Annotated in this window: 77 protein-coding genes and 3 pseudogenes (1 of these 80 cut by a window edge); 44 read left to right on the forward strand and 36 right to left on the reverse strand. The window is 71.1% G+C overall.

Annotated elements, in window-relative coordinates; translation table 11 throughout:
* A protein-coding gene (treY, locus tag AB0P41_RS07300) for a malto-oligosyltrehalose synthase (RefSeq protein ID WP_365930651.1) crosses the window boundary here: on the forward strand, positions 1 to 1,810 show its 3' portion. It extends 575 nt beyond the left edge of the window; only the last 1,810 of its 2,385 coding nucleotides appear in the window; its start codon lies off the left edge, out of view; it ends in the stop codon at positions 1,808 to 1,810.
* A gap of 13 nt (positions 1,811 to 1,823) precedes the next feature.
* Here the strand turns inward: treY and AB0P41_RS07305 are convergent, their stop codons facing one another.
* Positions 1,824 to 2,393 carry a DUF1707 and FHA domain-containing protein gene (locus AB0P41_RS07305; RefSeq protein ID WP_356713981.1) on the reverse strand — a complete coding sequence of 190 codons (570 nt, stop codon included), beginning with the start codon at positions 2,391 to 2,393 and terminating at the stop codon, positions 1,824 to 1,826.
* Between the two features lie 162 nt (positions 2,394 to 2,555).
* Here AB0P41_RS07305 and AB0P41_RS07310 point away from each other — a divergent pair, with 162 nt between their 5' ends.
* Positions 2,556 to 3,515, forward strand: coding sequence for a GNAT family N-acetyltransferase (locus tag AB0P41_RS07310; RefSeq protein ID WP_356713982.1), 960 nt, complete (start codon positions 2,556 to 2,558; stop codon positions 3,513 to 3,515).
* Positions 3,516 to 3,714: 199 nt separating this feature from the next.
* Positions 3,715 to 4,626, forward strand: a complete 912-nt coding sequence (locus AB0P41_RS07315; RefSeq protein WP_365930653.1) for a GNAT family N-acetyltransferase — start codon at positions 3,715 to 3,717, stop codon at positions 4,624 to 4,626.
* On the opposite strand, the gene AB0P41_RS07320 is transcribed toward AB0P41_RS07315, so the two are convergent.
* A complete protein-coding gene (locus AB0P41_RS07320; RefSeq protein WP_365930655.1) occupies positions 4,598 to 5,992 on the reverse strand; it encodes a GH1 family beta-glucosidase in 1,395 nt (464 codons plus the stop codon). The two genes, AB0P41_RS07315 and AB0P41_RS07320, sit on opposite strands and share 29 nt — an antisense overlap.
* 203 nt (positions 5,993 to 6,195) lie before the next feature.
* Between AB0P41_RS07320 and treZ the strand changes: the two genes are divergently transcribed.
* Positions 6,196 to 7,956, forward strand: a complete 1,761-nt coding sequence (treZ, locus tag AB0P41_RS07325) for a malto-oligosyltrehalose trehalohydrolase (RefSeq protein WP_365930656.1) — start codon at positions 6,196 to 6,198, stop codon at positions 7,954 to 7,956.
* 24 nt (positions 7,957 to 7,980) lie between these two features.
* Here treZ and AB0P41_RS07330 read toward each other — a convergent pair whose 3' ends face one another.
* Both AB0P41_RS07330 and AB0P41_RS07335 read right to left on the reverse strand, forming a co-directional pair.
* Positions 7,981 to 8,601: a hypothetical protein gene (locus AB0P41_RS07330; RefSeq protein ID WP_365930657.1), complete on the reverse strand. Its 621-nt coding sequence runs from the start codon at positions 8,599 to 8,601 to the stop codon at positions 7,981 to 7,983.
* Between the two features lie 182 nt (positions 8,602 to 8,783).
* The gene (locus AB0P41_RS07335; RefSeq protein WP_365930658.1) at positions 8,784 to 9,677 is read right to left on the reverse strand and encodes an NADP-dependent oxidoreductase; all 894 of its coding nucleotides are present in this window, start codon (positions 9,675 to 9,677) and stop codon (positions 8,784 to 8,786) included.
* Positions 9,678 to 9,747: 70 nt separating this feature from the next.
* Between AB0P41_RS07335 and AB0P41_RS07340 the strand changes: the two genes are divergently transcribed.
* Positions 9,748 to 10,335 carry a helix-turn-helix domain-containing protein gene (locus tag AB0P41_RS07340; RefSeq protein WP_365930660.1) on the forward strand — a complete coding sequence of 196 codons (588 nt, stop codon included), beginning with the start codon at positions 9,748 to 9,750 and terminating at the stop codon, positions 10,333 to 10,335.
* Positions 10,336 to 10,417: 82 nt separating this feature from the next.
* Here AB0P41_RS07340 and AB0P41_RS07345 read toward each other — a convergent pair whose 3' ends face one another.
* Positions 10,418 to 11,548, reverse strand: a complete 1,131-nt coding sequence (locus tag AB0P41_RS07345; RefSeq protein WP_365930661.1) for an aminopeptidase P family protein — start codon at positions 11,546 to 11,548, stop codon at positions 10,418 to 10,420.
* 152 nt (positions 11,549 to 11,700) lie between these two features.
* Positions 11,701 to 12,540 (reverse strand): NAD(P)H-binding protein, encoded by an 840-nt coding sequence (locus tag AB0P41_RS07350; RefSeq protein ID WP_356713990.1) that lies wholly within the window; start codon positions 12,538 to 12,540, stop codon positions 11,701 to 11,703.
* A gap of 93 nt (positions 12,541 to 12,633) precedes the next feature.
* Here AB0P41_RS07350 and AB0P41_RS07355 point away from each other — a divergent pair.
* Positions 12,634 to 12,984: pseudogene (locus tag AB0P41_RS07355) on the forward strand (helix-turn-helix domain-containing protein); the annotation flags it as partial.
* 20 nt (positions 12,985 to 13,004) lie between these two features.
* Here the strand turns inward: AB0P41_RS07355 and AB0P41_RS07360 are convergent.
* On the reverse strand, positions 13,005 to 13,457 hold the full coding sequence (locus AB0P41_RS07360; RefSeq protein ID WP_365930663.1) for a MerR family transcriptional regulator: 453 nt from the start codon (positions 13,455 to 13,457) through the stop codon (positions 13,005 to 13,007).
* A 63-nt stretch (positions 13,458 to 13,520) separates the two neighbouring features.
* Between AB0P41_RS07360 and AB0P41_RS07365 the strand changes: the two genes are divergently transcribed.
* A complete protein-coding gene (locus tag AB0P41_RS07365) occupies positions 13,521 to 14,309 on the forward strand; it encodes an SDR family NAD(P)-dependent oxidoreductase (RefSeq protein WP_365930665.1) in 789 nt (262 codons plus the stop codon).
* Positions 14,310 to 14,355: 46 nt separating this feature from the next.
* Here AB0P41_RS07365 and AB0P41_RS07370 read toward each other — a convergent pair whose 3' ends face one another.
* Positions 14,356 to 14,982 carry a nucleoside/nucleotide kinase family protein gene (locus tag AB0P41_RS07370; protein WP_365930667.1) on the reverse strand — a complete coding sequence of 209 codons (627 nt, stop codon included), beginning with the start codon at positions 14,980 to 14,982 and terminating at the stop codon, positions 14,356 to 14,358.
* Between the two features lie 87 nt (positions 14,983 to 15,069).
* Between AB0P41_RS07370 and AB0P41_RS07375 the strand changes: the two genes are divergently transcribed.
* Positions 15,070 to 15,456, forward strand: a complete 387-nt coding sequence (locus AB0P41_RS07375) for a VOC family protein (RefSeq protein ID WP_356713995.1) — start codon at positions 15,070 to 15,072, stop codon at positions 15,454 to 15,456.
* A gap of 16 nt (positions 15,457 to 15,472) precedes the next feature.
* On the opposite strand, the gene AB0P41_RS07380 is transcribed toward AB0P41_RS07375, so the two are convergent.
* From AB0P41_RS07380 to AB0P41_RS07395, 4 genes are all read right to left on the reverse strand, one after another.
* A complete protein-coding gene (locus tag AB0P41_RS07380; protein WP_356713996.1) occupies positions 15,473 to 16,378 on the reverse strand; it encodes a LysR family transcriptional regulator in 906 nt (301 codons plus the stop codon).
* A gap of 30 nt (positions 16,379 to 16,408) precedes the next feature.
* Positions 16,409 to 17,602: a glycine C-acetyltransferase gene (locus AB0P41_RS07385; RefSeq protein WP_365930669.1), complete on the reverse strand. Its 1,194-nt coding sequence runs from the start codon at positions 17,600 to 17,602 to the stop codon at positions 16,409 to 16,411.
* A gap of 42 nt (positions 17,603 to 17,644) precedes the next feature.
* Positions 17,645 to 18,670: an L-threonine 3-dehydrogenase gene (gene tdh, locus AB0P41_RS07390; protein ID WP_356713998.1), complete on the reverse strand. Its 1,026-nt coding sequence runs from the start codon at positions 18,668 to 18,670 to the stop codon at positions 17,645 to 17,647.
* Between the two features lie 270 nt (positions 18,671 to 18,940).
* The gene (locus AB0P41_RS07395; RefSeq protein ID WP_365930756.1) at positions 18,941 to 19,360 is read right to left on the reverse strand and encodes a MarR family transcriptional regulator; all 420 of its coding nucleotides are present in this window, start codon (positions 19,358 to 19,360) and stop codon (positions 18,941 to 18,943) included.
* A gap of 161 nt (positions 19,361 to 19,521) precedes the next feature.
* Here AB0P41_RS07395 and AB0P41_RS07400 point away from each other — a divergent pair, with 161 nt between their 5' ends.
* Both AB0P41_RS07400 and AB0P41_RS07405 read left to right on the forward strand, forming a co-directional pair.
* Positions 19,522 to 19,995, forward strand: a complete 474-nt coding sequence (locus tag AB0P41_RS07400; RefSeq protein ID WP_356713999.1) for a MarR family winged helix-turn-helix transcriptional regulator — start codon at positions 19,522 to 19,524, stop codon at positions 19,993 to 19,995.
* A gap of 114 nt (positions 19,996 to 20,109) precedes the next feature.
* On the forward strand, positions 20,110 to 21,696 hold the full coding sequence (locus AB0P41_RS07405) for an MFS transporter (protein WP_365930671.1): 1,587 nt from the start codon (positions 20,110 to 20,112) through the stop codon (positions 21,694 to 21,696).
* Positions 21,697 to 21,752: 56 nt separating this feature from the next.
* Here the strand turns inward: AB0P41_RS07405 and AB0P41_RS07410 are convergent, their stop codons facing one another.
* Positions 21,753 to 22,589 carry an alpha/beta hydrolase gene (locus AB0P41_RS07410; RefSeq protein ID WP_365930673.1) on the reverse strand — a complete coding sequence of 279 codons (837 nt, stop codon included), beginning with the start codon at positions 22,587 to 22,589 and terminating at the stop codon, positions 21,753 to 21,755.
* 197 nt (positions 22,590 to 22,786) lie between these two features.
* Here AB0P41_RS07410 and AB0P41_RS07415 point away from each other — a divergent pair, with 197 nt between their 5' ends.
* The 4 genes from AB0P41_RS07415 to AB0P41_RS07430 all read left to right on the forward strand — a co-directional run bounded on the left by AB0P41_RS07415 (position 22,787) and on the right by AB0P41_RS07430 (position 28,695).
* A complete protein-coding gene (locus tag AB0P41_RS07415) occupies positions 22,787 to 25,201 on the forward strand; it encodes a GTPase-associated protein 1-related protein (protein WP_365930675.1) in 2,415 nt (804 codons plus the stop codon).
* Positions 25,202 to 25,296: 95 nt separating this feature from the next.
* On the forward strand, positions 25,297 to 25,767 hold the full coding sequence (locus tag AB0P41_RS07420) for a hypothetical protein (RefSeq protein ID WP_356714004.1): 471 nt from the start codon (positions 25,297 to 25,299) through the stop codon (positions 25,765 to 25,767).
* Between the two features lie 167 nt (positions 25,768 to 25,934).
* A complete protein-coding gene (locus tag AB0P41_RS07425) occupies positions 25,935 to 26,489 on the forward strand; it encodes a TetR/AcrR family transcriptional regulator (protein WP_356714005.1) in 555 nt (184 codons plus the stop codon).
* A 40-nt stretch (positions 26,490 to 26,529) separates the two neighbouring features.
* The gene (locus AB0P41_RS07430; protein ID WP_365930678.1) at positions 26,530 to 28,695 is read left to right on the forward strand and encodes an MMPL family transporter; all 2,166 of its coding nucleotides are present in this window, start codon (positions 26,530 to 26,532) and stop codon (positions 28,693 to 28,695) included.
* Between the two features lie 51 nt (positions 28,696 to 28,746).
* On the opposite strand, the gene msrB is transcribed toward AB0P41_RS07430, so the two are convergent.
* The 4 genes from msrB to AB0P41_RS07450 form a co-directional block, all read right to left on the reverse strand.
* Positions 28,747 to 29,154, reverse strand: coding sequence for a peptide-methionine (R)-S-oxide reductase MsrB (gene msrB / locus AB0P41_RS07435; RefSeq protein ID WP_356714007.1), 408 nt, complete (start codon positions 29,152 to 29,154; stop codon positions 28,747 to 28,749).
* Positions 29,155 to 29,163: 9 nt separating this feature from the next.
* A complete protein-coding gene (gene murC, locus AB0P41_RS07440; RefSeq protein WP_356714008.1) occupies positions 29,164 to 30,558 on the reverse strand; it encodes a UDP-N-acetylmuramate--L-alanine ligase in 1,395 nt (464 codons plus the stop codon).
* 45 nt (positions 30,559 to 30,603) lie between these two features.
* Positions 30,604 to 31,056, reverse strand: a complete 453-nt coding sequence (locus AB0P41_RS07445; RefSeq protein WP_365930680.1) for an indole-3-glycerol phosphate synthase — start codon at positions 31,054 to 31,056, stop codon at positions 30,604 to 30,606.
* Positions 31,057 to 31,213: 157 nt separating this feature from the next.
* The gene (locus tag AB0P41_RS07450; RefSeq protein WP_356714010.1) at positions 31,214 to 31,993 is read right to left on the reverse strand and encodes a pyrimidine reductase family protein; all 780 of its coding nucleotides are present in this window, start codon (positions 31,991 to 31,993) and stop codon (positions 31,214 to 31,216) included.
* A 37-nt stretch (positions 31,994 to 32,030) separates the two neighbouring features.
* Here AB0P41_RS07450 and zapE point away from each other — a divergent pair, with 37 nt between their 5' ends.
* The 4 genes from zapE (at position 32,031) to AB0P41_RS07470 (ending at position 36,346) form a co-directional block, all read left to right on the forward strand.
* Entirely contained in the window at positions 32,031 to 33,122 is a 1,092-nt protein-coding gene (gene zapE, locus AB0P41_RS07455; RefSeq protein ID WP_356714011.1) for a cell division protein ZapE, read from the forward strand.
* Between the two features lie 83 nt (positions 33,123 to 33,205).
* Positions 33,206 to 33,631, forward strand: a complete 426-nt coding sequence (locus AB0P41_RS07460; protein ID WP_356714012.1) for an OsmC family protein — start codon at positions 33,206 to 33,208, stop codon at positions 33,629 to 33,631.
* Between the two features lie 337 nt (positions 33,632 to 33,968).
* Complete coding sequence (locus tag AB0P41_RS07465) at positions 33,969 to 35,345, forward strand: alkaline phosphatase PhoX (protein ID WP_356714013.1); 1,377 nt, start codon at positions 33,969 to 33,971, stop codon at positions 35,343 to 35,345.
* Between the two features lie 116 nt (positions 35,346 to 35,461).
* Positions 35,462 to 36,346, forward strand: coding sequence for a polysaccharide deacetylase family protein (locus AB0P41_RS07470; protein WP_356714051.1), 885 nt, complete (start codon positions 35,462 to 35,464; stop codon positions 36,344 to 36,346).
* A 17-nt stretch (positions 36,347 to 36,363) separates the two neighbouring features.
* Here the strand turns inward: AB0P41_RS07470 and AB0P41_RS07475 are convergent, their stop codons facing one another.
* The 3 genes from AB0P41_RS07475 to AB0P41_RS07485 are packed head-to-tail and all read right to left on the reverse strand — an operon-like array spanning position 36,364 to position 38,869.
* Complete coding sequence (locus AB0P41_RS07475; protein ID WP_356714014.1) at positions 36,364 to 36,543, reverse strand: hypothetical protein; 180 nt, start codon at positions 36,541 to 36,543, stop codon at positions 36,364 to 36,366.
* 14 nt (positions 36,544 to 36,557) lie between these two features.
* Positions 36,558 to 38,198 carry an ATP-binding cassette domain-containing protein gene (locus AB0P41_RS07480; protein ID WP_365930682.1) on the reverse strand — a complete coding sequence of 547 codons (1,641 nt, stop codon included), beginning with the start codon at positions 38,196 to 38,198 and terminating at the stop codon, positions 36,558 to 36,560.
* A complete protein-coding gene (locus AB0P41_RS07485; protein WP_356714016.1) occupies positions 38,195 to 38,869 on the reverse strand; it encodes an AIM24 family protein in 675 nt (224 codons plus the stop codon). Before AB0P41_RS07485 ends, AB0P41_RS07480 begins: the two co-directional genes overlap by 4 nt.
* Before the next feature lie 73 nt (positions 38,870 to 38,942).
* On the opposite strand from AB0P41_RS07485, the gene AB0P41_RS07490 reads away from it, so the two are divergent.
* Together AB0P41_RS07490 and AB0P41_RS07495 are read left to right on the forward strand one after the other, a co-directional pair.
* Positions 38,943 to 39,707: an aminoacyl-tRNA hydrolase gene (locus AB0P41_RS07490; RefSeq protein WP_365930684.1), complete on the forward strand. Its 765-nt coding sequence runs from the start codon at positions 38,943 to 38,945 to the stop codon at positions 39,705 to 39,707.
* A gap of 20 nt (positions 39,708 to 39,727) precedes the next feature.
* Positions 39,728 to 39,936: pseudogene (locus AB0P41_RS07495) on the forward strand (hypothetical protein); the annotation flags it as partial.
* Between the two features lie 6 nt (positions 39,937 to 39,942).
* On the opposite strand, the gene AB0P41_RS07500 reads toward AB0P41_RS07495, so the two are convergent.
* Complete coding sequence (locus tag AB0P41_RS07500; protein WP_365930686.1) at positions 39,943 to 41,310, reverse strand: family 43 glycosylhydrolase; 1,368 nt, start codon at positions 41,308 to 41,310, stop codon at positions 39,943 to 39,945.
* Between the two features lie 531 nt (positions 41,311 to 41,841).
* Here AB0P41_RS07500 and AB0P41_RS07505 point away from each other — a divergent pair.
* The 3 genes from AB0P41_RS07505 (at position 41,842) to AB0P41_RS07515 (ending at position 45,049) form a co-directional block, all read left to right on the forward strand.
* Positions 41,842 to 43,134: a DUF692 domain-containing protein gene (locus tag AB0P41_RS07505; protein WP_365930688.1), complete on the forward strand. Its 1,293-nt coding sequence runs from the start codon at positions 41,842 to 41,844 to the stop codon at positions 43,132 to 43,134.
* Between the two features lie 6 nt (positions 43,135 to 43,140).
* Complete coding sequence (locus tag AB0P41_RS07510) at positions 43,141 to 44,154, forward strand: TIGR04222 domain-containing membrane protein (RefSeq protein ID WP_365930689.1); 1,014 nt, start codon at positions 43,141 to 43,143, stop codon at positions 44,152 to 44,154.
* A gap of 118 nt (positions 44,155 to 44,272) precedes the next feature.
* Positions 44,273 to 45,049, forward strand: coding sequence for a TIGR04222 domain-containing membrane protein (locus AB0P41_RS07515; protein ID WP_365930690.1), 777 nt, complete (start codon positions 44,273 to 44,275; stop codon positions 45,047 to 45,049).
* Between the two features lie 280 nt (positions 45,050 to 45,329).
* On the opposite strand, the gene hemQ is transcribed toward AB0P41_RS07515, so the two are convergent.
* Positions 45,330 to 46,043: a hydrogen peroxide-dependent heme synthase gene (hemQ, locus tag AB0P41_RS07520; RefSeq protein ID WP_356714022.1), complete on the reverse strand. Its 714-nt coding sequence runs from the start codon at positions 46,041 to 46,043 to the stop codon at positions 45,330 to 45,332.
* A 4-nt stretch (positions 46,044 to 46,047) separates the two neighbouring features.
* On the reverse strand, positions 46,048 to 47,535 hold the full coding sequence (gene hemG, locus AB0P41_RS07525) for a protoporphyrinogen oxidase (protein WP_365930692.1): 1,488 nt from the start codon (positions 47,533 to 47,535) through the stop codon (positions 46,048 to 46,050).
* A gap of 127 nt (positions 47,536 to 47,662) precedes the next feature.
* Here hemG and AB0P41_RS07530 point away from each other — a divergent pair, with 127 nt between their 5' ends.
* Positions 47,663 to 48,637 carry a DUF4349 domain-containing protein gene (locus AB0P41_RS07530; protein WP_356714024.1) on the forward strand — a complete coding sequence of 325 codons (975 nt, stop codon included), beginning with the start codon at positions 47,663 to 47,665 and terminating at the stop codon, positions 48,635 to 48,637.
* Between the two features lie 53 nt (positions 48,638 to 48,690).
* Positions 48,691 to 50,070, forward strand: a complete 1,380-nt coding sequence (locus AB0P41_RS07535; protein WP_356714025.1) for an FAD-dependent oxidoreductase — start codon at positions 48,691 to 48,693, stop codon at positions 50,068 to 50,070.
* Between the two features lie 12 nt (positions 50,071 to 50,082).
* Here AB0P41_RS07535 and hemE read toward each other — a convergent pair whose 3' ends face one another.
* Positions 50,083 to 51,165 carry a uroporphyrinogen decarboxylase gene (gene hemE, locus AB0P41_RS07540; RefSeq protein WP_356714052.1) on the reverse strand — a complete coding sequence of 361 codons (1,083 nt, stop codon included), beginning with the start codon at positions 51,163 to 51,165 and terminating at the stop codon, positions 50,083 to 50,085.
* 119 nt (positions 51,166 to 51,284) lie between these two features.
* On the opposite strand from hemE, the gene AB0P41_RS07545 reads away from it, so the two are divergent.
* The 9 genes from AB0P41_RS07545 (at position 51,285) to AB0P41_RS07585 (ending at position 64,982) form a co-directional block, all read left to right on the forward strand.
* A complete protein-coding gene (locus tag AB0P41_RS07545) occupies positions 51,285 to 51,944 on the forward strand; it encodes a DUF3000 domain-containing protein (RefSeq protein ID WP_356714026.1) in 660 nt (219 codons plus the stop codon).
* A 224-nt stretch (positions 51,945 to 52,168) separates the two neighbouring features.
* A complete protein-coding gene (locus tag AB0P41_RS07550) occupies positions 52,169 to 52,831 on the forward strand; it encodes a response regulator transcription factor (RefSeq protein WP_033300087.1) in 663 nt (220 codons plus the stop codon).
* Positions 52,832 to 52,963: 132 nt separating this feature from the next.
* Positions 52,964 to 54,238: a ribonuclease D gene (locus AB0P41_RS07555; RefSeq protein ID WP_365930695.1), complete on the forward strand. Its 1,275-nt coding sequence runs from the start codon at positions 52,964 to 52,966 to the stop codon at positions 54,236 to 54,238.
* Between the two features lie 258 nt (positions 54,239 to 54,496).
* Positions 54,497 to 55,717, forward strand: coding sequence for an acetyl-CoA C-acyltransferase (locus tag AB0P41_RS07560; protein ID WP_365930697.1), 1,221 nt, complete (start codon positions 54,497 to 54,499; stop codon positions 55,715 to 55,717).
* The gene (locus AB0P41_RS07565) at positions 55,714 to 57,843 is read left to right on the forward strand and encodes a 3-hydroxyacyl-CoA dehydrogenase NAD-binding domain-containing protein (RefSeq protein ID WP_356714029.1); all 2,130 of its coding nucleotides are present in this window, start codon (positions 55,714 to 55,716) and stop codon (positions 57,841 to 57,843) included. Before AB0P41_RS07560 ends, AB0P41_RS07565 begins: the two co-directional genes overlap by 4 nt.
* A gap of 182 nt (positions 57,844 to 58,025) precedes the next feature.
* A complete protein-coding gene (locus AB0P41_RS07570) occupies positions 58,026 to 59,027 on the forward strand; it encodes a signaling protein (RefSeq protein WP_365930699.1) in 1,002 nt (333 codons plus the stop codon).
* 313 nt (positions 59,028 to 59,340) lie between these two features.
* A complete protein-coding gene (locus tag AB0P41_RS07575; protein WP_356714031.1) occupies positions 59,341 to 61,356 on the forward strand; it encodes a hypothetical protein in 2,016 nt (671 codons plus the stop codon).
* A gap of 85 nt (positions 61,357 to 61,441) precedes the next feature.
* On the forward strand, positions 61,442 to 62,938 hold the full coding sequence (locus AB0P41_RS07580) for a bifunctional cytidylyltransferase/SDR family oxidoreductase (protein WP_365930700.1): 1,497 nt from the start codon (positions 61,442 to 61,444) through the stop codon (positions 62,936 to 62,938).
* Positions 62,939 to 62,972: 34 nt separating this feature from the next.
* Positions 62,973 to 64,982: a glycosyltransferase gene (locus AB0P41_RS07585; protein ID WP_365930702.1), complete on the forward strand. Its 2,010-nt coding sequence runs from the start codon at positions 62,973 to 62,975 to the stop codon at positions 64,980 to 64,982.
* Positions 64,983 to 65,064: 82 nt separating this feature from the next.
* On the opposite strand, the gene AB0P41_RS07590 is transcribed toward AB0P41_RS07585, so the two are convergent.
* A complete protein-coding gene (locus AB0P41_RS07590) occupies positions 65,065 to 66,189 on the reverse strand; it encodes a hypothetical protein (RefSeq protein ID WP_365930703.1) in 1,125 nt (374 codons plus the stop codon).
* A 327-nt stretch (positions 66,190 to 66,516) separates the two neighbouring features.
* Here AB0P41_RS07590 and AB0P41_RS07595 point away from each other — a divergent pair, with 327 nt between their 5' ends.
* Together AB0P41_RS07595 and AB0P41_RS07600 are read left to right on the forward strand one after the other, a co-directional pair.
* Positions 66,517 to 67,611: an LCP family protein gene (locus tag AB0P41_RS07595; RefSeq protein ID WP_365930705.1), complete on the forward strand. Its 1,095-nt coding sequence runs from the start codon at positions 66,517 to 66,519 to the stop codon at positions 67,609 to 67,611.
* A 17-nt stretch (positions 67,612 to 67,628) separates the two neighbouring features.
* The gene (locus tag AB0P41_RS07600; RefSeq protein WP_365930707.1) at positions 67,629 to 68,030 is read left to right on the forward strand and encodes an NTP pyrophosphohydrolase; all 402 of its coding nucleotides are present in this window, start codon (positions 67,629 to 67,631) and stop codon (positions 68,028 to 68,030) included.
* A gap of 7 nt (positions 68,031 to 68,037) precedes the next feature.
* Here the strand turns inward: AB0P41_RS07600 and AB0P41_RS07605 are convergent, their stop codons facing one another.
* The 9 genes from AB0P41_RS07605 to ngcE form a co-directional block, all read right to left on the reverse strand.
* Positions 68,038 to 69,540 (reverse strand): amino acid permease, encoded by a 1,503-nt coding sequence (locus AB0P41_RS07605; protein ID WP_356714037.1) that lies wholly within the window; start codon positions 69,538 to 69,540, stop codon positions 68,038 to 68,040.
* A gap of 149 nt (positions 69,541 to 69,689) precedes the next feature.
* Positions 69,690 to 71,603 (reverse strand): 1-deoxy-D-xylulose-5-phosphate synthase, encoded by a 1,914-nt coding sequence (gene dxs / locus AB0P41_RS07610; RefSeq protein WP_356714038.1) that lies wholly within the window; start codon positions 71,601 to 71,603, stop codon positions 69,690 to 69,692.
* Positions 71,604 to 71,785: 182 nt separating this feature from the next.
* A complete protein-coding gene (locus tag AB0P41_RS07615; RefSeq protein ID WP_356714039.1) occupies positions 71,786 to 73,063 on the reverse strand; it encodes a sugar ABC transporter permease in 1,278 nt (425 codons plus the stop codon).
* Positions 73,060 to 73,848: an ATP-binding cassette domain-containing protein gene (locus tag AB0P41_RS07620; protein ID WP_356714040.1), complete on the reverse strand. Its 789-nt coding sequence runs from the start codon at positions 73,846 to 73,848 to the stop codon at positions 73,060 to 73,062. The genes AB0P41_RS07615 and AB0P41_RS07620 overlap by 4 nt, the downstream gene beginning before the upstream one ends.
* A gap of 189 nt (positions 73,849 to 74,037) precedes the next feature.
* On the reverse strand, positions 74,038 to 75,150 hold the full coding sequence (locus tag AB0P41_RS07625; RefSeq protein ID WP_356714041.1) for a substrate-binding domain-containing protein: 1,113 nt from the start codon (positions 75,148 to 75,150) through the stop codon (positions 74,038 to 74,040).
* Between the two features lie 119 nt (positions 75,151 to 75,269).
* Positions 75,270 to 76,469 carry an ROK family transcriptional regulator gene (locus AB0P41_RS07630; RefSeq protein ID WP_356714042.1) on the reverse strand — a complete coding sequence of 400 codons (1,200 nt, stop codon included), beginning with the start codon at positions 76,467 to 76,469 and terminating at the stop codon, positions 75,270 to 75,272.
* 268 nt (positions 76,470 to 76,737) lie between these two features.
* Positions 76,738 to 77,655 carry a carbohydrate ABC transporter permease gene (locus tag AB0P41_RS07635; protein WP_356714043.1) on the reverse strand — a complete coding sequence of 306 codons (918 nt, stop codon included), beginning with the start codon at positions 77,653 to 77,655 and terminating at the stop codon, positions 76,738 to 76,740.
* Between the two features lie 97 nt (positions 77,656 to 77,752).
* On the reverse strand, positions 77,753 to 78,676 hold the full coding sequence (locus tag AB0P41_RS07640) for a sugar ABC transporter permease (RefSeq protein WP_356714044.1): 924 nt from the start codon (positions 78,674 to 78,676) through the stop codon (positions 77,753 to 77,755).
* Positions 78,677 to 78,726: 50 nt separating this feature from the next.
* Positions 78,727 to 80,175 (reverse strand): N-acetylglucosamine/diacetylchitobiose ABC transporter substrate-binding protein, encoded by a 1,449-nt coding sequence (ngcE, locus tag AB0P41_RS07645; protein WP_365930709.1) that lies wholly within the window; start codon positions 80,173 to 80,175, stop codon positions 78,727 to 78,729.
* 556 nt (positions 80,176 to 80,731) lie between these two features.
* On the opposite strand from ngcE, the gene AB0P41_RS07650 reads away from it, so the two are divergent.
* The 6 genes and pseudogenes from AB0P41_RS07650 to AB0P41_RS07675 form a co-directional block, all read left to right on the forward strand.
* Positions 80,732 to 84,580 (forward strand): GH92 family glycosyl hydrolase, encoded by a 3,849-nt coding sequence (locus AB0P41_RS07650; protein WP_365930711.1) that lies wholly within the window; start codon positions 80,732 to 80,734, stop codon positions 84,578 to 84,580.
* 80 nt (positions 84,581 to 84,660) lie between these two features.
* Complete coding sequence (locus tag AB0P41_RS07655) at positions 84,661 to 86,109, forward strand: hypothetical protein (RefSeq protein ID WP_365930713.1); 1,449 nt, start codon at positions 84,661 to 84,663, stop codon at positions 86,107 to 86,109.
* A 187-nt stretch (positions 86,110 to 86,296) separates the two neighbouring features.
* Positions 86,297 to 86,992: a hypothetical protein gene (locus tag AB0P41_RS07660; RefSeq protein WP_356717113.1), complete on the forward strand. Its 696-nt coding sequence runs from the start codon at positions 86,297 to 86,299 to the stop codon at positions 86,990 to 86,992.
* Positions 86,993 to 87,056: 64 nt separating this feature from the next.
* Positions 87,057 to 87,692: a class F sortase gene (locus AB0P41_RS07665; RefSeq protein WP_365930715.1), complete on the forward strand. Its 636-nt coding sequence runs from the start codon at positions 87,057 to 87,059 to the stop codon at positions 87,690 to 87,692.
* A 111-nt stretch (positions 87,693 to 87,803) separates the two neighbouring features.
* Positions 87,804 to 88,469 carry a signal peptidase I gene (gene lepB, locus AB0P41_RS07670; protein ID WP_365930717.1) on the forward strand — a complete coding sequence of 222 codons (666 nt, stop codon included), beginning with the start codon at positions 87,804 to 87,806 and terminating at the stop codon, positions 88,467 to 88,469.
* Between the two features lie 17 nt (positions 88,470 to 88,486).
* Positions 88,487 to 88,600 (forward strand): annotated as a pseudogene (locus tag AB0P41_RS07675) (transcriptional regulator); the annotation flags it as partial.
* Positions 88,601 to 88,809: 209 nt separating this feature from the next.
* On the opposite strand, the gene AB0P41_RS07680 reads toward AB0P41_RS07675, so the two are convergent.
* Entirely contained in the window at positions 88,810 to 89,445 is a 636-nt protein-coding gene (locus AB0P41_RS07680; protein WP_356717119.1) for a histidine phosphatase family protein, read from the reverse strand.
* Positions 89,446 to 89,606: 161 nt separating this feature from the next.
* Between AB0P41_RS07680 and AB0P41_RS07685 the strand changes: the two genes are divergently transcribed.
* Positions 89,607 to 91,253, forward strand: a complete 1,647-nt coding sequence (locus tag AB0P41_RS07685) for a helix-turn-helix domain-containing protein (protein WP_365930719.1) — start codon at positions 89,607 to 89,609, stop codon at positions 91,251 to 91,253.
* Positions 91,254 to 91,436: 183 nt separating this feature from the next.
* Entirely contained in the window at positions 91,437 to 92,771 is a 1,335-nt protein-coding gene (locus AB0P41_RS07690; RefSeq protein WP_365930721.1) for a diaminopimelate decarboxylase, read from the forward strand.
* 94 nt (positions 92,772 to 92,865) lie between these two features.
* Here AB0P41_RS07690 and yicI read toward each other — a convergent pair whose 3' ends face one another.
* The gene (gene yicI / locus AB0P41_RS07695) at positions 92,866 to 95,103 is read right to left on the reverse strand and encodes an alpha-xylosidase (RefSeq protein ID WP_365930723.1); all 2,238 of its coding nucleotides are present in this window, start codon (positions 95,101 to 95,103) and stop codon (positions 92,866 to 92,868) included.
* Positions 95,104 to 95,532: the final 429 nt, after the last annotated feature.

Below are 95,532 nucleotides of genomic sequence, written 5' to 3' on the forward strand. Positions count from 1 at the left end.
CAGGACGGAGCTGAACTACCGGCGCTTCTTCACGATCTCCGATCTGATCGGTGTCCGGGTGGAGCACCCCGAGGTCTTCGCCGCCACTCACTCCAAGATCCTCGAACTGGTCCGCGACGGGGTCGTCGACGGGCTGCGCATCGACCACCCCGACGGGCTGGCCGACCCCGCCGCGTATCTCGGGCGGCTCGGCGACGCCACCGGCGGGCGGTGGACGGTGGTGGAGAAGATCCTCACCGGCGACGAGGCCCTGCCGGCCGGCTGGGCGGTCGCGGGGACGACCGGCTACGACGCGCTGCACCGCATCGACGGCCTGTTCACCGACCCGATGGGCGCGGCCGACCTGCTCGGCCGCTACCGGGACTTCGCGGGCCCTCCCGGGGACCGCGGCGGCTACTGGACCGCGACCGTACGCCGCGCGGCGTACCGGGTGGTCACCCATGAGCTGGCCGCCGAGACGGAGTGGCTGACCCGCCTCGCCACCGAGGTGTGCGCAGGGGACGCCCGCCTGCGCGACCACGCGCCGTGGGCGCTCCACACGGCGGTGCGCGAGTTGCTGGTACGGGTGCCCGTCTACCGGCCGTACGTGACCGCCGGGGGCCCTCTCACGGAGATCGCCGAGTCGACGCTCCCGGCCGAGGCGGTGCGTGACGCCAGGGCGGTGTTCTCGGTCGCCCAGGAGGCGGACGCCGTCGACGTGGTGCGGGATCTGGCGCTGGGCCGCCTCGGCGACGGACCGGAGCACGTGGCGTTCTGCGCCCGTTTCGCGCAGACCGCGTCGGCGCTGCACGCCAAGTCGGTGGAGGACACGGCGTTCTACCGCTACGTCCCTCTCATCTCGGCGACCGAGGTGGGCGGCGACCCCGGCCGTCCGGCGGTGAGTCCGGAGGAGTTCCACGCCTTCTGTGCCCGGATCGCGCGGGACTGGCCGGCCACCGGGACGGTGCTGACCACCCACGACACCAAGCGCAGCGGGGACGTCCGGGCCAGGATCGCGGTCCTGACCGAGTGCCCCGAGCGGTGGTCCGCGCTGGTCGCCCGGCTGGCCGGGGCGGCCTCCGTGCCGGCCCCGGATCCTCAGCTGGCCTGGCAGGCCTGGCAGTCGGCGTACGGCTGCGCGGGCCTTCCCGCCGGTGAGACGGCGGGAAGGCTGGAGCCCGCGCTGCTGAAGGCCGTGCGCGAGGCGGGACTGTTCACCAGCTGGACGGAGCCGGACGCCGCGTACGAGCGGGCGGTGACCGACTTCGTGGCGGCCGGTCCCGGCAGCGACGCCGGCGAGGCCCGGTCGATGATGAAGGGCTTCGCGGACACGCTCGCACCGTTCGTGCGGGCCAACGTGCTGGGTGCCGCGCTGGTGCACCTCACGATGCCCGGGGTGCCCGATCTGTATCAGGGCACGGAGCGGGAGTACATCGCGCTGGTCGACCCGGACAACCGGAGGCCGTTCAGCAGGCCCTCCGGGGGCGAGGACGAGAAGACGGCGCTGACCACGGCCGCACTGTCGCTGCGCCGGGAGCGCCCGGAGCTCTTCGGTGAGTCGGGGACCTACGCCCCGCTGGGGGCACGGGGCCCGGCGGCCGCGCACTGTCTGGCGTTCTGCCGGTCGGGCGAGGTGGTGACGGCGGTGACCCGGCTGGCGCTCAGGCTGGAGGAGGAGGGCGGCTGGCGCGAGACGGAGCTGGCGCTGCCGGACGAGGGCCCGTGGGTTGATCTCCTGTCGTCCGGGCGGGAGTTCTCGGGCCCGGTCGTGCCGGTGGCGGAACTCTTCGCGGACCGGCCGGTGGCACTGCTCGTGAATGCGGGGCGCTGAGCGGGGCGCTCGCTCAGGGAGGGGGCACGGGCAGCGACGCGCAGAGCCGGAAGGTCATCCGGCCGAAGCTCACCTGGTCGCCGTCGCGCACCACGACCGAGCCGACGACCCGCCGGCCGTTGACGCAGGTGCCGTTCGTCGAGCCCAGGTCACGCAGGATCCACCGGCTGCCCTGCGCGGTCAGTTCGGCGTGCAGCCGCGACACCGTCTCGTGGTTGAGCCGCAGGCCGTTGCCCGGGTCGCGGCCGATGCGCAGCGGCTGCGGTCCGGGCACGGGCAGAAGGAGCATGGGCAGCCGCTCGGACTGCCACGCCCTGCGCACCCGGGCCGGAAAGGCGGAGACCCCGCCCACCGCGCGGAACAGGCCGCGGGACCAGCGCCCGCCGCCCGCCTCCAGGTCCGAGGTGAGCGCCTTCAGCTCCTCGGAGCGCCGGGCGGTCAGGGCGAGTTCCATGCGGCGCAGGAACGTGTCGTGGGAGAGCTTGCCCTGTGCGGCGCCGTCTCTGAGCACACCGAGTACACGGTCGCGCTCGGCGTCCGAGAGCCGCGCGGGATACGTGTAGTGCTCGAAGGAGGACGTCACAGCACCGATTGTCGGTCCGAGGGGCCCGAGGTGTCCAGACGATGCCCGCTTCCGGCCACCTGACCTGCGAGGCAGTGGATAAATGCTGATCACCGGGGCCGGGAAGTTGTTACCCTCACGCGCTGCCGCCTTCGGAGGCGGCACTCATGCCGAGGAGACTCTGTGATCCCTGCACCACCGGAACTGACCGTCCGTCCGCTCACCGGAGCGGACGAACTCGGTCTCTTCCTCCGGCTGTCCTATGTGCTCGACCATGAGCTCGCGGACGACCTCGCCACGGGCCGTCGCCGCCCCGAGTGGATGTGGGTGGCCCTGCGCGGTGACCGCGTGGTGGGGCGCATCGCCTGGTGGACGGGCCAGGACGGTGGCAGCCCTCAGCTCCTGGACTTCTTCGACCTGGACGACACCCTGCCGGAGCCGGAGCGCGGCGGGATCGGGCTCGAACTGGTCGAGAAGGCGACCGCCGCGGTCGTTCCCGCCGGGTCCGCCCGCCTGGAGTACGGACGGTTCGTCCCGCCGGACTGGCGCCAGGACCCCGCCGCCCGCGATGTCGTCGAGGCCCGGATACGGGTCATGGAGGCGAGCGGGGCCCGGATGCTGGTCGAGCGGCTGCGTCTGGAGTGGCGCGCGGGCACACCGGTGCCCGAGGACACCGGCCGGCTGGTGTTCCGCCGGGTCACCGGACGCGAGGACCTCGTCGCGCTGATGGCTCCGGTGATGGAAGGCACCCTGGACGCCCACGGTCAGGCGGACCTGGCCTCCGGCCTGAGTGCCCGCGAGGCGGCGGAGAAGCAGTACGACGAGGAGTTCGCCGGGCTCAGGACGCCTCAGGAGTGGTGGCGGATCGCGGAGTTGCCGGACGGTGAGCCGGTGGGCTTCGTCATTCCGGCACGCAACAACTACCACCCGATGATCGCCTACATCGGGGTGCTGCCGGCGCACCGGGGCCACGGCTACATCGACGACATCCTGGCCGAGGGGACCCGGGTGCTCGCCGCGCAGGAGGACGTGGAGCGGATCCGGGCGGCGACCGACCTCGGCAACGTCCCGATGGCGGAGTCCTTCGAGCGCCTGGGCTATGTCAACTTCGAGCGCGCCTTCGACATGGTCTGGGACCGGTAGACGTGAAAGCGGTGGACGCGGCGCACCGGGGGCCGTAGTGTCGGCGCGCGGACACACCGCCGGACAGGGAAGGAGGCGAGACACGTGCGTGACATCTGCACCATCCGTAGCACCACCACGTTCACGCGCTCCCGTCCCGTCCTCAGGACGGTGCCGGACTCGGTCTGACCGGGGGCGCCGCATCCCGGAGGACATCACCATGACCGTTCCGGTCATCCGCTCGCTCACCGCGAGCGACGCCCATCTCTTCCATTCCCTGCAGGGCCCCGCCCTGGTCGGCCGTGCCGCGTTCGGCCACCGCTACGCCCCCGTGCACGAGGGCGGTGAGTACCGCCCCGAGTGGACCTGGGTGGCCCTGCGCGACGGTGTCGTCGTCGCCAGGGCGGCCTGGTGGGGCGGGCCCGAGGACACCGAGCCCCTGTTGCTCAACTACTTCGACTTCGCCGAGGGCGAGGACGCCACGGGCGCCGAACTGCTGCGCCGCGCCCCGTGGTCCGTCGAGTACGAACTGATCGTGCCGCCCGGCTGGCGCGAGGCACCCGAGGTGCGGGCGGCCGCTTCGGCGCGGATCGCGGCCGCGGAGGCGGCCGGCATGAAGATCCTGGTCGAGCGGTACCGCTACGAGTGGACGCCCGCCGACGGCCTGCCCGAGCGGCCCGGCCGGCTGGAGTTCCGCGAGGAGCCCGACGACGCGGTGGTCCTGGAGGTCCTGCGCCGGGTCCACTCCGAGACCCTGGACGCCCACGCCCGGCGGACCGTCGCGGGGCCGGGCGGTCTGGAGCAGGCCGCCCAGGAGGAACTGGACTTCTTCAACTGGTGCCCCTCGCCCCGCTCCTGGTGGCAGCTCGCCTACACCCCGGACGGCCGCCTCGCGGGCATCCATGTGCCGGCCCGCAACCCGGGCGGACCCTGCATCGGCTTCATCGGGGTCGTTCCGGAGGCGCGCGGTCACGGTTACGGCTACGACCTGCTCGTCGAGTGCACCCGCTTCCTGGCCGCCGAGGGCGCGACGTCCGTCGCGGGGGCGACGGACCGGGGCAACACGCCGATGGCTGCCGCGTTCGCCCGGGCCGGTCACCGCATCACGCAGGAACGTGTCCATCTGGTGTGAGCGCCGTCCCCGGCGAACCTCCGGTGCGCTGCGCGCTGATCACGTCGCGGTACCAGGCGTACGACTCCTTGGGTGTGCGGCGCAGCGTCTCGTAGTCGATGTGGACCAGGCCGAACCGCTTGCTGGCGCCCTCGGTCCATTCGACGTTGTCGGTGAGTGACCAGGTGAAGTAGCCACGCACGTCGACGCCCGCGTCGATGGCCGTGCGCAGCGCCTCCAGGTGACCTTCCAGGAAGGCGATGCGGCGGCCGTCGGCGACGGGCTCGTCGACGGCGCAGCCGTTCTCCGTGATGTAGACGGGCGGCAGCCGGTCTCCGAAGCGGTCCTTCAGCTGACCGAGCGTCTCGGCGAGCCCTTCGGGGACGACGGGCCAGCCGAAGTCGGTGGTGTCGTAACCCTCGATCTCCCTGATGCCGAAGGGGAGTCCCCCGGGCATGGTGTAGCCGGAGAACGAGCCGAGCGCTTCGGGGCGCGGGGCGCCGACGAGCGTCGGGTTGTAGTAGTTGACGCCGTACCAGTCGAGGGGCGTGGAGATGACCTTGAGGTCGTCACCGACCGGCCCCGGCATCAGGGCGGCGAAGCCCTCGTCGGGATAACGGCCGGTGAGGACCGGGTCGGCGAACAGCCAGTTGGTCAGGGTGTCGTAGATCTCCGCCCCCGCCCGGTCCTCGTCGGATTCCCCCGCCGCCCAGACCGGTGTGTGCGAGAGCGCGATGCCGATGTTGTCGGCGCCGGCGGCGCGCAGCGCCCGTACGCCCAGTCCGTGTGCGAGGAGCTGGTGGTGGGCGGCCGGCAGGGCGTCGAAGAGGAGCGTGCGGCCGGGGGCGTGCTCGCCGAGCGCGTAGCCGAGCATGGTGACCTCGGCCGGTTCGTTGATGGTGATCCACATGGGGACCCGGTCGGCGAGGCGTTCGGCGACGATGCCCGCGTACTCGGCGAAGCGGTAGGCGGTGTCCCGGTTGAGCCAGCCGCCCGCCTCGTCCAGCGGGAGCGGCGTGTCCCAGTGGTAGAGGGTCGGGGCCGGGGCGATGCCGTGGGCACAGAGTTCGTCGACGAGCCGGTCGTAGAAGTCCAGCCCCGCCGGGTTGAGCGCGCCGCTGCCGCCGGGAACGACCCGGGGCCAGCTGATGGAGAAGCGGAAGGCGTCCGCCCCGAGTCCGGCGAGCAGGGCGACGTCCTCGCGGTAGTGCTCGTGGAAGCCGGTGCCCCGGGTGGTGTCGGTGCCGTCCTTGATCCGGCCGGGCTGGGCGGCGAAGGCGTCCCAGCCGGAGGGCCCCTTGCCGTCGGCATCGAAGGCCCCTTCCGTCTGGAAGGCGGAGGCGGAGGCGCCCCAGAGGAAGCCGGGTGGGAAGGTCGGCACGGTCATCTCGGCCTCCAGCAGCCGTAGGAGGGACCTTGTACTACTGCCCGGGCTCGCCGCGAATGAGCAGAACCCGGCAGGGCAATGATCAGGACCAGACCCTAATCGTCAGTTGCAGGCTCGTTCCAGTGCCCTGGGGCCGTGCGTGCGAATTCCGCCGATCGTGGGGCCTCCGGCGAGGCATCAGGTTCATGGACGAGGAGTGCTGAATGCAGTTCGAGGTGTGGGCCCCCGAGGCCGGTTCTGCCGCGCTGTGCCTGGCGGGCGGCCGGCGGCCGATGGAGCGGGATCCGCTGCGTGCGGGCTGGTGGACCGCGGAGGCGGAGGCGGCGGACGGGGACCGTTACGGGTTCTCGCTCGACGACGGCCCCGTGCTGCCCGATCCGCGCTCCCGCCGCCAGCCGGACGGGCCCGACGGCGAGAGCGCGGTCGTCGACCACGGCGCCCACACCTGGCGCACCGTCTGGGCCGGGCGAGGGCTGCCGGGCGCTCTCCTCTACGAACTGCACATCGGCACGTTCACCGAGGCGGGCACCTTCGACGCCGCGGCCGAGCGACTCGGGAGCCTCGTGGACCTCGGCATCACCCATGTGGAGCTGATGCCCGTCTGTCCGTTCCCCGGCACACACGGCTGGGGGTACGAAGGGGTGTCCCTCTGGGCGGTGCACGAACCCTACGGGGGACCGGCCGGGCTGAAGCGCTTCGTCGACACGGCGCACGGGCTGGGCCTCGCGGTCGTCCTGGACGTGGTCCACAACCACCTGGGCCCCTCGGGCAACTATCTGCCGGCCTTCGGCCCGTACTTCACGGACACGCACCACACCCCGTGGGGCTCGGCCGTCAATCTCGACGCCCCCGGCTCGGACGAGGTGCGCGCTTATCTGCTGGGCAGTGCGCTGGCATGGCTGCGGGACTACCGCCTGGACGGCCTGCGTCTGGACGCGGTCCACGCGCTGGCCGACGGGAGGGCGATCACCTTCCTGGAGGAGCTGTCCACGGCGGTCGACGCCCTCGCCTCGGAGCTCGGCAGACCGCTGGGACTGATCGCGGAGTCCGATCTCTGCGACCCGCGGACGACCACTCCGCGCACGGAAGGCGGCATCGGACTGCACGCCCAGTGGAACGACGACTTCCACCACGCGCTGCACACCGCGCTCACCGGCGAGTCCCAGGGCTATTACGCCGACTTCGCGGCCGCCCCGCTGGCCGCCCTGGCCAAGACCGTGACCAGGGCGTTCTTCCACAACGGTACGTACTCCAGCTTCCGGGGCCGCACGCACGGCCGCCCGGTCGACGTCACCCGGGCGCCCGCCCACCGCTTCGTCGGCTACGCCCAGACCCATGACCAGATCGGCAACCGTGCCCTCGGTGACCGGCTCGCCGCCGGGCTCTCCCCCGGCCTCCAGGCGTGCGCCGCGGCGCTCGTGCTCACCGGGCCGTTCACCCCGATGCTCTTCATGGGTGAGGAGTGGGGCGCCCGTACCCCGTGGCAGTTCTTCACCGACCACACCGACCCCGAGCTGGCCCGCGCCGTACGCGACGGCAGGCGGCGGGAGTTCGGGGCACACGGCTGGGCCGAGGAGGACATCCCCGATCCGCAGGACCCGGACACCCGGGCCCGCTCGTGCCTCGACTGGAGCGAACCGGAGCGCGAGCCCCACGCCCGGCTGCTCGCCTGGTACCGCGAGCTGATCGCGCTGCGCCACGCCCTGCCGGACCTCTCCGATCCGGACCTGGCGTCGGTGCGGACGGCGTACGACGAGGAGGCCCGCTGGATCGCCTACCGGCGGGGCGATCTGCGGATCGCGGTCAACCTGTCCGGGAAGCCCGCCGCCATCCCGCTGGGGGCCGGCCGCCACCGTGCGTCCGGGGGCAGGGTGCTGGCCGCCTGGGAGCCGGCCGAGGCCCCGGGCGGCGACGGGGTGCTGCACCTGCCGCCGGAGTCGTGCGTGGTGCTGGCCGACGACTGAGACCGCGCCCCCTGGGGGCGGCCGTCAGATCTTGCCCCGGTCCCATGAGTTCAGAGCGCCGTCGAAGGAGCGGACCAGGGCCAGTACGGCGGCCCCCGGCCGCGGGTCCAGGAACGCCTCCTGGAAGTGCAGGTGGTTTCCGTGCGCCTTGAACTCCAGGGGCACCCGGCCGCCCTCGCGCCAGATGATGCGGCCCGGTCCCCGAGGAACGTCGCCGCCGCCCAGCACGGCCGCCACGAAGAGGAACGGCAGCAGGGGCGAGAACAGCCACCACACGCACCACCAGAAGATCCGGCCCTTGTATCCCACCGCGTCGGGTGCGCCGGGCCGGCGCACCGTCCACCGCACGCGCAGCCCCCTCCTGAACGCCTTCTCACGTACGACCGTGCACAGGAGTTCGCCCTGCGCGCCGAGCACCTGGTAGACCGAGACGCCCTTCCCGCAGGAGGCGGTCACCACGGTGGCCGCCCGTGCCCCGCGGTACTCGTCCTCCCACACGACGAAGGAGCGCGCACCGCTGCCCCGGGCCGCGAGATAGGCGGGCACGCCGCCCGGCCCCAGCTCCCGTTCCACGTGGCCCACGGTCCGGGACGGCCCTGGTTCGGCATAGAGGTTGATCCTGCGGGCGACCGGCTCGGGAGCCACGCCCTCCTGTCGCCTCGGGTGACTCATCGTCAGCATGCCGGTCATCCGGTGTTCCCCCTCGTACGGTCCCCGCCGGTGCGAGGAGCGTACGGATCCTACGGCCGTGAGGGGTGATCGGGCCGCCGGAGGTGGAGGACTCGCGACCGCCCCTCATGGCACGGTGCGACCGCGCGGGAGTCGGCTCAGACGACGATGACCCGGCGGCCGCGTGAGTGACCGGCCTGGCTGTCGATGTGCGCCGCCGCGGCCTCGGCGAGCGGGTAGGTCTTCTCGACCGGGATGTGGAGCTTCCCCGCCGAGACGAGGCGGGAAGCCTCGGCGAGCGCGTCCGGCAAGCTCCCCGCCACGCCGGAGAACCGGACTCCGAGCGCGGGTGCTTCGAGGTCGGCGATGGAGATCACCTTCCGCGGATCCCCGGTCAGCCCGACGAGTTCGCGGATCACGCCCGAACCGGCCAGATCGAGCGCCGCGTCGACCGGGCCGAGCCGCCGCACGCGCTCGGTCCAGCCGTCGCCGTACGTCGTGGCACGGGCGCCCAGGCTCCGCAGATAGTCCTGGTTGGCGGCCCCGGCGGTGCCGGTCACCGCGATGCCGCGGTCGCGGGCGATCTGCAGCACCGCCGAGCCGACTCCCCCGGACGCCCCACTGACCAGCAGCGTCTGGCCGGGCCGCACACCGACCTCTCGGATGATGCGCAGGGCGGTCTCCACCGGGGAGGGGTACCCGGCCGCCTCTTCGAACGTCAGCCCCTCGGGCATCCGGGTCCAGGCCGACAGCACGGCGAACTCGGCGTAGGTGCTGGAGCCCCGGCCGAACACCTGGTCGCCGGCCTCGGCCCCTTCGACTCCCTCGCCGACCTCGTCCACCACCCCGGCGGCGTCCAGCCCGATTCCGGAGGGGAACTCCGTCGGTCGGACCTTCTGGAACTGGCCTTCACGGACCCTCCAGTCGTGGGGGATGACGCCGGCCGCCCGCACGGCGATACGTATGTGACCGGGACCCGCGTGGGGCTCCTCGGCGTCGACGAGGTGCAGGACGTCCGGACCGCCGAATTCAGCGAAGCTCACTTTCTTCATGCGGTGGACCGTAACACTAACGGTTAGTGTTTTAGAACGGTTAGCGTTTCCTAGCTGATAGCGTGCGGGTATGACCGAGCCGCCCGGACGCCGTGAGCGCAAGAAGGCCGCGACCCGCCAGAAGATCGCCGACGCAGCCCTGCGGCTCTTCCTGGAACGCGGTTACGACGCGGTGGGCATCCGCGAGGTGGCCGCCGAGGCGGACGTGGCCGTGACCACGCTCTTCTCCCACTTCGCGTCGAAGGAGGCCCTGGTCTTCGAGCAGGACGAGAACTTCGAGCAACGCCTCACGCGGGCGGTCACCGGCCGGGCCTCGCACGAGCCGCTCGTCCCCGCGCTGCGCCGGGAGACCCAGGCGATGGTGCGGCACTGCACGGCGCCCGGCGGCGCGACGATCTGGCGCATGATCGACGGGTCGCCCGCCCTGCGGAAGTACGAGGAGTCGATGAGGCTGCGCCACGCGGAGACGCTCGCGACGGCCATCGCCGCCGATCCCGGGCCGCCGCGGAGCGCGACGGCGAGCCGGGCGATCGCGCGGTTCGTGGTCGACGCCCATGCGCTGGCCCGCGAGGCGGCCGACCCGGACGGAGCGGTGGACGAGATCTTCCGGATGATCGAGGCGGCCTGGGAGGCCACGCGCCCCGCCCGGCCCGCGTGAGCGAGGGCGCCCCGGCCGCGCGTGAGCCGTGAGCGAGGGGCGCCCCGCGTCGCGCGGGAGTGGGGGCGCCCCGCCGGAACCGCTACTCGACGATCGCCAGTTCGCGCGCGGTGGTGTTCAGCCGCCGGCCCCCGCTCGCCGTGACCGTGACGATGTCCTCGATGCGGACGCCGAAGCGGCCCGGGAGGTAGATGCCCGGCTCCACGGAGAAGCACATCCCGGGGACCAGCGGCTGCTCCTCGCCCTCGATCATGTAGGGCGGTTCGTGGGTGGTGACGCCGATGCCGTGGCCGGTGCGGTGGATGAAGCGTTCGCCGTAGCCGAACTCCGTGATGACGGCACGGGCCGCCCGGTCGATCTCCTGGCATGCGACCCCGGGCCGGACAGCGCGGCAGCCGGCCTCCTGCGCCTCCCGTACGACGTCGTGGACCCGCTGCTCCTCGGCGGTGGGTTCGCCGACGTGGACCGTGCGGGAGGTGTCGGAGCCGTAGCCGTGCATCAGCCCGCCGAAGTCCAGGACGACCATGTCTCCCCCCTCGATGGTGCGGTCGCCCGCCTCGTGGTGCGGGTTGGCACCGTTCGGACCGGAGCCGACCACGGTGAAGTCGACCTGGGAATGCCCGTGTTCCACGAGAAGAGCGGCCAGGTCGGCGGCCACGTCGCTCTCCCGCCGGCCGGAGAAGCGGACCTTCAGGATCTCCTCGTACGTCGCGTCGGCGGCGGCCCCCGCGGCGGCGAGCCGTTCCAGCTCGGCCGCGTCCTTGACGGCGCGGAGCATCGGCAGGGCTTCGGTCAGCGAGGCGTAGGAGGAGTCGGGGAGGAGCCCTCGCAGGGCCAGCAGATGCAGCGCCCAGGCGTTGTCACTGATCCCGAACCGGCCCTTGGCGTGCAGCAGTCCGGCGGTCAGGGTGTAGGGGTTCGCCGCGTCCGTCCACTCCATCAGGGCGAGGGCCGGGGAACCCGGCGCGCGTTCCGCGTCGGCCGCCTCCAGGGCCGGTACGACGAGGACGGGTTCGTGGCCCGCCCGCAGGACGAGCAGGGTGAGGCGCTCGGTGTCCGCGGTCGGCCGGTAGCCGGTGAGGTGGACCATGTCGGGGCCGGGCGCGACCAGCACGCCGGCCAGACCGGCCGCGTCGGCCGTCTCGGCGGCGCGGGTCATCCTGGCCCGGTAGTCGTCCGCGGTGAAGGGCGCGGGCTGGTCGGTGCTGGACATGAGGACCTCCTGGCGGGACGACACGGCACTCAGCATCCTGCCCGGCCGCCGGGGCGGACGCGAGCAGGATGCCGGGTGCGCCCCAGCGGGATCGGCGAAGCCGTACGCCGCTGCTCACGTCCGCCGCGAACCGGCCGCGCCGGCCACCTGCCTCAGCGGAACGCGGCGACGTTCCGGGCGGCCCAGTCGGCGAAGGGACGCGGAGGGCGGCCGAGGACCCGCTGGACGTCCGGGCTGACGCGCAGCTCGGCCGGGTTCGGAGAACCGAGGATGTCCAGGGTGTCGTTGGCGAGCTCCGCCGGCATGCTCCGGCTCATGCCGGTCCAGGCCTCGTCGCGGGTGAGTTCGTGGAACCGCACGGGTGAGCCCAGCGCGGTGGCGATCGCCTCCGTCTGCAGGCGCGGAGTGATGACCTCCGGGCCGGTCAGTTCGTACACACCGCCGGTGTGCCGGTCGTCCAGCAGGGAGGCCGCCGCGACCTCGGCGATGTCCGCCGGGTCGATGATCGGCACCCCGATGTCGCCGAACGGCGCGGCGACGGTCTGTTGCGTGCGGACGGACTCGGCCCACCACAGCGCGTTGGACGCGAAGCCGCCCGGCCGCAGGATGACCCACTCCAGGCCGGACTCCCGCAACATGTCCTCAAGTCCGCGCATCGCGATCCGCGTCCGGCCCGTGGGCCTGGTCACCACACCCAGCGTGGAGAGCAGGACGACCCGGCGGACACCGGCGGACGCGGCTTCGGTGATGATGTCGGCAGGGCTGGCTCCGGTGGCGTGCAGGTCACCGGAGAGCAGGAGGAACAGCCCCCGCGCCCCGGAGAGCGCCGGCTTGAGGCCGGCCGGCTCGCCCAGGTCGGCCACCACGTGGCGGACACCGTTCGGCACCGCCGCCGCGTGCCGTGACACCGCCGTCACCTGCTCGCCCGCCTCGGCCAGTGCCTGCGTCAACGGCCGGCCGATGTTTCCGGTGGCCCCGGTCACTACGATCATTTCAGCTCCTTGTCAGGTTCCCTCTGTGTGGGCCTGACGCTAGGGGCGCGAGCTAACTTTTGGTAAGGACATACCTCGGGGTAAGCTCATGACATGGTGGAAGGTGTCCAGGACAGACAGGCCGAGGCCGACCGGCGGTATGACGTGTTTCACACCGGCTGCCCCGCCCGCGACGTGGTCGACCATGTGACCAGCAGATGGGGCGTCTGGGTGCTGATCTCCTTGCGAGACAACAGCCTCCGGTTCTACGAGCTGCGCGAGAGCATCCAGGGCATCAGCGAGAAGATGCTCGCCCAGACCCTGCGCGGACTGGTCCAGGACGGTCTGGTCTGGCGGGAGGTCGAGCCGACGACGCCGCCCCAGGTCACCTACGGGCTGACCGAGTTCGGCCGGGATGTCGGCGAGCCGCTGACCGAGCTGTTCGACCGGATCACCCGTCGGCTGGCACCGCCCGGCGCGGACGATCACACCTCAGCACCCCTGGAAGGGCCGTCCGCCGGCCGGTTCGGCCAGGAGGGCGAAGCCGCGCACCGGGGCCGGTCCCCCGGCGCCTGGGGCTCGAAGCCTGTGGGCGTCCGGGCTCCGGAGAGATAGCCCTCCAGCATCTCGCGCCGCTGGGCCAGCTGCCGTTCCTGGCGGACCAGCTCGTCGCGGACCTGCCGGACACGGGCCAGGAGCTCACCGCAGTCCCCCTCAAGGGTTTGCGCTCCGGCACAGGGCAGGATCTCCCGGATGATCCCGGAGGAGAGTCCGGCGCGGTAGAGGTCCTGGATGAAGGCGACCTGCTGGACGGCCTCCTCGGCATAGTCGCGGTACCCGTTGGGCAGCCGGTGGCCGGAGAGGAGTCCCTGTTCCTCGTAGTAGCGCAGCGAGCGGCTGCTGACACCGGTGGCCTTGCTGAGTTCCCCGATGCGCATGCTGCCCTCTTCCGTCCTGTACGGCTTGACATTGACGTCAATGTGAAAGTTTAGCCTGCGGTCATGAAGCCGACGGAACAGACAAGAGGCCGTATCGCGCTGGTGACCGGGGCCGCTACCGGCATCGGAGCCGCGATCACCGAGAGGCTGGCCCTGCAGGGCATGGACCTCGTCCTCGTGGCCCGGGACGCGGCACGGCTGGAGTCAGTCGCGAAGCGGCTGCACACCGACTACTCGACCGCCGTACTGACGGTGCCGATGGATCTGTCGCAGGAGGGCGCCCCCGGGCGGCTGGCCGAGCGGCTGGCCGGCGACGGGATCGAGGTCGACGTACTGGTCAACAATGCCGGCGCGAGCCTGGTGGGGCCCGTCGCCGCAAGCGATCCCGCCCGGGTTCGGGCACTGGTCGATCTCAACGCCGGCGCGGTGGCCGAGCTGACCACGCTGATGCTGCCCGCCATGGTCGCGCGGGGCAGGGGCTCCATCGTCAACATCGCGAGCACCGGTGCGTACGCCCCCGCCGCCTACCTGGCCGCGTACGCGGCATCGAAAGCGTTCGTACTGGCTTTCACGCAGGCCGTGTGGGCGGAGACCAGAGGCACGGGGGTGCGGGTGGTAGCGGTCAGCCCCGGCCCGACCGACACCCCGATGAACACGCGGCCGGTGCCGGGCAAGCGCCGGCCCGGCGATGTCGCCGACACCGTGATGGCCGCCTTGCGCGGCAACGCCCCCTCGTTCGTCGACGGCCGGGGAAACGCCGTCCAGACCTTTGTCCTCGGCCGCCTGCTGTCCTCCCGGACGGCTGTCCGGATCTCGGAGCGGTTCATGCGGAAGGCGGCCGTCAGCCACTGAGACCAGTGGGAGCCGGCCGCCCGCGCCGCTCCCCGCCGCTCCCCGCTCAGCGAAGCCGCACGACGAGGTCGGCCCGGTCGCGGTGCTGTTCGACCAGCCGGGCGTTGCGCTCGTCGGAGCCGGTGACCCAGCGCTCGGCATGGGGACGCGGTTTCCCGAAGCGCACGTGCCGGTCCACGAGCCTGCGCACCCGCAGTCCCGGGTCTGCGTCCAGGAACCACACCTCGTCCAGCAGTCCCCGCACCGGCGCCCAGGGCCCCTCGTCCAGCAGCAGGTAGTTGCCCTCGGTCACCACGAGCGGGATGTCCGCCGGGACGCGTACGGACCCGGCGACCGGCTCCTCCAGCGCCCGGTCGAAGGCGGGCGCGTACACCGCGTCCTGACCACCGGGATCGCGCAGCCGCCGGAGCAGGGCCGCGTATCCGGCGGCGTCGAGGGTGTCGGGGGCGCCCTTGCGGCCGGCCCGGCCGAGGCGTTCCAGCTCCGCGCCCGCCAGATGGAAGCCGTCCATCGGGACGAGGACCGCACGGCCGTCCAGCCGTTCGACGATCCGGGCTGCCAGCGTGGACTTGCCCGCTCCGGGCGGACCCGCGATGCCGAGGATGCGGCGTCCGCTCCCGGCGGCGAGGCCCCGGGCACGGTCCGCCAGCGCGGCGAGGTCGATCGTCTCCATGGCGGACATTGTCCCGGCACGGGTCCGAAGCGCGTTAGTGTTACGTATAACTCACGCAGTGTCCGTACGTCGAGGACGAGGTCCCCCATGTCTCACATCGCCCTGGTCACGCTGGTCGTCCGCGACTACGACGAGGCCCTCGCCTTCTACACCGGCGCCCTCGGGTTCGAGCTGGTGGAGGACACGGACCGGGGCGACGGCTCCCGCTGGGTCGTCGTGCGGCCACGAGGCACCGCGGGCACAGGGCTGCTGCTCGCGCGCGCCAAGGACGAGTCCCAGCTCGCGAGCGTCGGGGCGCAGACGGGCGGCCGGGTCGGGTTCTTCCTGCACACGGAGGACTTCGCGCGTGATCACGAGCGGATGCGGGCGGCCGGGGTCCGCTTCCTGGAGGAGCCGCGGCACGAGACGTACGGTTCGGTCGCGGTCTTCGAGGACCTCTACGGCAACCGGTGGGACCTGCTTCAGCCCGCGTGACCGCCTGCCGGGGACGTCACACCGGGCCGGCCGCCGTGCGCAGAGCTTCCAGGACCGGCCTGATCAGGGGGTGCCCCTCGGCCCCCTGCCGTACGGCGGCGAAGACCCGCCGGGTCGGGGCGACACCCTCCACGGGCCGTACGACCACCCGGCCGAGGTCGGTGCCGCGCAGCGCCGAGCGGGGCACGAGCGCCACCCCGGCGCCCGCGCCGGCCAGGGCGACCACGGCGTGGAAGTCGTCCGACGAGTGCTCCAGCAACGGCTCGAAGCCGGCGTACTCGCAGGCCAGGACCACCACGTCGTGACAGGGGTTGCCGGGGTACGGGCCGATCCACGCGTCCTTGGCGAGGTCGGCGACGGCCACGTGCTCCTGGCCCACGAGGCGGTGGCCGACCGGCAGCACCGCGTCGAAGGGCTCGGAGTACAGCGGCACCCGGGTCAGCCGCCGGTCGTCGTCGCCGGGTGCTCCCCGGTATTCGACGGCGACCGCCACATCGACCTGACGGTCCAGCACCATCGGCACGCTGGCGTCGCCCTCGGCGTCCTGCACCCGGACCCGGATGCCCGGCGCGGTGCGGGTGAGTTCGGCGATCGCGGGGGCGAGGACGAGCCCGATCCCCGTGGCGAACGCGGCGACCGTGACCGTCCCCGCGACGCCCGCGCTGTAGTCGGCGAGCTCCGCCTCCGCCCGCTCCAGCTGGGCGAGCACGGCGTTGGCGTGGGTCAGCAGGATCTCCCCCGCCACGGTCAGCCGGGCCCCCCGGGCCCCGCGCTCGACCAGCCGGTGGCCGGTCTCCTGCTCCAGGGCGGCGAGCTGCTGGGAGACCGCGGAGGGGGTCAGATACAGCGCGGCGGCCGCGGCCGTCACCGTGCGGTGGTCCGCCACCGCGCGGAGGATGCGCAGCCGCCGTGCATCGATCATGCACCCATGATCCCAGATCGTGAGACGGTTCTACGCGTCCAGGGCAGCCCGGGCGCCGACGAACGCGTCCACGGCGCGGTTGACGTCGTCGGTGGAGTGGGCGGCGGAGAGCTGCACGCGGATGCGCGCGGCTCCCTGCGGGACGACCGGGTACGAGAACCCGATGACGTACACACCGCGTTCGAGGAGGAGCTCCGCCATCCGGCCTGCCTTCGCCGCGTCCCCGATCATGACGGGGGCGATGGCGTGGTCGCCGGGCAGGATGTCGAAGCCCTCCTCGGTCATACGGGAGCGGAAGAGCGCGGTGTTGGCGTTCAGCCGCTCGCGCAGGTCGCCCGCGGACTCCAGCAGGTCGATGACCTTGAGGGAGGCGGCGGCGATGACGGGGGCGAGCGAGTTGGAGAAGAGGTACGGGCGCGAACGCTGGCGCAGCAGCGCGACGATCTCGGCGCGCGCGGCGACGTAACCGCCGGACGCGCCGCCGAGCGCCTTGCCGAGGGTGCCGGTGATGATGTCGACGCGGTCCATGACACCGTGCAGTTCGGGGGTGCCCCGGCCGCCGGGGCCGACGAAGCCGACGGCGTGCGAGTCGTCGACCATGACCATGGCGCCGTAGCGGTCGGCCAGGTCGCAGATCTCGGCCAGCGGGGCGACGTAACCGTCCATGGAGAAGACGCCGTCGGTGACGACGAGCCGGCGGCGTGCCCCGGACGCCTCCTTGAGCTGCTGCTCCAGGTCGGCCATGTCGCGGTTGGCGTAGCGGTACCGCTTCGCCTTGGAGAGGCGGATGCCGTCGATGATCGAGGCGTGGTTGAGGGCGTCGGAGATCACCGCGTCCTCGGGGCCGAGGAGGGTCTCGAAGACGCCGCCGTTGGCGTCGAAGCAGGAGGAGTAGAGGATCGTGTCCTCCTGGCCGAGGAAGGCCGAGAGCCGCTGTTCCAGCTCCTTGTGCACCTCCTGGGTGCCGCAGATGAAGCGGACGGACGCGAGCCCGTAGCCCCAGCGGTCCAGCGCCTCGTGGGCGGCGGCGACGACCTCGGGGTGGTCGGCGAGGCCCAGGTAGTTGTTGGCGCAGAAGTTGAGGACCTCGCCGGCGCGGCCTCCGGAGGTCACGGCGACGGTCGCGGACTGCGGGGTGCCGATGACGCGCTCGGGCTTCTGGAGTCCGGCGTCGCGGATCTCGTCGAGCGTGGTGCGCAGGTCATCGCGTACGGAATCGAACATCAGAGGTGTCTCCCAGGTGGATACGGGTGCGTACGAGGAGCGTCAGGCCCAGTCGAGCAGGACCTTGCCGCCGAGACCGCTCGCGGCGTCGTCGAAGGCGGCTTCGAAGTCGCGGTAGCCGTACCGGCCGGTGATGACGGGGGTGAGGTCGAGCCCGCCCTCCAGGAGTACGGACATGGCGTACCAGGTCTCGTACATCTCGCGGCCGTAGATGCCCTTGATGGTGAGCATCGAGGTGACGACGCGGGACCAGTCGACGGGGAACTCGGCGGACGGCAGGCCGAGCATCGCGATCCGGCCGCCGTGCGTCATGTTCGCGATCATGTCCCGCATGGCCTCCGGGCGTCCGGACATCTCCAGGCCGATGTCGAAGCCCTCACGCAGTCCGAGGGCGCGCTGGCCGTCGGCGACGGTCGCGCCGCCGACGTTCAGGGCGAGGTCCACCCCGACCTTCCTGGCGAGGTCGAGCCGCGCCTCGCTGACGTCGGTGATGACGACGTTGCGGGCGCCCGCGTGGCGGGCGACGGCGGCGGCCATGATGCCGATCGGGCCGGCGCCGGTGATGAGCACGTCCTCGCCGACCAGGGGGAAGGAGAGGGCCGTGTGCACCGCGTTGCCGAACGGGTCGAAGATCGCGGCGACGTCGAGGTCGACCTTGTCCCGGTGCACCCAGACGTTGGACGCGGGCAGCGCCAGGTATTCGGCGAACGCCCCGTCGCGCCCGACCCCGAGCCCGAGGGTGGAGCGGCACAGGTGCCGGCGCCCGGCGAGGCAGTTGCGGCACTTCCCGCAGACCAGGTGGCCCTCTCCGCTGACCAGGTCGCCGACCTTGATGTCGACGACGTCCGCGCCGATCCCGGCGACCTCGCCGACGAACTCGTGGCCCAGGACGAGCGGGGTGCGCACGGCCTGCTGCGCCCAGCCGTCGTAGTCGCGGATGTGCAGGTCGGTGCCGCAGATCCCGGTGCGCAGCACCTTGATCAGCACGTCCCCGGGGCCGGTCTCCGGCTCCGGCACGTCCATCAGCCACAGTCCGGGCTCGGCCTTGTGCTTCACGAGTGCCTTCACGGCTGCGGCTCCCTGTACTGGTACCTGGTGGACATGTCCGGGCAGGGGCATGCCGAAGGCGGCCTGCGGCCCGGGGTGGCTGGGGGTGACGGCGGACGGAGCAGGTGAGCGCGTCATCCGCCGCTCGCTGCCGTCACAGAGACCTTGCCGCACGCCGGACCGCAGGTCCATCGAGGATTTCTTAAGCGCCGCCGCAGCTGCGCTTCACGCCCCGCTCCGCACCGCGCGCCCCCCACCTCGCGCTTCAACACCTTCTCGGGCGCCGTTCGCTCAGGGCCGGGGCCAGGGCCGCCCGTCGAGGTTCTCGATGTCACTGTTGAAGCGCTTGAGGTACGCGGCGAAGGTTGCGACCTCGTCGGGCGTCCAGTCGGCCATGACCCGCTCCAGGCCGCTGATGTTCGCCGCACGCTCCGCGTCGAGACTGTCTTCACCCACACCGGTGATCCGGAACTTGCGGGCGATGCCCCCGTCGGGGTCCGGGATGCGTTCGACCAGACCGACGCGCAGCATGGCGGCGGTCTGCCGGTTCAGGGTGGAGGCGTCGAGACCGAAGGCGTCGCTGAGCTGGCCGATGGACATCGGGCCTTCCATACGGATGCGGCTCAGCAGGGTGTACGCGCTGCGGTCGAGATGTCCGCCGCCACGCCTCGACCGGGACGCGCCCGGCTGGAGGTGCCGTCCGAGCAGCATCGCCTCGAATTCGATCAGGTGCGTCGGCTTGTCCACGGTCCTTCTCTCGACCGCGTGCGCGGCGCCTCGGAGCTCTCTTCACGGCACATATACCACCCGGCGGGCCCCCGCCAGATTTAGGTATGTTGACATAGCTATCTTTCGGTACCCATACTGAGGGTGTGCCCGATCCCACCGCGCCCGACCAGGACATCGACCACGTAGCCTCCGCGCTCGTGGCGTCCCTGCCTGCGCTGCACCGGGGTCTGGAGCGGCAGGTCGCACACGCTTTCCCGCATCCTCGGCTCCCCGACGGCCAGTTGGCGCTGCTGTTCCTCGTCGAGGAGCGCGAAGGGGTCACCGTCAGGGACGCGGCCGAAGCGCTGCTGATGAAGCCGAACAACGTCAGCGCCCTCGTCTCCCAGCTCACCGACCGGGGACTGCTGGAACGCCGGCAGGACGCGGCCGACAAGCGGGTCGCCCATCTGCACCCGACGGCCACGGCCCGGGAGCGGCTCGCCGAGGCCCGGGGGCTCAAGGAAGCCCATCTGGCGGGAGCGCTGCGCACCCTCACCGAGGGGGAGCTCGACGCCCTCGGTGCCGCCCTGGGCGCGCTGACCTCGTTGAACCGGGGCCTCCACTCCCCCATCGGCTGACTCCGCCCCGCCGGGCCCCCGGCGCCTGCGGCGCGGCCGTCGTAGCCGGGGCGCGTCTTCCCGCCGCCCCGGAGTCCCTTCTTCCGTACCGAGTTTCACAGACAAGGCTTCCGCATGTCCTCCACCACCGTGGACACCTCCGCCCTGCCCGAGAGCAGTCCACCCGACGTGCCCCGGGGCCGGCGTGCCAACCCCTGGCTGACCCTGATCGCCGTGGCCATCGGCCTGTTCATGGTCAACCTCGACGGTTCGGTCGTCGCGATCGCCAACCCGGAGATCGGCCGGGACCTCGACGCGTCCACCGCCGACCTGCAGTGGGTCACCAACGCCTATCTGATCGCCATGGCCGCCCTGCTGATCCTGGGCGGCAAGCTCGGTGACCGCTTCGGGCGTCACACGGTCTACATGGTCGGCACCGTCGGCTTCACCCTGGCCTCGGTCGCGATCGCCCTCTCCGGTTCCATCGAGGGCGTCATCGCCTTCCGTGCCGTGCAGGGTCTCTTCGGCGCACTGCTGATCCCCAACACCCTCGGTCTGCTGCGCGCGGTCTTCCCGCCCCAGAAGTTCGGCATGGCCGTGGGTCTGTGGGCCATGGTGGCGTCCTGCTCGACCGCGCTCGGCCCGATCGTCGGCGGTCTCCTCATCGAGCACGTCAACTGGGAGTCGGTCTTCTACATCAACGCCCCCATCGGCGTCTTCGCTCTGGTGTTCAGCCTGTTCGTCCTTCCCAAGAGCAAGGACTCCACGGGGAACCACCGCTTCGACGTACCCGGCGTGCTCCTGCTCGCCGTCGGTCTGGTCGCCCTGATCTTCGGCGTCGTCAAGGGGGAGACCTGGGGCTGGACGTCCGGCGGAACGCTGGGGTCGATCGTCGCGGGCCTGGCCGTGCTGGCCGTCTTCTGCTGGTACGAGACGCGCCAGGAGCACCCGCTGCTGCCGATGCGCCTCTTCCGCAACCGTTCGCTGACCATCGGCGCGATCGTCACCGCGATCAACTTCTTCGTGATGCTCGGTGTCATCTTCTTCGTGATGCTGTACCTGCAGAACGTGCGTGGCTTCACCCCGGTCGAGGCCGGCGTCCGCACCCTGCCGTTCAGCCTGGCCACGGTGGTGGCGGCGCCGCTCGGCGCCGCCCTGACGCAGCGCTTCGGCCCGCGGGTGACCATGCCGGCCGGCATGGTCCTCCAGGCGGCGGCCTCCCTGTGGATGCTGACCTGGGACGCGGATTCGGCGTTCGCCGCGATGTGGCCGCCGTTCCTCGCCATCGGTCTGGGCGTCGGCATGGTGATGTCCGCGTCCTCCGACGCCATCGTGGGCAACGCCCCCCGCAAGGACGGCGGCGTCGCGGGCGGGCTCCAGGCCACCTCGCTGCAGATCGGCGGTGCGCTCGGCACGTCCGTGCTGGTCTCGCTGATCAGCGGCAAGGTGGGTTCGACGCTGACCGGCGAGCTGACCTCCGCCGGTGTCCCGCCCGAGGCCGCGGCCGGCTTCGAAGAGGCCAAGGACGCCGTGTCCATGGGTGTCTCGCCGGTCTCCGCCGACATGCCGGCCCAGCTGAGGGCCGCGGTGATCGAGGGCAGCGGCAACGCCTTCATGAACGGCGTGCACGGCGCGGTGGTCGTCACCGCCGTCCTGTGTGCCGCCGGCGCGCTGCTGGCGGGGTTCGGGATGCGTGGCCGCACGGAGGCCGTCGAGAGCTGAGGTCCTACCTGCCCGGGTGCGGGAGGCGCGGACACGCGCTCCCCGCACCCGCGCGTTCAGGACAGCGGTACGAACGCCTTCAGGGCCTCGCTCAGCCGCTCGGGCTGGTCCTCGGGGATGAGCGTGAAGCTGTCCGCGATCTCCACGAGTTCGCCCTGGGGCAGCATCTCCGCCAGCCTCCGGCCGTGGGCGGGCGGCATGACCTTGTCCTCCGCCGCCCAGACGACGAGCGCGGGACGGTCGAACGTGCGCAGCGCCTCCGCCCAGGCCAGGAGCTCGTCGTCGGGCGGCACCCCGAGCACGTACGCCCGCAGGTCCCGCCGGATCGCGGCGGAGGTCCACAGCGGCCGGAACCACTCGTCCATCACGTCGTGCGGCACCGGCCGTTTGCTCATCCATCCCCATGTCAGGGGAAGCCGGCGCATCCGCCTCAGCTTCAGCAGGGCGAAGGCGAGCCGCAGCCCGCCGGGCACCTTCGCCGCCGCGTACAGATTGCGGCCGGGCAGCCCGGGCGGGAAGTTGTCGAACGCCTCGCAGGACGTGATGACCAGCCTGCCGATCCGCTGGTCCCGGCCTTCCGCGACGAGGGCCTGCGCCCCGCCCCAGTCGTTCATCACCAGGGTGACGTCGTTCAGGTCCAGCTTCTCCAGGAACTCCGCCACCAGATGGGCGACTCCGAGCACCGTCAGATCGGCGTCCGGGCGCATCGGTCTGCGGTGGGCACCCAGCGGCAGCGTGGGCACGACACACCTGTAGCCGGAGCGCAGCCCGTCGACGACGTGACGCCAGAGCGAGCCGTTCATCGCCACCCCGTGCAGCATGACCACCACGGGCCCGTCACCACCGGTGTCCTCGTACTCCACCACTCCTGCGGAAAGCGTCACCTCGGTCATACGGTCAACCTAGGGCGTGCTGCCCCTCCATGGGGGCCCAACGGGGCGTCAGGGCTTGATAGCGTCGCCCGCACGACTACGGAAAGCTCCCCGCCGGGGTCGTCGCTCCGCCGGGCCGGGCCGCACCGACAGGGCGGCGAGCGGCGGCCGGTGCGTGTGACGGGGACGCACGTGGCAGGGACGATGAGGGCCTACGCATGAGCCTCCCGCAGTTGCACTACACCTCCGTCATGTCCGGGGACGGGGTGCCCTCCGGCCGGTTCACCGCCGTGGACCCCGCGATACCCGGACCGGTGCGCGCGGAGGCCGCGCCGGTCCTCGCGTACGACGCTCCGGCGGGCACCCCCGAGCGGCTCCCCGACGCCGGACTCCGGGCGCTGCCGGTGGCGTTCGGCTTCGCCCTGCTCTCCGACGGCAGCCATCTGCTCAGCCGTACGGTGCCCACGGGCGCGGGCGGGTTCCACGCCCACGCCGTACATCTCCTGCCCGGCACGCCGATACCCGGCCGGGTGCTGCCGGTCGCCGCGTGGGGGGCCGCGGGGTGGCTCTCGGTGACGCCGGACCGCATGCCGCCCGATCCCCTGACCTCCATGCTCACCGCGCACGGCCCCTCACGGGGGCTCACCCGGGAAGGCCTCGGCGACTTCGCCGTGGCCCGTGGCCCGTGGCTCGCCGCCGTACTCAGCGATCTGCGCCGGGTGAGCGAGGACCCGTCCGCGCCGCCGGTCGTGCTCGTGGAGCGGCAGAGCGCGGACGTGGCCCGGTGGGTGGCGCTGGCCACCGCCGTGCTGCCCCCGGACCATGCCGAGCGGCTGACCTTCACCACGTACACCCGGCGCCCCGGACTCACCACGCACCAGGTCATCGGTGTCCTTCCCGAGGACGCGCCCGACATCAGCGACCCCCGCTTCCGCGTGCACGCCGCCTCCGGTCACCGCCCTTCCTGGACGGTGGGCGACGCGTGGGCGGGGACGGCCGCCCGGATCTGGCGGAGCCGGTCCCCGGAGCTCTTCCGGGAGGCGGCGGAGCTGCCGGGTGAGCCTTTCGCCGCCGGGCCGCTGGCGGTCACCGCACTGGGTGCGGGCATCGCGCTCGGGTCCGAGGAGCGGGCGGCGGCGGCCGACTGGGCGGCCGAGCGGCCCTACGCGCTGGACGAGAAGCGGACCCGCCGGCTGACCGACGCCCTGACCGCGCCCGCCGACGACCGTACGGCCGCGGAGTGCGCGGCGGCGCTCCGGCTGCTGACGGCGCTCGACGGCCGCTGCCCCGCCTCCGTCACCGCGCCACTGGCCGCGCTGCTGGTGACGGAGGCGGTGCGGGGCGGCGATGTGACCCTGGAGCCGCCCCCGCGCTCGGCGTTCGAGGAGGCGGAGGGGGAGCGCGCGCTCGCCGCACTGGTCGAGGAGCTCGGCGGTGAACTGCTGGCCGAGCTCTCCGCCGCGTCCCCCGGGGGCGTCGCCCGGACCGTGCAGCTGCTGCGGATCGCCCGGCTGCTCGGCGTGGACCGCGCGGAGCTGCTGCCCGGTGTGGTGGGGCGGCTGGCGCGCGCCCTGCTCGACGACCCCGGGGCGGGCACGTGCCGCGCGCTGCCGGACCTGCTGGACGAGCAGTTCGACGTCCGTACGGCGCTCCTGGGTGAGCTGGACCGGCTCACCCCGGACCGCCCGGCGGACACGGAACAGCTGCTGGTCCGGGTGGCCCTGCCGTTCACGGGGACCCAGGCGCTGCCGCATCTGCGGATGTGCGCCGAGGCACCCGGGGCGAAGGCGCGCGGCGCCGACCGGGTGGGAGTGCTGCACACGGTGCTGCGCGCGGCGGGCATGTCCCCGTTCGCCGAGCCGCTGGTGCTGCGGACGGCCGTCGGCCTGGTGTGGGGCGAGGACACCCCGACGGCGGGCGAGGCGCGGTCGCTGCTGGGCGAGACCACGTCCGACGCCCACCGGACGGCCGGCACCTGGTCCCGCCTGGTCGACGCCGCGCTGGCCGCGCCCGTCGGCGACGAGGACGCCCCCGAACTCGCCCATGACCTGCTGCGCGGCTTCCCGCAGGAGATCGGCGCCCGGGTACGCGGCAGCCTGATGCTGCTGGACCTCGCGCGCGACCTGCGCTCGGGCACGGCGGAACCCGGCTGGGCGGACCGGGTCCGGACGCTGCGCGGCCAGGCCGGACCGTCGGAGAACCTGGCCCTGGAACACGCGCTGGGGGCCCTGTCCGAGCGGCTGCTCGCTCCGGGCCGGCCCGGGGACGAGCTGTACGCGTTCGTGCACAGCGGGGACGAGGACCTGATCGCGGCGTACGGCGGGGCGGCCCGCCGCGACGCGGTCCTGACGCTGCTGCGGGCGGATCCCGCGTACGTGGCGGACTGCTTCACCGTGTGGACCGCCCACCCGCACGCGGGCGCCGGCTGGACCCGGACCAGGACCGCGCTGCTCGACGAGGTGCTGCGCCCCGCGGTGCGCGACCTGTCCCCCGAGGGGCTCGCGGCGGTGGAGGAGGCCGTGGAACGCGAGGGGAGCAGCCGCACCCTCGAAGCGTTCCGCGCCTGGAACCGGCCGCCCCGCTCCCTGGGGCGCCTCGGCAGACGCATCGCGGGGCGGGTCCGCAGGGCATGACGAGGTCGCCGGACGCTCCTGGCGGCGGGTACCGTGGGACGTTCTGATCTCGTGTGCCTCCTGGCGGGCTGCGTGACACCCCAGGAGGAGACGGCATGACGACGAACCGCGGACGCAAGGACGTCATCCGGGACCGGATGGCCGCGACCGGCGAGTCGTACAACGTCGCCGCGCGGAACCTCAAGGCGATGAAGGACATGGGCGCCACCCGCGAGGCCCGGCTCGTCCAGCGGTGGCAGCCCGCGGAGTCGCTGGACGTGCCGTGCCCGTGCGGCGGGACGTGTGAGCCGGGCGAGACGTGCGATCACTGCCACGCCCGTCACCGGCATGTGAAGCGTTACCCGGGCAGTGTCACGGACGTCGAGGTCTGGGCGGACCGTTACGAGTGCATGGGCTGCTCGTCGTCGTACACGCTCACCGTCCACCTGGCGGGCCGTCCGTGGGGCGTGGCCGAGACCGTGGTGCAGGGCGGGGCGGCCGAGGAGGTCGTACGGGCCAGGGTGTTCCCCGGAGTGGTGCACCCGCTGCTGCGTGCCGAGGCGGCGGAGTCCGGGGACGAGGACTAGGACTAGGACTAGGACTAGGACTCCGTTCGGACCGGCCCGGCGGTTTCGACCGGGAAGCGCGGGGACCGAGGCGCTGCGCGGCATCACGGGCCCGGATGTGGCGGGCGTCACCCGAAACGCCTGACCGATCGGTCAGCTCTGACCGATCGGTCAGCTACGGTGTCCCCATGCCACGTCCGCCTTCCGCGATGCGTCGTCAGATCCTCGACTCCGCACTGCGTCTCTTCGCCGAGCACGGCTTCAAGGGAACCTCGCTGCACGACATCGCGGTCGAGGCCCACTGCTCCAAGGCGTCCCTGCTGTACCACTTCGCCGGCAAGGACGCGATCCTCACCGAACTGCTGACCCCTCCGGCCGAGGGGCTCTCCGCCCTGGCCGGGGAGCTGGCCGCGCTGACCGGCGCACAGGCCGTCGAATCCGCTGTCACGGGGTACGTCGGCCTCGCCCTGCGCTTCCACCGCGAGATAAAGATCATCTTCGCCGAGCTGCCCGACATGCTCGGCCATCCCGTGCTGGCCGTCATCCCCAGGGCCGTCGACCAGCTCGCGGCCGCACTGGCGGGCCGTTCGGACGAGCCCCGTGCACGCGTCATGGCGCAGATGGTGATCGGCGGCGTGGCTGTCACGGTCGCGGCCGACGTGGACGTCGAACCCGGCACGATGCGCGCCGAACTGGTCCAGGGAGCCCTGAGAACCCTCGGGCATCCGACCGGCCCGAGCTGACAGAAGCCGTCCAGAACGAAGAGAAAGACGCCTCCTTCGCATGGCAATACTGCTGTACCGGCTCGGCCGGCTGTCCTTCCGGCGCCGAGGGCGTGTCCTCGCCCTCTGGCTCCTGCTGCTCGCCCTGCTCGGTGGGGGCGCCGCGGCCTTCAGCGGGCCCACCACCAGCAAGTTCTCGATCCCCGGCACGGAGTCGCAGAAAGCCCTGGACGCGCTCGCCCGGGAGTTCCCGCAGGCGAGCGGCGCGACGGGGACCATAGTCGTCGCCGCACCCGAGGGCGGGAAGCTCACACCCTCGGCTGTGGCGCCCGTGACCGAGGAGGCCGCGGAGGTTCCCGGTGTGCTCGCGGCCGTCGACCCGTTCGCGTCCAAGGCCGTCTCGCAGGACGGCCGTTACGCCCTGATCCAGGTGCAGTTCACGTCGGGTGCCGACGGCATCACCGACGCGCAGCGGGAGGCGTTCTCGGAGGCCGGCGCGTCCGTCGCGGATCTGCGCGTCGAACACGGCGGCGAGATCATGCGGGGCGTGCCCGAGATCGGTTCGACCGAAATCATCGGTGTCGGCGTCGCCGCCCTCGTCCTGGTCCTCACCTTCGGCTCCCTGGTGGCCGCGGGCATGACCCTGCTGAACGCCCTGGTCGGCGTGGCGGCCGGCATGGCGGGGCTCTTCGCCCTCAGCAGCACCGTGGAGCTGACCAGCACCGCGCCCATCCTGGCGCTCATGCTGGGCCTGGCGGTCGGCATCGACTACGCCCTGTTCATCACCTCCCGCTACCGCCACTACCTCCTGGAGGGCATGGACGGGGAGGAAGCGGCAGGCCGGGCGGCCGGGACCGCCGGTTCGGCGGTCGTGTTCGCGGGTGCCACCGTCGTCATCGCGCTCGCGGGGCTCGCCGTCGCCGGTGTGCCCTTCCTGACGGTCATGGGCCTGGCCGCCGCGGCCACCGTCGCCCTCGCGGTGCTGGTGTCCCTCACCCTGCTGCCGGCCGTCCTCGGCTTCGCGGGCGCCCGGGTGCTGCCCCGTAAGCAGCGGACCCGGGACCGGGCACCCGTCGCGGCGCCCGCCGGGGCCGGCTTCGGCTTCCGCTGGGGCCGGATCGTGGCTCGGCTGCGTGTGCCCGTCCTCGTCCTCGGGGTGGTCGGGCTCGGCGCGCTCGCCCTGCCCGTGCAGGACATGCGTCTGGCGCTGCCCGACGCGAGCACCGAGGCGGTCGGTTCACCCAACCGCGAGGCGTACGACCTGACGACCGAAGGGTTCGGCGAGGGCTTCAACGGCCGGCTGGTCGCCGTCGTGTCGGGCGACACCGCGCAGGCGACCGGCGCGGCGGTCAAGGAGACCGCCGCGCTCATCACGGACACCGACGGGGTACTGGCCGTCGCCGCGCCGCAGTTGAACGAGAAGGGCACCACCGCCCTCCTGGCCGTGATCCCCGAGACCGGTCCGACCGCCGCCGCGACCGAGGACACCGTCCACGAGATCCGTGACCGGGTGGCGGACGTCGGGGGCGCCGCCGTCTCGCTGACCGGCGCCACCGCGGTCGGCATCGACGTCTCCGAGAAGCTCGCCGACGCGCTGCCGGTCTATCTCCTGCTCGTGGTCGGGCTGTCGGTCCTGCTGCTGATGCTCGTCTTCCGGTCGGTCCTGGTGCCCCTCAAGGCGGCGCTGGGCTTCCTGCTGACCATCGGCGCCACCTTCGGGATCACCGTCGCCATCTTCCAGGAAGGCCACCTGTCGGATCTGGTGGGCCTCGACACGCCCGGGCCGCTGGTCAGCTTCCTGCCCATCCTGCTGATCGGCATCCTCTTCGGGCTGGCCATGGACTACGAGGTCTTCCTCGTCTCGCGTATGCGGGAGGACTTCGTCCACGGCGCCGACGCCCGCGAGGCGGTCATCAGCGGGGTCGGCCACAACGCACGCGTGGTCACGGCGGCGGCGGTGATCATGACGGCCGTGTTCGGCGGATTCGTGTTCATGCCCGACCCGATCATCAAGTCCATCGGGTTCGCCCTGGCGATCGGCGTGCTCGTCGACGCCTTCGTCGTGCGGATGGCCCTCGTACCGGCGGTCATGCACCTTCTGGGGCGCGCCGCGTGGTGGCTGCCCCGCCCCGTCGACCGGGTGCTGCCCGACCTCGACATCGAGGGCGAGCGGCTGCAGCGGGAGATCCCGGTGCGGCAGGAGCCGGCCGAGCTCGCGAAGACGTGAACGCACCGGTGCCCCCGGCCCGAGGGCCGGGGGCACCGGGGGTGCGGCCGCTCAGCTCTCGTCCGGCGCCAGCGTCAGCGAGATCGAGTTGATGCAGTACCGCTGGTCCGTGGGCGTCGGGTAACCCTCGCCCTCGAAGACGTGCCCCAGGTGCGAGCCGCAGCGGGCGCAGCGCACCTCGGTGCGGGCCATGCCCATGCTGTTGTCCTGGAGCAGCTCGACGGCGTCGGTGTCCTTCGGGTCGTAGAAGGACGGCCAGCCGCAGTGCGACTCGAACTTGGTGTCGGAGCGGAACAGCTCCGCACCGCAGGCGCGGCAGGAGTAGACGCCCGCCGTCTTCGTATCGGTGTACTCACCCACGAACGCGGGCTCGGTGCCGGCCTTGCGCAGCACCGCGTACTCGGCGGGCGTCAGCTCCGCCCGCCATTGCTCGTCCGGCTTCTCGACGTCGTACGACACGGTGGCTCCTCAGCTCGACAGGTGGTCCAGGATCTGCGGGCCGAGGTCGGTGACGTCGCCCGCTCCCATGGTGAGAACCAGATCGCCGGGCTTCGCCATTCCCGCGACGGCCGCGGGGACGGCTGCCTTGTCGTGGACGGCCGTGACATCGGCGCCGGCGGCCTTCGCGGCGTCGATGATCAGTTCGCTCGTGACGCCCGGGAGGGGGTCCTCCCTGGCCGGGTAGATGTCCAGGACCAGCGAGGCGTCGGCGAGTGCGAGGGCCTGGCCCATCTCCGTGCCGAGCTCCTGGGTGCGGGAGAAGAGGTGGGGCTGGAAGACCACCAGGAGGCGGGCGTCGGTCGCCGCGCCGCGCATGGCCTCCAGGTCGGCGGTCATCTCCGTGGGGTGGTGGGCGTACGAGTCGATGACCTGGACGCCGGCGGCCTCGCCCTTGAGCTGGAGGCGGCGCTTGACCCCGGTGTACTTGCCGATGGCGGAGGCCAGGTTGTGCGCGGGGATGCCGAGGGCGACACCGGCGGCGAGCGCGGCGACGGCGTTGTGCGCGTAGTGGCGGCCCGGGACGGAGACCGTGAAGGTGAGGTACCTGCCGTTGAGGACGACCGTGACCTCGCTGGTCAGTCCGCGCGGGGTGACCTTGTGCACGCGTACGTCCGCACCCTCGGACTCGCCGTAGGTGACCACGGTGAGGGAGGAGAGCGCGCGGACCCGGCGGGTCAGCTCGACGGCGCCGGGCTGGTCGGCGGCGACCACCAGGGTCCCGCCCGGGACGACCTTGCCGACGAAGGTCTCGAAGGACTCGTGGATCTCGTCCATCGAGGCGTAGTTCGCGTGGTGGTCCAGCTCGACGTTGAGGACGATCGCGACCTCGGGGGCGTACTTCTGGAAGCTCCGGTCGCTCTCGTCGGCCTCGGCGACGAAGATGTCGCCGCTGCCGTGCGTGGCGTTGGTGCCGGGGCCCTCCAGGTCGCCTCCGATGGCGTACGAGGGGTCGAGGGCCAGCTCGGAGAGGGCGACGGCGAGCATCGACGTGGTGGTCGTCTTGCCGTGCGTGCCGGCGACCGCGATGGCGCGCGCGCCGTCCATCAGGGAGGCGAGCGCGTCGGAGCGGTGCACGACGGGGATGTCCAGCTCGGCGGCGCGGACCAGCTCGGGGTTGTCGGCGCGGATGGCGCTGGAGACGACCACCGAGGTCGCGTCGTCGGCCAGGTGTCCGGCGGCGTGCCCGATGTGGACGGTCGCTCCGAGGGCGCGCAGGGCCTCGGCGGTGGCGGACTCCTTGGCGTCGCTGCCCGCCACCTTCGCGCCGCGCTGGGCGAGGATCTTCGCGATGCCCGACATTCCGGCGCCGCCGATGCCGATGAAGTGCGGCCGTTCCAGGGCGGCAGGAATACCGGGTGCCATACGTGTCTCTCCCGAGCTGTGGGTGGGTCTGGGTCGGCCCCCAGCCTATTCGCTGTGCGCGAAGAGCTTGAGCACCGGTACGCCGACCTTGTGACGGGCCCGGGACGCCCAGTCGCGGTGGAAGAACTCCTCCACGTAGTGCGGCGCCGTCAGGACGATCACCTCGTCGGCGCCGGAGTCGTCGACCACGGTCTTCAGCTTGTCCAGGGGGTGGTCCTCGACCACCTGACCGACGGCATCCGCCCCCGCCTCGCGCAGCTCCCGGAGCGAGAACTCCAGCGCCATCTCGGCGGGCTCCCTGGCCTCCTTCCCCTCCGGCCGGTCCCCTTCACGGACGGCTTCCCGCAGCTCGCCGATCGCCACGTCGTCGATCGCGCGCAGCAGCACATCGGCCTGGTCGCTGCGGGGCTGCATCAGCACGACGAACGAGATCCGCTCCTCGCCGTGGAGGGTCGTGACGAATTCCACGTCCTCGGGGGTGAGGGGCTTCTCGATCATCAAAACGCTTGTGAACACGACAGGCGCCCTTCCGCTTCATCTCGTCGGCCGCAGGGACGGCCGCTGTTGCTGAAACCATCCTTCCCCGCAATTGCAGGGGTAGCAGGACTAAGTGTGCCCACCCGGAGCTAACCGGAACGGGTAATTCCGCTAAGTGTCAGATCTTCCCGTACCGAGTGAAGAGGAATCCTGCCTCTTCCAGGAGCGAGATGAGGGAGAAACGTTCCGGCACGGTGACGGCGGGGCCGCCCGCGATGCGCTGCGCGTCTCCGGCGGTCAGCAGCGGCGACAGGGTCAGGCAGAGCTCGTCCAGCACCCCTGCCGCCACGAACTGGCCGAGCAGACGCGGTCCGCCTTCCGTGAGGAGCCGGCTGAAGCCCCGCCGGCCCAGCTCGGCGACGGCACGCGCCGGGTCCACGGCGGCGCCGTCCCCGGCGAACAGCACCTCGGCCCCCGCCTCCCGGGCCGCCCGGACCCGGTCGGAGGGCGCCGTCGCGCCGGTGACCACGAGGGTCGGGACCAGCGGCGAGACGAAGAGCGGGAGCGAGAAGTCGAGGTCCAGGCTCGCGCTGACGACCGCGACCGCCGGGGCGGGGCCCTGGCCCGCCGCCTCGCGCCGGGCGGCGAAGGCGTCACGGGCCCGCGTCGGCCGGTAGCCCTCCAGGCGCACCGTCTCGGCGCCGACGACGACCACGTCGGCGAGTCCCCGCAGGGTGCCGAAGATCCGCATGTCGGTGGAGCAGGAGATGCCCTGGGAGCGGCCGTCGTGCTGGGCGGCGCCGTCCAGGGTGGAGACCATGTTGGCCCGGAGCCAGGGGCGCTCGCCGTCGGGATAGGCGTAGGCCTCCGCCAGCTCGTCGAGCGTCCACTCGCGGTCGGCGGCCGCGGTGGCGGCGGGCGGGGTTGTCAGGTCCGTCACAGGGAGCAGGCGTCGCATGCCCAGCAGTCTGGCACGGCCCTTAGAGTGGATGGTTGTGTCGTCCTCCACAGCCGTGCCGGGGCAGAGCCCCATAGCCGAAACGGCCCCGCAGTCCCTGTGCGCCCTCGAGCCGCGCGTCCCCGCCGACCGTCTGGTCGCGGAGATGGTGCCGCCGCCGCGCTTCGACTCGGTGCGTTTCGATACGTACGTACCCGACCCGAACCAGCCGAGCCAGACCGAGGCGGTCGAGGTCCTCAGCTCGTTCGCGGCGGGGCTCGGCGGGGCGCATGCGACGGGTTCGGGTAAACGCAAGTGGTTCGGGAAGAAGCAGGCTGCCCCCGCCGGCCCGCGCGGGGTCTATCTGGACGGCGGTTACGGCGTCGGCAAGACGCACCTGCTGGCCTCTCTCTGGCACGCCACCCCCGCCGCGCCGTCGCTCAAGGCGTTCGGCACCTTCGTCGAGCTGACGAACCTGGTCGGCGCGCTGGGCTTCCAGCAGACCGTGCAGACCCTGAGCGGCCACCGCCTGCTCTGCATCGACGAATTCGAACTGGACGACCCGGGTGACACGGTCCTGGTGTCGTCCCTGCTCAGCAGGCTCGTCGAGGCGGGTGTCGCGCTGGCCGCGACCTCGAACACCCTGCCCGGCAAACTCGGCGAGGGCCGTTTCGCGGCGGCCGACTTCCTCCGCGAGATCCAGGGGCTGTCCTCGCACTTCAGGCCGCTGCGGATCGACGGCGAGGACTACCGCCACCGTGGGCTGCCCGAGGCGCCGCCGCCGTACTCCGACGACCAGGTCACCAGGGCCGCGTACGCGACTCCGGGGGCCTCGCTCGACGACTTCCCCGCCCTGCTCGACCACCTCGCCCGGGTGCATCCGAGCCGGTACGGCGCGCTGACGGACGGGATCACCGCGGTCTGCCTCACCGATGTGCAGGCAGTGCCCGACCAGTCGACGGCGCTGCGCCTGGTGGTGCTCGCGGACCGGCTGTACGACCGCGAGGTCCCGGTGCTCGCCTCCGGCCTTCCCTTCGACCGGCTGTTCAGTGACGAAATGCTGAACGGCGGGTACCGGAAGAAGTACTTCCGGGCCATCTCGCGGCTGACGGCGCTGGCGCGTGACGCAAAGGGGCTGGTGGCGCAGTAGGTTCGGGGGATACAGGGCGTACGAGTGCCTCCGGGTCCGCGTACGCCCGTACCAACCGCGCACACCGTTTGAAGGGATCCAGCATGGCTACCACGCGTCAGGCGCACACGGTCTGGGAAGGCAACCTGCTCGAGGGCAACGGCGTTGTCACCCTCGACTCCTCCGGGATCGGGGAGTACCCGGTCTCCTGGCCGTCCCGCGCGGAGAAGGCGAACGGCAGGACCAGCCCCGAGGAGCTCATCGCCGCCGCGCACTCCAGCTGCTTCTCGATGGCCCTCTCCAACGGCCTGGCCGGCGGGGGCACCCCGCCCACCCGGCTGAACACCCAGGCCGAGGTCACCTTCCAGCCCGGCACCGGCATCACCGGCATCCACCTCACGGTGGAGGGCGAGGTCCCGGGTCTGGACGAGGCGGGCTTCCTGAAGGCCGCCGAGGACGCCAAGGCGAACTGCCCGGTCAGCCAGGCGCTCTCGGGCACGACCATCACGCTCACCGCGTCGCTGGCCTGAGAACCATCCGCACACGGTCCCCCGGGAGGCTCGGCCTCCCGGGGGACCGTGTGCGTCCGGCCGGCGCGCTGCGGCCATCGCCACGCCGGCCGGATCCCGGCTCCACCGCGGACGGCAGCATCCTCCACCTGCCTGGCAGCAATTGCCTTTTCAGGCACGGCAGTCGGGGCTCCTTCCGCAGGACCCCGGCCGGCATTCGGCATCCTCCGCCGCGATAACGGCGCGCCCCGCCGAACTCAGCGTTATACATGGGCATGACAGTGTTCACGGGGGCTTCCCACCGGGCAGGCCTGACCGAGCACGTCACTTCACCTGTCCGCCAACAGGGAGTTGCCTCATGTCATCCACATCCCGACACCTCGCCACACGACGACAGGTCCTGGCCGGCAGCGCCGCGACCGCGGCCTCGGTCGCCTTCACCGGGGCCTTCACCGAGCTCTTCTCCGGCACCGCCGAAGCCAGGGGGCACAGCGGCTACGGCCCTCTCCTGCCGGACCCCGACGGCCTGCTCGATCTGCCGAAAGGTTTCCGCTACCGGGTGCTCTCCCGGGAGGGCGACCAGCTCCGCTCCGGCGAGGGGCAGGTGCCCAGCAACCACGACGGCATGGCCGCCTTCGCGGGCCGGGGCGGCCGCGTCCATCTCGTGCGCAACCACGAGAACCGCGCCACCGCGAAGATCGGCGTCCCCACGATCGAGGGCCTCACCTACGACCCGATGGGCAAGGGCGGTTGCACGTCCCTCGAACTCGACGGCCGCGGCAACGTACGCGGCGAGCGTGTCGCCATCGCGGGTACGGCCGTCAACTGCGCGGGCGGTCCCACCCCCTGGAACACCTGGCTGACGTGCGAGGAGACGGAGGACAGGGCCGGCACCAACGGTTACACGAAGGACCACGGTTTCATCTTCGAGGTGGACGGCGCCGATCCGCGCCGCACCGGGGCGGTGCCGCTGACCGCGATGGGGCGGTTCCAGCACGAGGCCGTCGCGGTCGACCCGAAGAACGGCATCGTCTACGAGACGGAGGACGCCTTCGAGAAGCCGTTCGGGCTCTTCTACCGCTTCCTCCCCCAGAAGCCGCTCGGCGGCACGGGCTCCCTGCGGGCCGGCGGCGCGCTCGAGGCCATGCGGGTGCCAGGCGTACCCGACCTCTCCGCGATCCAGGAGACGGGCGCGAGCTTCGACCGGATCGAGTGGGTCCCCGTACCGGATCCGCAGGCCGCCGGGACACCGATCCGGCTCCAGGACTTCGGGCCGAAGGGCATCACGCACGCCCAGAAGCTGGAGGGCTGCTACTGGGGCGGTTCCTCGGTGTACTTCGTCTCCAGCTTCGCGCACAGCGCGGAGGGCTCGGCCGCCGACCACTTCGGCCAGGTCTGGCGGTACGAACCGAAGCGGCGGAGGCTCACCCTGGTGATCGTCTTCGGCCCGGACACCGATGTGCAGCTGCCCGGCGAGTCCCCGGACAACATCTGCCTCGCCGCGGGGGGCGGGCTGATGGTCTGCGAGGACGGCGGTGGCGCACAGCACGTGCTCGGGGTGACGCGGCGCGGCGAGGTCTACGCGATGGCGAGGGGCCGGCAGAACATCGGGTCGGCCGAGGAGCCGGAGTGGGGCGAGTTCGCGGGCGTCACGTTCTCACCGGACGGCGGGACGATGTTCGTGAACTGCTACACGCCGGGGACGACGTTCGCGGTGACGGGCCCCTGGCGCTGACGGGGGCACGGGCAGTCGGGTGATCCGGCTGCCCGGCCGGCGGACGGCCGGAGCGCCGTGAGCACGTTCCGCCGGACCACGGCTAGCGTCCTTCGATGATCAAATCCGTTCGTACGATGATCACCCTGGCTGTGGTGGGTGGAGTACTCACCGGCTGCGGAAGCTCCGGGGCGACCCGCGCCACGACCGCCGCGCTCCCGACGGTCTCTCCCTCACCGGCGAAGGAGCCCGCGACGGGGCCCACCTCCCCGTCGCGGGCTCCCGGGAGCGAGCCGCCCGTCCTGGCCCCCGGACCCGGCGGTCTCACGCCGGTCTTCGAACGACGGGCGGGCGGAGCCGGCAACGGCTCCGGCGCCCGGGGCGGGGCGGACAAGGTCGTGGCCCTCACGTTCGACGCGGACATGACGGCGGACCAGGGGCCGCGTGCCGCCGGCGGCGAGCACTTCGACAACCCCGGACTGATCGCGTCGCTGCGCCGGCTGAAGGTCCCCTCGACGGTCTTCATGACCGGCAGATGGGCGCAGGAGTATCCCGCCCAGGCCCGCTCGATCGGCACCGACCCCCTGTTCGAGATCGCCAACCACTCGTTCAGCCACTACGCCTTCTCCTCCCCCTGCTACGGCCTGCCGACCGTCGCGAAGGCGGACATGCGGAACGATGTGGAGCGGGCCTTCACCGCGATCCGGAAGACCGGGGCGCGCAACGTCGTGCCGTACTTCCGCTTCCCCGGCGGCTGCTACGACGACGCGTCGCTGAAGGCGCTGGCCCCGACCGGTGTGACCGCGGTCCAGTGGGACGTGGTCAGCGGTGACGCCTTCGCCACGGACGCGGACGCGGTGGCCGAACAGGTGCTGGACGGAGTGGAGCCGGGGTCCCTGGTGGTCATGCACTGCACCCGCAGCGCGGCGCCCGTCACCGACGACGCCGTACGCCGGATCGTCCCTGAGCTGCGCGAGCGCGGCTACCGCTTCGTCAAGGTCTCCGAGCTGATGCGCGGCTGAGCGCATCCGCCCGCGCGTCAGCCGGAACAGGCGGTGCGCTCCGCCTCCTGCCACGCGCAGACCGGGCAGAGCGTGGCGCCCTTCGTCGACTCCGGGTGTTCGGTCGGCTTCCGGCACAGCACGCACTCTGCGTACGGCGGGCCCGCGTCCACGGGCGCGGGGTCCGTCGCGGGCGTCCCGCAGTACGCATCGTCCATGCGTCCGAGCCTACTCACTCGCGCAGAGCGGCGATCCGGGAGGTGAGCGCGGCCACCGCGGCGGCGACGGCGAGCGCACCCGCCAGGGGCAGCAGCGGCACCCGCACAGCGCCGGTGAGCGAGCCGGAGACCAGGCCCGTCACCGCGGCCTTCGCGGGTGAGCCGTCGGTCACGAGGGCGAGCAGCGAGCCGAGCACGGTCGCGGCGAGCGACCAGCCGTGGCGGTGCAGGACCGGCCGGGCGCACAGCGCCCCGACCGCCGCTCCCAGCAGGGCGGAGCACCCGGCCGCGAGCAGTCCGGCGAGCGCGGCGGGCAGGAGCGGGACGACGGCGGTGTGGTCGGTGCTGACCGGTTCGCTGATCAGCAGCACGGTCGCCACGCCCACGGCGCCCAGGGCGAGCGCGCACCCCAGGCCGGTGAGCAGCGAGGCGCGGTGGGCGCGCGCCGGGCCGGCGGCGGAGGCGGTGACGGTCCGGGCGGCGAGCGGCTCCTGGGTGACGCAGAGCCGCACGAACCAGGCGGCCGCGGGGAGCAGTGCGGCGGCGGCGTAACCGAGCGAGTCCAGCAGGGGCTGCCCCGCCCGTACGCCGACGCCGAGGATCACCGCGTACAGGAGGAGGGGTGCGAGCCAGCGCTGCAGGCGTGCCAGTGTCGCGGCCTGGTAGCGGATCAAGGCGGTCGTGGCACCCACCGCCGAACGGGCCGCGCGGGCGGGACGGGAGGCCGTCCCCGGAGCCGGAGCGGCGGTGTCCGCAAGGCCACCGGGTGCCGGACGGGGCACCGGATCCACGGCCGCCCCGCCCACGGGGACCGGGACCGGGGCGGGGAGCTGTGCGAGCCCGGTGACGTGCCAGGGCGGCCGGGCCGTGAGGAGGGCGTGGAGCAGGGTGTCCGAGTGCGCCGCGGTGGTCGTGAGCCGGACCCCGGCCGGGTCCCCGGCGTCCCGTTCCACCACGGGCGCGCCCGGCAGGTCCGGCGGGAGGGAGGCGGGCGGGCGGCAGGTCGCCTCGATCCGGACGTGCGGGCCGTTGTCGCCGGGCCGATCCGCCGCAGGGACGAGGGTGTGGCCCTCCAGCCGGTACGTGAGACCGGCCGCCCCCGCGAGCCGCCTCGGGTCGTGGTCGACGAACACCACCGTGGCGCCGTCGGCGACCCTCTCGGTGACGGCCCGGTCGAGTTCGTCACGGGCCGCGGTGTCGAGGCCGGTCCAGGCCTCGTCCAGGACGAGGAGGTCCGGTTCGGCGAGGAGCGCCTGGGCGACGGCGACCTTCTGGCTGGTGCCCTTGGAGAGTTCCGCGAGAGGTGTACGGGCGTGCCCGGCGGCCCCGAAGCGCGCCAGCCACTCCTGGGCCCGTACGGCGGCCTCTGCGGTCGGGAGCCCGTGGACGCGGCCCATGTGGATGAGGTAGCCCGCCGCGGTGAACGGCAGCGCCGCGGGGAAGCGTTCGGGGACGTACGCCGTGCGCGGCCGGTCCAGGACGCGCCCCTCGGTCGGCGCGTCGACGCCGGCGAGGAGCCTCAGCAGTGTCGATTTGCCGACCCCGTTGGGACCCTCGATCCGGAACAGGGCGCGCGCGGGCAGCTCAAGACCGAGCCCGCGCAGCACCCAGGGGCCCCGCAGGCCGTACCGGCGGCCGACTCCCCGCAGGATCAAGAGGACGACTTCTCCGGCTTGAGCTCACTCGGGCGTACGATCACGAACCCCTCGCCCTGGAGCATCAGCTGGACCGCCTCGCCGGACCCGCCGCGCACCATGGAGCCGACGCTCTGCGAGCGGTGCAGGGAGGTGGAGAGCTGGGCGCTCCAGCCGACGACCGCGTCCGTGTCGACGTACACCGGCTGCTGCGCGGTGACGGGGATCACGATGGGGTTGCCGTCGCAGATCAGGCCGAGCTTGCCGTATCCGCTGAAGACGCTGTTGAAGAGGCCGCCGCCGGTCATTCCGGCGCCCTTCACGGTCTTTATCTCGTAGGACAGACTGGCGTCGAAACAGAGGACGTTGCGGCCGTTGATGGTCAGGACGTCGCCCTGGTCCATCTCCACGATGAAGCAGTTGGCCGCCTCGTGGGCGAACCACGCCTCCCCCTGGCCGGTCACCGCCATCAGGGCCAGCCCCTCACCGGTCACGGCCCGCTTGAGCATGCCGCCGATGCCCTGGCCCTTGCGCTCGAACCGGAGATCGCCGCGGAAGGCGATCATGGATCCCTGACGCGCGTGCATCTCACCGTTGACGGCGTACTTGATGGACTTGGCGTTCTGCAGGGTCATGCCGGGGGCGGTGGCCTGCTGCGCCATGTGCTCGCTGGAAAAGAGGTCGCTCTTCATACCGGGCATCCTCACCCGGAGCCCTCCGTTCCGCCAAGAACGCGTTGTCGGAGGGGCCTGGCAGACTGGACGCGTGAGCAGCGACAGCATTCCTGAGCCCCTTCCCGCCGCGCCGGAGGCCCCCGCCGACAGCCCGTTCCGCAGTGAGCCGACGTCCCGTGACGAAGCCCCGCAGTTCGTCCTGCCGCTCGTGGTGCACCTCGAGAAGACCGGCCCCCCGGCGCGCAACGACGCGCTGGTGACGGCGGCCCGCGCGGTGCTCACGATCCTCTCGGACCCCCGCTCGCTCGGTGAGGACGAGGGCGGGGCGGAGGGCGAGTGGGCGCGGGTCATGCGCGACTGGCAGGACGCCCGGATCCGCAAGGTGGTCCGGCGGGCGCGCGGCGCGGAGTGGCGCAAGGCCTCCGCGCTGCCCGGGATCACGGTCACGGGCGAGCAGGCCGAGGTCCGGGTGTTCCCGCCGGTGCCCCTGGACGGCTGGCCGAAGGAGCTGGCCAAGCTCCAGGTGTCTGGCACCGACCTGGACGACCCGGAGGTTCCTGCCGCGCCCGACCCGGCCGGTCCGGTGCTGTGGATGAGTCCGGACGTCGAGATGTCGGCGGGCAAGGCGATGGCCCAGGCCGGACACGGCGCCCAGCTCGCCTGGTGGGAGCTGTCGGACACGGAGCGCAAGGCATGGCGCGAGGCGGGTTTCCCGCTCTCCGTCGCCACCCCGGACGCCGGCCGCTGGCGCGAACTCACCGTGAGCGGGCTGCCGGTGGTGCGGGACGCCGGATTCACCGAGATCGCCCCGGGATCCTGCACGGTCGTCGCCGACCACCCTGCCCTGCGCCGCTGAACCGCCCGGCCGGGCGGTCGGGCAAGGTGTTCGCGCTGATCGCGCAGGTCCGGCACACCACGCGCCGCGCGCTGATCCGGCAGCCGGCCTCCGACGCCGGCCAGACCGTGCTCGACCACACGATGCCGGAGGGCACCGGCTCCCGCCCGGCGCCGGTGACTCCGGGCGGGGACCAGTCGTTCACCTCCCCCCGGTGCCCCCGGCCATGGCTCCGCCGCCTCAGCCGTAGGGCCCGTCAGCCACGGTCGCGGCGCTGGACGTACAGGCGGTCGCCCTTCGGACCCGTCCATTCCACCCGCACGACGCCGGGCACGGCCGCGTCGGCGAGCCGTGCCGGGTTGGACCAGTGGCCGAAGTTCGGGTTGCGGAAGAACGTCGCCCACAGATCGCCGCGGGAATCCTCGAAGAAGTTGTTGTGCCCGGCGCCGATGCCGACGGTCCAGCGCTCGGAGTAAGGGCCCTCGAAGGTGTCCGAGACGGCGGCGACCGCGTCGTACTGGTACTGCACGCGGCCCGTGCCGCCCGGGTCGTAGGCCTGGCGCGCGGTGCCGTCGGCCTCGATCGACGTCCGGTCCCAGGCGGCGTGGAGCAGGAAGTACTTCCCCCCGTACTTGAACACGTACGCGCCTTCGAGATACGGCTCGGGCGTGTAGGGGGTCTGCCGGAAGGCGGGGAGGCCCGTCGTCGGGACGATGCCCTCCATGTCGTCGCGGAACTTCGCGTACAGGTTGTTGTGCAGCACGAGCCAGGCCTCGTCACCCTCGCTGTAGAGGCTGCCGTCGATGTGGTGGTAGGCGCCCGGCTTGATGAAGCTCGGCCCTCCGATGAACGAATCGCCGAAGGGCTTCTCCAGGTTGCCCTCGACGAGCCGGTACGGGCCCTCGACCCCGCCGTCGCTCACGAGCATGAACGAGCCCACCTTCTCGGAGTGGTCCCCCATGCAGGCGACGATGTACCACTTCCCCCGGAAGCGGTGCAGCTCCGGGGCCCACGCCTGGCCGCGCTTGCCGAACTCCTCGTCGTACCAGTACTCCTGCCACGGCGCGACGACCGTGCGCCCGGGCCGGTTCTCGTCGGTGAACTCCGGCGACCACACCTTGCCCTTCTCCGCGCCGGGCCGGATCCCGGTCGTGTCGGCCAGCTTCCAGGGCCCCTTGAGCGAACGGGCCGTCCAGACGAAGATGCCGTCGTTCCACGGGCCGGCCGCTTCGAGGCCGGGCACGCGGGTGGTGCCCGTGGCGACGTAGAGCGGACGGCCGTCGACGACGAAGCAGTTGACGTAGGTGTCCCGCATCCACACCACCCCGCGCTCCTTGTCGCGGGGACGCAGCTCCAGCGGCAGGACGAACGAGTTGTCCTCACGGGGCCAGAGGTCCTGCCGGGTGTCCGCGAGGCCGTAGGGCTCGGGGTCGGGCCAGTTCGCCGGGTACCGCCGCTTCCCCGCCGCCGGAGCGGCCGGAGCGGCGCCGTCCGGAGCCGGGGCGGCCGAGGCCCGCGCCGCCGGCGCGGCGGCCACGGGCAGTGCGGCCGCCGCTCCCACTCCGGCGGCCCGGGCCAGCAGGGACCGCCGGCCGAGGTGCGGACTGTTCTCGGTGCTGGTCATATCGGTTGCGTTCTCCTTCGGTCGTCCAGGACGCCGCGCCCGGGTCCGGAGGGACCGTCGAAGGGCACGGCGGATCGTCCGGCCAGGTCCTGGGCCGGCTCGGTCGGGTCGAGCCGGGCTTGTCCACCGGGCGTCCGCGCCGGTGGGGGCGGAGCCGGGCGGCGGTCCCCGCCGGCGCCGGGCGTTACGGGACGTGCGGCGCGGCGGTCGTACGGTGCCGGCCCGGACACCCCGCCGGGAGTGTGCGGCCGTCCTTGGATGGCATGTCGATCAGCATGCGAATGCCTGTTGATCTCCGTCAACAGACCGTGGAATTAATCCGGAGTGTCCGGCTCGTCGGCATATCCGTACGACTCCGCGTTTCCGCAGGTCGGCGGTGTTGTGCTGAGCCCTCACGGAGCATCACGATCGGATAACGGCGCACTTCGGTCCTCTCCGGGAACCTCAAATTCAGCTCTGAACGTCCCCTCTTCCGGGTTCACCGCCGTACGACGGGGCCATGACCCCAGCACAGGACGGGGAGGGGACATCATGAAGCTGGGGATCGGCATCGGATGGCGGCCGGAGATCGCGGACGCCGTCGAGGCGCTGCCGGGGATCGACTGGGTCGAGGCGGTCGCGGAGAATCTCTGCGCGGACCATCTCCCCGAGTCCCTCGTACGCCTGCGGGAGCGCGGGGTCACGGTCGTCCCGCACGGGGTGTCGCTCGGCCTTGGCGGGGCCGACCGCCCGGATCCCGGCCGTCTCGCCGGCCTCGCCGCACGCGCCGAGCTGCTGGACGCCCCCCTGGTGACCGAGCACATCGCGTTCGTACGCGCCGGAGGGCCGCTCACCGCGTCGCCGGTCCTGGAGGCGGGCCATCTGCTGCCGGTGCCGAGGACCTGGGACGCCCTGGACGCGCTCTGCGAGAACGTGCGGATAGCGCAGGACTCGCTGCCCGTGCCGCTGGCCCTGGAGAACATCGCCGCCCTGATCTCCTGGCCCGGCGAGGAGCTGACCGAGGGCCAGTTCCTGGCGGAACTGGTCGAGCGCACCGGCGTACGGCTGCTGATCGATGTCGCCAATCTGCACACCAACCACGTGAACCGCGGTGAGGATCCCGCGACGGCACTCGACGAACTGCCGGTGGAGGCCATCGCGTACGTCCATGTGGCGGGCGGCGTCGAGAAGGACGGCGTCTGGCACGACACGCACGCCCACCCCGTGACGCGCCCCGTCCTGGACGTGCTGGGCGAGCTCCGGTCCCGGGTGGACCCGCCCGGGGTCCTGCTGGAGCGCGACGACGACTTCCCGCCGGCCGGCGAGCTGGCCGGTGAACTGACCGCGATCCGCTCCACCCTGGCCGCCGCGGCCACCGGTCCGGGGACAGACCTGAAGCGGCCCTCCCGGCCACCGGAGCCGGCCCGCCGCGCGGCCGGGGCCCGTGGCCGGACCGCCGTGGCGCAGACGGCGCTGCTCTCCTCGCTCGTGGCCGGCACGCCCGCCCCGGACGGCTTCGACCGCCGGCGCCTCGGGGTGCAGAGCCGCGCCCTGGCGGCGAAGCGGGCCGATGTCGTCGCCAAGGTCGCACCGGAGCTGCCCGGGATCCTCGGCGACGGCTACCGCAAGGCCTTCCTCGCGTACGCCAGCAACCGGCCGATGTCCGGCGGTTACCGCCGTGACGCGCTCGGATTCGCCGAGCAGCTGCTCGCCAATGGCCGCCCGGACGACGAGGCGGCCCGTCGGAGGCTGACCCGCTGGTGGCAGGAGCGCGCCGCCCCTCGTCCGCCGCGCCGAGGGGCCCGTCTGGTCCACGCCGCCCGTACCGCCCTGCTCGGAAGGTGACTTCGGATGAACGCTCTCGCTCTCCTGCTGACTCTGGCCGTGGCCGTCTCCTGCACGCTCCTGGTCGTCGCGACACGCCGCGCCGGCCTGCGGGGCGGCACCACCCCCGGGTATGTGCACGACCTCTCCGAAGAGGCCTTTCTCAGCGGTGGTCCGGCCAGGGTCGTGGACACCGCGCTCACCCGGATGCACACGGACGGACGGCTGACCATCGGTGGACCCGGCATCGTCGCGGTCCAGCGGCCCGAGGCCCGGGACGCCGTGGAGCGCGCCGTGCTCCAGGAGCTGGCCGCAGCTCCGAACGGCGCCCTGCACACCCTGCGGGAGGCCGTGATGCGGCACCCGGCGGTGCAGGAGATCGGCGACGGTCTGGCCGCCCGGGGGCTGCTGGTCGCGCCCGGCGAGAGCCGGGCCCGCCGCACCTGGGCGCTCACGCTGGGCATCGGATGCGTCGTGGGGTTCCCGCTCTCCATCGCGCTGACCGTCGCGCAGTACGCCCTGCACGACGGGTACACGGATATGCCGTTCCCCTTCCTCGTGAAGGTGCTCCCCGCGCTCCTGGCCGGGTCGGTAATCGGCCTGGTCACCGCGGCGTCGGCCAAGGCACGGCTCACCAGGGCGGGACGCAGGGCCGCCGACAGCTGCCGGGCGGCCGACGCCCATGTGACCGACCCGGCCCGACTGGTGGCCACCCGGGGGCTGGCCGCGCTCCCCGACCCCGAGCTCCGGGGGCAGTTGGTGGCCGCGGCCAGGCAACGGCCCGCCGGGCGTTCCTCGTCGGTCTCCTCGTCCTCGTCCGCCACCGCGGCCGCGTTCGTACCCGTGGTGTGGTGCGCCGGGGCGGGCCCCGGTGGCGGCAGCTGCGGCGGGTCCAGCGGTGGGGGCGGTGACTCGGGGACGGGTTCCACGTGCAGTTCGGGATCGAGCTGTGGCAGCAGCGGTTCGAGCTGCGGCGGAGGGGGCGGCTGCAGCAGCGGGAGCAGTTGCGGCGGGGGGTCCAGCTGCGGCGGAGGCTCGTGAGGCGAGCGGTGCCGGCAGGCATAGGGATTCAGCCACCTCTGACCGCCTGTGACCGAGGTTGGTCCGTATCGTGAACAACCCATGGCGCTTCCTTGCCGTTTTCGCATAGAACTCGGCCATGCTCTGGGTCCTTCTTCTTCTGGTCGCATGGGGTGCGGCCGCCGTCTCCTGCATCCGGCTGTGCCTCCTCACCGCGGGGGCGGCCCAGCGGCAGCCCCCTGCCGCGCGGACGCCCGTCTCCCCCGAACTCACGCTGTACGAGACGGCGTTCCTGGCCGGCGGACCACAGCGGGTGGCTGATCTCGCGCTCGTCTCCATGCATCTGCGGCGCCGGCTGCTGCTCGCCCACACGGGCTGGGCGACGGTCGTCGACCCGGAGGGCCGGGACGAGGTCGAGCGCACCGTGATCCGCGCGATCGGTCCGGAAGGCCAGTCCCGGATAGGCCCCATACGGGCCGCCGCCGCGGCGGCCGAGGCCGTGCTCTCCCTCGCCGACCGCCTCGTCGCCGCAGGCCTCGCCGTGCCGCACGGATCGCGTACGGGGCTGGAGTCGGCGGTGCGTGCCGTGCGGGGCTCGGCCGTGCTCGTGGTGGCCCTGGCGGTCACCGCCATGCTGATGCCCGGTCAGGAGACGGGCGACGCGGGCCCGGTGGCCGCGTGGTTCGGGCTTCCGCTCGTGCTGACGCTGGGCTGCCTGGCCATCGCGCGGGTGGAGAACCACCCGTACAGCCCGTGGGCCTCCCCGTCCGGGCAGCGCTGGCTGGACTCGCTCCCGGCCCCGGTGCGCGGCGCGGACCGCGATCTCCTGGCGGCGGTGGCGGTGAGGGGCGTGGGAGCCCTGGAGGACCCGGGCCTGCGGGCGGCGATGCTGAGCGGGGCGCGGACCGGCGGCTGACCGCCGGCGGAGGGCCGTACAGCACCAGGGCCGTCCCCGGCGTCGGGGACGGCCCTGGTGTCCTGTCCAGTTGTGCGGCCCGGGGCACATCGGCCTGACCGGCGAGGAGCGGCGGTCCGCGGGGAGGAATGGCTGACTCCCCCGCGGGCCACGACGGTTCGCCGGCCGTCGGCCGATGTGCACCCGGCACCGGACCCGGTGTCGCTGGAACGACGGGCGGCGTCACACGCGCCGTTGCCCGCCAACTGATCTTCCGGGTCGGGATGACCGGAAACGCTGGCTATGCGAGTCCGGCCACCAAGTCTGCGACGGACTTCCTGCGTCCGGTGTAGAACGGCACCTCTTCGCGGACGTGCAGCCGCGCCTCGGAGGCCCGCAGGTGACGCATGAGGTCGACGATGCGGTAGAGCTCGTCGGCCTCGAAGGCGAGGACCCACTCGTAGTCGCCCAGCGAGAAGGAGGCGACCGTGTTGGCGCGCACGTCGGGGTAGCCGCGGGCCATCTTGCCGTGGTCCGACAGCATGCGGCGGCGGTCCTCGTCGGGCAGCAGGTACCAGTCGTAGCTGCGCACGAAGGGGTACACGCTGATGTAGTCGCGCGGGGTCTCGTCGGCCAGGAAGGCCGGCACGTGCGACTTGTTGAACTCGGCGGGGCGGTGCAGCGCCATGTTCGACCAGACAGGTTCGAGTGCGCGGCCCAGCTTCGTGCGCCGGAAGAGGTTGTACGCCTCCTGGAGCTCGTCGGAGGTCTCGGCGTGCCACCAGATCATCAGATCGGCGTCGGCCCGGAGACCGGACACGTCATAGGTGCCGCGGACCGTGATGTCCTTGGCCCCGAGCTGGTCGAACAGCTCCTGGACCTCGTCGGCGTAACCGGCGCGGTCCACGGGAAGGACGTCCTTCAGCCTGAAGACGGACCACAGTGTGTAGCGGATGACCTCGTTGAGGTCCTTGGCCTTCTTGCCTGCGTTCGGAAGCTTTTCTGGCGCACTCATACGGCTATTGTCCCGCCTCGCTCCCGGTGCCCCGAACCCGGGGCCGCGTGTTGTCGATCTCCCCGGTGACCGGGCCCGTGAGGTCCTGGACGATCTCGTCCGCCGCGCGGTGCGCGCTCGCGACGCAGGCCGGGATCCCGACGCCGTCGTACACCGCTCCGCACACCCGCAGACCGGGCAGCTTCGCGACCTCCTCGCGGATCCTGGCGACGCGGGAGAGGTGGCCCACGGGGTACTGGGGCAGCCCCCCGATCCACCGGGTGACCTCGGTGTCCACGGGCCGGGCCGTCAGCCCGGCGGCGGATTCGAGATCGCCCAGGGACGCGGCGACGAGCTCGGAGTCCTCACGGTGCAGGTGCTCCTCCTCGCCGTACCGGCCGACGGAGGTGCGCAGCACGAAGAGGTCGGGAGCCGCGTCGGCGACCCACTGCCACTTGTTGCTGGAGAAGGTGGCGGCCTTGATCGTGCGCCCGTCGACGGGCGGTACGAGGAACCCGGAGCGCCCCCGGAGCGCCTCCGTGTTCTCGATGTCGGTGCGTCGGAAGGCCATGGTGACCAGGGCCATCGAGGCGTACTCGACGGCGGCGAGCTCGACCGAGGCAGCCGGGCACTCGGCGGCGAGCAGGGTGGAGGCGGACCAGGCCGGGGTGGCCAGGACGAGGGCGTCGGCGGCGATCACCCGGCTGTCGGTGCGCACGTCCCAGCCCTCGGCGGTCCGGGTCAGGCCGAGCACCGGGGTCTCCATGAGGATCTCGGCGCCTCCGGCCCGCACGGCGTCGGCCACGGCGCCCGGCAAGGTACCGATGCCGCCCTCGATGCCCTGGAAGACGGGTCCGGTCTGCTGCCGGGCGGCTGCCCTCTCCTGGATGCGGAGTACGCCGTCGAGGAGCGGGCCGCCCTCCTTCACGGCCTCGAAGAGCTGGGGCACGGCCGCGCGCATCGAGATCCGGTAGGCGTCACCCGCGTACACCCCGCCGAGCAGCGGCTCGACGAGCCGGTCGACGACCTCGCGGCCGAGCCGGTCGGCGACGTACGAGCCGACCGCGACGTCGTCGCCGACGGCGGTCGGGGTCAGGTCGCGCTCCTCGGCGATCCGGGCCAGGCCCTCGGGCGAGAGCACGCCGCTGAGCGCCGACGGGTCGCCCGGCACGCCCATCACATGGCCCTTGGGCATGGGGCGCAGGGCGTCGCGGGTCCAGACCGAGGCGGTGGCGGTGGCGGGCGGCTGGAGCCGGCCGCCCAGTCCGGCCGCGGTGGCCAGCTCGACCGCCTCGGGACGGCGCGCGAGCATCGACTCGGCGCCGAGGTCGACCCGGACGCCCGCGATCTCGCCGGTCATCAGCTTGCCGCCGAGCCGCTCGGTCGCCTCCAGGACGGTGACCCGGAGACCGGAGTCCAGCAGCCGGCGTGCGGCGGCGAGTCCGGCGATGCCGCCGCCGATGACGACGGCGTGGCCCGTACGTGTGGTGTCGCGCTGAGAGGAACGCTGCATGGGTCCACTCTCTCAAACCCGTCCCGAGTCCCGAACGTGACCGCTTCGAAACCGCGGAGACGAAACCCGCACACGGGCCCCGCACGTCGAACCGGCACCATCGACGACGGCCCTGGGGGGACGCTTCATGCACTTCGACCGACACACGGACAGCCATCCACCCGCCCGCCCCGGCCACCGGGTGGCACGCGTGACGGCGGCCGCCGGGCTGCTCGTGGTGCTCATGGCCACCGGCGCGTGCGGCGGTGCCTCCGACAGCGGCGGGGAGGGGTTCAGGTCCGCGGCTGACGGCAAGGCCGGCCCGGCGGCGGCCGGTGCCGGCGAGAAGCCGGCCGTGAAGCCCGCCGACGGCGCCTCCTCGGCGCCGGATCCGGGTTCCGCGGTCGCGGTCCACGTCATCCGCACGGCCACGCTCTCCATCGAGGTGAAGGACGTGCCGAAGGCGGTCGCCGCGGCCCGGAGCGCCGCGGAGGACGCCGGCGGGATCGTGGCGGACGAGACCACGGAACGGGTCGACGACACCCACGACATGTCGCATCTCGTCCTGCGCGTGCCGCAGGCCCGGTACGCGGAGGTGCTGAACGGTCTCGCCGGGTCGGGGAAGCTGCTGTCGCGTACGTCGAACGCGAAGGACGTCACCGGGCAGGTCGTGGACGTCGAGAGCCGGATCGCGACGCAGCGGGCGAGCGTCGCGCGGGTCCGTGACCTGATGGACAAGGCCGAGAAGCTCACCGACGTGGTGACGCTCGAAGGTGAACTGAGCAGCCGGCAGTCCGACTTGGAGTCCCTGCTCGCCCAGCAGGCCTCCCTGGAGGACCGCACCTCCCTCGCGACCGTCACGCTCGAACTCAGCGAGCCGTACGAGGACGGGAAGGACCCCGGGGACGAGGACACCGGTTTCCTGGACGCGCTGGAAGGCGGCTGGGACGCCTTCGTGACGATGCTGCGGTGGATCGCGGTGGCGATCGGCGCCACGGCGCCGTTCCTGGCCGCGGCGGCCGTCCTGGTGCTCCTGTGGCGGCTGTTCCGCGGCCGACTTCCCCGGCGGCGCCCGACGCCCCGGCAGACCACGGACACCTCCGAGGCCCCGCCCGCCCCGTAGGCCCCGTAGCGTGGGCCCCTGACCCAGCACACGGCGGCGAAGGGACCCGGCACATGACGGCGGAGCGACTGGTGGTCGTCGGAGGCGACGCGGCGGGCATGTCCGCCGCGTCGCAGGCCCGCAGGCTCAAGGGGCCCGACGCGATGAGCATCGTGGCCTTCGAACGCGGCGACTTCACGTCGTACTCCGCCTGCGGCATCCCGTACTGGGTGAGCGGCGACGTCGAGGGGCCGGACGACCTCATCGCCCGTACGCCCGAGGAGCACCGGGCCCGTTCCATCGATCTGCGCACCCGCACCGAGGTGACGGAGATCGACGTCGCCGGGCACCGGGTACGGGCGCTGGACCGCGACAGCGGCGAGACGTACTGGACGGGCTACGACAAGCTGGTGATCGCTACCGGCGCCCGGCCGGTACGCCCCGAGCTGCCCGGGATCGACGCCCCGGGCGTCCACGGCGTGCAGACCCTGGGCGACGGCCAGGCGCTCCTGGAATCGCTGGAACGGGCTCCGGGGCGCCGGGCGGTCGTCGTAGGCGCGGGCTACATCGGCGTCGAGATGGCCGAGGCGATGCTCAAGCGCGGCTTCGAGGTGACGGTGCTCAACCGCGGCGCGCAGCCGATGGCGACCCTCGACCCGGACATGGGGCAGCTGGTCCACGACGCGATGGACGGGCTGGGCATCACCACCGTCAACGGCGCCGGGGTCACCCGTATCGGCACCGGCCCGGACGGCCGGGTCACGGAGGTCGTCACGGACGGGGGGACCTATCCGGCGGACGTCGTCGTGCTCGGCATCGGCGTCGAGCCGGAGACCGCCCTGGCCCGCGAGGCCGGTCTGCCGCTGGGGCCGTCCGGCGGGCTCCTGACGGACCTGTCGATGCGGGTGGTGGGGCAGGACGACATCTGGGCGGGCGGGGACTGCGTGGAGGTCCTGGACCTCGTCGCCGGCCGCACCCGGCACATCGCGCTCGGCACCCACGCCAACAAGCACGGCCAGATCATCGGGTCCAACGTGGGGGGCGGCTACGGCACGTTCCCCGGCGTGGTGGGCACGGCGGTGAGCAAGGTCTGCGACCTGGAGATCGCCAGAACCGGGCTGCGCGAGAAGGACGCCCGCGCGGTCGGCCTGCGCTTCGTCACGGCGACCATCGAGTCGACGGGGCGCGCCGGCTACTACCCGGGGGCGAAGCCGATGACGGTGAAGATGCTCGCCGAGTACCGGACCGGCCGGCTGCTGGGCGTGCAGATCATCGGCCGTGAGGGGGCGGCGAAGCGCGTGGACGTCGCGGCGGTGGCGCTCACCGCCGGGATGACGGTGGAGGCCATGACGGCCCTCGACCTCGGCTACGCCCCGCCGTTCTCCCCGGTCTGGGACCCGGTCCTGGTGGCCGCCCGCAAGGCCGTGTCGGCGGTGCGGGCGGCCGGCGGCTGACCGGCAGGGCCCCTAACGCGCCGTCTGCTGGTGGACGTACTCCACCAGGCGCGTCAGGGCGTCCGGGGGCGTGGTCGGCATGACGCCGTGCCCGAGGTTGAAGATGTGGCCCTCCAGACCGGCTGCGGCGTCGAGCACCTCGCGGGTCTTCGCCTCCACCGCCTCGGCCGGCGCGAAGAGCACCGCCGGGTCGAGGTTGCCCTGGAGCGCCTTGCCGGGACCGACACGGCGGGCGCCCTCGTCCATCGGGACGCGCCAGTCGACGCCGACGACGTCCGCGCCGGCCTCGCCCATCAGGCCGAGCAGCTCGCCGGTGCCGACGCCGAAGTGGATGCGCGGGACGCCGTACGACGCGACGGCGTCGAAGACCTTCGCGGAGGCCGGCATCACGGAGCGGCGGTAGTCGGCCGGGGCCAGTGCGCCGACCCAGGAGTCGAAGAGCTGCACCGCGGAGGCGCCGGCCTCGATCTGGACCTCGAGGAACGCGCCGGTGATCTCCGCGAGCCGGTCGAGCAGGTCGGCCCAGAGCTCCGGCTCGCCGTACATCATGGCCTTGGTGCGCTCGTGGTTGCGGGACGGGCCACCTTCCACGAGGTAGCTCGCGAGGGTGAACGGCGCACCGGCGAACCCGATGAGCGGCGTGGCGCCCAGCTCCGCGGTGAGCATCCCGATGGCCTCGGTGACGTACGGGACGTCCTCGGGCGTCAGGTCGCGCAGCCGGGCCAGGTCGGCGCGGGTGCGGATCGGCTCGGCGATCACCGGGCCGATGCCGGGCTTGATGTCGAGGTCGATGCCGATGGCCTTGAGCGGTACGACGATGTCGCTGAAGTAGATCGCGGCGTCGACCTTGTGACGGCGCACGGGCTGCAGCGTGATCTCGGCGACCAGCTCCGGCATCATGCACGAGTCGAGCATCGCGATGCCCTCGCGGACCTTGAGGTACTCGGGCAGCGAGCGTCCTGCCTGACGCATGAACCAGACCGGGGTGTGGGGCACCGGTTCCCGGCGGCAGGCCTTGAGGAAGGCCGAGTCATGGGTGGCGGGGTTCACCGGCAGGCCCGAGGACGGGCCCTCCCCTGATCGGACGGAGCTCAGCTCTTGGGGAAGGTCGTTGGCACTCACGCACAGAATCTTCGCACGGAGTGGCAACGAGCCGGACGCCGCATGGGTGTCCCTCCCTGCACGGCGCTCCGGTTCCGCCTACTCTTCCCCGCATGGCTCCGGCTCAGGGACAATTTTCCGATCATTCCGATGGCACTGACAGCGAGGAGGGCGCGGACGGCGACACCGTCCCGCCCGCGTTCCGGTCGGCGGTCGACGCGCTGCGTTCCGCCCGGCTGCGCCCCGAACTGGAGGTCGAGCCGACACGGCCGCCGAAGCGGCTCGCCCCGCACGCGTACGCCCTGGAGGCCGCCGTCGTGGAGGGCGAGGACGATCTCGCGGACGGCCGCCTGGTCCTCCTGCACGACCCGTCCGGACACGACGCCTGGCAGGGCGCGTTCCGCTTGGTGACGCTCGTACGGGCCGAACTGGAGCCGGAGATGGCAGCCGACCCGCTGCTGCCCGAGGTCTGCTGGTCCTGGCTCACGGGGGCGCTGGACGCCCGGGGCCTCTCGTACGGGGAGGCCGGCGGGACGGTGACGCGCGCCGGTTCGCACTACTTCGGCGCGCTGTCCGCACGCCGCCCTGCGACGCAGATCGAGATCCGCGCCTCGTGGACGCCGCGCGAGGGGCGCGGCGGGGCGCCGGACACGGCGGCGCACCTGGCCGCCTGGGGCGATCTCCTCTGCCAGCTCGCCGGCCTGCCGCCGTCGGACACCTCCGACGCGGCGGTGGTGACGCTGCCCCAGAGGCGCGGGCCACAGGTCTCGTAACGCTGCGTCATTTTCCCGGAGAGCCGGTCGCACGTGGACCGGCTCTCTTTTCGTACAATCGATCGCGCGTCCTATTTGCCCGAATTGTTACTCACTAAATCGTGATCTTCCCCTAAAGGAGGACGCGCCTGCTGCCGAAGAGGTCAATGACCCTTCAAGCACGGTTCGCCCCGGCTTCATCCCCGAGCCGGCCCGTCCCGCCACTCCACTCCCCAGGAGGCCTGGTGTCCGTTCTCCTCGAGCAGCCCGCAAGCCTGGTCGCCTACCGCCCGAACAAGCCGACGGCCATGGTCGTCGTGGCCGACCCGCGCGTCCGTTCCACCGTCACCCGCCATCTGTGGGCCCTCGGAGTTCGTGACGTCATCGAGGCGTCGTCCATCGCGGAGGCCCGCCCCCGCGTCGGCAACCCGCGCGACATCTGCGTTGCCGACGTCCACCTGCCCGACGGTTCCGGGCTGACCCTGCTGTCCGAGACCCGAGCCGCCGGCTGGCCGAACGGCCTCGCCCTCTCCGCCGCCGATGACATCGGCGCGGTGCGCAACGCCCTCGCGGGCGGCGTGAAGGGCTACGTCGTCACCGGCACCCGTACCAACATCGGCCACCCCACCCGTCCCGGCGTCGCCCCGATCGGCGCCAATGCCGCCCGTATGCACCGCAGGCCTCCCGGTTCCCCGAGCCACCCGGGCGGCTACCGCGAACTCTCCGGCCGTGAGGTGGAGGTTCTCCGCCTGGTCGCCGAAGGCCAGTCCAACAAGGCCATCGGTGTCTCGATGGGCCTCTCCGCCCTCACCGTCAAGAGCCACCTCGCCCGCATCGCCCGCAAGCTCGGCACCGGAGACCGCGCCGGAATGGTCGCCGTGGCCCTGCGTACGGGCATCATCCACTGACCCCGGGGCCCCTGATCACGGGACCCCGCCGGCACCTGCGCGGATGCGCGACCGGCCGGTTTACGTGCATGGCCGCCCGTCGACGGAACGTTCCGTCGACGGGCGACGCACATACACAGATACCCTTGGCATGTGACCGACGCCCAAGAGACCGCAGCAGACACTTCACTGCGAACCACCGGGGGCGCTCCCCCGGACGACGTCGCCCCGGCGCCGATCCCCTTGCTCGAACCGCGCGAGGGCATCCCCCCGGTGGTGGCGACCGACGACGCGCTCGCCCGGGTGGTCGCGGACTTCGCCGCGGGCACCGGCCCCGTCGCCGTCGACGCGGAGCGCGCCTCGGGCTACCGCTACGGCCAGCGCGCCTACCTCGTGCAGCTGCGCCGCGAAGGCGCGGGGAGCGCGCTGATCGACCCGGTCGGCTGCCCCGACCTGTCCGCGCTCGGCCAGGCTCTCACCGGTTCCGAGTGGATCCTGCACGCCGCCACCCAGGACCTGCCCTGCCTGCGCGACATAGGCATGACCCCGACCTCGCTCTTCGACACGGAGCTCGCCGGACGCCTGGCGGGTTTCCCGCGCGTCGGCCTGGGCGCCATAGTCGAGAACGTCCTCGGCTACGCCCTGGAGAAGGGCCACTCCGCGGTCGACTGGTCCACCCGCCCCCTGCCCGACCCCTGGCTGCGCTACGCCGCGCTCGATGTCGAGCTGCTGGTGGACCTGCGCGACGCCCTGGAGGAGGAGCTGGACCGGCAGGGCAAGCTGGAGTGGGCGCTGGAGGAGTTCGCCGCGATCGCCTCGGCACCCCCCGCTCCCCCGCGCAAGGACCCGTGGCGCCGGACGTCCGGCATGCACAAGGTGCGCCGCCGCCGTCAGATCGCGGTCGTACGGGAGCTGTGGACCGCCCGTGACCAGGTGGCACAGCGCCGGGACATCTCGCCCGGCAAGGTGCTGGGGGACGCCGCGATCATCGAGGCGGCCCTGGCCCTTCCGGCGAACGTACAGGCCCTCACCGCGCTGCCCGGCTTCGGACACCGCATGGGCCGCCGTCAGCTGGAGCAGTGGCAGGCGGCCGTCGACCGGGCCAAGGAACTGCCCGAGTCGGAGCTGCCGCAGCCCGGCCAGCAGCCGGCGGGCCCGCCGCCGCCCCGCTCGTGGGCCGACAAGGACCCCGCCGCCGCGGCCCGGCTGTCGGCGGCCCGCGCCGCCGTCTCGGAGCTCGCGGAGCGGCTGCACATGCCGCAGGAGAATCTGATCACCCCGGACACCGTGCGCCGGATCTGCTGGGAGCCGCCCAAGGTCCTGACCCCGGACGCGGTCGAGACCGTGCTGGCCGGACACGGCGCGCGTCACTGGCAGATCGAACAGGTCGGCCCGCTGCTGCTGCGCGCCCTGGACACCAGCGCCTGACACCCCGCCACTCGCGTACGCCCCTGCCGGATCCGGCAGGGGCGTACGCGTGTCGGGGCCGCACCCCGGGCCGGTCCGTCGAGGAGGATCGAATTCACGCCAGTTAACCGGTCCTCCCGGATCTCCTGCGCATGTGACGTTCACCGCTCCGGTGGTGGGGGGTGGGCAGTCCGGTTACCCGCAAGTAGCATGAGGGGCGTGGCGCGCCGATGCGTGCGCCCGCAGCAGTGCCATCCCGCACCCTGGAGGAGAGCCACCGTGCCTCGTACCATCCGGGACGTCGTCTTCGTCGACGGCGTCCGCACCCCGTTCGGCAAAGCGGGCCCGAAGGGCATCTACCACGAGACCCGCGCCGACGATCTCGTCGTGAAGGCCATCCGGGAGCTGCTGCGCCGCAACCCGGACCTGGACCCCGCGAAGATCGACGAGGTCGCCATCGCCGCGACCACGCAGATCGGCGACCAGGGCCTCACGCTCGGCCGCACCGCCGGAATCCTGGCCGGTCTGCCGCAGTCGGTACCCGGTTACTCCATCGACCGCATGTGTGCGGGCGCCCTGACCGCCGTCACCTCGACGGCCGGTTCCATCGCCTTCGGCGCGTACGACGTCGTCATCGCCGGCGGTGTCGAGCACATGGGCCGCCACCCGATGGGCGAGAGCGTGGACCCGAACCCGCGTCTCGTCTCGGAGAAGCTGGTCGACGAGTCCGCCCTCTTCATGGGCATGACCGCGGAGAACCTGCACGACAGGTACCCCTCGATCACCAAGCAGCGCGCCGACGAGTACGCGGTCCGTTCGCAGGAGAAGGCCGCCAAGGCGTACGCCGACGGCAAGATCCAGCAGGACCTGGTGCCGGTCTCCGTGCGCCGCACCAACGCCGAAGCCGGGGAGACGGGCTGGGGCCTGGTCACCGCCGACGAGCCGATGCGCCCGGGCACCACGCTGGAGTCGCTGGCCGGTCTGAAGACCCCGTTCCGCGCCCACGGCCGCGTGACGGCCGGTAATGCCGCGGGCCTCAACGACGGCGCCACCGCCTCGCTGCTCGCCTCCGAGGAGACCGCCCGCGAGCTGGGTCTCCCGGTCAGGATGCGCCTCGTCTCGTACGCCTTCGCGGGTGTCGAGCCGGAGGTCATGGGCTACGGCCCGATCCCGGCGACGGAGAAGGCACTGGCCAAGGCCGGCCTCTCCATCGACGACATCGGCCTCTTCGAGATCAACGAGGCCTTCGCCGTGCAGGTGCTCGCCTTCCTGGAGCACTACGGCATCGCCGACGACGACGCGCGCGTCAACCAGTACGGCGGCGCGATCGCCTACGGCCACCCGCTCGCCTCCTCCGGCGTCCGCCTGATGACTCAGCTGGCCCGCCAGTTCGAGGAGCAGCCGGAGGTCCGCTACGGCCTGACGACCATGTGCGTCGGCTTCGGCATGGGCGCGACGGTCGTCTGGGAGAACCCGAACTTCGACGGAGGCACCAAGTGAGCTCCACCACCGAGCTTCTGAAGGGCGCGGCCGAGCTGTTCCCCGACGAGGTCGTCACGCAGGCGCACGTGCGCCACCTCGACCTTCCCGGCGGCGCGGGCCGTTTCGCCCTCATCACGCTGGACAACGGCTTCGACCACACCAAGCCGACCACCATCGGCCCGCAGTCGCTGGCGAACCTGAACGCCGCGATCGACCAGGTCGAGAAGGAGGCCGCCGACGGCTCCGTCGTCGGCGTCGGCGTCACCGGCAAGCCGTTCATCTTCGCGGTGGGCGCCGACCTCAAGGGTGTCGAGCTCCTCAAGAACCACAAGGACGCGCTGGCCATCGGCAAGGGCGGCCACGACGTCTTCCGCCGCCTCTCCGGCCTCGCGGTCCCGACGTTCGCGTACTACAACGGCGCGGCCATGGGCGGCGGCGTCGAGATCGGTCTGCACTGCTCGTACCGCACCGTCTCCAAGGCGCTGCCGGCGTTCTCGCTGCCCGAGGTCTTCCTCGGTCTGGTCCCGGGCTGGGGCGGCTGCGCGCTGCTCCCCAACCTGGTCGGCGCCGACCGCGCCGTCTCGGTGATCATCGAGAACTCGCTGAACCAGAACCGTCAGCTCAAGGGCAAGCAGGTCTTCGAGCTCGGGATCGCCGACGCGATCTTCGAGGGCGCGGACTTCCTGGAGCAGTCGCTGATCTGGACCGCTTCCGTCCTCAAGGGCGAGATCGCGGTGGAGCGTCCCGAGGTGGACCGCGGTGACGCCTGGGACCAGGCCGTCGCCCGCGGCAAGGCGATCGCCGACTCCAAGGTGCACGGGGCGGCCCCGGCCGCGTACCGCGCGCTGGAGATCATCGCCGCGGCGAAGAGCGGCGATCTGTCCGCCGGCTTCGACGCCGAGGACCAGGCCCTCGCGGACCTGATCATGGGCGGTGAGCTGCGCTCCGGGATCTACTCGTTCAACCTGGTCCAGAAGCGCGCCAAGCGCCCGGCCGGTGCCCCGGACAAGTCCCTGGCCCGCCCGGTCACCAAGGTCGGCGTGGTGGGCGCGGGCCTGATGGCCAGCCAGCTCGCCCTGCTGTTCCTGCGGCGCCTGGAGGTGCCGGTCGTCCTCACGGACATCGACCAGGAGCGCGTCGACAAGGGCGTGGGCTACGTGCGGGCCGAGATCGAGAAGCTGCTCGGCAAGGGCCGTATCAACCAGGACAAGGCCAACCGCCTCAAGGCCCTGGTCTCCGGTGTGCTGGACAAGGCGGAGGGCTTCTCCGACGCCGACTTCATCATCGAGGCCGTCTTCGAGGAGATCGGCGTCAAGCAGCAGGTGTTCGCGGAGGTCGAGGCGGTCGCCCCGGCGCACGCGATCCTCGCCACCAACACCTCCTCCCTCTCGGTCACCGAGATGGCGTCGAAGCTGAAGAACCCGGAGCGGGTCGTCGGCTTCCACTTCTTCAACCCGGTCGCGATCCTCCCGCTCCTGGAGATCGTGCGCGGCGAGCAGACGGACGACGCCTCGCTGGCCACGGCCTTCGGCGTCGCCCGCAAGCTGAAGAAGACCGCGGTGCTGGTGAAGGACGCCCCGGCGTTCGTCGTCAACCGCATCCTCACCCGCTTCATGGGCGAGATCCAGAACATCATCGACGAGGGCACCCCGGTCGAGACGGCGGAGAAGGCCATCGAGCCCCTCGGCCTGCCGATGTCCCCGCTGGTGCTGCTGGAGCTGGTCGGCCCGGCCATCGGTCTGCACGTCTCGGAGACCCTGAACCGCGCGTTCCCGGACCGCTTCACGGTCTCCGAGAACCTCGCGGCGGTCGTCAAGGCGGGCAAGCGCGGCTTCTACGTCCACGACTCCGGCGCGCCGGTCCTCGACCCCGAGGTCGCAGCCCTCCTCAAGCAGGGCGACACCGTCCTGACGGAGGACCAGGTCCGCGACCGTGTCCTGGACGCGGTGGCGCAGGAGATCGGCCTGATGCTGGCCGAGGGCGTCGTCGCCGAGCCGCAGGACATCGACCTCTGCCTGATCACCGGCGCGGGCTGGCCCTTCCACCTGGGCGGCATCACGCCGTACCTGGACCGCGAGGGCGTCTCGGAGCGGGTGAACGGCAAGCCGTTCCTGGCGCGGGGCGTGGCGAGCGTTCCGGCGTAGCCCTGCCGGACGGAGGTGAAGGGTGCGGCTCGGCAACGGGCCGTACCCTTCGCTGCTGCCGCAATTTCCGGACCAGGCGGTCCCGTGACAGAATGCCGCACCTCACCCCAAAGCATGGACGGGTCACCCGTTCCCGGAAGAATCGACGGTCGCGGGCAGTCATGGCCATCTCCCCAAGGCCGATGAGCCGGAGAGCAATGCTGGCAGGCGGAAGCACCGTGGTCGCCGCCACTGTTGTCGGGGTGGCGTTCGGCCGTGGGGAGCGGCACGACCCCGGCCCCGTCGGCACTGTCGGATCGTTCGACATCGACGCGGCTACGGAGCTGCTGCCCCCCACCCCGCTGCACCACACCACCGGGCCGCAGTCGATCGCCTTCGACGAGCAGGGCCGGCTCTTCTCGCTCCAGGTCATGCAGGGCGGGATCCGACTGGCCGACGAGCGGCGGACGATGTCCGGGAAGGCACGTCGGCTGGCCGGCGACATGTGTGTCACTGCTTATCGCCACGGCGACGCGGCACCGCAGCACATGTACCTGCGCGGATTCGGCCACGGAATATCGATGGGCGTGGAGCCGTCCGACACGGGTCCCCAGCTCTGGGTGGAATCCGACGCCGACGAACGGACCGGGTACGGACGTGCCGTGGCGCGGATCCCCTTCCGTCACGACACGGTTCTGGACAGCGCGTCACCTGCGGTTCGTCACCACCGGCCGCTGCCTCGCAGCCATCGGATCCACCCGGCCGTCGATGTCGCCGCCAACCGTGTTCTGGTGAGCCATCGGGCGGGCGACGCCCACCGCTGTACGACGTACGCCCTCGACGAATTCCTGTCCGGCTCGTACCGGCCCATGGCGGATCTGCGGAACCTCGCCCTGCGTGACGGGGAGACGCTCCAGGGCTGCGCCGTGCACGAGGACCTCATCTACCAGCTCACGGGGACGCCCTACACGGAGGCGGGCGGGGACAATCCGCCGACAGGCGGTGGGAACACTTTCGTGTCGGCCATCGATATGCGCAGCGGAAAGACCGCGGGGCGCCGCAAGGTCTCCGTCGCCCCCCACCTGTCCTTCCGGGAGCCGGAGGGTCTCGCCGTCCACCCCGGGTCCGACCAGGGGTTGTGCGTGGCGTTCTCGGTGAAATCCGGGGGGCGGCGACGGCTCGCGGTCTACGCGTGTCCGCCGTAGCGCCGGGGGCTCGCACCGGTCCGACGGTCACCGAGCGTGAGAGTCACCCCGTATGCGATCACGAAAAGCAAGCGATTCATAACTGTTCGGTATCCGGTCGTCAAATGTTCGACTTTTCCCCTCTGAAAGTTCACTAAATCTTTCATGACTGTCTACAGTTCGGTCTGATGCTTCACGAGCTCCATACGCACCGTCCGCCTCTCGGATAGATCCTGCGGTTCGGCCCCCACTGTGATGACGTGCGGCACTCCCTGCTCCCGCCGGCACCGTCGCCGTGCGTTCGCACGATCACTGAAGGAGGGGCTGTCCCCCGATGGGCAAGCCACAGCGCCAAGCCGCGCTCGGTATTCTGATCACAGCCGCGCTGGTGGGCAGTTTCGTCACCATGATGGTGGCGGTCGTGATGGTTTCCCTTCCTGTCTTCGCCTACGCCGCAGCAGTCAGCTACGGAGCGGACCTCCTCCTCCACACCGCCCAGTCCTCGACGCTGGACCGCCTCAGGGACTCGCGTTTCGGTCTCACCATCCGCTTCTTGATCCGCCAGTTCCTGCTGCTCGCCCTCTGCGGCGTCATGATCGACCTCGACTCGTTCGTCGTGCAGATGACGACGGTCGGGCTGCTGCTCCTCTTCGTACTGCAACTCGTCTACGGAGCCCTGCTCAAGCGGGTCCGGTCCGAGCGCGCGGCGCTGCCCTTCACCACGCGTGGACTGGACCTGGAAGCGCTGGGGATCCGTCGCCTGCCGCACCCGTTCCTGATGAACAAGCACGTCCGCAAGATGCTCCACCTGGACGTCCCCCTGGTCGCCGGCGCCATCGGCACCATCGCCACGGACGACTGGCGCTACGTCACGTTCGGTGGGATCGCGGCCGTCTGGCTGTCTGTCGTCGCGGTGCTGGTCCTGCTGCCGGGAGCCAGGAACGCACTGATCCTGCCCAGCCCCGACGATGCCCTGGACGAGCTGAACTGGCAGCTCGCGCAGTACCGGCCCCAGGTCGCGCTCTACTTCACCTTCGCCGCCGTCTCCCGGGACTTCATGTATCAGGTGAACATGTGGCTGGAGTCGCTGGAGGCGATGGACCTGCGCCCGATCATCATCCTGCGCGAGCGGGCGACGCTGCGCTTCCTGGACGCCACTTCCGTGCCGGTCGTCTGCGTCCCGAAGGCCGAGAACCTGGCACGCGTCGAGATGCCGGAACTCCGCGTCACCCTCTACCCGGGCAACGCGGGCAAGAACGTCCACATGCTGCAGCGCCACGAGGTCAAGCACGTCTTCATCGGCCACGGCGACAGCGACAAGCTGGCCAGCAGCAACCGCGTGAGCAAGGTCTTCGACGAGATCTGGGTCGCCGGCCGCGCCGGCCGCGACCGCTACGAACGCATCAAGCACGCCGTGTCCGCGAACCAGATCGTGGAGGTCGGACGTCCGCAGCTCATGCCGCTGCGCCGGTGGACGGGATCGGTCAGCAACGAGACGCCCACCGTCATCTACGCCCCCACCTGGGAGGGCTGGACCGACGACGCCTGCTACACCTCGGTCATCCCCGCCGGTGAGCAGCTCATACGCACGCTGCTCTCGCACGAACGTCGGCTGAGGGTCATCTACAAGCCCCACCCGCTGACGGGCACGCGTTCTCCCGCCGCGGCGGCCGCGCACCGGCGCATCATCGCGCTCCTGCAGGAGGACAACGCCCGCAGGTTCGGCCGGAAGGTCATGGACTCGAAGGCCGCCGCCCGCAGGCTGGCGCGCATCGACAAGCGGCTCGCTGCTCTCCAGGAGCGCGGTGTCCGCTCGAAGTACCCGGATCTGACCGAGGAGGAGCGGACCACCCGGATCCGCAAGTTCCGTGACCAGGCCGGCACGCTCTACTGGGACTCGCTGCCCGTCGACGCCCACCACGTGGTGACGGAGCGGGTGCCCACCCTGTACGACTGCTTCAACCATTCGGATCTGCTCATCGGTGACATGTCGAGCGTGGTCTCGGACTTCGTGGCGACCAGGAAGCCGTACGCGATCTTCAACCTGGAGGGCCTGCCGGACGCGGAGTTCAGGAACGAGCAGCGGACCGCCTACGCCTCGTACCTGCTCGATGCCGAGTGCAACGGCCTGGAGACGGCCCTCACCGCCATGTTCTCCGTGGACCAGGACGTGATGGCCCCCTACCGGGAGCAGCTCAAGGAATACCTGCTTGGGCCGGACAGCCCGCCGTCGACCGTCCGCTTCGCCCACGCCGCGAACGATCTCTACCATCGCGGGCTGCGGGACTTCCCGGTCGAGTACGGGGACGAGCACGGCTTCCCCGAACAGCAGCCCCACCAGCCGGCCTGACGTCACGGTCGTCGCGCACGCGAGGCTCTCCGCCCCCGTCCGGGCCTCTCGCTCATCCTCACCGCAAACAGGAAGCAGGAACGTCTTGACCACGCGCGCCACCCGTCGCCGTACCGTCGCAGTTGTTCTCGCCGGTGGTACCGGCCAGCGCATCGGGCTCGCCATCCCGAAGCAGCTCCTGAAGATCGCGGGGAAGTCGATCCTGGAGCACACGCTGCGCGTCTTCGAGAGCGCTCCGGACATCGACGACGTGATCGTGCTGATGACGCCGAGCCATACGGCCGAGGCGAAGCAGATCGTCACCGGGGCCGGGCTGCGCAAGGTATCGGCGGTCCTGGCCGGAGGCAGCACCCGCAGCGAGACGACGAACATCGCGATCCGGGCGGTGTCCGGGCAACTCGGCGAGGGCGAGGACTGCAATCTGCTGTTCCACGACGCCGTGCGCCCCTTGCTGTCCCAGCGCGTGGTCAAGGAGTGCGTGGCGGCGCTGGACCGCTACCACGCCGTGGACGTGGCCATCCCGTCCGCCGACACCGTGATCGTGACCAGAACGCACGGGGACGCGGGCGAGTTCATCACCGAGGTTCCCGACCGTGCCCGGCTCAGGCGGGGGCAGACCCCGCAGGGATTCCGGCTGTCCACCATCCGCTCGGCGTACGAACGGGCGGCCGCCGACCCGTTCTTCCAGGCGACCGACGACTGCTCGGTCGTCGTGAAGTACCTGCCCGACGTGCCTGTCCATGTGGTGGCGGGCGACGAGTACAACATGAAGGTCACCCAGCCCGTAGACGTCTTCATCGCCGACAAGCTGTTCCAGCTGGCCTCCACGACGGTCCCCGCGCCCGGTGGCGAGGACTTCTACCGGGACAGGCTGGCGGGCAGAACGATGCTCGTGTTCGGCGGCTCGTACGGAATCGGCAGCGACATCGCCAGGCTCGCGGAGAGCTACGGGGCGCGCGTCCATGCCCTCGGACGCTCCACGACCGGCACCCATGTCGAGAACCCCGACCACGTGGACGAGGCCTTCGCCAAGGCGTACGCGGAGACGGGCAGGATCGACTTCGTCGTCAACACAGCGGGAGTTCTCCGGATCGGCCGGCTCGACGAGGCCGACGACTCCACGGTCCGCGAAGCGCTGGAGGTCAACTACCTCGCGCCCGTGAACATCGCCCGGACCTCGTACAAGTACCTCGCGGAGACCGGTGGGCAGTTGCTGCTCTTCACATCCAGCAGCTACACCCGGGGGCGTGCGGAGTACAGCCTCTACTCCTCCACGAAGGCCGCCATGGTGAACCTCACCCAGGCGCTGTCCGACGAGTGGGCCGAGGACGGCATCCGGGTCAACTGTGTGAATCCGGAGCGGACCGCGACCCCGATGCGGACCAAGGCGTTCGGGCAGGAGCCGAGCGGTTCGCTGCTCTCCTCGGAAGAGGTCGCACGCAGCTCCCTGGACGTACTCCTCTCCGGGATGACGGGCCATGTGATCGACGTGCGCCGGCAGGACCCGACTGCGGCGCCCGACTCGGCATTCGAGTCAGCGCTCTCGCAGGTCCTGCACCACTCCGAGAATCAGCCCGTCTGAGCCGGGCCCACGGCCACTGATCCAGGAGGACCACGTGAAGATCGCTTTTCTGATGTACAGCGCCTACGGCCAGGCCGGTACGTCCGTCGCCACCCAGACCCTCGCCAACTCCCTCGCCGCGAGGCAGCACGAGGTCGAATTGGTGAGCGTCTTCCAGTACCACGACGTCCCGCCGCTCCGGTTCGACCCGAGCATCAAGCTGCGCACGCTCGTGGACACCCGCAAGGGCTCCTCGGACCTCGATCACCCGATGCACTCGGTCGCCACGGAGCACTGCCCCGGTGCGGGGTGGAAGCCCGAGGACCCGAACCGTTACAGCAAGCTCATGGACGAACGTGCCGCCGTCTATCTGCAGAGCGCCGATGCCGACGTCATCATCGCGACGGCGCCCAACACCATCGCGCTCCTGACCATCCTGGGCACCGGAAAGTACGTCACCCTGGGCCAGGCGCACACGCACTACCACCACCAGAGCCCGGCTTCGCGGAAGATGCTGGACCTCGCCATCCCGCAGCTGGACGGCTTCGTGACGGTGACCGCGAAGGACGCCCAGACCCACCGGGACGCCTACGGCGCGGTCGGGACCGACTTCCATGCCATCCCCAACGCGGTCACCAGCACGTTCATGCGGTCCGACGTACGGGAATCCCGCATCGTCACCTCATCGGGACGCATGGTCGACTGGAAGCGGTTCGACCTCCTCATCAGCGCCTTCGCCCAGCTCGGCAGGAAGTATCCCGACTGGACACTGCGTGTCTACGGCAGCGGTGTGGAGAAGCCGAAGCTCCGTAAGCTCATCGACGATCTCGGGGCGACCGAGCGCATCCTTCTCATGGGGCACACGAGGCACCTCCGTGAGGAACTCGCCAAGTCGGCACTGCACACGTCGACCTCCACGGACGAGACGTTCGGACTGACGATCGTGGAAGCGATGACCTGTGGGGTCCCGGTGCTCAGCACCGCCGGCCCGCACGGTCCCTCCGAGATCATCTCGGACGGGGTGGACGGGGCGCTCTCCCCCGTCGGGGACGTCGACGCGTTCGCCAAGAACCTCGACTGGCTCATGGGAGACGCCGACACGCGGGTGCAACTCGGTGCGAACGCCGCTGAGAAGGCCCGCAACTACAGCAACGAGGCCCAGGCCCAGACGTACGAGACGTACCTCTCCCGCCTGCTCATGGCGCGCGACTACCGGCCCGAGGCCCTGTGCCGTGCCACGTCCGCGGGAGACCTCGAATTCGTCGTCGACCCCACCTGTGCGCCCGGCAGCCGCTTCACCGTCCTGTGCGTGAACGCGGCGGACGGACGACAGGCACTGATGGCGGGGGCCGCGGAACAGACGTCCAACGGCCACTACGTGACGATACCGGGGCACCTCCGGCTGGCCCAGGGCACCTGGAACGTCCTCCTGCGCCGTGAGGACGACGGAGTGATGCGGCGGGTGAAGATCAAGGAGCTCCAGCAGTCGGCGAACTCACTCATCTCCAGCCCCGCGCAGGCAAGTCCGGTGCGCTTCCGGTCCTTCACCCGTTCCGAGGACGGCGGGTACCTCCAGATCGTCTCCCGCGAGTTTCCCGCGCACGCGGAGGTGCTCTCCGTCGAGACGGCCGGTTCGCATCTGAACGTGCAGATCTTCGCGCTGGGAGTCGACGCCGCCCAGGGGGGCCCACAGGTGGACGTCGCCGGGGACGGCGCCCACATCATCGCCCAGAGCCGGAAGAACAAGGAGTCGTTCTTCACGATCCCGTGCGCGTTCTCGAACGGGGGCGCGAGTTTCACCATCGATCTCCAGCAGTACGCCGACAGGATGGTCGAGCTCGACACCATCTGGGACCTCTCCCTGAGCATCCCGGGAAACCTGACGGTCACGGGCACGTCGCACCGGTTGCGGATCGGCCGTTTCGGCGACGACATCGTCAAGCGCAAGCCCGTCAACGTCTTCCCGAAGCGGTCCGTCGCCACCCCTCAGGGTCGATCGGTGGCGTTCCACCCGTACTACACGGACAGCAACTACCTGTCGATCGGGCTGAAGCTGGCTTCCTGATCCCACGTTCCACCGTCCGGAGGCGGGACGTACGGGAGGGTCCCGCGAGTCGTCGGTCCCCTCCCACCACGTCCCGTGGTCCTCAGACCTGGACGGACGGGTCCAGGGCCAGACCGGACTCGCGGTTCTGCCGCGCGATACGCAACTCGCCGTCCCTCCCTATGAGCGCGAGGACCACCCGCCCATAGGCGTCGTGAGCGAGCGCCGGACCACCCGTGCAGTTCTCGCCGGTGGGAGACCACCACACGCCGCCGCCCTCGTTCTCCGTACCGCAAGCGGTGAGCATCACCTGACCGTCGGGCGTGCCGTGGGCGAGCACGGTGCAGTCGTAGCCGTCGAGCATGACCCGCATGGCCGCGACCGGCCCGGTGGACGGGTAGCCACCCAGCGGAATCGCCCAGGTCCCAGGGCGATAGGCGACGACTCCGCCCGTGGACTCGTCCGCCCAGTAGTAGGTGACTCTGTCCTGCGCCGTCTCGAGTGCGACGGCGCTGCCCGGGGTGTGCGCGAAGGGGATGTCCTGGTCCTGCTGATAGGCACCGCCGGACTCACGCCGGCTCAGCAGCAGGGTCGCCCCTGCGGCCGGGACCAGGACGTCCACCCGCCCGGACGTGGTGGTCACCACTGCCGTACCGTCCTGGACCCGCCGGAGCTTCAGATCCTGCCAGGCCTCCCACTTGCCGCCCGCCTTCTCACAGCGCAGGTGCAGGCCACCGCTTTCGTTCCGCACGAAGACGTGCACCATCCCCGCCGCGTCCACCGCTGCGGTCGGTACACCGAGGAGCGCCGCCTTCGCCTGTTCGCCGTGCGGATTGCCGAGGGAACGCCACTGGGTGACGGGGCGGCCCGTCTGGAATTGGGTGGCGCTCACCAGATCGACGGCCGGCGGGCCACCGTCGGCGTGTACAGCGCGACGACCCACGAAGTGAACGAAACCGTCGGGGCCCTGAGCCACCACGAGGGAGGTCAGTCCAGCTACGGGCAGGAGTTCCGGCCCCGCCCACTCGGAGCTCCCGGGACGTGACTCCGTCCAGCGGAGCACTCCCTCGTCACCCAGGGCGTAGGCACTGAGCCTGCCGTCCTTGCCCAGAACGAGCCAGCGGCCGCCGGCCACCTCCCGCACGGCGTGATGCGCGCCGGTGTCAGGGCTTGCGGTCCCCTGGACCGGTGCCTTCCCCTGGTTGGCGCGCCTGGATCTGACCGGCATGACGTGAGGTTGTCCTTCCCGAGCTTCTCGGCCCGCGCCCGGTCCCCCCTGCGTTCCGGCACGCGGCAAACCGAACACACGCCCCATCATAGAAGCCCCGGCCGCCGCCGGGGCAGGCGCTCCCGGCCCCGCGCGCAGTGGTGGCTTTATCACGCGGGACAGAACAAGCCGGGAGGGCGCCCTGAAGGTTGCGTGAAGAAGTACACGAGAATCGAAAATATGTCTATAGTGCACACTTAGCGTCCCCACACGCATGGACCGGCCCCACCCGAGTCCCCGACTCCATACCCGGTCCTCACGGGCCACAGACCAAGGGACTCGCGCAGGATGAGCCACGACGCCGTACCCCCACGCGCCTCACGACGGGCAGAAGCGCCGAAGCGGGGCCGCAAGAAGGAACGCGGGCGCCGCCGCGGTCTCAAGATCACGCTCGGGGTCCTGCTCGTGCTCCTGCTCGCGGGCGGTGGTACGGCGTACTGGATGTACGAGGACCTCAACGGCAACATCAAGGGCGTCGACATCAACAAGGCGCTCGGCGAGGACCGTCCCGAGAAGCTCCCCACCACCGGTCAGAACCTGCTCGTCCTGGGCTCCGACTCACGCGCCGGGGCGGAGAACAAGGAGCTGGGCGGTGGCGGCAACGTCAGCGGGGGCCGCTCCGACACGACGATGGTGGTGCACATACCCGAGGGCCGGTCCGAGGCCGTCGCCGTGTCCATTCCGCGCGACACCCTGGTGACCCGGCCGAAGTGCACGACTGCCGACGGCTCGGAGCTGCCCGAGAAGAAGCGCGAGATGTTCAACGCCGTCTACTCACTCGCGGGCCCGGCCTGCGTGGTCAAGACGGTGGAGAAGATGTCCGGGGTCCGCATCGACCACTACATGGAGATCAACTTCGCCGGGTTCAAGGACCTGGTCGACGCGATAGGCGGCGTCACCGTGAAGGTCGAGGAGCCGATCAAGGACAAGTCCTCCGGGCTGGACCTCACCGCCGGCACGCACAAGCTCAACGGCACCGAGTCGCTCGCCTACGTCCGCACCCGGCACGGCGTCGGGGACGGCAGCGACCTCGGCCGCATCGGGCTCCAGCAGCAGTTCCTGCTGGCCCTGCTGACGGAGATCAAGTCGCAGGACCTGCTGGGCAGTCCGACGAGCACCTACAGGATCGCGAACTCGGCCACCAAGTCGCTCACGACCGACGAGGGTCTCGCCTCGCTGACCTCGCTCGCGGAGTTCGCCCGCTCGATGAACGGCGTCGATCCCTCCGCCATGGAGACGATCATGCTGCCCGTCGCCTACGACAAGCAGGACCCGAACCGCGTCGTGGCCGCCGAGCCGCAGGCCGGCGACCTGTGGGAGGCGATCCGGAAGGACGGCACGATCCCCGAGTCGGCCAAGAAGTCTCCGGCCACCGGCGGCTGACCTGGCATCCTTCGAGGATGACCGGTGAGAGGACCCTGGTGATCGTCGATGCCGCCAATGTGGTGGGGTCCGTCCCTGACGGCTGGTGGCGCGACCGGCACGGTGCGGCCGAGCGGCTGCGGGACTCACTCGTCCCGTGCGCCGCCGAGGGCCTGCCCGGCCATGCCGGTCCCGTCGAGCTCGTGCTCGTCGTGGAGGGCGCCGCGCGCCAGGTCGCATCCGTGCCGGGCGTACGCGTGGAGGCCGCGTCCGGCAGCGGGGACGATCTGATCGCCGCCCTGGCCGCCGCCGCCCAGGGGGTGCGGCCCTGCGTCGTGGTCACGGCCGACCGCGGGCTGCGGCAACGGGCCGAGGCGTACGGGGCCCGGTGCACGGGCCCGCGTACGGTACGGCCGCTGCCGCCGCCGCGCGGTGTCTGACGAGGGATCAGGAAGACTTCGCCATACGGCTGTTGCGGCGCCCGTACACGAAGTAGATGATCACGCCGAGCGCCATCCAGATCCCGAACCGCAGCCAGGTCTCCGCCGGCAGGTTCAGCATCAGCCAGACCGAGGCCGCCACCGACACGATCGGGAGCAGCGGCACCCACGGGGTCCGGAAGGAGCGGTGGAGATCGGGGCGGGTGCGGCGCAGGACGATGACGCCGAGGGCCACGACCACGAACGCGAAGAGCGTGCCGATGTTCACCAGGGTCGCCAGCTCGTTGATGCTCGTGAAGCCGGCCACGATCGCGATGACCACGCCGAGGAGGATCGTGGGGCGGTACGGCGTACCGAAGCGCGGGTGCGTCTTCGAGAAGAACCTCGGGAGCAGTCCGTCGCGGCTCATCGCGAAGAACACCCGGGTCTGGCCGAGCAGCAGGATCATGCAGACGGTGGTGAGTCCGACCGCCGCGCCGAAACTGATGACGCCCGCGTAGAAGGGGTGTCCGACGGCCTTGAAGGCGTCGGCGAGCGGGGCGCTGACGGAGAGTTCGGAGTAGTGCTGCATGCCGGTGACCACGATCGACACGGCGACGTAGAGCAGCGTGCAGATGACGAGTGAGGCGAGGATCCCGCGCGGCATGTCCCGCTGGGGGAGCTTGGTCTCCTCGGCCGCGGTGGCCACGACGTCGAAGCCGATGAAGGCGAAGAAGACGATGGAGGCCGCGGTGAAGATGCCCATGATGCCGAAGTTCGTCGGCTGGTAGCCGAAGATCAGCTGGACCAGCGGCGCGTCCAGACCCGAACCCGAGGTCTGGCCCTCGGCCTCGGGGATGAAGGGCGAGTAGTTGGACGCGTCGATGAAGAACAGCCCGGCGATGATCACGATCAGCACGACCGCGATCTTGATGGCGACCACGACCGTGGTCACCCGGGCGGAGAGCTTCATCCCGAGGACCAGGATGACGGTCAGGATCAGTACCAGGACGAACGCCAGGACGTCGAAGCCGAAGCCGCTCGCCACGTCCGGGCCGGAGAGCGCCTCCGGCATCGTCCAGCCGATGTTGTCCAGGAGCGAGCGGACGTAGCCGGACCAGCCGACCGCCACCACCGCGGTGCCCAGCGCGAACTCCAGCACCAGGTCCCAGCCGATGATCCAGGCGACCAGCTCGCCCAGGGACGCGTAGGAGAAGGTGTACGCCGATCCGGCCACCGGGACGGTGGAGGCGAATTCGGCGTAACAGAGGGCGGCCAGCGCGCAGACGATGCCCGCCGCGACGAAGGCGAGCGCCGTGGCCGGGCCTGCCGTCTCCTTGGCGACCTTGCCCGTGAGGACGAAGATTCCGGTGCCGATGATGACACCCACTCCGAAGACCGTGAGGTCCAGCGCGGAGAGGGACTTCTTGAGCGCGTGCTCCGGTTCCTCGGTATCGCGGATGGACTGTTCGACCGTCTTGGTCCGGAACAGTCCCTTCCCGCTGGGGGGCGTGTCCTGCTGCGTGCTCACCGGCGTACCTCCACGCACTCGTCGTGCACGCCATGATTCGGAAGGGATCGCCCTCGAATGTGCGCTACGCCCCGATTTCACGCGAATGGGCCGGTCGGACCACCCGAGTGGGGTGGCCGACCGGCCCGGAGCCGTGCGGTGGGTGGGCGTCAGTCGCGAACGGGTTCCACGGCGCGGCTCTCGTAACGGCCGTCGAGCTTGGCGACCAGACCGGTGACCTGGCGGGCGATGTCCGGTGCCGTCAGCCCGATCTCGGCCATGACCTCGCCGCGCGAGGCGTGGTCGAGGAAGACCGGCGGGATGCCGAAGTCGCGCAGCGGCACGTCGACGTCCGCGTCGCGCAGGGCTTGGGCGATGGCGGAGCCGACACCGCCGGCCCTGCTGTTGTCCTCGACGGTGACGACGACCCGGTGCCCGGCCGCGAGCGGGGCGAGCGCCTCGTCGACGGGCTTGACCCAGCGGGGGTCGACCACGGTCGTGGAGATGCCCTGGGCGTCGAGCAGAGCGGCGATCTCCAGGCACATCGGGGCGAGGGCGCCGACGGAGACCAGGAGGACGTCCGGCGAGTCCGTGCCGGCCTTCCGGAGGATGTCCATGCCGCCGGCCTTGCCCACGGCGTCGACCGCAGGGCCGACCGCGCCCTTGGAGAAGCGGACGACGGTGGGTGCGTCGTCCACGTCGACGGCCTCGCGCAGCTGGGCGCGGACCTGGTCGGCGTCGCGCGGGGCGGCGATGCGCAGGGTCGGCACGCACTGGAGGATCGACATGTCCCACATGCCGTTGTGCGAGGCGCCGTCGGTGCCCGTGACGCCGGCCCGGTCCAGGACGAAGGTCACGCCGCACTTGTGCAGGGCGACGTCCATGAGGACCTGGTCGAAGGCGCGGTTCAGGAAGGTCGCGTAGACCGCGAAGACGGGGTGCAGCCCGCCGGTGGCCAGGCCGGCAGCGGAGACCGCGCCGTGCTGCTCGGCGATCCCGACGTCGTAGATCCGGTCCGGGAATGCCTGCTCGAACTTACCGAGGCCGACGGGCTGGAGCATGGCCGCCGTGATGGCGACGATGTCCTCGCGCTCATGGCCCAGCTTGACCATCTCCTCGCCGAAGACCGAGGTCCAGTCGAGGCCGGAGGTCGAGATCGGCAGGCCGGTGTCCGGGTGGATCTTGCCGACCGCGTGGAAGCGGTCCGCCTCGTCCTCCAGGGCGGGGGTGTAGCCGCGGCCCTTCTCGGTGAGGCAGTGCACGATGACCGGGCCGCCGAAGCGCTTGGCCCGCTGGAGCGCGGACTCCAGGGCCTCGATGTCGTGGCCGTCGATCGGGCCGACGTACTTGAGGCCGAGGTCCTCGAACATGCCCTGCGGCGCGATGAAGTCCTTGAGGCCCTTCTTGGCGCCGTGCAGGGTCTCGTACAGCGGCCTGCCGACGACGGGCGTGCGCTCCAGGAGGTCCTTGCCACGGGCCAGGAACCGCTCGTACCCGTCGGTGGTGCGCAGGGTGGCGAGGTGGTTCGCGAGGCCGCCGATGGTCGGCGCGTACGAACGCTCGTTGTCGTTGACGACGATGACGAGCGGGCGGTCCTTGGCGGCGGCGATGTTGTTCAGCGCCTCCCAGGCCATACCGCCCGTGAGCGCTCCGTCACCGATGACGGCGACGACGTGGTCGTCCTTGCCCAGGACCTCGTTGGCCTTGGCGAGGCCGTCGGCCCAGCCGAGGACCGTCGAGGCGTGCGAGTTCTCGATGACGTCGTGCTCGGACTCGGCACGGGACGGGTATCCCGAGAGGCCGCCCTTGCTCTTGAGCTTCGAGAAGTCCTGCCGGCCGGTGAGCAGCTTGTGCACGTAGCTCTGGTGGCCGGTGTCGAAGAGGACCTTGTCCTGCGGGGACTCGAAGACCCGGTGCAGGGCGATGGTCAGCTCGACCACGCCCAGGTTGGGGCCGAGGTGGCCACCGGTCTTGGACACCGCCTCGACGAGGAAGGTACGGATCTCCCCGGCGAGCTGGTCGAGCTGCTCGAGGCCGAGCCGGTCCAGGTCGCGCGGTCCCCTGATGCGGGTCAGCAGGTCCACCCGTGCCTCCTTGCGTGTGAGCTGATCGAGCTTGCCGATCCGATGAGTCTAATGTTCCGCCGGCGGCCCCGGTCATCGGGCGGCGCATTCCGTCGCGCCGCGCCGGGTCCCGCCGGACGCGCGGGTGCCCGGCATCACGGACGATGCCGGGCACATGTGCGCAGGTGCGGCGGTCAGGAACCTCAGGCGCGGCCTGCGGTTTTCTGCGTCTTGCGGGTGACGGAGTCGATGACGACCGTGGCGAGAAGCACAGCGCCGGTCACCATGTACTGGACCGGGGTCTTGATGCCTTCCAGCGACAGGCCGTACTGGATGGAGACGATCACCATCACGCCGAGCAGGGCGTTCCAGGTGCGGCCCCGGCCTCCGAAGAGGCTGGTGCCGCCGATGACGGCCGCCGCGATGACGTTCATCAGGAGGTCGCCGGTGCCGGAGCCCTGGTTGACGGCCGCGATCTTGGAGGCCCAGAAGAGGCCGCCGATGGCCGCGAAGGTGCCGGCGATGGCGAAGACCGAGACGCGGATCGCGGTGACGTTGATGCCGGCGCGGCGGGACGCCTCGACGCTGCCGCCGAGCGCGAAGATCTTCCGCCCGTAGGTCGTACGGCGCAGCATGAAGTCCGTGCCGACGAGGACGATGAGGAAGAGGACCAGGGCCAGCGGAAGACCGCGGTACTGGTTGAACATGTACGCCGCGGCGAAGGCGAACACCGCGAGGACGGCGGTGCGCACCACGATGTCGGTGAGCGGCCGGGAGGGGACGCCCGCGGCCTCGCGGCGGCGGCTGTCCAGGAACGCCGAGAGGAAGAAGGCGATCACCGCGAGAGCGGCCAGACCGTAGGCGGCTGCGACGTCCGTGAAGTAGTACGTGGTCAGCTTGCCGACCACACCGTCGCTGTCGAGGTTGATCGTGCCCGTGTCACCGAGCAGCTGGAGCATGAGACCCAGCCAGAACAGCAGGCCGGCGAGGGTGACGGCGAAGGCGGGGGCGCCTATCCGGGCGAAGAAGAAGCCGTGGATGGCACCGATGACCGCACCGCTGACGATCGCGACGACGAGGGCGAGCCACTCGTTCATGCCGTTGGTCACGCTGAGCACGGCCACGACGGCGCCGGAGACACCGCTGACCGAACCGACCGACAGGTCGATCTCGCCGAGCAGCAGCACGAAGATGATGCCGACGGCCATCATGCCGGTGGCCACCATCGCCACGGCGATGTCGCTGATGTTCTTCGCGGAGAGGAACTCGGAGTTCAGGCTCTGGAAGACCACGCAGATGATGATCAGGCCGATGACCACCGGGATGGACCCGAGGTCGCCGCCGCGCATCTTGCGCTTGAACTCGGTGAGGTATCCGCCGAAGCCCTGCTCGCGCACGAGCAGCCGGGGGTCGACCGCGGTGTCCGCGCCCTTGGCGGCCTCCGGGTTGACCACAGCCGTGGACGTCTTGTCGGTCGTCACTTCTTGACCTCCGCGTTACGAGCCGCACGACGGGTCACGGCGTTCTCCGTGGCGCCCGTGATGGCGGAGATGATCTCTTCCTGCGAGGTGGTCTTCACATCGAAGACCCCGTTGTTCCGGCCCAGCCGGAGCACGGCGACCTTGTCGGCCACGGCCTTCACATCGGCCATGTTGTGGCTGATGAGGATGACCGCGTGACCGCGCTCGCGCAGCCGCTCGACCAGGTCGAGGACCTGCGCGGTCTGCTCGACGCCGAGGGCGGCGGTGGGCTCGTCGAGGATGACGAGCTTGGGCTCACCCAGCATGGAGCGTGCGATGGCGACGGTCTGGCGCTGTCCGCCGGAGAGCGAGGCGATCGGGATGCGGACGCTGGGGATGCGGATCGACAGCGTGGACAGGAGCTCGCGGGAGCGGCGCTCCATCTCGACCTCGTCGAGGATTCCGTACTTACGGATCTCCCGGCCGAGGTAGAGGTTGCCGACGACGTCGATGTTGTCGCAGAGCGCGAGGTCCTGGTAGACGGTCGCGATGCCCAGGCTCTGGGCGTCGTTCGGCTTGCTGATCTGGACCGGCCGGCCGTCCCACTCGATGACTCCGTCATCGATGGGGTGAACCCCGGCGATCGTCTTTACCAGCGTTGATTTACCGGCGCCGTTGTCGCCCACCAGGGCGACCACTTCACCGGCGTGGACCTCAAGCTCTACATCGGTGAGCGCCTGGACGGCACCGAATCGCTTGGAGACCCCTCGCAACGCCAACACGGGCGTAGCGGACACGTGAACCATCTCCTTCGCCGCCTGACCCGGCGGGGATGCCGCGCCTGGGGGAAGGCGCGGTGGTCGAGCAGAAGAGTAGAAAACCGTTGAAGCGTTCCGTCCGGCGCCCCGCCCGGTAGCGGGACAGTTGGTGGGCGGGGCGCCGGACAGGCTTCGGGCCCGCGCTGTACCGGCCGGGGGCCGGTCGCGCGGTGGCAGTTAGTTCTTCAGGCCGATCGAGTCGCAGGCGGCCTTGTACTTGGCCGTGCAGATCTCGTCGATCGTCCAGATGCCATCCTTGATGATGGTTTCCTTGATGTTGTCCTTGGTCAGCGAGACGACCGGGACGAGGACGGTCGGAACGCCCTTCGTGCTGGCGTTGTCGACCTTGGACGTGGCGATCGAGTCGAGCTTCTCGCCCTTGGCGAGCGCCACGGCCATCTCCGCGGCGATGACGCCCTCCTGCGGGTACGACTTGTAGACGCTCATGAACTGCTCACCGGCGACGATGTGCTGCACACCCGCGAGCTCGGCGTCCTGGCCGGTGATCGGCGGGAGCTTGGTGACGCCCGCGGACTTGAGCGCCTGGATGATGCCGCCCGCCAGACCGTCGTTGGCGGAGTAGACGCCGTCGATCTTGTCCTTGCCGAGGGAGGTGATCGCACCCTCCATGTTGGCGTTGGCGTTCTCGGCCTTCCACTCCTTGGTGTCGTACTCCTTGCCGTACGTCACCTTGCCGTCGAGCACCGACTTGGCGCCCTTCTTGAAGAGCGCGGCGTTCGGGTCGGTGATCGCGCCGTGCATCATCACGACGTTGGGCTTGGTCTTGCCCTTCAGGGCCTCCAGCAGGGCGGTGCCCTGCACGCGGCCGACCTCTTCGTTGTCGAAGGAGGTGTAGGCGTCGATCGGGCCCTCGGCGAGACGGTCGAAGGCGACGACGGGGATGCCCTCGTCCTTGGCCTTCTTGACGCTGTTCTCGATGGCCTTGGAGTCGACGGCGTCGATGATCAGCGCGTCGACCTTGTTGGTGATCATGGTGTCCACCTGCTGCGCCTGCAGCGTGGCGTCCTGGCGGGCGTTGGAGTACACGACCTCCGCCTTGCCGCCGGTGAGCTCGCTGACCTTCTTCTCGATGATCGGCTTGTCGAACTTCTCGTAGCGGGCCGTGGCGTTCTCGGGAAGGAGCAGACCGATCTTGAGGTCGTCGCCCTTCTTCGCGGAATCCGAGCTGGTCTTGTCGCCGGACTCCTTGGCGCTCCCGCACGCGGCGAGAGAGACAGCCATGGTGGTGGCGGCAACGGCAACGGCGGCACGACGCATACGCGTGTTCATTTCGAACCTCCCTGACGAGGCCGCGACGTTGCGGCCGAGGTGGCTGGAAGTCAACTCGGCCGCAGGGTCGGCGTCAAGGAGTAAATTCTTAACGAGATGACAACGGTGCCATTCGTTATCTAAGTGAAGGCAGGAGTCGCTGCGGGAAGGGTGCTCTCCAAAAGGGACGAATCCCCCATCTCGCTGAGCACGAGGGCCAGCGCGCCCAGCACCTCGGCCCGCCCGCCGAGCGCCCCGGGGAGCACGGAGAGCTGCCGCGCGGCACTGGGGATGGCATAGCGCGAGACCGAGTCGCGGATGGGCGCCAGCACCAACTCCCCCGCCTCGGCGAGGGATCCGCCGAGCACCACCCGGCTGGGGTTGAGCAGGTTGCACAGGTTCGCCACCCCGCTGCCGATGTGCCGGCCGACGTCCCCGATGACCCGGCGGCAGCCCGGATCGCCCTCGCGGGCGAGCTGGACCATCCGCTCCATGGTGAGATCCGCCCCGTGGCTGGGCTTGAGCAGCGGCAGGACGTACCGGGCGGCGGTGAAGGTCTCCAGGCAGCCGCGGTTGCCGCAGCGGCAGACAGGGCCCGACTCGTCGAGGGTGATGTGGCCGATCTCGCCGGCCGTGCCTCCGGGGCCCCGGTAGATGGTCCCGTCGATCACCAGACCGGCGCCGACGCCGCTGGCGACCTTGATGTACGCCAGATCCCTGACGCCCCTGCCGCTGCCCCAGACGAGCTCGCCGAGGGCCCCCAGGTTGGCATCGTTGTCCACGTACACGGGGACACCGAGGCGCCCGGCGAGCTCCTGGCTGGGGTTGATGCCCGTCCAGCCCGGGAGGATGGACGTGGAGCCCAGCGTGCCGGATTCGACGTCGATGGGGCCCGGCACGCCGAGACCCACGCCGATCACCTTCCCGGGGCTGATCCCGGTCGTCTCGACGAGACGGTTGACAAGCTGTTCCGCCCGGCCGAAGCCCTGCGCCGACGAGGCGTCCACATCGAGCGGCTCGGACTCCTCGGCGAGCACCTGATGAGCCAGGTTGCCGATGGCCACCCGAAGGTGGGTGTGCCCGAAATCCACCCCTATGACAATGCCTGCGTCCCCGCTCAGGGAGACGCTCCTGGCACGGCGCCCGCCCGCCGAGGTGGGGGTCACCTCGACCGTGCCGCCGTCCTTGAGTTCACGGACGATGTTGGAGACGGTGGCTGCGGAGAGGCCGGTGCTCCTGGCGATCTCGGCCTGGGTCAGGGACCCTGCCATCCTTACGGCACGTACGACCCGCTCAAGGTTGGCCCGATGCAGAGATGTCTGCGACCCCGGAGTCTCCATCGACTCACTCACTCCTGCCGTTTTCTCTAACATGTGAACCCTAAGCTGAGCGTTTTGGGGTGCCCCCCGTCAAGACCTTGAGCAGTCGCAGCCTCCGATGAGCATGGGGCCTCCACATCCCTACGGGCGCGAAAGCATCGGAAAGGGCATGAAAACCACCCCCCGGCCGAGGGCCGAAGGGTGGTTCCCTGCTCGGGGAGCCTGTCCGTTTCCGGTGACTCCTGTGACCCGAGTGACGACAAGACCTGACAGCTGAACGGGCGTGCCGCTACTTGAGCGCCCCCGCCGTCAGCCCCGCGACGACCTGACGCTGGAAGACGATGTACGCGGCGAGGACCGGCAGCATCGCCATGACCAGGCCGGCGAAGAGACCCGACCAGTCCCCCTTGTACCCCTGGCTGGTGGCCAGTTCGACCAGACCCTGGGAGAGCACCTTGCCGTCCGGGTCGGTGTTCAGCACCGTCGGCAGCATGTACTGGTTCCACTGTCCGAGGAAGTTGAAGATACCGACGCTGATCAGTCCGGGCTTCGCCATCGGCAGCATCACCTGGAAGAACGTCCGGGTGTGCGACGCCCCGTCGAGCATGGCCGCTTCCGCGATCGAGGTCGGCAGGGTCCGGAAGAACGAGGTGAGGAAGAAGACGGTGAACGGCAGCGAGTACGCGATGTAGACCAGGATCAGCCCGTGCACCGAGTTCAGCAGACCCATGTTGTTCATGACGAAGAACAGCGGGACCAGCGCCAGGATGATCGGGAAGCTCATCCCCCCGATGAAGAGGAAGTAGATGAAGCGGTTCCCCGGGAAGTCGAACCGCGCCAGCACGTACGCAGCCATCGAGCCGAGCAGCAGGGTACCGATCAGCGAACCGCCCACCACCAGAATGGTGTTGAGGAAGTAGTCGCTCATGTGGGCCTGGTTCCAGGCCCGTGACCAGTTCTCGAAGTGGAGCTTGTCCGGCAGTTCCCAGGGCCTCGACAGGATCGAGTCGTCCGTCTTGAACGACGACATCACCGCCCAGAGCAGCGGCATGACCACGAGTACCGCCCAGATGACCAGCACACCGTGCGAGAAGACGTTGAGGACCTTGCCCTCGCTGCTCTTCGCGGGCTCGCCCGCCGGGAGGTCCGTCTTCGTCACCGGCGAGCGCGGGGCCGGGACGGCGGGAGGAGTCTCAGTGACCTTCATGTGTGCTCACCTCGTACAACTGTCGAGCCGGCCACCGGGACCGAACTGTTCTGCGCGCCGCCGGTCATCCGATCGCCGTACCCCGCAACGAACCGCATCAGAACTCCAGCCGCTCGCGCCGGCCCAGCTTCATCACGATGCCCGCGAAGAGCATGGTGACGATGAGCAGGCCGACGCCGATCGTGGTGGCGTAGCCGGCCTGGGCGTCCCGGAAGGCCGTCTGGTAGACGTACAGCGGCAGGACGGTGGTGGAGTAGTCGGGACCGCCGGGGCCGACCGTCATGACCTGTACGGCGGTGAATGCCTCCACGCCGAGCGCCAGGATGCCCATGTAGACCCATCCGGACTGCACGGTGTCCCAGAGCAGCGGCAGCGTGATCCTGAAGAACGTCGTGATGCGGTCGGCGCCGTCGAGCAGCGCGGCCTCGTAGAAGTCCTTCGGTATGGACGCCATTCCCGCGGAGAAGAGGACGACGAAGAATCCGACCGTCGACCAGATCAGCACGACCATGACGCAGTAGAGCGCCAGGTCGGGGTCGCCGAGCCAGTCCGGCTGGAGGCTCTTGAGGCCCACCGCCTTGAGCGTCGCGTTCAGCATTCCCGAGGTCGGGTTGAAAGCGAACTGGAAGAGCAGGGCCACGATCACGATCGACAGGACCTGGGGGAAGAAATAGGCGACCTTGTAGAAGGCGGAGCCCCGCACGCCGGCGACCGCGGCGTTCTTACGCCGCCGGCCGCCGACATTGAGCATGAAGGCGAAGAAGAGCGCGAGGCCCAGCGTCACCAGCGGCAGCAGCAGCGCGAGCAGCACACTGTGCTGCAGCGACTTCCAGAAGATGTCGTCGTCGAGCATCCGGCTGTAGTTGTCGAAGCCGACCATCTTGAAGTCGGAGCTCAGTCCGGTCCAGTCCGTGAACGAGTAGTAGATGGACTGGGCGAAGGGCCAGATGACGAAGATGGCGTACAACGCCAGTGGGGCTACCAGGAACCCCACGATGAACCGGTACTTGCCGTGCTGCATCGTTTACCGACCCCGATTTCCGAGCGGGTGCCGCCGCTGGTGACGGTTGCTCACTGGTGCTTGTAGTGCTTGATGGAATCGTCCTTGGCCGCCGCGTCCGCGAAGGCCTGGATCTTCTTGATGGTCTCCGCCGGGGTCGCGCGGCCGGCCATCATCTCGCCGATGCCGGCGATACCGATCTGCTCCTTCTGCAGCTTCACGTACCAGTCCTGCATCCGCGGGTTCACCACGTTGTCGCCGGCCTTGGCCAGGACGTCGACGCCGGACTGCAGCGCGGTGGAGAGCGTCAGCCCGTCGGTTCCGCCGTTGAACGCGCTGAGGGACTTGACCGACTTGGTGAAGTTCTTCGAGGAGTCCTCGCTGAGCATGATGCGCAGCTGCTCCATGCCACCCTCGGGGTTCTTCGACTTCGCCGGCACGATGAACGGCTCGCCGCCGGACGCCCAGAGGGTGCCGAAGGGCATCTTGTCGGAGGAGTCGAGGCTGGACGGCGCCCCGACCATCATCTTGAAGTCCTCGGGGGTGGTGGGCGCGGCCTCGTTCTCCACCCACGAGCCGTTCGGGATGAAGAGGGCCTTGCCCTTGGTCCACTCGGTCTGCGACTGGATGTGCGTCAGACCGGGCGTGCCCTTGAGGATGTAGCCCTTCTGGAAGAGCTCGTAGTACGCCTCGAAGGCGGCCTTGACGGCCGGGTCCTTCCAGGCGTTGGGCTCCAGGTTGTCGATCTTGTCGAGGACCTCGCGGCCGCCGATCTTGGCGATGAAGGGGTAGAGCGAGAACGGCAGGTAGTACGGGTACTTGCCCGGGTACGTCCAGCCGGCGATGCCCTTCTTCTTCGCCTTCGCGCAGAGCGCGAGCATGTCGTCCCAGGTCTCCGGGTACGCCGCGTCGAGCTTCTCGAGGTTGGTCTGGGAGTACCAGACGCCGTAGACCGTGTACGCGTAGTACATGATCCAGACGGGGTCGCCGTCGAACTGGCCCATCTCCAGGACACCGGGGCGCAGCGTGTCGCGGACCTTCTTCGCCGGGTCGTCGTAGGACGGTGCGTCCATCAGCGGCGTCAGGTCGGCGAGCTGCTTCTTGCCGACCAGGACACCCATGTCCATCTGCTCGGCACCCGAGTTGTCGATCAGGTCCGGCGGGGTGCCACCGTTGAAGCGCGGCTGCAGGATCGACTGGATCTTCTCGGTCGAGGAGTGCTTGACCTTGGGTGCCTTGGGGAAGGCCTCGTTGTACTTCTTCTCGGCGTCGATGGCGTACTGCTCGCCGAAGCCACCGTTGAAGATGACGACCTCGAGGGCTGCGGTCTCGTTGACACCGAGCGGGTTCTTGGCGCTCTTGGTGCCCTTCTCGACCTTGTCGTCACTTCCCCCGTCGCTGCTCGCGCACGCCGACAGGAAGCTCATCGTCGGAACAGCGATCAGGCCGAGTGCGGCAGAACGCTTGATCACATCGCGACGGCCAAGGCCCTCATTCGTGCGGCCGGAGGTGGATCCCATGCTCAAGTCCTCGCCTTCTCCAGGACTCAGGCGGTGTACCGGTCACCCGTAGAGAATTCGCCTCAGGCGAAGGGCCCCGCCACCGCGGTCAGTTGCGCTTGGGTCGTGCAGAATGCCGGATTACCAGGTGCAGTGGGGGAGTTTCGGGGGAACGTACGGCGGAACGCCTCGCGGCGCCCACAGCTGTTCCACCCTCCCCCGTGTCCGCGTGCCGTTGTGAAGCGGCTGTGCAGACGCCGACAGGTATAGTCCACTTGCCGCCAACTGAGCAAGATCGAATGCATGGTTGAGCGGCAGTCTTTCCCGAGTTGAGACCTCACGGATACCTGAGGCCTCTCGTTCGGATCATGCCGGGCTCGCGTGCCCCGGCACCGCACCTCGCGGCGTTGACCGCGCGCCTCCGCACGGAATCGCCGTTTTCCGCAATACGGTCGAATCACCGGCGTCGACCCCGCGCAACACCCTTGACACATCCCGCCACTTGGCTCCCTACTGGAACCCGCATCCTGCAATGACAACGTTGTCCAAAGCATGCCCCCAGGAGGAACGGCTTCGTATGCAGCCCCTACGCGGTCCTCAGCACGGCTCTCGCCACAGACACAACCGTTCCGCCGCGGTCCTCGCGGCCTCTCTCGTCCTCGCCCTGGCGGCACCCACCGCAGCGCTCGCCCAGCCCTCCGGCGCCGCCAAGAAGCCTTCCGGCGACACGTCGTTCAGCTCCTCGTTCGAGGCAGACGAAAAGCAGCCGGACTGGCGCAATACCGTCGAAGAAGGCGCCGACGGAAAGAAGAGGGCATCGGGTGTCGACGGCGGATTCTCCGCCGGAATACCGGGCAATATCACCGATCAGGTCACGGATCTGCGCGCCAGCGGCGAGAATGCCGACGGCGGCGAGGTCAAGGAGAACCTCGTCGATGTCGAGCCCGGCACCAAGTGGCTGGCCTTCCAGCCCACGGGCTGGGTCGAGTTCGACCTGGCCGAGCCGGCCAAGGTCGTCACCTACGCCCTCACCTCGGCCAACGACCACGACGAGCGGGACCCCGAGGACTGGACCCTGAAGGGCTCCGCGGACGGCAAGACCTGGACGGACCTGGACACCCGGACCGGCCAGACGTTCTCCGAGCGCCTCCAGACCAAGTCGTACGACTTCACGTCGGACACCGCGTACCAGCACTTCCGGCTGGAGATCACGAAGAACAACGGCGCGTCCGACGCCCTCCAGCTCGCCGACGTCCAGTTCTCGGACGGGGACACCTCCGCCCCCGCCCCCGACGACATGCGCACGCAGGCCGACCGCGGTCCCTCGGGCTCCCCCACCGCCAAGCAGGGCGCCGGGTTCTCGGGTAAGAAGGCTCTGCGTTACGCGGGCACGCACAAGCCGGACGGCCACGCCTACTCGTACAACAAGGTCTTCGACGTCGACACGAGGATCACCAAGGACACCCAGCTCTCGTATCTCGTCTACCCGCAGATGGCCGAGACGGACCTCGACTACCCCGCGACGCACGTGGCGGTGGACCTGGCCTTCACCGACGGCACCTACCTGAGCGAGCTGAAGGCCACCGACAGCCACGGCGGGCTGCTCACCCCGCAGGGCCAGGCCGACGCCAAGCGGCTGTACGTGAACCAGTGGAACAAGGTCGCCTCGCGGATCGGCACGGTCGCGGCGGGCAAGACCGTCGACCGGCTCCTGGTGGCGTACGACTCCCCCAAGGGGCCGTCGAAGTTCCAGGGCTGGATCGACGACGTCACGATCGCCCCGAAGGCCCCGGAGAAGCGCAAGGCGCACCTCTCGGACTACGCGTCGACCATCCGCGGCACCAACTCCAGCGGCGGCTTCTCGCGCGGCAACAACATCCCCGCGACCGCGGTCCCGCACGGCTTCAACTTCTGGACGCCGGTGACCAACGCGGGCTCCACGAGCTGGCTGTACGACTACGCGCGGGGCAACAACGAGGACAACCTGCCCACGCTGCAGGCCTTCAGCGCCAGCCATGAGCCGAGCCCCTGGATGGGCGACCGCCAGACCTTCCAGATGATGCCCTCGGTGGCATCGGGCACGCCCGACGCCTCCCGCGAGGCCCGCGAGCTGCCGTTCCGCCACGAGAACGAGACGGCGACCCCGCACTACTACGGGGTGACGTTCGAGAACGGCCTCAAGGCCGAGATGGCCCCCACCGACCACGCAGCGCGGATGCGGTTCACCTACCCCGGTGACGACGCGAGCCTGGTCTTCGACAACGTCGACAACAGGGGCGGACTCACCCTCGACCCGGAGACCGGTTCCTTCACCGGCTACTCCGACGTGAAGAGCGGCGGCTCCACCGGGGCCACCCGGCTCTTCGTGTACGGCTCCTTCGACGCGCCGGTCACCGACAGCGGCAAGCTGAAGGGCGGCGGCGGTGACGACGTGACCGGCTTCTTCCGCTTCGACGCGGGCAAGGACCGTACGGTCAACCTGCGGCTGGCCACCTCGCTGATCAGCGTCGACCAGGCGAAGAAGAACCTCGCCATGGAGCTGCCGGCGAAGACCTCCTTCGACAAGGTGAAGAGGAACGCGCAGAAGGCCTGGGACAAGATCCTCGGCAAGATCGAGGTCGAGGGCGCGAACGCCGACCAGCTGACCACGCTCTACTCCAGCCTGTACCGGCTCTACCTCTACCCGAACTCGGGCTTCGAGCAGGTCGACGGCGAGAGCACCTACGCGAGCCCCTTCTCGCCGCAGACCGGTACGGACACCCCGACCCACACCGGCGCGAAGCTCGTCAAGGGTGAGGTGTACGTCAACAACGGCTTCTGGGACACCTACCGGACGACGTGGCCGGCCTACTCGTTCTTCTCCCCGAAGCAGGCCGGCAAGCTGGTCGACGGCTTCGTGCAGCACTACAAGGACGGCGGCTGGACCTCCCGCTGGTCCTCCCCGGGCTACGCGGACCTGATGACCGGCACCAGCTCCGACGTGGCGTTCGCCGACGCCTACGTCAAGGGTGTCGACTTCGACGCCGAGGCGGCGTACGACGCGGCGGTCAAGAACGCCACGGTGGCCCCGCCGTCCTCGGGTGTCGGCCGCAAGGGCATGGAGACCTCGGTCTTCACCGGGTACGCCGACACCGAGACGCACGAGGGTCTTTCGTGGTCGCTGGAGGGCTACCTCAACGACTACGGCATCGCGCAGATGGGCGAGGCCCTCTACAAGAAGACGAAGAAGCAGCGCTACAAGGAGGAGGCCGCGTACTTCCTCAACCGCGCGCAGAACTACGTCAAGCTCTTCGACGACAAGGCCGGCTTCTTCCAGGGCAAGAAGCCGAACGGCGACTGGCGCGTGCCCTCCGACCAGTACGACCCCCGCGTCTGGGGTTACGACTACACGGAGACCAACGGCTGGGGCTACGCCTTCACCGCCCCGCAGGACAGCCGGGGCCTGGCCAACCTCTACGGCGGCCGTGACGGTCTGGCGAAGAAGCTGGACACGTACTTCTCGACCCCCGAGACGGCCGGTCCCGAGTTCGTCGGTTCGTACGGCGGCGTGATCCACGAGATGACCGAGGCGCGCGACGTGCGGATGGGCCAGTACGGCCACAGCAACCAGGTCGCGCACCACGCCACGTACATGTACGACGCGGCCGCCCAGCCGTGGAAGACGCAGGAGAAGGTCCGCGAGGTCCTCGGCCGTCTGTACACCGGCAGCGAGATCGGCCAGGGCTACCACGGCGACGAGGACAACGGCGAGCAGTCGGCCTGGTTCCTCTTCTCCTCGCTCGGCTTCTACCCGCTGGTCATGGGCAGCGGTGAGTACGCGATCGGCTCGCCGCTCTTCACGAAGACGACCGTCCACCTGGAGAACGGCCGGGAGCTGGTCGTCAAGGCCCCGAAGAACAGCGCGACGAACGTCTACGTCCAGGGCCTGAAGGTCAACGGCAAGAAGTGGACCTCCACTTCGCTGCCGCACGACCTGCTCGCCAAGGGCGGCGTGCTGGAGTTCGACATGGGCTCGAAGCCCTCGGCATGGGGCACGGGCAAGAAGGCGGCCCCGGTCTCCGTCACCAAGGACGACAAGGTGCCGACGCCGAAGGGCGACGTGCTCAAGGGCGACGGCGCGCTGTACGACGACACCTCCGCCACCTCGGCCTCGGTCGAGTCGGTGGACCTGCCGGCCGCCGAGGGCACGAAGGCGGTGCAGTACACGCTGACCTCGGCCACTGCGGCGAAGGCGCCGACGGGCTGGGTGCTGCAGGGTTCGGCGGACGGCACGTCCTGGAAGGACGTCGACAAGAGGTCCGGCCAGACGTTCGCCTGGGACAAGCAGACCCGGGTGTTCTCGGTGCAGGCACCGAAGGCGTACGCGAAGTACCGGCTGGTGAGTACGGCCGCCGCGACGCTGGCGGAGATCGAGCTGATCTCCTGACCGCCTGAGGGGAGTTGCCGAGCCGGGGGCCGGCCGTCCGCACGTGCGGACGGCCGGCCCCCGGTGCCATAGTGCTCCGCATGCTCCCACGGATACGCATGCGGTCCATCGGACGGGCGGCTCTGGCCGCCCTTCTCGCCATGGTCTTCGCACCGGCCACCGCGAACGCGTCGGACACGGCCGTGCTGAGCCTGAAGGACGTACCGCGCAGCATGGTTCTGTACAACGCGGACGAGGGCGCCGAGGGGACGAACAGCGACTTCGAGGTGCCCGTCGCCGTCGTCCCCGGCAACAAGGAGCCGGCCCGCAACATCAAGGTTGTGGTTGACGCGTCCGGGCTCAAGGACATCGCCCGCGTGACCGAAGGCGGTTACGGGAACTGCACCGGCAGTGGCTGGGTGTACACCTGCGAGTACGGCACGTTGCGGAACGACGGCGAGAGCAACGCACCCTTCGACATCCTCGGGCTCGACGGCGTGAAGCCGGGCGACAGCGGCACGGTGACCTACACGGCGAGCGCCGACAACGCCGCACCCGTCACCGGCACCACGCGCATGACCGTCGGCGGCCCGACACTGGGCGTGCCCGGGAAGCAGGCGAAGGTGAGCGGGGTGAAGCCAGGTCAACCGACGCCGATGACACCGGAGTTTGCCAATCACAGCCGGTTCTCGGCGGGCCGGGGCATCGCCCTGCGCATCACGAGCGAGGGGCTCACCCTGAAGGCACGGCACAGCAACTGCTCCTACGCGGGCGCCTCGCCCACATCGGCGTGGTGCCTGTTCCCCGCCAAGGCCGCGCCGGGTGCCGCCTACCGCACCAGTGCTCCGCTCTTCTACGTCGCCGGCGAGAAGGTGCTGTACGGCACGCTGACCTACAGCTGGTCGTCGGACCCGGAGAAGCCGGCCGGCCACACCGTGCGCGGCACGGGCGCCCCGATCACGCTGACCGGCACCGAGGACGGCGAATTCGGCGGCACCAGTGGTGACGTCGCGGTGGAGACCACGGTCCAGGCCGACTACCGGCCGGTGACCGGGACCGTCAGGGGGCACGTCGGCGACACGGTCCAAGTGCGGCTCGGGGTGCGGAACACGGGTGCCGGCGAGGTGCGTGACGAGGAGATGAAGGGCCGCTTCGAAGTGGTCCCGCCGGAGGGCACCACGGTCACCTCCATCCCGTACGCCTTCGAGGAGATGGACCACGGGTGGGGGTGCGAGCAGCCGGGGAAGCCCGGCGGGGCGTTCGTCTGCGACCTCGGCGGGGCAGCGTTCACCTACGACGGGACCAGCACCATCGTGTTCCACGTCCGCATAGACCGTCAGGTCCCGGGCGCGCGGGGGACCATCCGGACGTACAACGCCTACGACCGCACCCCCGGCAACGACACCGCCGCCATCCCGCTCGACGCCTCGCCCGCACCGGCGTACCGGGCCTTCCTGCGCCCGGTCACCTGGGGCCCGATCACTGCGGGTGGTGTTGTGGCCCTGACTCTGACGGCCGCCCACCTGCGGCGTCGGCGTCGGTCCGCCTGATCCGGCCTTCCCCGCTCCGGGACCTCGAACGGTTTCTGCCTGGGAAAAATCGCCGCCCGGTATCGGCTAGTCAGGGTACTTTTGGGCGTGTTTACGGTGTCCCTACGGACTCTTCTGCCGATCCATGTCATCTCTTAGGCGATCAGGTGATCAGTACGACAATCATCTCGGCTTGAAGGAGCCCAGCATGCGCATTTCCACTTCCGTCCGCTCCCGCGGCGCCCGCACGGGCGTCACGTTGGCCGCCGCGGTCGCCGTCGCCGGTGCCACCCTCGCCGCTGCCCCCGCCGCCTACGCCCTGCCCGGGGACAGCGGCGACATCGAGGTCACCTCGGTCGGCTGGCACTCACGTGGTGACCGCGACGGTGTCGAGGTCTGCAAGTTCGTGCTCAAGGCGAGCAACTTCGAGTCCTTCCCCTCCGTCCCCTGGACGATCACCGAGCAGCCCCCGACCGTCCCCCCGGGCGACACACTGCTGGGCACCCTCCCGCTCGTGAACGGCCAGGCCCGCAGCCAGCAGTACCTGCTCCCGGAGGGCACGTACCAGCTGGTGTGGACCGTCCCGGCGGGACCGAAGCAGCGGAGCTTCGAGGTCGACTGCTCCCCCCGGCCCGGCCAGGGCGGCAGCCGTGACGAGGGCGGCGAGCGCGATGCGGAGTCGGGCGCCGGGAAGAACGACGAGAAGAAGTCCGACGCGATCTACGAGAAGCCGTCCGGTGCGGTGCCGGCGGGTGGCGGCGGCGTCCCGGAGATGGAGAGCGTCAGCTCCGAGGGCGAGTCGAACGTCGGCGCCTCGGCCGCGCTGGTCGCCGGTGCCGCCGGTATCGCGGGGCTGATCATGGTCCGTCGATCCGCGCGCCGCCGTGCCCGCAACGAGGCATAGTCCGCGCGGCCGACGGCGACGACGGGGACCGAGTCGTGCATGCCGGCTCACGATCACCCTGTGCGTGACCTTCTCGCTGGTGACCGGCGTCGTGTGGGCGAGTTCCGACTCACCCGAGGACACCTCGTCGGTCACCGCCGCCCGCGGCAGCGACGCCGCGGGCGGCGGGGCCCCGCCGTTCCGGAGGGCACCGCACAAGCCGCCTAAGGCGGTACCCGCATCGCATGCCCCGCTGGTGCACTCCCGGCCGGTGAAGGTCGCCGTCCCCGCGATCTTCATCGAGGCCCCGGTCACCGGCCTCGCCCTCGACAAGAAGGGCAGGCTCGGCGCCCCGCCGCTGAGCAAGCCCAAGCTGGTCGGGTGGTACCGGAAGGGTCCCTCCCCCGGAGAGGCGGGGACCTCGCTGCTCGTCGGACACCGGGACACCGCGACCGGGCCGGCGATCTTCCTCAATCTCAACGCCCTTCGCCGCGGGGACACGGTGAAGGTCACCCGGGCGGACAAGCGGACCGCGGTCTTCACCGTCGACGAGGTGAAGACCTACACCAAGGAGGAGTTCCCCGACGACAAGGTGTACGGGACCACCGGCCGTCCGGAGCTCAGGCTCCTGACCTGCGGCGGACGCTTCGACAAGAAGAAGGGCTACTCGGCCAACGTCGTCGTCTTCGCCCACCTCACCTCGCTGAAGAAGGCGGCCTGAAGCCGGGCACGCCGCACGGAACCGGCCGGTACCTCGGGGGCGAGGTACCGGCCGTCCGTCGTTGCGCTGATCTCCCCGCACGCACGTACACACGTGCGAAGGGGGGAACGTGTGAGTACGACGGGACGAGGGCTGCGGCGGACCGCCTGGGCCTCGGGCGTCATCGGGGCACTGCTGCTGGCGGGCCCCGTGGCGCTGTTCACGACGGGCTACACGTCGGCGGAGGTGTCCGGCAGTTCCATGGAGCCGACGTACTCCATCGGCGACCGGATCGTCTTCGAGCGGATCGACGCGGACGAGGTACGGCGCGGGGACGTGGTCCTGTACCGCGTACCGGAGCGCTACGACGGCCTGGCCACGCTCGGGCGGGTGATCGGCGTCGGCGGCGACCGTGTCGCCCAACAGCCGGGCGACGCCGTGACCTTGAACGGCACCACACTCCCCGAGCCGTACGTCAAGGACGGCGATCCGTCCGGCATGGCGCCCGGTTACGACGTGGAGGTCCCCGAGGGACGCCTCTTCGTGCTCGGCGACTTCCGCGCCGACGCCAGGGATTCCCGCTACTTCCTGGACGACCGGTCGGGCACCGTGCCGTCAACCTCCGTGGTGGGCAGGCCCCTTGACGGCAGTGGTGGCCCCCTGGGGCTGGGACTGACGGCGCTGCTCGGTCTGCCGCTGCTCGCCACCGCACTCGCGTCGGGGATCGCGGCGCGAGAGAAGCGCCGGCCACCCGTCCGGATGATGTTGCCGGATTCCCGGCATACGGGGGTGGGGTAACCGATAGCTTCCGCGGCATGCCACTGCCGAAGGACCTGGACCCGTACGCCAATCCGCGCGCCTTCTACGGCGCGGAGCTGCGCCGCCTGCGCGAGGCGGCGGGACTGTCGCAGAACGAGCTGGGTGACCGTGCCCATCAGGGAGCGCTCGCGTTCCGGGTCGACAACCCCGGCGTGCGGGTCGCCCCCTGGATGCTGGGTCAGGCGCCGGTACCGCGCCAGGTGCGCACCCGCGTGAATCGCATCCTCGGCGGTCGTTGGGAAGTAAGGGACGAAAAATTTGGACATATTGCTCGTCTTGTGGTCTGTAACCTCCCAATGACCTGATCTGGGGGCGGGGGTTAGGGGGTGGGGGGGTGCGCTGCCTCGTAGAGGCTCTTCGGGAGGGCCAGGTTCAGTGCGGTCACCACCGGCTTGCCGTGTTCCGTGCCGAGGCGGGAGACCGCGCCCGTGGCGAGCTGGAAGAGCTCCCCGCTCGCCGGGGTCAGCCGCAGGTAGCGCGCGGTGAGTACGCGCAGGAAGTGCGAGTGGGCGACGAGCGCGATGTCCGCCTCGCCGAGACGGGAGGCCGCCGCGCGGACCTCGGCCAGGATCCGGTCCGCCCGGTCGCCGACCTCCTGCGGGCTCTCCCCCGGGTGCTCCTCGGGGCCGGGTGCGACGCCGTCGGTCCAGAGGTTCCAGTCGGGGCGGGTGCGGCGGATCTCGACCGTGGTGATGCCCTCGTACGCCCCGTAGTCCCACTCCCGCAGGTCCGGTGTCTCGCGCGGCGAGGTCAGACCCGCCAGCTCGGCGGTGCGGCGGGCGCGGAGGTAGGGGCTGACCAGGGTGAGCCCGATCTCGCGTTCGGCGAGGAGCGGGACGAGGGCGCGGGCCTGGCGCTCCCCGAGCTCGGTGAGGGGCAGGTCGGTCCAGCTCGTGTGCTGCCCGGACCGGGACCACTCTGTCTCGCCGTGCCGGATCAGGATCAACTCGCCCATGGGTGCTTCCGCTCTCTGTGCCGTACCGGTGCGTGTGCACCGCTGGTGCCAACCTGCGGGCCCACGATCGCATTCCTCCGGGCCCGGCGCGGGGCGGCTCGCCCCGGCCGTGGTGACCGGGGCCCTGGCAGCCTGCGGCGGCGAGCGGCGAGTATGTGCTGATGTACGTCTCCGGAACGGACCGCCCCGGCCCGGGCCCCACGCTGGCCCAGCTCCTCGCATTGATCGCCGCCGGGACGCTCGATGTCGTCGTCGCCCCGTGCGGCACCGGTGTGCCGGTGTCCGACGTGGTCCTGCACGACCCGGGTGAGGAGCGGGACGAGGAGATGTGGGCGGCCACCGGGCTGGTCCTGCTCGCGGTCGGCGTCGAGGTCGCCGCGCCCGAGGCGGTCGACGTGCTGCGTGCCGCGGACCGCGCCGGGGCGGCGGCCGTGGTGATGCGGCATGGCGCCCGGGGGCCCCGGACGGCTCTGCTGGAGGCGGCGGAGCGTGGGCGTACGGCGTTGCTGACGCGGCGGCCCGGGCAGGGCTGGACCGAGGTGCTCGGCCGGCTGCGGACGGCACTGCTGCACAGCGTCCCGGGCGGGTCGGCGGATCCGGCCGGGGTGAGCGGGCTGCGGCTGGGTGATCTGCCGGGTCTGGCCAACACCGTGGCGGACCTCGTCGGCGGCGCCATCACGATCGAGGACCCGCAGTCGCGGGTGCTGGCGTACTCGCGCATGGACCACGAGCCCGATCCGATGCGCAGGCTCACGATCCTCGGCCAGGAGGTGCCCCGCTGGCGGGTCGCCGAACTGCGGGAGAGCGGCTTCTTCCAGGCGCTGTGGAACACCGACGACGTGGTGCGGCTTCCCGCCGACGAACGGTACGCCGAGCGGCTGGCGGTCGCGGTGCGGCACGGCTCGGAGGTGCTCGGCTCGATCTGGGCCGCCGCCGACGGCCGGCCGCTGGCGGAGGACGCGGTGGCAGCGCTCCGGACGGCGGGCCGCGCCGCGGTCCCCCATCTGTCGCACCACCGGACGTGGGGCCGGGCCGCCGCCCGGGCGCGCGAGGGGGCGGTGCAGGCGCTTCTGGCAGGCAGTGCGCAGGCGGCGCACGACGTCGGGATCGCGCGGGACCGGCCGCACGCCGTGATGGTGGCGGAGGCGTACGACGGCCGGGACACCGCACCGGGGGACGCCGGCGAACGGGTGCTCGACGTGCTCGCGTTGCAGGCCGCCGCCTACCGGCCGGGATGTGTGACGGCCCGTTCGGGGCGGCGGCTGTACGCCGTGGTGCCGGCCGCGGACGGGGAGGCGGACCCCGCGCGCACGCTGTTGGCGACGGTCCGTTCGGTGCCGCGAGGCGTGGTCTTCGCCGGCGCCGGCCCCGTGGTGGCGGACCTCGCGGAGCTGCCCGCCTCCCGCGACGCCGCGGAGCTGGTGGTACGCGTGCTGAGGGAACGGGCCACGCGGCTGCCGGCCGGCGCGGCCGGGTCGGCGGTGGCGTCGTACGAGGAGGTGGAGTCCGAGGCGGTCGTACTGCGCCTCCTCGACCGGGTGGAACCGCTGTGGGGGACGGTGTCCGGCCCGGTGCACGCGATGGTGGAGCACGACCGGGCGCACGGCTCGCGGTACGGCGATTCGGTCGCCGCGCACCTCGACGCCTTCGGGGACACGGCCGCGGCCGCGCGGCGCCTCAATGTGCACCCGAACACTCTGCGGTACCGGCTGCACCGGGCCAGGGAGCTGTTCGGCGTGGACCTGGCCGATCCGGCCGTGCGGCTCCTTGCGGACGTGGGGCTGCGACTGGGCCGGCGTACCGGGTGAGCCGTGGCGGGAGGCCACCCGGCGTCATGATCGTTCAGATGTGCTGCCGTACAGGGATGCCGGTCGGTCCTGGTGGTGTCCGACGAAGACGCGCCGGGCCCCGCGCACGGAAGCTGGTCGCGACGGCCCGCGGCTGGACGAGCGCGGCGTACGAGCGACCTCTCACGTAGGAGTGTGTCTCAGGTGACATCCGGTTCGGTCCCCCGGCGCGTGCGCGCCCGTGAGGCGGCGCTCGCCCGCGCCGTAGAGGAGGGGCTGCTCGGCCCCGGCTCGCCCCTGGTCGGTCTGCTCGACGTCGACGGGGTGCTGGCGGCGGTGGACGCGCTGAACGAGGCGTTCGAGGGGCCGGCCACGGTCCATCACACGTTCGCGGCCAAGGCGTGCGGGCTGGTGCCGGTGCTGCGGCTGCTCGCCGACGCCGGGATGGGGTGTGAGGTCGCCTCGCCCGGCGAGCTCGAACAGGCGCTGGCAGCCGGCTTCACGCCCGACCGGCTGGTCTTCGACAGCCCCGCGAAGACGGTCGAGGAGCTGGAGTTCGCGCTGGAGCACGGGATCGCGATCAACCTGGACAACTTCCAGGAGCTGGAGCGCGTCGACCGCCTGCTGGCCGGCCGCGCGCCCGCCGGCCCGGTGGGACTGCGGGTGAACCCCCAGGTCGGCGCCGGCGCCATCGGGGCGATGAGCACCGCCACCGCGACGTCCAAGTTCGGCGTCGCACTGCGCGACCCGGGGGCCGTGGAAGCGGTGATCGACGCCTTCGCCCGGCGCCCCTGGCTCAACCGCCTGCACGCGCACGTCGGTTCCCAGGGCTGCCCCCTCCCGCTCATCGCCCAGGGGGTCAGCGCCGCGTACGAGCTCGCGGAGCGGATCAACAAGCAGGTGGGGCATGCCCGGATCACCGGCCTGGACATCGGCGGCGGGCTGCCCGTCAATTTCGACAGCGAGGACGACCGCCCCACCTACGCCGACTACGTGGCCGAACTGCGCGACGCCGCCCCGGGGCTCTTCGACGGCCGCTACGTCCTGGTCACCGAGTTCGGCCGCTCGCTGCTGGCGAAGAGCGGCACGATCGGCTCGCTCGTCGAGTACACCAAGTCGGCCGGCGGCCGACGGATCGCGGTCACCCACGCCGGAGCCCAGGTGGCCACCCGCACGGTGTTCATGCCGGACGCCTGGCCCCTGCGCGTCGGCGTGTTCGACGCCGCGGGCCGCCCCAAGGAGGGGCCCCTCCAGGTCGTGGACGTCGCGGGGCCGTGCTGCTTCGCCGGTGACCTGACCGCGACGGCACGCGAACTCCCGGCGATCGAGCCCGGGGACGTGGTGGCGCTGTACGACACCGGGGCGTACTACTTCTCCTCGCACTTCTCGTACAACTCGCTGCCCAGACCCGCCGTTTACGGCTATCGCACGGATGCCGCCGGGCAGGTACGCCTCGCCACGGTCCGCGACGCCCAGAGCGTGCGCGAAGTCGTCGAGGAGAGCGGCCTCACCCACGCGGGAGCTCTCGTGGCGCTGTGAGCAGGCAGCGGCGCCCCTCCGCTGAACCGCCGAACGCCGGACCGCCCGCCCCTGCTGCCAGGGGCGGGCGGTCCGGCGCCAGGACGCGTGTCCGTCAGGCCTTCGCCCCGACGACCGTGACCGTGTACGGCTGGTCCGTGTCCGTCGTGACGCGGACCTCGCCGCCCTCGCGGACCACCTCGTAGGTCGCCGCCACCGCGCCCGTACGGTCCGGAACGGTCACCGTGCGGGTGAAGTCGCCCGTCCCGGCCGGGGCGAACACGCGGAGTTCGAGGCCGTCGAGCCACTCGCCGTCCGGGCGGGTCTCGTCGGCGCCGAGCGCCAGGACCGCGCCCTGGCGGACCAGCAGGGGCAGGCTGTCGAAGCCGTGGGTCTCGCGGCGCCAGGCGGGGCCGGTGACCGTGTCGCCCGTCAGCAGGTGCGTCCAGGTGCCCTCGGGCACGTAGTACTCGACCTCGCCGTCGTCGGTGAAGACCGGGGCGACCAGGACGTCCGGGCCCAGCAGGTACTCGCGGTCCGCGGTGCGGGCCGTCGGGTCGTCCGGGAACTCCAGCAGCAGGGGGCGCATCGTCGGGACGCCCGTGCGGTGGGCCTCGACGGCCACACCGTAGAGGTAGGGCATCAGGCGGTGCTTGAGTCGGGTGAACTGCCGGGCCACGTCGACCGCTTCGTCTCCGAACTCCCACGGCACGCGGTACGACGACGAGCCGTGCAGCCGGCTGTGCGAGGAGAGCAGGCCGAAGGCGAGCCAGCGCTTGAAGACGGCCGGGTCGGGGGTGCCCTCGAAGCCGCCGATGTCGTGGCTCCAGAAACCGAATCCGGACAGCGACAGGGAGAGACCGCCCCGCAGGGACTCCGCCATGGCCTCGAAGGAGGACCAGCAGTCGCCGCCCCAGTGCACCGGGTACTGCTGTCCGCCCGCGGCGGCGGAGCGGGCGAAGAGGACGGCCTCGCCCTGGCCGCGCTCGGTCTCCAGGAGTTCGAAGACGGCCTTGTTGTAGAGGTGCGTGTAGTAGTTGTGCATGCGCTCGGTGTCGGAGCCGTCGTGCCAGACGACGTCCGTGGGGATGCGCTCGCCGAAGTCGGTCTTGAAGCCGTCGACGCCCTGGTCGAGGAGGACCTTGAGCTTGCTCTGGAACCAGGCGGTGGCCTCGGGGTTGGTGAAGTCGACCAGCGCCATGCCGGCCTGCCACTTGTCCCACTGCCAGACGTCGCCGTCCGGCGTGAGGACGAAGTAGCCCTCGCGTACGCCCTCTTCGTACAGGGCGCTCTTCTGCCCGATGTACGGGTTGATCCAGACGCAGATCTTCAGGCCCTTGGTCTTGAGCCGGGCGATCATGCCTTCCGGGTCGGGGAAGACGGCCGGGTCCCACTCGAAGTCGCACCACTGGTACTCGCGCATCCAGAAGCAGTCGAAGTGGAAGACGCTCAGCGGGATTCCGCGCTCGGCCATGCCGTCGACGAAGGAGGTGACGGTGGCCTCGTCGTACGACGTGGTGAAGGAGGTGGTCAGCCAGAGGCCGAACGACCACGCGGGAGGCAGGGCGGGGAGGCCGGTGAGGGCGGCGTAGCGGCTCAGGACGTCCTTCGGGGTGGGGCCCGCGACGACGAAGTACTCCAGCGTCTGGTCCTCGACGCTGAACTGCACCTGGCCCACAGCCTCGGAGCCGACCTCGAAGGAGACCTTGCCGGGGTGGTTGACGAAGACGCCGTAGCCGCGCGAGGAGAGGTAGAACGGGATGTTCTTGTACGCCTGCTCGCTGCTGGTGCCGCCGTCGGCCTGCCACATGTCGACGGTCTGGCCGTTCTTCACGTACGGCGTGAAGCGCTCGCCGAGGCCGTGGACGGTCTCGCCCACACCGAGGGCGAGCTGGGCGAACATGTGGTGGCCGCCGCCGTCGACGGTGGCGAACGCGCTGCCCTTGCGGCCGGCGGAGGTCAGGACGCGGCCGTCCGCGTCGAGGAACTCCAGTCCGAAGGTGCCTTCGGTGGGCAGCCGCAGGGTGAGCGGGCCGCTGGTCAGCTCGGCGGCCGCGCCGTCGGTGCGGGTGGTGGCGGCGGACTTCGGGGCGGCGCCCGGCAGTTCGAAGTCGGGGCCCTTGCGGCGCTTGCCGGCGTGGTGGGTCAGGCGCACCGCGATGACACCTTCCGCCGGGGCGTGGGCCTCGACGGTGATCAGCGGGGCGTTCAGGGTGTCGCCGCGGCGCTCGACGCGCTTGACGGCGGCGTAGGCGGCGAGACGGTCGTCGTCGAGGCGGACATCGCGGACTTCCGTGGCGTACGAGGCGTGCACACCACTGCGCATCTGCCAGAAACCGTCGGTGAACTTCATGGGGGTGGTCCTTAGCCGATCCGGGGGTGCTGGGCGGGACGTCAGGGCGCCTGCGGCGAGCGCGGCTGCGGGTCCTCTCGATTTTGATCGTACACAAAACAAATATGGCCGAGAAGAGTGGTGGGCAGCAGGAATTCCCGTATTGCCCGAGAAACCGAACCATGACACAGGGGCCCGGATCTGCCATGTTTGCGCCATGTAACCGACACGTCACGGAAATGGTCTAGAAACGATTGGCTGGATGGCGTATTAGTACTGCAAGCAAACAAATTGGCCGGTCCGGCGGAGCTGTCGTCGGGCCTGACGTCGAGCAAGAGGCTGTGCAATGTCGGACCGCTTCACCCCCACTCCCGCGGACAGGTTCACCTTCGGTCTCTGGACCGTGGGCTGGCGTGGCAACGACCCGTTCGGTGACGCGACGCGTCCCGC

This window comes from Streptomyces sp. NPDC079167 (assembly GCF_040686735.1).
Taxonomy (GTDB): Bacteria; Actinomycetota; Actinomycetes; order Streptomycetales; family Streptomycetaceae; genus Streptomyces.

Excerpts from the sequence above, each read along its gene's own strand:
- AB0P41_RS07510 (WP_365930689.1), top strand. The coding sequence starts at position 43,141 with ATGAACGCTCTCGCTCTCCTGCTGACTCTGGCCGTGGCCGTCTCCTGC.
- AB0P41_RS07405 (WP_365930671.1), top strand. The coding sequence starts at position 20,110 with ATGTCCTCCACCACCGTGGACACCTCCGCCCTGCCCGAGAGCAGTCCA.
- AB0P41_RS07370 (WP_365930667.1), bottom strand. The coding sequence starts at position 14,982 with ATGGAGACGATCGACCTCGCCGCGCTGGCGGACCGTGCCCGGGGCCTC.
- AB0P41_RS07535 (WP_356714025.1), top strand. The coding sequence starts at position 48,691 with ATGACGGCGGAGCGACTGGTGGTCGTCGGAGGCGACGCGGCGGGCATG.
- AB0P41_RS07685 (WP_365930719.1), top strand. The coding sequence starts at position 89,607 with ATGTACGTCTCCGGAACGGACCGCCCCGGCCCGGGCCCCACGCTGGCC.
- AB0P41_RS07410 (WP_365930673.1), bottom strand. The coding sequence starts at position 22,589 with ATGACCGAGGTGACGCTTTCCGCAGGAGTGGTGGAGTACGAGGACACC.
- AB0P41_RS07365 (WP_365930665.1), top strand. The coding sequence starts at position 13,521 with ATGAAGCCGACGGAACAGACAAGAGGCCGTATCGCGCTGGTGACCGGG.
- AB0P41_RS07450 (WP_356714010.1), bottom strand. The coding sequence starts at position 31,993 with ATGCGACGCCTGCTCCCTGTGACGGACCTGACAACCCCGCCCGCCGCC.
- AB0P41_RS07530 (WP_356714024.1), top strand. The coding sequence starts at position 47,663 with ATGCACTTCGACCGACACACGGACAGCCATCCACCCGCCCGCCCCGGC.
- AB0P41_RS07600 (WP_365930707.1), top strand. The coding sequence starts at position 67,629 with ATGACCGGTGAGAGGACCCTGGTGATCGTCGATGCCGCCAATGTGGTG.
- AB0P41_RS07515 (WP_365930690.1), top strand. The coding sequence starts at position 44,273 with ATGCTCTGGGTCCTTCTTCTTCTGGTCGCATGGGGTGCGGCCGCCGTC.
- AB0P41_RS07345 (WP_365930661.1), bottom strand. The coding sequence starts at position 11,548 with ATGTCCAGCACCGACCAGCCCGCGCCCTTCACCGCGGACGACTACCGG.
- AB0P41_RS07445 (WP_365930680.1), bottom strand. The coding sequence starts at position 31,056 with ATGATCGAGAAGCCCCTCACCCCCGAGGACGTGGAATTCGTCACGACC.
- AB0P41_RS07655 (WP_365930713.1), top strand. The coding sequence starts at position 84,661 with ATGCTCCCACGGATACGCATGCGGTCCATCGGACGGGCGGCTCTGGCC.
- murC (WP_356714008.1), bottom strand. The coding sequence starts at position 30,558 with ATGGCACCCGGTATTCCTGCCGCCCTGGAACGGCCGCACTTCATCGGC.
- AB0P41_RS07420 (WP_356714004.1), top strand. The coding sequence starts at position 25,297 with ATGACGACGAACCGCGGACGCAAGGACGTCATCCGGGACCGGATGGCC.
- AB0P41_RS07315 (WP_365930653.1), top strand. The coding sequence starts at position 3,715 with ATGACCGTTCCGGTCATCCGCTCGCTCACCGCGAGCGACGCCCATCTC.
- AB0P41_RS07660 (WP_356717113.1), top strand. The coding sequence starts at position 86,297 with ATGCGCATTTCCACTTCCGTCCGCTCCCGCGGCGCCCGCACGGGCGTC.
- AB0P41_RS07590 (WP_365930703.1), bottom strand. The coding sequence starts at position 66,189 with ATGCCGGTCAGATCCAGGCGCGCCAACCAGGGGAAGGCACCGGTCCAG.
- AB0P41_RS07635 (WP_356714043.1), bottom strand. The coding sequence starts at position 77,655 with ATGAAGGTCACTGAGACTCCTCCCGCCGTCCCGGCCCCGCGCTCGCCG.
- AB0P41_RS07545 (WP_356714026.1), top strand. The coding sequence starts at position 51,285 with ATGGCTCCGGCTCAGGGACAATTTTCCGATCATTCCGATGGCACTGAC.
- AB0P41_RS07650 (WP_365930711.1), top strand. The coding sequence starts at position 80,732 with ATGCAGCCCCTACGCGGTCCTCAGCACGGCTCTCGCCACAGACACAAC.
- AB0P41_RS07620 (WP_356714040.1), bottom strand. The coding sequence starts at position 73,848 with ATGGTTCACGTGTCCGCTACGCCCGTGTTGGCGTTGCGAGGGGTCTCC.
- AB0P41_RS07680 (WP_356717119.1), bottom strand. The coding sequence starts at position 89,445 with ATGGGCGAGTTGATCCTGATCCGGCACGGCGAGACAGAGTGGTCCCGG.
- AB0P41_RS07460 (WP_356714012.1), top strand. The coding sequence starts at position 33,206 with ATGGCTACCACGCGTCAGGCGCACACGGTCTGGGAAGGCAACCTGCTC.
- AB0P41_RS07575 (WP_356714031.1), top strand. The coding sequence starts at position 59,341 with ATGGGCAAGCCACAGCGCCAAGCCGCGCTCGGTATTCTGATCACAGCC.
- AB0P41_RS07350 (WP_356713990.1), bottom strand. The coding sequence starts at position 12,540 with ATGATCGTAGTGACCGGGGCCACCGGAAACATCGGCCGGCCGTTGACG.
- AB0P41_RS07500 (WP_365930686.1), bottom strand. The coding sequence starts at position 41,310 with ATGACCAGCACCGAGAACAGTCCGCACCTCGGCCGGCGGTCCCTGCTG.
- AB0P41_RS07640 (WP_356714044.1), bottom strand. The coding sequence starts at position 78,676 with ATGCAGCACGGCAAGTACCGGTTCATCGTGGGGTTCCTGGTAGCCCCA.
- AB0P41_RS07465 (WP_356714013.1), top strand. The coding sequence starts at position 33,969 with ATGTCATCCACATCCCGACACCTCGCCACACGACGACAGGTCCTGGCC.
- hemG (WP_365930692.1), bottom strand. The coding sequence starts at position 47,535 with ATGCAGCGTTCCTCTCAGCGCGACACCACACGTACGGGCCACGCCGTC.
- treZ (WP_365930656.1), top strand. The coding sequence starts at position 6,196 with ATGCAGTTCGAGGTGTGGGCCCCCGAGGCCGGTTCTGCCGCGCTGTGC.
- AB0P41_RS07595 (WP_365930705.1), top strand. The coding sequence starts at position 66,517 with ATGAGCCACGACGCCGTACCCCCACGCGCCTCACGACGGGCAGAAGCG.
- AB0P41_RS07380 (WP_356713996.1), bottom strand. The coding sequence starts at position 16,378 with ATGATCGATGCACGGCGGCTGCGCATCCTCCGCGCGGTGGCGGACCAC.
- AB0P41_RS07430 (WP_365930678.1), top strand. The coding sequence starts at position 26,530 with ATGGCAATACTGCTGTACCGGCTCGGCCGGCTGTCCTTCCGGCGCCGA.
- ngcE (WP_365930709.1), bottom strand. The coding sequence starts at position 80,175 with ATGGGATCCACCTCCGGCCGCACGAATGAGGGCCTTGGCCGTCGCGAT.
- hemQ (WP_356714022.1), bottom strand. The coding sequence starts at position 46,043 with ATGAGTGCGCCAGAAAAGCTTCCGAACGCAGGCAAGAAGGCCAAGGAC.
- AB0P41_RS07320 (WP_365930655.1), bottom strand. The coding sequence starts at position 5,992 with ATGACCGTGCCGACCTTCCCACCCGGCTTCCTCTGGGGCGCCTCCGCC.
- AB0P41_RS07425 (WP_356714005.1), top strand. The coding sequence starts at position 25,935 with ATGCCACGTCCGCCTTCCGCGATGCGTCGTCAGATCCTCGACTCCGCA.
- AB0P41_RS07375 (WP_356713995.1), top strand. The coding sequence starts at position 15,070 with ATGTCTCACATCGCCCTGGTCACGCTGGTCGTCCGCGACTACGACGAG.
- AB0P41_RS07415 (WP_365930675.1), top strand. The coding sequence starts at position 22,787 with ATGAGCCTCCCGCAGTTGCACTACACCTCCGTCATGTCCGGGGACGGG.
- AB0P41_RS07385 (WP_365930669.1), bottom strand. The coding sequence starts at position 17,602 with ATGTTCGATTCCGTACGCGATGACCTGCGCACCACGCTCGACGAGATC.
- AB0P41_RS07505 (WP_365930688.1), top strand. The coding sequence starts at position 41,842 with ATGAAGCTGGGGATCGGCATCGGATGGCGGCCGGAGATCGCGGACGCC.
- AB0P41_RS07395 (WP_365930756.1), bottom strand. The coding sequence starts at position 19,360 with ATGCTGCTCGGACGGCACCTCCAGCCGGGCGCGTCCCGGTCGAGGCGT.
- AB0P41_RS07485 (WP_356714016.1), bottom strand. The coding sequence starts at position 38,869 with ATGAAGAGCGACCTCTTTTCCAGCGAGCACATGGCGCAGCAGGCCACC.
- AB0P41_RS07340 (WP_365930660.1), top strand. The coding sequence starts at position 9,748 with ATGACCGAGCCGCCCGGACGCCGTGAGCGCAAGAAGGCCGCGACCCGC.
- AB0P41_RS07630 (WP_356714042.1), bottom strand. The coding sequence starts at position 76,469 with ATGGAGACTCCGGGGTCGCAGACATCTCTGCATCGGGCCAACCTTGAG.
- AB0P41_RS07475 (WP_356714014.1), bottom strand. The coding sequence starts at position 36,543 with ATGGACGATGCGTACTGCGGGACGCCCGCGACGGACCCCGCGCCCGTG.
- AB0P41_RS07335 (WP_365930658.1), bottom strand. The coding sequence starts at position 9,677 with ATGAAGAAAGTGAGCTTCGCTGAATTCGGCGGTCCGGACGTCCTGCAC.
- AB0P41_RS07625 (WP_356714041.1), bottom strand. The coding sequence starts at position 75,150 with ATGAACACGCGTATGCGTCGTGCCGCCGTTGCCGTTGCCGCCACCACC.
- yicI (WP_365930723.1), bottom strand. The coding sequence starts at position 95,103 with ATGAAGTTCACCGACGGTTTCTGGCAGATGCGCAGTGGTGTGCACGCC.
- AB0P41_RS07570 (WP_365930699.1), top strand. The coding sequence starts at position 58,026 with ATGAGCCGGAGAGCAATGCTGGCAGGCGGAAGCACCGTGGTCGCCGCC.
- AB0P41_RS07360 (WP_365930663.1), bottom strand. The coding sequence starts at position 13,457 with ATGCGCATCGGGGAACTCAGCAAGGCCACCGGTGTCAGCAGCCGCTCG.
- AB0P41_RS07470 (WP_356714051.1), top strand. The coding sequence starts at position 35,462 with ATGATCACCCTGGCTGTGGTGGGTGGAGTACTCACCGGCTGCGGAAGC.